We start from the raw sequence: 115,343 nt of genomic DNA on the forward strand, positions 1-115,343 counted from the left end.
GCCCGGGAGATTTTCCGCCATCCCGCCGGAGCCGCCCCTTCCCGGACAACCCCTCACCTACCCCTCGCGCCCCTTCCGCTCCTGGACACGTCGGCTATCGTGCAGGCGCAGAACGGCACGGATCGGGGGCAGACGAAGGGGACCGGCTTTGAACGCAGTCTGGGGACGCGCGCAGCAGCAGGACTTCCGCAGCCGCGTCCGCGGGTGCCTGCTCGGCGGAGCCGTCGGCGACGCCCTGGGCGCCGGCATCGAGTTCGAGTCCCTGGAGGCGATCCAGGCCGCGCACGGCCCGGACGGCGTCGTCGACTACGTGCCCGCCTACGGCCGGCGCGGCGCGGTCACCGACGACACCCAGATGACGCTCTTCACCGTCGAGGGCCTGATACGCGCGCAGGTGCGCCGCGACACCGGCGCCTGGCACCCGCCCACCGACATCCACCGCGCCTACCGGCGCTGGGCGGCCACGCAGAGCGAGTGGGGTCCCGACGAGCGCCGCAAGGACGCCGGGTGGCTGGCCCGCGAGGAGTGGCTCTACGCGCGCAGGGCGCCCGGCAACGCGTGCCTGAGCGGTCTGTCGGACGACGTGATGGGCAGCCTGGAGGCCCCCAAGAACCCCGGCTCCAAGGGCTGCGGCACGGTCATGCGCTCGGCGCCCTTCGGGCTGCTCGTCGGGTGGGAGCCGCAACTCGTCTTCCAGCTCGCGGTGGAGTGCGCCGCGCAGACCCACGGCCACCCCACCGGGCAGCTCGCGGCGGGCGCGTTCGCCGTCATCGTCCACGGCCTCGCGCGCGGCGAGGCGCTCGACGGCTCCGTCCAGCACGCCCTGGCGCTGCTCGGCGCCCGCCCCGGCCACCAGGAGACCACCGACGCCCTGCAGAGCGCGCTGGGCGCCGTACGGCAGGGCATGCCGTCCCCGCAGCGCGTCGAGGCGCTCGGCGAGGGGTGGACGGCCGAGGAGGCGCTCGCGATCGGCGTCTACTGCGCGCTGGTCGCCGAGGACGTGCGGCACGGGCTGCTGCTGGCCGTCAACCACTCCGGCGACAGCGACTCCACGGGCTCCGTCTGCGGCAACCTGCTCGGCGTCCAGCACGGCGAGACCGCGCTGCCGCCCGCGTGGGTCGCCGAGCTGGAGGGCCGCGCGACGATCCTCCAGCTCGCGGACGACTTCGCGATGGAGATGACCCAGGCCCCCGCCCTCCACGGCCCCTCCGGCGCCAGCCCCGCCTGGCTCGACCGCTACCCCGCCGCGTAAGCCCCTCGCGTCACCCCGGCGCCGGGGGCGGACCGGGGGCGCGCCCGGCCCCGCGCGCGCCGCGGGGGCCCGCCACCGGCGCGAGCGGCACCCGGGAGGCGCCCCGGCCGGCTACTCCGCGGCCGCCGGCCGCAACGGCCCCTCCTCCGGGCCGGTGCCGGCGCCCGAGGGCGCGCCCTCGCCGGTCCCTTCCCCCTCGGGGGAGTTGATCGCGGCGATCAGGGCGTTGCGCTCATCGGTCTCCTCGGGCCTGATCCACCCGACGGCCACGTACAGCACGAGCGAGACGGCCAGCGGCAGCGCGATCTGGTACTCCAGCTTGACGCCACCGGAGACCGCGTCGTTGACCGGGTAGTTGACGAGGTAGAAGGCGAGCAGCCCGAAGGCCCAGCTGCTGAGCGCGGCCGTGGGCCCGGACCTCCTGAAGCGCGGCAGCAGCCCCAGCATGAACGGGATCGCGATCGGCCCCATGAGCCCGGCGACCCACTTGATGACGACGGTGATGATGTCCTTGAACGTCGGCGAGTTGACCTGTGTGGCGACGGCCATGCTGAGCCCGAGGAAGGCCAGTGTGGTGACGCGTGCCGCGATGAGCCCGATCCGCGCGGTCCACGCGCGGGCCCGCCGCGAGAAGGCGGGCGCGATGTCCCGCGTGACGACGGCCGCGATGGCGTTCGCGTCGGAGGAGCACATGGCCATGGTGTGCGAGAAGAACCCGACGACGATGAGCCCGAGCAGCCCGTGCGGCAGCAGGTCCTGCGCGAGCAGGCCGTAGGAGTCCGAACCGTCCGGCTTCTTCGCGTGCACGAGCAGCGGCGAGATCCACATCGGGAAGAACAGCACGACCGGCCACACGAACCACAGCGCGGCCGAGAGCGCGGCGCCGCGCGTGGCTTCCCGGGGCGACGACGTGGCCATGTAGCGCTGCGCCTGGTTCCACATGCCGCCGTTGTACTCGAACGTCTTGATGAAGAGGTAGGAGATCAGGAAGACGGTGGTGTAGGGGCCCGCGGTGGGGTGGCCGTGGTGGCGCAGGGCCGGCTCGTCCCACACGTTCCAGACGCTGCTGATCCCGCCGAGTTCGTGCAGCGTGGCGACGAGCATCGCGAGCCCGGCGACGAGCTGGATGACGAACTGGCCCAGTTCGGTGAGCGCGTCCGCCCACAGGCCGCCGACCGTGCAGTAGACCGCGGTGATCGCCCCGGTGATGACGATGCCCTGGGTGATGGTCACGCCGGTGAAGACGGACAGCAGTGTCGCGATGGCGGCCCACTTGGCGCCCACGTCCACGACCTTGAGCAGCACTCCCGACCAGGCCAGGGCCTGCTGCGTCGTCAGGTTGTAGCGGTTCTTGAGGTATTCGAGCGGTGAGGCGACGTGCAGCCTCGCCCGCAGCCGGTTCAGCCGGGGGGCGAACGTCCTGGCGCCGATGGCGACGCCGATGGCGATGGGCAGCGCCCAGGTGACGTAGGAGGTGATGCCGTACCGGTAGGAGATGCCCGCGTACCCGGTGAACATCACGGCGCTGTAGCCCGACATGTGGTGCGAGATGCCGGACAGCCACCACGGCATCCTGCCGCCGGCCGTGAAGTAGTCGCCGACGTCTCCGACGCGCCGATGCGACCACACGCCGATCGCGACCATCACACCGAAGTAGGCGATGAGCACGGTCCAGTCGAGACTGTTCATAAGTCCCCTCCAGGGGGTCCGCCTTGTGAACGGTGGCGCACTTCGCTGCGACGCTCACCCGGGCGGTTCGCCCCCGTGCGGGAGTGGGGACTTCGGGATTGAACCCTTGGCGCGGAGGGGTGGTCAAGGGATCCGACGTTCATGAGTCTGAATCCAGGTCAGCAAGGCGAACGATTTTACGTCCTCTTTGCCTTCGAGGGCATTGTGATGCTCATGACCGCCAACCCACCATGAGCGGGCACTTCGCTGGACGCGGGCAGGACCGAACCGCCGTACGGGAGCGGGTCCCGTACGGCACGGGAAGGGGGCCGGGCGCGCCGTGCGCGAAGGTCAGCCGAAGGCGGGCGCCAGCCGCCGCAGCCCCTCGGCGATCTCCTCGGGCGTGTGCGTGGTGAACGACATCCGCAGGGCCGCCGGGTCGGGCGCCGCGGCGAAGAAGGGCGCGCCCGGCACATAGGCCACGTCGTACGTGATGGCCGTGCGCAGCCGCTCCGTCGCGTCGAAGCCCTCCGGCAGCCGCACCCACACGAACATGCCGCCCTCGGGGCGGTTCCACACGCTGCCCTCCGGCAGCGCCGCGGGGAGCCCGGCGAGCAGCGCGTCGCGCCGCTCGCGGTAGGCGCCGCGCACCCGGGCCAGATGCGTGTCCAGGTCGTTGTCGGCCAGGTAGCGGGCGGCGGCCGCCTGGTCGACGCCCGACGTGTGGAGGTCGGCCGCCTGCTTGGCGACGACGCAGGCGCGCCGCAGCGCCTCCGGGGCGCGCATCCAGCCCAGCCGCATACCGGGCGCCATGACCTTGGAGAAGCTGCCCAGCAGCACCGTGCGGTCCGCGGCGGCGTCGTGCGCGGCGATCCACCGCCCGCGCCGGCCCTCGTAGCGCAGCTCGCCGTACGGGTCGTCCTCGGCGATCCACAGCCCGTGCCGGCCGGCGACCTCCGCGACCGCGAGGCGGCGCCCGGCGGCCATGCTGCGGCCGGTGGGGTTCTGGAACTCCGGGATCAGGTAGAGGAGTTTCGGCCGCTCGCGCAGGACCAGCTCCTCCAGCGCGTCCGGCAGCACGCCGTCCTCGTCGGTCGGCACCGGCACGACGCGGGCGCCCGCGAAGCCGAAGCACTGCAGCGCCGCGAGATACGTCGGGTTCTCCACCAGGACGACGTCACCCGGCTCCAGCAGCGCCGTCGCCAGCAGCGTGAGCCCCTGCTGCGAGCCGGCGGTCACCAGCAGGTCGCCCGGCCCGGTCGGCAGCCCGCGCGCCGCCAGCCGCCCCGCCACGGCCGCCCGCAGGGCCGGGTCGCCCTCGGTCGTGGCGTACTGCAGGACCGTACGCGGCCGTTCGGCGAGCACCGCGTCGTAGGCGGCGCGCAGCCCCTCGGCGTCGAAGAGCTCGGGGGCGGGCAGTCCGCCGGCGAAGGAGACGACCTCGGGCCGCGAGGTGAGCGCGAGGATCTCGCGTACCGGCGAGGCGCCGACATCCCGTGCGCGCGCGGCGAAGGGGGGCAGGGGAGCGGCGGTTGTCGTCATGCGCCGCAGCCTACAAAGATTCCGTGTAATGTCCAGGCATTTTCCGGCCCCCGGAACGGCAGCGAGCCCCCTCGGCCAGGACGGCGGCCGGTCGAGAGGGCTCTGTCGGTGGTGCTGCGGATCAGTGCTGCCGTGGAGGGGTCAGCGCAGGTCGAAAGCGCCGTGGTCCACGTCGGTGACGAACTCGGACCACGCCTCGGGGGAGAAGGTGAGGACGGGGCCCTGCGGGTCCTTGGAGTCGCGGACCACGACGGCCGCGACCGCCGGGGACTTGACCTCCACGCAGGCACCGTTGCCGGTGGACCGCGAGGACTTCCGCCACTCGGGGGTGCTGCCCAGCTTGATTGCCATCTCTGCTCCGGTCTGTGCTGGTGACGGCGGCGGGGGTGTTCCGCTCCGCGGCGGGGGCCGAGGGGCGGAGGCGTACACCACCGCCTGACTGCGCCCGACGCTACCCGCCAACATCACCGGCCCCGAGGGTCCTTCACTCGACCAGGTGGTAAATGACCTACAACCCTTGCTAGTTGTACAACGTCATCGGTAAAGTGCGCGCCTTTACATTCCGGCCCGCTCTGTCGGCCCGCTCTGTCGGGCTGTTCTCCCGGGCGCGCCTCAGGCGTAGCGCTCCGCCGCGTCGCGGATGAACTGCCGGGTCGCCTCCGCGCTCAGCGCCTGGGCCCGCAGGTGCTCGTACATGACGCTGTAGGCCTGCACGTCGGTGTCCTTCTCCAGGTACAGGTCGCTGTTGACGCCCTCCAGGTACACCACGGTCGCGTCCGTCGCGTCGGTGAACTCCAGCACGGCGAACTGCCCGCTCAGCCCCGGGTGCGCGCCCACCTCGAACGGCAGCACCTGCACGGTCACGTGCGGCAGGTGGCTCAGCTCCACCAGGTGCTCCAGTTGCCGGCGCATGGTCTGCGCGTCGCCGACCTTGCGCCACAGCGCCGCCTCGTCCACCACCGCCCACATGCGCAGCGGCCCGTCCTCGTCGGTGATCCGGTCCTGCCGCCGCATCCGGACGCTGACCCGCTTCTCGACCTGCTCCGGGGTGGCCTCCGGCAGGTTGCCGGAGATGACCGCGGTCGCGTACTCCTTGGTCTGCAACAGCCCCGGCACCACCTGGGGTTCGAACACCCGCAGGCTCGCCGCCTCCGTCTCCAGGCCGATGTACACGCTGTAGGGGATGTCGCCGAAGGCGTGCCACCAGCCCTGCTGGCGCGACTCCTTGGCCATCTGCATGAGCGAGTCGACGATCCGCATGTCGTCCACGCCGTAGACCCCGCACAGATCCCGGACGTCGCGCTGGCTGATACTGCGGCGGCCGTTCTCCAGGCGGCTGATCTTGGACTGGGAGACCAGGAGGCGGGCCGCGACCTCCTCGGCCGTCATCCCCTTCTCCTCGCGGAGCTTGCGCAGCTCCGAACCCAACCGGCGGCGCCTGACGGTGGGGTTGACGTTGGCGACCACAGGAACTGCACCTCCACGCTGATCCGTACTGATGGTCAGCAGCCTGCCACTAGCGGTCATCACCGCGCTGGCGAATGGTCGTAACAAGCTTGCCCGGCCCTCGCGCCGGGGCGCGCGCATCGTCCGCGCGCAACCGGCAAAGGGCGTAAAACATGCCGCGCGGGGCGCCGGGACCGGACAACTGTCCGGTTCCCGACACCCCGCGCGGCCCTGCGGCTCCCGGTGGGGATCTCACCGCGGGCGGCTCCCGGCGCCACCACTGCCATCGGCCGTCCGGTGGCTGCCGGAAATCCGTGGAGCCCGGTCCCTTTCGCCGGGCACCACGGCCCGCCCTGCGTCGTTACGTGGTGCGGAGGCCCTTTGTGCGGTCCCGCCGCCTTGCCGGTGGTGCGGATCGTGCGCGTGCTGACGGAGTCCTGCTGCGTGGAACGGAGGTGCCCGGTGGACCCGGTGGAACGGACGTGCCCGGTCGGGCGGGGATGTCCGGCGGAGCGCGGTGCGTCCCGCCGTCCACGTGCCCGTACCTGCGGCACGGTCTGCGCGTCCTGCACGTACTGCGTGTCCTGCACGAATTGCGTGTCCTGCGCGTACTGCCGTGTGCCGGCCGTGCCCGGTGCCGCCGGACGCCGTACGTCAGCGGGCGCCGGCCCTGGCCATCGAGCCGTGCCCGACCGCGCGCCGGTCCTGTGCGACCGGCCGCTTGGGCTGCGCGGCCACACCGTTCTGCACGTCCATCACGGCGTGCGCGACGAGGCCGCCCATCGGGTCGTACCTGATCAGGTCCCGCAGGCGCGATCGCGACGACCGCCCCTCGTTGCCCGGATACAGGTGCTTGCCGAGCCCCACCGAGTGGGCGAGCGCGGCGAGCGCCGCGGTCCGCGGGTCCGGCGGTACGCCGGTGCGGATCGCACTGTCCAGCCGGGCTCTGATGTCCCGGCTGACGGCGCTGTCGGTCGCCTGGTAGCGAGTCGTCGGCAGCACCCCGCACATCTGACCCGGCACGGCGTGCACCATGCCGCACCGCTCCAGGTGCGCGAGATACGTCTGGCGCAGCCCCAGCCGGGGCCCGCCGATCCAGTGGACCGCCCGCACCGGGCTGCCGCGACGGCGCAGCAGTTCCAGCGCGGAGTCCAGAGTCGGATCTCCAGTCGGCCGTGGGTGCACCACGGCGATACGATCCCCGTCAGGGGCTATCCGTCCGGCCAGAGCCAGCTCGACGAGCTGTGCTCCGGCGAGGCCGAGGTCGAGTGATTGCGGCTGCGCCGTGGTCCCGGTCGTCGGGTCCAGGGCGAGCAGCAACAGCTCTTCCGGAATTGTTCTGCGGCTCTTGCCCATCCATGCCTCCCCGCGTGGATGAATGACAGGGTGACGCCTCTCACACCGGCCTGTCGAGAGCGCCTTTTCCATATCTGCGGGAACCGGCTGGTATGTCGTCCTCGTCTAGGGGGGCGGCGGTGGTGTCGCAGACGGGCCGGGGGCCGGTCGCGGGGACCATGGCATGAGTGGGTCGTGAAGGGCCGGGGCGCCGCCGGGCGCCCGGGACGATGTGTGGAGGAGGTCTGCGTGGCGGGCGAGTCCCCCGGCAGGGAGAAGCAGCACGAAATGTCGGGGGAGGCGGCCGCGTCGCAGGCCGCGGATCCGAGGCTGGCGGTGTTCGGGACGTCCGCAGGGGCGCGTGAGGCCGCCGAGGCGGGCGCCGCGCCCTCCCGGCCGGACGCCGCGTCCGCCGCGGGGGAGTCCGCGGGCCGCGGCGATTCGTCCCAACTGCCCGCCTCCGGTGACGGGTCGCGCCCGGCCGAGGCGTCCACCCCGGACTCCGGTCCGGATACGCCGGGTGAGGTAGCCGTTCTGGACACCGCTGACGCCGCCCTTATCCGGGAGGTCCCTTCCGTCCCTTCTGCGGGGGCCGGGGAGCCGTCGAATTCGGAACCAAATCGTGATCCTGCGCCTGGGGCTGATGGGGCGGAGGAGGCTGCTGATGCGGCTGAGGTGAGTGAACGTTCAACCCGGGAGGCGGAGCCCGCGGCTCCGCCGGCCGAGCCGGACACCCCGCACGACGCCGCCCCGGCCACCCCGCCGCGCACACCGGAGCGCACTCCGGTGGCGGAAGAGGGCGCCCGTCCGGCCGCCGCCCGAGCGGGTGAGCTCGGGGGCGAGGGCCCAAGTTCCGGCGGGGCCGGGAGTTCGGGCCGGGGTGCGGCCTCCGCGGAGGAGGACGCGGTTTCGGCGGAGGAGGACGCGGCTTCGGCCGGGGCAGGTGCCTCCGCCGGGGCTGAGGGCGGGGCTTCCGCCGGGGAGGCTTCCGCCGCGGCTGAGGGCGGGGCTTCTGCCGGGGAGGCTTCCGCCGGGGCTGAGGGCGGGGCTTCCGCCGGGGAGGCTTCCGCCGGGGAAGGCGACGGAGGGGCTGAGGCGACCGCCGGCGGCGCCACGCAGGGCGGTACGGATCCGCGCGCCGTCCGGGACCGGGCCGCGGCGGGAGACGCCGCGGAGGGCGCCGGGAGCCGGGCCGGAGCGGAGGCCCGGGACGAGACCGAGGCCGAGGGCAAGGACGAGACCGAGGGCGAGGCCGGAGAGCCGGCCGACGCGGTGGCCGGGCCCGAGGACGTACCGAGCGGCGCCGCGCCCGCAGAACCGTCCGAACCCGAGGACACCGGCGTGCACCGGGCACAGGTGCGCAGGTCGCTGCTCCGGCCCCTGGTCTCGGACATCCCGGCCGAGCGCCCCGCCGCGCCCGCGGCCGGCCGGACCGCCCCGGACCGTACGGGCACGCCCTCCGCGGCGGCCCCGGCGTCCGCACCGCAGCCGCCCGCCGCGGCACCGGACGGCCCGGCTGCCGCCGGCACCGGCGATCCGGACGCCGAGGAGGCCATGGGCCCCGACGGCACCCGCGTCATGCAGGCGCCCCAGGTGCTGCCGCCCGGCTCCGGCCACACCGGCTCCACGCCGCTGAAGCTGCTCGCCGCCCTGACCAACACCCCGCCGCCCAAGCCCACGCTGATGCGCAGCATCCTGCGCCGGTTCAAGATCTGGACCCCGGTCGTGGTGCTGCTCGCGGTGGTCTTCGTGATCGTCCAGGCGGTGCGTCCCCTGCCGACGCCCGGGCTGAGGACGACCACGGCCTCCTCGTACGCCTTCCCGGGCACCGCCCTGCCCACGACGATGCCGTGGCCCGCGGAGGGCCAGTCCGTCGCCGAGGTCGAGGGCGTCGGCTCGCTCGGCGTGCACGGCGCGCAGACTCCCGTCCCCATCGCCAGCCTCACCAAGGTGATGACCGCCTACGTCGTGCTGCGCGACCACCCGATCAACGGCGCCTCGCAGAACGGCCCCGTCATCACCGTCGACAAGCAGGCCGCCGACGAGTCCCGCTCCGCCGACGAGTCGACGGCGCACGTCACGGAGGGCCAGAAATTCACCGAGCGGCAGATGCTGCAGCTGCTGCTCGTGCCGTCCGGCAACAACATCGCCCGCCTGCTGGCCCGTTGGGACGCCGGCACGCAGGAGGCCTTCGTCGCGAAGATGACGGCCACGGCGAAGTCGCTCGGCATGGACCACACCACCTACACCGGTGCGAGCGGCTTCGAGGAGACCACCGTCAGCACCGCCGTCGACCAGCTCACGCTGGCGCGCGAGGTCATGAAGAACGACGCCTTCCGGTCGGTCGTCGCCCTCGCCAACGTCACCATCCCCGGCGTCGGCACGATCTACAACAACAACAACGACCTGGTGAAGCCGGGCGTCGTCGGCATCAAGACCGGTTCCAGCACTCCCGCGGGCGGCGCCCTCATGTGGGCCGCGCACAAGACCGTCGGCGGCAAGCAGCAGCTCATCCTGGGCGTCGTCCTCCAGCAGCACGGCGGCGTCACCGTCAACGACAGCCTCAACACGGCACTGGAGCGCAGCCAGAAGCTCATCGAGTCCGTGCAGGGCGGTCTGACGTCGGCGACGGTCGTGAAGAAGGGCGAGGTCGTGGGCAGCGTCGACGACGGCCTGGGCGGCTCCACGCCGGTCGTCGCCGCGGCCGACCTCACCGCGCCCGGCTGGCCGGGCCTGCGCACGACGGTGACCCTCACCCCGCTGCCCGGAGGCCTCCCGCACAGCGCGAAGGCCGGTACGACGGTGGGCACCCTCACGATCGGCTCCGGCCCCGACGCGACGAAGGTCCCGGCCGTCCTCCAGGCCGATCTGGCGTCCCCGTCCTTCACGTCGAAGCTCACGCACTTCTGACGCCGGGGTGCGGTGGCCCGCGGCCTTCCCCCCGGCGGGGGCCGGCCGCGGGCCTCCCCGCCGGGGGGTTCCCGCCGGGGTGCGACGTTCCGCCGCCGCGGGGCTTCCCGTTCCGCGGAGGCCGGCCGCGCGGTTCCCCGCGCCTCTGGGGGTGCGGCTTGGGGTGGGCAGTTTGCCGTTCCGCCCGGTGGGGGTTGGCCGCGCGGTTCCTCGCGCCCCTGAGGGGGTGCGGCTTGCGGTGGGCGGTCCGCTGTTCGCCCGGTGGGGGCTGGTCGCGCAGTTCCTCGCGCCCCTGGGGTCATCCGGCGGGGTATCGCGCACTTTGTGCGGGGGTGGGGTCGGGTGCCACTCCGGGGGTACCTCCTCGGAATGCGCGTCTGACCTCCCCCGTGTCCGGTGAGGGAGTGGGTGCGCATTCCTGCGGGGGCACCCCCGGATCGTCCCCCTCCCGGGCCGGCATGGCGGCTGCCTGCCGGTGGGGGTGAAGTCTCTGCAGGGACTGCGGTTCGCCCCCGACGGCGGCGCACCCCCACAAGAAGGCCGTCAGCCGACGTCATATCCCGCACGGGTGGTGGGGGTGGGAACACCCCGCGCCGCCAGGCGCGGGAAACCCCCGCGGCGGGACAGTCGCCCACGCACCCCGGGCGGGCACCGCCCTGAAGCGGCGCGCCGCCAGGCGCGGGAAACCCCCACGGTGGGAGAGCCGCCCACGCACCGGCAAGCGGGCACCGCCCGAAGCCCTCCGCGGCGGGGCAGCCGCCGGCCTCACTGCAAGCGGGTACCGCCCGAGGCGTGCTCCCGCGGCGGGGCAGCCGCCGGCCCCACTGCAATCGGGCACCGCCCGAACCGGCGCCGCCCGGAAGCGCGGCCCCGCGGCTTACGCGGAGAGCTCGCGTTCGAGCGGCGTGCGGAATCGCGGCGTCACCCGTACGGGACCCAGCGCGGAGGCGAGCCGGGCGGCGGCCCGTTCGACCTCTCCGGCCACCGCGGCGCCCCGGTCGCCCAGCAGGCGCCAGGCGATCTCGCCGTCAGCGCGCTGCGCCCATCCGCCGATGACCTCGCCGTCCCACCAGATCGTGGGGCCGATGTTCCCGGAGCGGTCGAAGAGCTGTTCGTGGCCCGTGGGCAGGAACCACCCCCGGTCGCGCCAGGCCATGGCGAGGGGGTCCAGCGCGGGCAGCAGGACGGCGCCGTCCGGGTCCGGGCCGGGGCCGGGGGTGTCGGGCAGGACGTACCCGGCGGCGCCGTCGTCGAGGACGACCGCCTCCGCCCCCGCGGCGGCGAGCGCCTTGCGGGTCTCTCCGAGGCCCCATCCGGTCCACCACTTGAGGTCGGCCTCGGTGCCCGGCCCGTAGGCGCTGAGCCAGGCGCGGGCGAGTGCGGCCCGCGCGGCCTCCTCGGGGACGTCGGGGAGCGGCTCGGCGTTGGCCCAGCGGAATTGTCCGCTGATCCATGTCCCCGCGGGCCGCTGCCGCTCGATACGCCCTTCGGCGGCCATCGTGCGGATGACGCGGCTGGCGATGTTCTGCGTGGCCTCGTAGGGCTTGCCGCGCGCGACGACGACCTGCTCGCGCAGTCGCGGTACGAGCCGGGAGAGTTCCGCCCCGCTGCTGCCGGGGTGCGCGGCGAGTGTGGCGACGACCTCGGCCTCCAGGTCGTCGAGCCAGGCGGCGTCCCATCCGCCGCCCTCGGCGAGGTGGGCGAGCAGGTCCTTGCGCAGCCGGGCGGCGACCCGCCGTCCGGCTGCGGCGTACACCTGCGGGGCGAAGTCGCGTGCGACGACGAACATGGTGCGCCGCATCGCGAGCATGCGGGTGAGGGCGGGCGTGTCGCCGTACAGCGCGGCGTCCAGCCCGGCCACCGCGGCGCCGGGGTCGGCCGTCCGCGCCATGACGCTCAGGTAGACGGTGGCCGGATCCGTCGCGTGCAGGGCGACGACCCCCCGCACCACGTCCATCACGTCATGAGTCCCGCCGCCCACCCGCGCCCGCCGCACATGTCCCATCCCGCCATCCTCCCCGAACGGGCCCGGTTCCGGGGGCGGGTGGCACAAGGGCCGCGCCCCCGGCGGGGTCAGCGCGGGGTGAAAGCCCGCAGCCGCAGGCTGTTCGCCACCACGAAGACCGAGGAGAAGGCCATGGCCGCGCCGGCGATCATCGGGTTGAGCAGGCCTGCCGCGGCCAGTGGCAGGGCGGCCACGTTGTAGGCGAAGGCCCAGAAGAGGTTCGAGCGGATCGTCCGCAGTGTCCGCCGGGCGAGGCGGATGGCGTCGGCGGCGACCCGCAGGTCGCCCCGGACGAGGGTGAGGTCGCCCGCCTCGATGGCCGCGTCCGTGCCCGTACCCATCGCGAGTCCGAGGTCGGCCTGTGCGAGCGCCGCCGCGTCGTTGACGCCGTCGCCGACCATGGCGACCGTGCGGCCCTCCGCCTGGAGGGCGCGGACGACGGCGACCTTGTCCTCGGGGAGCACCTCGGCGTGGACGTCCTCCGGCGCGATACCGACCCGCGCGGCGACGGCGGCCGCGACGGCGGCGTTGTCGCCCGTGAGCAGGACGGGCCGCAGCCCGAGGCCGCGCAGCCGCCGTACGGCCTCCGCGCTGCCTTCCTTGACGGCGTCCGCGACGACGAGGACCGCCCGCGCGCGGCCGTCCCACGCGACGGCGACGGCCGTGCCGCCGTCCGCCTCGGCCGCGGCCTTGGCGTGCACCAGCTCCTCCGGCAGCGGCATGCCGCGGTCGGCGAGCAGCCGTTCGCGGCCGGCGAGGACGGTGCGGCCGTCGACGGTGCCCTCCACGCCGAGGCCGGGCAGGTTGCGGAAGCCGCCGACCGCGGGCAGCTCGCCGGCCCGAGCCGCTGCGCCCTCGGCGATCGCCCGTGCCACGGGGTGCTCGGAGGCGTGCTCCAGCGCGCCGGCGAGGCGCAGCGCGTCCCGCTCGCCGACGCCGTCGGCCACCAGCACCGAGCGCAGCGTCATCGAACCCGTCGTGACCGTCCCGGTCTTGTCCAGCACCACCGTGTCCACGGCCCGCGTGGACTCCAGCACCTCGGGCCCCTTGATGAGGATGCCGAGCTGCGCGCCGCGCCCCGTGCCGACCAGCAGCGCGGTGGGCGTCGCAAGCCCGAGCGCGCAGGGGCACGCGATGATCAGCACCGCGACGGCCGCGGTGAAAGCCGCCTGCGGGCCCTCGCCGAGCGCGAGCCACACCCCGAGGGTGCCGAGCGCGAGCAGGATCACGGCGGGCACGAAGACCGCCGAGATGCGGTCGGCGAGGCGCTGCGCCGCGGCCTTGCCGTTCTGCGCGTCCTCGACCAGGCGGGCCATCCGGGCGAGCTGGGTGTCGGCGCCGATCCGGGTGGCCTCGACGACCAGCCGCCCGCCCGCGTTGACGGTCGCGCCCGCGACCCGGTCGCCGGGCCCGACCTCGACGGGTACGGACTCGCCCGTGAGCATCGACGCGTCCACCGCGGAGGTGCCGTCGTGCACCAGGCCGTCGGTGGCGATCTTCTCGCCGGGGCGTACGACGAAGCGGTCGCCGACGGCCAGTTCGCCGATCGGCACCCGCACCTCGCGGCCGTCGCGCAGCACCGCGACGTCCTTGGCGCCGAGTTCCAGCAGCGCGCGCAGCGCCGCCCCGGCGCGGCGTTTGGCGCGGGCCTCGAAGTAGCGGCCGGCGAGGATGAAGGCGGTGACGCCGGACGCCGCCTCCAGGTAGATCTGGCCGCCCCCGTCCTGCCGGGAGACGGTGAGGCGGAAGGTGTCGGTCATGCCGGCCGTCCCGGCGTCGCCGAGGAAGAGCGCCCACAGCGACCAGCCGAAGGCCGCGAGCGTGCCGAGAGACACCAGGGTGTCCATGGTCGCGGCGCCGTGCCGCAGGTTCGTCCAGGCGGCGCGGTGGAAGGGCCAGCCGGCGTAGACGACGACGGGCGCGGCGAGCGTGAGCGACAGCCACTGCCAGTTGTCGAACTGCGCCGCGGGCACCATCGCCATCACGACGACGGGGACCGCGAGCACGACGGCGGTGAGCAGGCGCCGGCGCAGCGCGGTCAGCTCGCCGCCTTCCGCCGGCTTCCCCCCGGTTCCCTCCCCGCTGTGCGGGTCGGCCGCCGGGGGAGCGGGGGGCGGGGGGAGCGCGGCGGTGTAGCCGGTGGCCTCGACGGTCGCGACCAGGTCCGCGACGGCCACGGGGCTCCGGAAGCCGACCTTCGCCTTCTCGGTCGCGTAGTTGACCGTCGCCGTCACCCCGTCCATCCGGTTGAGCTTCTTCTCGACCCTGGCGGCGCAGGACGCGCACGTCATGCCGCCGATCTCCAGCTCGACCCAGTCGCCGGCGCCGTCCCCGGCGCTGCCGTCCGCACCGGTCCCGTGCTGCCGCACGCCGCTGCCGTTCGTCGTCGTCACCGCTCCGCTCCCCTCGTCACTCCCCCCTGGTGGTGGTCAGGCCCGGCCGACCAGCTCGTAGCCCGCCTCGTCCACGGCGGCCCGCACGGCCGCGTCGTCGACCGGCTGGTCGGAGTCGATCGTCACCAGCCCGGTCGAGGCGACCGCCTTGACGGATGTGACGCCGGGGATCGCGGTGACCTCGCGGGTGACCGCGGATTCGCAGTGGCCGCAGGTCATGCCGGACACCGAGTAGACCGCCTGGCTCATGGTGTGCTCCTCGTCGCGTGCGTGGGGGACGGCCGTTCCGTTCCCGCTCCTCCGAGGATATACCCCCTAGGGGTATCTGTCGAACACCCCCCAGGGGTATTCGCTCCGCCAGCCTTCCGTCACCCTGCGCCTTCCCCGTCCGCCGCTCCGGGTGCGCCCGCGCCGGGGTCCGGGCCCGCGCCCGGGTTCGTGCCCGGGTCCGTGCTCGGGACTGCGTCCGCGCCGGTGCCCGGGTCCGTGGCCAGGCGGTCCAGGAGGGTGGCGGCGAGGCGCAGCACCTCCCGCTCGGTGGTGTTCAGCTCCGCGTCGATACGGGCGCGCAGCCACGTGTCCATGTGCCCGACGTCGCGGGCCATCGCCGCGAAACCGCGCTCGGTCAGCGCCACGACCTGGCTGCGCCCGTCGGCCGCCGCCCGGCTGCGGGTCACCATCCCGTCCCGGGCGAGCGCGGCGAGCGTGCGGGTGAGCGACTGCGGCTGCACGTGCAGCGCCGCGGCCACCGCGCCGGGGCTCGACGGCCCCGCGCGGTAGAGGTGTGCCAGCACGCCGAGCCGCCCGCTGGGCAGGGCGTCCGGCGGGCGCTCGGCGCGCATCCGGCGGCCGAGCCGGTTGACGGCTCGGCGCAGATTGGCGGCGGGATCGTCGGGTGGCGGAGGAAACATGGCTGCTTTCATAAGCTCGGCGTACTATCTGGTGAGGTGGTGGTCCGATGGTCGCCCGGCAATCGATAGCCGCCGGTCGAGAACAAAGAAGCTGCGCGTAACAATCGATGATCGACAAGGGGTAATCGGGTGCTGGACCGGCTGCGGCTGCTCGACCCCGGGCGGGTACGGCTGCGCGCCGCCGCGCGCACGATCCTCGCGGCACTCGCCGCACTCCTGGCGTCCGCGGCCGTGTGCGCGGCCATGGATCTGCCCGGCGCGCTCGTGGTGATCGCGACCGTCGTGGCCGTCCTGCTCTCCCGCTCCCTGCACGGGACCAGCCTCGCGCATCGCCTCACCGCCCTGGTGCACGTCCCCGTGGTCGGCCTGCTCGCGGCCGCCATCGGCCGCTTCATGCTGCACCACGCCTGGCCCGGCGCGGCGATGTACGTCGCGGCGGTCGCCGCGGCCCGCTACCTGATGCGCTTCGGCGGCACCGTACGCGCCCTCGGCCGGCTCGCCCTGGGGCCGTTCATCGCGATCCTGGTCGTCCCGATCCCGCCGAGCGCCGCCGAGGCGGCCGATCCCCGGTGGGCCGCGGCGGCCGGCGCGCTCTCGGTCGCCTGCGTGCTGCTCTCCCAGGCGGCCCTCCCCTCCCGCCCCGCCCGCGAGGCCGCGACGGCCGCCCTGGACGTCCTGCGCGCCGCCCGCCGCCTCCGCGCCCTCCCCCCGTCCGCCCCGGCGCGCGCCCGCGCCGCCCGTGCCCTCCACCGGGCGGCCCTGACGGCCGAGGACCGCCTCGCCGCCGCCACGCCCGCGTCCCCGTCCTTCGCCGCCCTGTCCGCCGCCGTCCTCCACGCCGAGGTCGCGGCCACCGCCCCCCTTCCCGCGGCGACGGCCCCGCCCGGCGGGCCGCACGGGCCCCACCCCCTCGCCCGCCTCCTGCCCGGCGGCCGCCGCATCGCACCGGCCCCCCTCCCGGAGCCGCAGGCCACCGCGGACGCGGCCACGGCCACCCGCTGTGAGGCGAGCGTCACCACCGCGGCGGCGGCAGTCCGCGCGATCCGGGCCCGAGAACGCCCCACGCCCCCGCACCCCCGCGGCGACCGCCCCCGGTCCGCCCGCAAGGGCCCGCAGCCCCAGACGCGGCTCACCGCCCAGCTCGCCGCCGCCATGGCCCTGGCCTTCGCCGCCGGGCACCTGGCCTTCCCGCACCGCTGGAGCTGGACGGTGATCACCGCCTTCGTCGTGTGCAGCGCGGCCCGCGCCCGCGGCGACGTGGTGCACCGCAGCGCGTTGCGGATCGCCGGCGCCGTCGCCGGGGCGGCGACCGGCACGCTCGCCGCCCACCTTGTGGCGGGCACCGCGCCCGTGGCGGTCGCGGTGATCTTCTGCTACCTCTTCGCCGGCGTGTGGCTGCGCGACGTGAACTACGCCGTCTGGGCGTTCTGCGTGACGAGCCTGCTCGCCGTCCTCTACTCGCTGAACGGCGAGAACGACACCGCCGCCCTGCTGCTCCAGCGTCCGGAGGGCATCCTCCTCGGCTCCGCCTGCGGCGTCCTCGCCGCGTACTTCGTGCTGCCGCTCCGCACGGAGACGGTGATGCGGGGCCGGGCGGCCCGCGCCCTCCGGGCCCTCCAGGAACTCCTCGCCGCCGCCCGGGAGCCCGATCCGCAGCCCGCCGCCCTGCGCTCGCTGGCCCGCACGGCCGACCGGGCGGCCCGTGATCTGGGCGACGCGGCGGCCTCCGCGCGGGCCCACCGCGCTCTCCTCGCCCGCGCGGCAGGACCCCGCAAGCCCGTCCGCCCGGCGCCGCACGCCGCGGACTGGGCGGACGCCCTGGCCCACTGCGTCCACGAGGCCCGCGCCCTCGCGGCCCTGCCCCCGGAAGCACTCGCCGCCGCCCGGCCCCACCTGGGCCTGACCGCCCGCAACCTGGCCCAGGTCCGCCGCCGCCTCGGCCACCGCCCCGAAGCCGAAGCGCCCCGGCCCGTCAGCGCCCCGCCCGTCCACCACCTGAACGCGGCCCTGGCCGACCTCTACACCCGGCTGCCCGCGCAGCGCCGGGGAGGCGAAGCGTCCGGCGCCCTCACCCCGTAGCCGCCCGCTCTGAGATCTTGCGCACTCCCGCCACCACCCCGACCGGATCCGGGACGGGGGCTCTACCCTGGTCGGGTCGGCGCGTACCCGCGGCAGGGACGCGACCTACTCACTCAGGAGGCGGCACCGTGCTGCGCACCATGTTCAAGTCCAAGATCCACCGCGCCACCGTGACCCAGGCGGACCTGCACTACGTCGGCTCCGTGACGGTCGACGCCGATCTGATGGACGCCGCGGACCTGCTGCCCGGCGAACTCGTGCACATCGTCGACATCACCAACGGCGCCCGCCTGGAGACGTACGTCATCGAGGGCGAACGCGGCTCCGGCGTCATCGGCATCAACGGCGCGGCCGCCCATCTCGTCCACCCCGGCGACCTGGTGATCCTCATCAGCTACGCCCAGGTCGACGACGCCGAGGCCCGCGCGCTGCGGCCCGCGGTCGTGCACGTCGACGCCGGCAACAGGATCGTCGCCCTCGGCACGGACACCGCGGAACCCGCCCCCGGAAGCGACTCCGTGCGCCCCCCGTACGCCGCCGTACCCGCGCCCGCGGTCGTCTGACGCCCCGCCAGGACCGGTGCCCCGGCCTGCCGGGGCACCCGCGCGACGGGCAGCCGCTCCCTACGCCGCGGTCATCACCGCGGCGCCCATGACCTGCCCGGACACCGTACGTATCTCGACCCGCGCGCCGCGCGCGGCAGCGGTCCAGCGGGCGCGCAGCCGCGCCAGCTCCGCGAGCTCTTCGGCCGTCCACGGCCGGTCGCCGTGCTCCTGGACATAGGCCCGGAGCGCTGCGTTCGCCTGATCGAGACTTCCCCCGTACATGCGATCCACACTAGACGGACCCTCTGACAATCCCGAACCGGATAAGCCGCCGCGCGTGGCGGCACCGGGCCGCCCGGACAGGGCCGTCCGCCCCTGTCCGCACCGTGCTGACCAGCGGCAAAAGCCCCTCGCCGGGCGTCGGATGACGGCATGTCAGCGCCCGCTGCGCTGTGGGGTGTGAGAGAGGACACAGCGTCCAAAACCGGCAGATCACCCGGCGCGGCGGCCCGGCCCGCAGCGGCCCCCGGGGCAGCACGCGACGAGGTGGGGCACCTCCCGCAGCGGCGTCGCGCGGCTGCACGCGGATGCACCTGGATCCGCTCCCGGAAGGCGAGGACCACCGGCGGCCGAAGGCGCCGGTGGACGCCGTGGCCGCGGCGCCGGACACGGAGGCCCGGCCCGTCGCCCTTCTCCGGGAGCCTGAAGGGATGTTCCCCGCCCGGATCCGGGGACCGGCGAGTCAGACCCCCGCGGCGGTCTCCGCACCCTCGTCGCCGTCCGGCCAGGCGCCGAGGCGCCGGGCGCTCTCGAAGCGCAGCTCCCGCCCGGTCAGCGGGTCGGTGAATTCCAGGGCGCGGGCCAGCAGCTGCAGCGGTCTCGACCAGTCGTCCGCGGCATCCTCCGGCAGGAGCCGCGGATAGACGGGGTCGCCCAGCAGCGGCAGCCCCAGGCCGCTCATGTGCAGCCGCAACTGATGGGTCCGGCCCGTCGCGGGCAGCAGCAGATAGCGCCCCAGGCCGCCGCGCCGGCCGAGGAGTTCGACGCGGGTCTCGGCGTTCAAAGGGCCGTCCGTGCGCTCCTCGGCGGCCATCCGCCCGCGCTCCTTGACGATCCGGCTGCGCACGGTGCGCGGCAGCCGCACCGCCGGATCGTAGGGGGCCACGGCCTCGTACTCCTTGCGCACCCTCCGGTCCCGGAAGAGCGTCTGGTACGCGCCGCGGTCCTCGGGCCGCACGACGAAGAGGACCAGGCCCGCCGTGAGCCGGTCGAGCCGGTGGGCGGGCGTGAGGCGGGGCAGGTCCAGCTCGTGCCGCAGCCGCGTCAGTGCGGTCTGCGTCACGTGCCGGCCGCGCGGCGTGGTGGCCAGGAAGTGCGGCTTGTCGGCCACCACGATGCGCTCGTCGCGGTGCACGACGCCCACCGCGTACGGCACCTCCGGCTCGGCCGGCCGCTCGCGGTGGAACCACACCCAGCCGCCCGGCACGTACGGGGTCGATGCCAGCACCGGTCCGTCGACCGTCACGAAGTCCCCGGCGGCGAGCATCTCCTCGACCCGTTCGGCGCCCAGCACCGGCCCGTACCGCCCGAGCAGGTGCTCCCGCACGGTCGCCCACCGGGCCCCACCCGCCCCGTCGCCCGGCAGCCGCAGCCGTACGGGGTCCACACCCGCCCGCTGCGGAAGCGGCGACGGCGGCGGCCTGCGCCCTGCCCTGCGCGCCACCACCCGCACCTCGCCCCGCTGCTCACCCGTACCGTCCGGCCGCCCCCAGGCTACGCCGCACCCGCCCCGGACCCCGCCCGTCGGCCCCGCCACCCGGCGCCGCCCACGAGTGACCCCAGCAACGCGCGCCCGGCCGGCCAGTCACCCAGGCCGCTCGCGGAGTTGAGGTGACCGTACGGGCCGCCCGACTCCCACCGCGCCCCCCACCTCCGCGCGAGGGAGGCCGAGACGTCCGGGGCGCAGTACGGGTCGTCCTCACCGGCCACCACCAGCGCCGGGCAGGGCAGCCGCCGTGCGGCCAGCGAGGCGAAGGAGGGCGCCTGCGCCCGCGGGAAGGCGGGCCCCCGCGGATCGGGCGGAGCGACGAGGAACGCCGCCGCGCCCTCCGGCCGCGCCCCCTCCAGCCAGCACGCCGCCGCCCAGCACCCCAGGCTGTGGGCCACCAGCACCACCGGTTCCCGTGCCCCGCCCACCGCCTCGTACGCGGTCTGGACGGCGCTCACCCAGTCCGCGAGTTCCGGCGCGGACCACGAGCGCGGCGCGATCCGCACGGCCGCCCCGCCCCAGGCCTGCTGCCACCGGCTCTGCCAGTGCTGCCCGTCGGAACCGTCGATTCCTGGGATGACCACATATGCGACCATCGCCTATCGCCCTCCCTCGTCCGCCCCGCCCTGCGCGGAGACCTCCGGATGCCGCCGATTGTCGATGGGCGATGCGGGCCCCGTGCGCGCTGCAAGCGATCGATAGGAAAGTGGACGTGACAACGAGGGAATCGCTCGACGACATCGATCGCGCGATCGTCGGCCTGCTCCAGGCCGACGGCAGGCTCACCGGAGCCGAGGTCGGCCGCCGCGTCGGCCTGTCCCAGCCCGCCGCCGCGGCCCGCATCCAGCGGCTGGAACGCAGTGGCGTCATCACCGGCTACCGCGCCGTCGTCGCCCCCGCCGCGCTGGGCCTGGCCATCCACGCGGTCGTGCGCCTGCGCACCACCCACGCCCGTCTCGCCCAGGCCCTCGCCCAGGCCGAGGCCATTCCCGAGGTCGTCTCCACCCTCCGCCTGACCGGCGAGGACTGTCTGCTGCTCGACGTCCACTGCACCCACGCCGAGCGCCTGGAGGAGATCGTCGACACCCTCGCCCGCCACGGCGCGGTCACGACCTCCCTCGTCCTGCGCAGCTACCCGCCCAAACCCCTCCCCGCGCAGCCGTAGGGCCTGTCGCGAGTCGTGACAAGGTGACGGGTAAGGGACTCAACCGGTGCCGCCCGACTTGAGCAGACGCCGGCGGGGCCGTCCTACGGTGATGCCGGGCGGTGACTTGTCGCCAGGGGGTGGCATGAACGGCGATTCCGCGAAGTCGGCACGTCAGAGCCGGGACTGGGCCACGCACGCCCTCCTGGCCCAACCCCCCGAGGCCACGCTCAGGGGACGGTTTCGGCCTGCTGCGCGCCGTCTGACTCCTCCGCCTGCCCTTGCCGCGTCAGCGCTCATTCTCCCGCTGCTGGAGCCGGGGAGCTCCCCGTCCGGCGGCCGCCGACAGCTTGCGCGCAGCACTGCTGATCTTCGCCGCGACTGCGCTGCTGTCCGACAGCACCGTGCGGAACCGGATCGCCGAGGGGTGAAAACGGCCATTCCCCTCGGCTCCGAGTGAGGCAACGACCTCGAAGACCCGCATCGTCCCGTCCGGCGATCCGGCCTGCGGCTCGTCAGCCACCGCATGCCCGGCGTCGCGAAGGCGGTCAGGACTGCGGGTCCACCGAGCGCAGCAGTTCGAGCAGTCCCTGCGCGGGCAGCAGCTGTTCGTCCGTGATGGGGTCGGGGCTGAAGTGCATGAGGCTGTTGCGGAACTTCCGGCACTCCTCCAGTGCCTCCAGGAAGCGCTGCTGGTCGATGCCCCACCCCAGCGCGGACCAGTTCTCGGCGGTCTTCAGCAGGTGCCCGTACGCCCCGAACGTCAGACCGGCGGCGGACTGCACCTTGCCGGCATGGCTCTTCGGGACGACGGCCCGGATGCGGTCGAGCGGCACGCACCGGTCCACCACGCGGCGCAGGCGCTGCTCGATCTCCTCCACGAGGACGAACGGCCGCACGCGAGTGCCGAACTGCGCTGTCAGGTCGGACGCGGTGATCAGACCGCAGACCTTGTGGTCGTGATCGCGCACGAGGACGTACCCGGACCGCTGGATGGCCTCGATCCAGTCGAGCAGGTCGTCGGAGCGGTCGGCCTCCTGGGCCCGTACGGTCGCGGCCTGGAGGTCTGCGCCGGCGTCTGCCATGCGGGCGCGCCCGATCGACTCCCAGCTGACGACACCGCGCAGCCGTCCGTCCGCGTCGAGGACGGGGAGCTGGCTGTAGCCGCGGTACACCATGACCGTCATGGCGGAGTCGAGGCTGTCGCCGACGCGCACGCATTCGGGCATGCGGTTCGCCGAGTCGAGGTTGCTCACGCGGTACGCGATGGTGCCTGCCTCGGCCTCCTCGCCCGGAAGGTGGCCCGCGGCATGCGCGGCGGCGTTGCGGACCGCGGCGGGCAGACCGGTGGAGTCGTGGAGCCTGCTCATCGCACTGCTACCCGACTCGTCGGGCTCGGCGCCTCCCGCCAGCACCGCGATCTGGCTGTCCAGCGTGCCCTCGGTGAAGGGCGGGACGGTGACCAGCCCCCAGTCGGCCAGGTCGCCGCCGATCTGCTCGGTCACCGCCGGGTATCGGCGCTGTGCGCCCCAGACGGCGAGGAAGTCCCGGATGGAGAGGGTGAGGGGCTCGTCGGCGTCGCGCAGGCGCACCTCTTCATAAAGCTTCGCCGGCTCGGTGAGGGTGGCTGCGAAATCGTCGGCGTCAGGGCGCCCGGGGTCCGGTTCGCCCTCAGCAAGGGCAGCCACACGTTCCGCTGCGCCGAACCGGCTGAGCTCGAAGACGGTGAGCAGGGAGCCCATGCTGTCGAGGAGGTCGGACTGCACCTGCTGGCGCTCGATGTCGGTGACGATCCAGTCCACCCGTCGCGAGTGGCGCGTCCCGAGGGCAACTCCCGCCCGGTACTCGTAGTCGCCCGTCACCCGGCCGACTGCCAAGCGGCCGGACCTCAGCGGAAGGACGACGAGGTCGCCGGGCAGGATCTGGTGGACGAAGCGGTGCAGTTGGCCGGTCCAGTTCCCGACCGTGTAGGAGCCTTCGTCGGGGTAGGCGGCGGCGACGAGAGCCTTGATGTCGTCACGGGTGGTGGTGTCCGCCAGCTCCCCCGCGAGCCGATCCCATCCGACGCCGAGGACACCGCTCGCCAGCGCGCCCTGTTCCCGTTCCCCGTGCTCTCCGGCACGCACCACCCAAGCCCGCATGACCGCTGATTCCCCGCCTTGACGCGTGATTGCCTGCGGCGGCGACCCTACAGCAGCGCCGATCCGCGTCCGCGGGGAGCGGCCGGCCCCCCGGTGGCTCTTCCTGAGCCGTCCGCCGAGACCTGGGCACAGGGCCTAAGCTGATCAGCGGCCGGGGTGTGGGTGAGGGCCGTGACGGGAACGTGGGAGGTGCGATAGCGCCGATGAAGCCGCTGAATATCGAGGACCCGCGCGTGATGGGGCCGTTCGAGCTGCTCGCCCGGATCGGAAAGGGGGGCATGGGCGTCGTCTTTCTGGCGCGCTGGATTCCCCTGGACAGTGTGTGGGACGAGCTGGCCGCAGCGTACAACGTGATCGAGCCCGAGGGCGCCGGTGTCGAGGAGCCCCGGCTTGTCGCGGTCAAGATGATCGCGCCCGACCTTCTGGACGGCGAGGGGACGGTCCGGCAGCGGTTCGGCCAGGAGATCGACGCCGTCCGGAGCGTCGTGAGCAACCGGGTGCCGGCGATGGTGGCGTTCGAGGCGGATCCGGCGGCCGCCCGGCCGTGGTTCGCCATGGATTACGTCGCGGGACCGTCGTTGGACACGATGGTCAAGAAGTCCGGCACGTTCGCGGTCGGCCCGTACGCCGCGCTGGGCCTGCACCTTGTCGAGGCCCTGCGGGCGATCCACGGTGCCGGACTGCTGCACCGCGACCTCAAGCCGCAGAACGTGGTGCTGGGACCGGACGGGCCCGTGGTGCTCGACTTCGGGCTCGCGGTGCTCGCCGAGCGGGCCTCCAGCCAGGCGCTCACGAAAACCGGACACGGCGTGGGCACCGCCAGGTACATGCCGTGGGAGCAGGTGAAGGACGCCAAGCACGTCGGCGAGCCCGCCGACGTGTACGCCCTCGGGGCCACGCTGTTCTTCGCGCTGACGGGCAGGTCGCCCTACCCCTACGGACCGATGCCGGTGGAGCCGGACTGGGAGGGGGTCGCGCCGGTTTTCCTCCCGCTGCTCGCCAAGACGCTGGTGGCCGCCCCGGGGCAGCGCCCGGATCTCGACGCGGTGGAACTGAGCCTGTGCGACCTGCTCGCCGGTGCCGACCTGACGCCCGAGCTGGCGGCGGAGCAGCTCCGCGCGCTCGTCGACTCCGCGGGTCTCGCCCCGAAGCTGCCGGCCGAAGCCCTCACCGGCCAGGTGGACCCGGCTGTCCGGGAGCTGGCGCTGAAAATGATCGACGCGAACTTGGCGGACGTCGATCCGGGCTTCTTCGGCATCGTGGACACCGAGGACGCCGAGTGGGCGGCCCAGACCGGCGCGGGACCCGCCGCCCAGGATCCGGCACACGCGGACGAGCCTCCGGCAGCGGCCCCGCAGCCGGAGCCGGTCCCCCTGACGAGCTACCGCATCCCGCCCCCGCGTCCGGCGGCGGGTCCCGCGGAGCACCCGGAGGGGACCCCGACCCTCCCCGCTTCCGTGCCTCCGCAGGTACCGCCCCGCGCCGCGCAGCAGGTCGCCACCGACCTGCGCGAGAAGTACGCACATCGACGGGACCTCTAGGCAGGCACGGTCCCCGACGGCGCTAATCTCGACAGCGTCCCGTACGTCCCGTACGCCCTGTAAACGCCGCACACGCCGTACACCCCGGAAGGATCCGCATGCCCGCACCTGACGGCCCCCCGCCCGCCGGCACCGTCATCGAGGTACGGGACGAGGAGTGGCTGGTCCGCAACAGCAAGCGGGTACGGCCTGGCGAGTACCTCATCGAAGCCGTAGGAGCTTCCGACCTCGTGCGCGGCCAGCGGGCCCGCTTCCTGGCACCCACGATGGAGGACTACCGCGTTCTGCGCCCCGAGGACACCGGCCTCGTCGCCGACAGTTCGCCGCACTTCCGCCGCAGCCGCCTCTTCCTGGAGGCGGTGCTGCGCAAGACGCCGCTGCCGCAGCGGGAGCGGCGCCTCGCGTTGACCGACGGCTTCCTCCTGGACCGCATGGACTACCAGTTGCGGCCCGCCGCGAAGGCGCTGGCGAACCCGCTGCGGCCGCGACTGCTGATCGGCGACGTTGTCGGCCTGGGCAAGACCCTGGAGATCGGCGTGCTGCTCGGCGAGCTGATCCGCCGCGGGCGCGGTGAGCGCATTCTGGTGGTCACACCCGCCCCCGTCCTGGAGCAGTTCCAGCACGAGATGTGGACGCGGTTCTCCCTGCCGCTGGTACGTCTGGACAGCTCGGGCATCGCCCGCATCGAGCGGAAGATCCCCGCGGGCCGCAACCCCTTCACGTACTACAAGCGCGTCATCATCTCGATGGACACCCTCAAGAACCGCAAGCGCTACGGCCCGTGGCTGGAGAACATCCGATGGGACGCAGTGGTGATCGACGAGTCCCACAACGTCATCAACCAGGGAAGCGACCGCCGGGAGCTCGCCGACCGGCTCGCCGAGCGCACGGACGCGCTGATTCTCGCGAGCGCGACACCGCACAACGGCAACATGAGCGCCTTCACCGGACTGATCCGCCTGCTCGACCCCATGGCGGTCAAGGATCCGGCCTGCCCGCGGAAGGAGGAGCTGGAGCACCTGATGCTGCGCCGGACCAAGGTCAGTGCCGAGGTGGCCGAGCAACTCAAGGACCACTGGGCTCCGCGCGGCGGCTCGTACCCCGTGCGCTGCCGGGCCGGGGACCTGGAGGAGGAAGTCTTCCAGGAGCTTGCCGGGCACTGGCTGAAACGGCACGCCCGACCCGCCGGCACCGACGACCGGCTGTTCCCGTACGTCCTGCTCAAGTCCTTCCTGTCGTCGCACCGCGCGCTGTTCGCCACGGCCCGGCAGCGGCTCGCCAGGACCGGGCACACCCTCCCCGCGCGGCACCGGATCACCGACGGCCCGCCCTCGGGCGTGGTGGTGGGCACGCCCGAGGGCGCGTCCCTGCTGCGTCTGATGGAGCTGGCCAGGGCCATCGAGCGGGCGGGCACGCGGGAAGGCGGGCTCGCCGCCACCTCCAAACTCGCCGGTCTGGTCGAGGAGCTGGGCCGAATCGGGGTGCGGGCGGGCAGTCCGACCCGGGCGGTCGTCTTCTCCGAACGCCGCGAGACGCTCGACTGGCTGGGCGAGGTGCTCCCGCCGCTGCTCGGCTGGACGGCGGAGGCCGACGCCAAGGCGGCCGTCAAGGTGATGTACAGCGGCGCAGGGATGTCCGACCGGTTGCAGATGGAGTACGTCGACGAGTTCGCGCGCGCCGGCGGCGACGTACGGCTGCTGCTCACCGGCGACGGCGCGTCCGAGGGCGTCAACCTGCACCGCCAGTGCCACCACCTGATCCACTGGGATCTGCCCTGGAGCCTGATCCGGGTCGAGCAGCGCAACGGCCGTATCGACCGCTACGGGCAGACGCGGCCGCCCGAGTTCCGCGCGATGATCCTCGAATCCGCGGTCGAGGGAGCACTCGACGACACGGACATCGCGGAGAAGGTCCTCTCCCGAGAGGAGCGGGTGCACGCGATCCTCGGCGCCGTGGAGGCGGCGACGAAGGAGAACGATGGCGAGCTGGAGGAGAAGCGCGTCATGGAGGCGCTGTTCAGGGGAGAGGCGCCGCAGCAGGCGGTGGACGATCTTCAGGCGGTGTCCGTGGACTCTCCGGACGGCGGCGCTGCCCCCGCGGACCTGCCGCTCGCCCAACAGCTGAACGCCGAGTTCGGCACGGGCGACGACCCTTACGACGACGCGGAATCCGACATCGGCTTCGACTTCGGCTTGGATCTGGACGAGGACGAGCCCGGCGGCGCGGCCCGCACGGACAGCCGGAACGTCGGGGTGCAGGCCGTCGACGGGGGCTCTGCCACACCCGCAGGCTCCGAGTCCCCGCCTGCCGGAGCCGACGGCCACCACGCCGCCCCCCTGCGCGTCGTGGAGGAGCTGCGCCTGTTCGAGGACCGCCGCGCCTACGTCCTCGCCGGACTGGAGGAACTCGCCGACCTGGAGGCGTTCCGCCTGGACACCACGGTGAGCGGCACCGACCTCAGCTTCGACACCCCGGACGACCTCGCCGACCGGCTCGCCGTCCTGCCCGCCGGCTATCTGCGCGACCACGGCATCACCCGCCGCATGAAACTCACCTTCAGCAGGCAGGACGCGGCCGACTCCCTGCGCCGGGCCCGTGAGGACGCCGACTCGCCGTCCCTGTGGCCGGACGCCCACTACGTCGGCGAACTGCATCCCGTCCTGGAGTGGATCACCGACAAGGTGCTGGTCCAGCTCGGCCGCCAGCAGGCGCCCGTCATCCAGGTGGACCGCGCCCGTGTACCGGAGCCCGTCTTCCTCACCCAGGGTGTGTGGTCCAATCAGGAGGGCCGTCCGACGGTGGTGGCCTGGCTGGCGGTCGACCGGCTGGGCCGGGCCGGCGAGGAGCCCCGGGTGCGGGAGCTCAGCCGTTCCCTCCTCGCCGAGCTCGGCCTCGGGCCCGCCATGCCGGACCACTTCCCGCCGGGCGACCCGGACGCGCTGCGGGTCCACGTCCCGGCGGCCGTGGCCGCCACCCGCGCCGAGCTGGACCACCGCCGGGCCGAGGCGGAGGAGCATATCGACCGTCCGCTGCGGGAGTACGAGAGGCGGGTCGGCCGCTGGCTGGAGCAGCCGCTCCCCGGCTTCAGCGGCGGCCGCGGCGCCCGCGAGCGAGCCGCGGAGAACCTGGAGAAGGCCGCGGCCAGGCTGCGAACCTCCGGCGACCCGCTGATCCGGGTCCTGGCCGCCCTGGAGCCGAGCTCATGACCGTGGGGACCGTCCCCGAACCGTGCCCGAAGGCGATCCGGCAGGAGCAGTACGCGTGACGTTCGACGCTCTGATCAACGAGGGCGAGTACTTCCCGTCCTTCTACCTGGACGAGATCCTGCCCAAGCAGCTCAGGACCGGCCGCCTGAAGGAGTGGGCGGCCCGGGAGCGCCAGGGCCTGCCCACCCCCCGCCAGGGGCTGCGGGACCTCACCGGCCCCTATCTGGACGTGCGGCTCACCGTGGGTGGCGAGGCCGGGACGTTCAACATCCGGACCGACGCGCAGGCCGTCGCGGCCCACGAGGCGGCGACCGAGGAGCTGAGGGAGCAAACCGGCGAGGACGAGCCGCCCGCCTTCCTGCCCCGGACCGGACCCCGCGTCTACGCCGACAGCCCCGAGGGCGAGTGGCGCGCGCGGCTGGACGCCTGGCACGAACGTGTCCTGCGCGCGCTGGGCTTCACCCCCTGCCCCGGCCACCTCACCGTGCAGGGCGCCGCCGGCCCCGTCGCGGTGCCCGTGGCCCACAGCGAGCCCGGGGTCGTGGTCCTGGCCGGTGGTTTCGCCGACGACGCCGCTTTCACCCGTGGCGACGGCACCGCCAACCGGCTGCCCGTGCCCGTCCGCGCTGCGTCGGGCAAGACGCTCACCACCGTCACCGACCTCGCCGCCTGGCTGCTCGCCTCCGACAACGCGCCCCGCTACGCGCTGCTGCTGTTCGGTGGCGTCATCGTCCTGGCCGACCGGGAGAACTACGCCCGGGGCCGCCACCTGGCGGTCAGCTTGGACATCGCGCTGCCCCGCAAGGGAGGCAAGGGCGCGACCGCGGGCGAACTGGAGGTGATCGCCGCCCTGTTCGGCGCGCCCTCGCTGCGTCCGGCCGAGGACGGCGGGGAGGACGACATCGCCCGCCTGGTGGCGGAGTCCCGCGACCACTCCGTGGGCGTGACAAGCGACCTGCGCGAGGGCCTGAAGAAGTCCGTCCAGCTGATCGCCAACGAGGTCCTGGAACTCGCCGGACGCCAGGGCGTCAGGCCCGCCGACCTCCCGGAGTGGCTTCCGAAGCCCCTCGCGCAGCCGAACGCGCTCCCGGACCTGCTCACCAAGGAATCCCTGCGCTACCTCTACCGCATCCTCTTCCTGCTGTACGCCGAGGCCCGCCCCGAGCTCGGCATCCTGCCGATGAAGAGCCCGGAGTACGTCGAGGGCTACAGCGTTGCCCGGCTGCGCGAACTGGTCGTCCAGGAGCGGCTGTCCAGCGCCTCGCGCGATCGCCACCACTTCCACGACTCGCTGGACCTGCTCTTCCGGAAGGTCTTCACCGGCCACCCGGTCGCCGACACGGTCACCTCCCGCGACCCCGTGCGAGGCGAGGCAGCCGGGGCGCCGCCCGTCCAGGCGCCCGAATGCGATCCGAAGTCCGGACTGCCCGAGGACGACGGCTACGAGGGCGTGCGCATCGAGGCCCTGAGGTCACGGCTCTTCGACCCGCACTCGATCCGGCTCGTCGACCAGGTGGTCACCCACCCGGACGACATCGCCCCGGGCGACACCACGTCCGAGGGGGTCCGCCGCCTGGACCTGCGCCTGCGCAACAAGGTCCTGCACCAGGTGCTGCGGAGCCTCACCCTCGTCGAGGGCCGGGGCCGCGGCGGCCGGGGCGGCTTCATCTCGTATGCGAACCTCAGCATCAACCACCTCGGCGCGGTGTACGAGGGCCTGATGTCCTACACCGGCTTCATCGCCGACGAGCCGCTGTACGAGGTCGCCAAGGGCGGCGACCCCAGCGGCGGTTCGTGGCTGATCAAGGCCGCGCAGGTCCGCTCCGGACGCTACCCGGACGGCCCGCGCGACAGCGTGTTCGTGGGCACGGAGGTCAACCCGGAGACGGGCCGGCCGGTGCCTGTCCCGCACAAGGTCGGCTCGTACGTCTACCGGCTGGCCGGCCGTGACCGCCAGACCAGCGCCTCCTACTACACGCCCGACTCCCTGACCCGGGCCACGGTCGAGCAGACCCTGCGCTTTCGCCTCGACGAGAACGGCGCCGTCGATCCCCGGCAGCCCGAGCGGGCCTGGGTCAACGCGGCGGACGTGCTGCGCTGGCGGGTGTGCGAACCGGCCCTCGGCTCCGGCGCTTTCCTCAACGAGGCCGTCAACCAGCTCGCCGAGCTCTACCTGCGTCTGGCCCAGCGCGAACGCGGCGTCGAGATCGACGCCGAGGACTACCAGCGCGAGCTCCAGAAGACGAAGGCGTACATCGCCCTGCACAACGCCTACGGCGTGGACCTGAACGAGACGGCGGTCGAGCTGGCCGAGATCTCGCTGTGGCTGAACACCATGTACCAGGGCATGAAGGCGCCCTGGTACGGCCTTCACCTCCACCGGGGCAACTCGCTGATCGGCGCCGCCCGCGCGGTGTACCCCGGGAACAGCCTCAGCAAGGGCGGCTGGCTGGTCGCGAAGGCCCCGCAGCGCCCCCGGCGCGTCCCACTGGGCGAGAAACTGAAGGCCCGGGAGGTGCACCAGTTCCTGCTGCCCGCGATGGGATGGGGGTCGATCGGCGAGAAGGTGTCCCTGCGCACCCTCGACAAGGGCAAGCCGGAGGAGACGGTCAAGGCCGTCGTCGACGGCGATGTCGTCGACTGGCTGGAGCCCGGACTCGTCGAGGCGATGCGCAAGTGGCGCTCGGCGATGCGGCGCAACCCCAAGGGAGACCCGAGGCAACGGACGCAGAAGCAGAAGGCGGCACCGACGCCGGAGGATCTGGCGGAGCGGGACGCGAGGCTGGGCCAGGGGGCGTTCGACCTCGGACTCGGAATCTGGGAGCAGGCGGCGCTGGGGGACGCGGACGACAGCGCCGCTCCCGCCTCGGCCACCGCTTCCTCCGCTCCCGCCGTTGCCGCCGCCAGTGTCACGGAGGACGACGACACCGCGCCCGGTGAGGCGACGCAGACCGGTCGGCTGATCAGACTCGCCCGCCGGGTCGAGTACCTGTGGGATCTGGTCGTGATGCGGCTGAGGCTGTCCGAGCAGGAGATCTCACGGCACGTCGACGTCTGGGGAGCCGCACCCCCGCGCGACGGCCAGGGGCCGGAGGCGGGCGGCGGCGTGCGGAACCGCCCGCCGATGGACCGGGACGCGGTCCTGGAGGCGCTGCACCGCAGGGGCACGCCGTACTGGCGCCTCAAGCAGCTCATGGACGCCTGGTGCGCGCTGTGGTTCTGGCCGCTGGAGGAGATCGGGCTGCTGGACGGCTCGGACGACTTCGCCTACCGTCCGAACGGCGAGGACCGCACGGCTCTGCAACACGGCCACCGCGATCGCGCGGTCCCGCTGAGGTCCCTCGCCGACTGGATCGAGTTCGCCGAGGCCGTCGTCGGTCGCATGGATGCCGAGACGGGGGAGGGCGAGCAGGCGACGTTCCTGTCCTTCGAGGGGGTCGCGAGCCTCGGCGAGCTGGACCTGAAGGAACACGAACTCGACGCGGTGATGACCGAGGCGCTGGCCTGGTCGCACCCCATCGACATCGGCAGCACCTTTCCCTGGTTCGAGACGGTGCAGCGGATCGCCGCCGAACGCGGCTTCCTCCACTGGGAGCTGGACTTCGCCCACGTCTTCGCCGAGGGCGGCTTCGACGTGATGGTGGGGAATCCCCCGTGGGTCAAGCAGGAGTGGAAGGAGAGCGGAGTCCTCGCCGAGTTCGAACCGTGGTTCGAACTGGCCGAGAAGCCGAGCAACGAGGCATGGGCCGAGCGCAAGGCCGACGTGATGGCGTGGAGGGGCGCCAAACCGGCGTTCATGGGCGAGCTGGCGGTCCACGCGGCGGCGTCCGCGTTCCTGGCGTCGGCGGACACGTATCCCGAGCTGCTCGGGACGCAGCCGGACCTGTACCGGGCCTTCATGCTGCTGGCGTGGCGGGCGGTGGGGGAGCGGGGGACAGCGGGGCTGATCCATCCGTCCACTCACCTGACCGGGACGAAGGAGGGGGCGCTGCGCGGAGCGGCATACCGGCACCTGCGGTTGCACGCGGACTTCACCAATGAGCTGCTCATCTTCGCCAACCCGGTGGGCAACAGCAGCCATTTCAGTGTCAACGTGTACGGCCGGGACAAGGACATCAACTTCCAGCACATGAGCTGGCTCCTGCATCCGAGTGTGTTGGTGGGATCCGTGCGCCACGACGGCAAAGGCCCCGTGCCGGGGGTCAAGGACGGAGGCAAGTGGGACTTGCGTCCGCACCGGAACCGGATCATCACGGTGGACCCTGAGCGCCTGGCCGAGTGGCGTGACTTGGCCGGTGAGTCGAATCCGCCGCCGATCAAGCAAGCCAAGCTCTTGTACCCGGTGACCCAGGCGGAGGAGTCGGCTATCAGGGCACTCGCGAGGTGGAAGCGTCGGGTCGCGGCGCTCGGCCCGCGCATCAGCCCCGGCTTCCATGAGAAGAACGACCGCACGGCGGGCTACTTCACCTGGACGCCTGGCCCGGTGGAGGGCTGGCGGGACGTCATTCTCCAGGGGCCGATGATCAGCGTTGCCACGCCTTACCACAAGCAGCCCCCCGCAGACGGCTCGAAGAGCATGCGCGACTACGAGCCGTGGGATCACCTGAACCTGGCCGAAGACGTCGTGCCGCGCACGAACTACCGGCCCTCCGTCAATCGCTCGGTGAGCGACTACTACACGGCCCTCGCTCGCCGCACATGGACCGACGAAGCATTGCTCGACGACCTGCGGGACGACGACCGAGTCTCCCATGCTCTCCAGGAACTGACGGCGGACGAGGGTCAGCAGCGGGCAGTGCTCAGAGACTGGGCGAGCCGCCCTTACTCGCGCTTCTACCGGCTGGCTTGGCGTCGGCAGATCGCGTTCAACACAGAGCGCAGCCTTTTTGCTGCGCTTCTGCCCCCGGGACCGGCACACGTGCACATGATCCACAGCGCCGCACTGGGCACCACACGGGCGACCGCGCTGATGGCAGGCTTCTGGGCCGCGCTGCCGCTTGACTACTTTCTGCGGGCGACGGGACGCTCAGACCTCCAGAAAGGCGAGGCGGAGGTCATGCCCGCCCCCACGCCGGGTCATCCCCTGGAAGGGGCGCTGCTCCTCCGGACCCTTCGCCTCAATTGCCAGACGGACGCCTACGTCCGGCTCTGGGAGGAGTTGTACGAGCCGTCCTGGCAGCGGGACACCTGGGCCGCCTCCACCGTGTGGCCCGAAGGCACGCCGCCGCTCAGTGTGGGCGTAGGGCCGGTGTGGAACCGCGACACGCCCCTCCGTACGGAGTTCTCCCGGCGCGCGGCGCTTGTAGAGATCGACGCCCTGGTGGCCGTGTGGCTCGGCATCAGCGCGGACGAGCTGGTGGCCATGTACGACGCCAGGTTCCCCGTACTCCAGCAGTACGAGGAGAGCATGTGGTTCGACGCGACCGGCCGCCGTATCGCCAAGGCACACCAGCAGTTCGGCTACGGCCAGCCCAAGGACGCCTGGAAGCAGTTGAGTTCTCCCGAGGGCTTCCCTGTCGAGTACAAGGTCCCGGACGGGTACGCCGATCCTCTCTACCGGGCGCACCGGAAGGACGAGATGAAGGCCGCCCACGCCGAGTTCACCCGGCGGCTGCGTGCGGCCGGTTGGGAGCCCGGCGACACGCGACCCCCGGGAGACGCCGAGCGCTGAACAGGCGCCCCCGTACGCGAGAGCCCCGCCGTCTGCCAGGACCGGCACGGCTCTTGCGGCGGAACGGGCGGGCTCAGACGGCCCGCTTCGCCGCCATGTGGACGAACTCCGCCCAGGCCGCACGCGACACCGTGAGCACGGGGCCGCCGACGTCCTTGGAGTCCCGGATGTACACAACGGCCGGAGCTGCCGCGACCTCCACGCACTGGCCGCCCTCGGTCCCGCTGTAGCTGCTCTTGAACCAGGCTAGGCCGGGTGCGGTGGTCGAGGACTCAGCGTTGTTCATAGCGATCCCAGCAACCCTTCGATGAACTTCGTTGACTCTCGCGGGCTGAGAGCCTGCGATCGGATGATCCCATAGTGTGCGGCGGCGAACGCCGTCTGCTCCGGGTCGGTTTCCAGAGCGCTGGTCGAATACGTCTCGGAGTACACGAACTTCTTGCCATCCCTGCGGGTGACGACCGTGAAGGGCCCGTTCACGCCCGCGTTGTCCTCGCAGTCCGTCGGCATGACCTGGATCTCGACGTTCCGCATCTGGCCGATCAGCAGAGCATGCTCCAACTGCCCCCGCATCACGGCCGCGCCGCCGTACCGGTGCCGCAACAGCGCCTCATCCATCACGAAACTCAGCAGCGGCGCTGGGCGCCGCTCGAAGATGGCTTGCCGGGCCAGCCTGGCGTCGACGCGCTGCTCGATCGTCTCCGGGTCCAGGGGAGGGCGCCGCATCGCGAGCAGCGCCCTCATGTACTCCTCGGTCTGGAGCAGGCCGTTGATCACGAGGGTGTCGTACACGAGAAGCTCAAGCGCCTCCTTCTCCAGTGCCGCCATCCCCTGGAAGAACGTCGGATACTGCGCCCTCTCCACCTGCTCCTTCCACAGGCGCAGCAACCCTTCCGCCCGCAGCGCGTCGTCCGCGCGGTCGATGGTCCGGGGGGAGGGAATCCTGCGGCCCTGCTCGAACGACGCGATCGTCGAAGCCGAGTAGCCGAGCCGTTTGCCGAACTCCTCCCGCTCCAGGTTCTCCCGTGCCTTGAGCGTCTTCATCGTCTGGTCGAACGCGGTGACCACGCCCCGCCCGGCGTCGTCATCCGGGCGGCGCCCGCCGCCCTCGTCGTTGCCCGAGCCGCCGCCGAAACTCACGACCGCCGTTTCCTCATCGCCCGAAGTTCCCTCGGCCCCCGTGCCCCCGTCTTCCACCGCCGACCACCTCCTCCCCTGTTCAACGCTCGTGTGCGCAAACCGTTACGCTGCGCTTCGCGTACGTGCAAGCGCGCCGCGCGTACAACCGCCGTACGTCATTGCGTTACCCCTGGTGACGGTCCGCGACCGGCGGGACCGTGATCCGTATGACGAACAAGCCCGCCGGGCCTTCCGACAGCAGCCGACCGCCCGCCCCCGACGCGCGGTTGCCCGCGCCTGCCCAGCCCACGGCGGCGCGCGGCTTCGAGACGTTCGAGATGCGCTTCACCACCACGCGCCGTGGAGCCCGCCTGGCCCGCCGCATGGCGGCCCTCCGCCTGGACGCGTGGGGCTTCCCGTACGGCACCGAGGCGCACGACGAGATCGTGCTGATCGTCGGCGAGCTGGCGGCCAACGCCGTGACCCACGGCCTTGTCGCCGGGCGGGACTTCCACCTCCGCCTGCAGGCGGCCCCGCGATCCGGGACGGCGCGCGTCGAGGTCACCGATGCCCGTGGCGAACGCGTCCCGGAGCGCCCCGCCTTCCCGGACGGCGTGGGCGACGAGGAGAGCGGGCGCGGCCTGCTCCTCGTCTCTCGGCTGGCCGTCCGCTGGGACTGGCACCCGCGCCCCAACGGGCCGGGCAAGACGGTCTGGGCGGAGTACGCGGGTGCGCCGGGATGCGGGCGGTGAGGCCCGTCCGGCCGGTCCGCCGCACGAGGGGCGGGCACGCGGCCGTACTCCCCTGACCGGACGGCCCGCACCCCGTGCGCGTACCGGTCCCGTGGCAGGAGGCACGGGCAGTGGGCAGCGCGCTGTCCGTGCGGCCTCGTAGAGTGGAACGCGATCGGACCTGATCACCGCGAGCGCGCGCTCGCCGGTGGTCCGGGCGTACGCCGGTCACGGGACACCGGGGAGACGGGGGCGCAGCGCGTCATGAGACCCACACTCGCCGCGCAGACACTGCGCGACACGACGGTCGAGTATCTGACGACGACCTTCGCGCTGGCCGAGCCCGACACGCAGGACGCCCTGGAGGACTTCCTCACCGACCCGGCGGACGGCCTCTTCCGCGGGCCGTACCTACGGATCAGGCGCCCCTTCCGGGCGGCGGCCGACGGCTGGCAGCGCCATGTCGACTGGTATCCGGCGGGGTTCCAGCCCTACGCCCACCAGGCGGACGCCTTCGCCCGGCTGACCAGCAAGGACGGGCACCGGCCCGAGCCCACACTGGTGGTCACCGGCACGGGGTCGGGCAAGACCGAAGCCTTCCTCTACCCGGTGATCGACCACTGCCGACGGGCCAGGGCGGCGGGTAAGCCCGGGATCAAGGCCATCCTGCTGTACCCGATGAACGCGCTGGCGGGCGACCAGGCGGACCGGCTGGGCGATCTGCTGGAGGACGACAGGCTGGGTGAGGTGACGGCGGGCCTCTTCATCGGCCAGGCGTCGTCCCGGGGGGCCGCCCCGTACAAGCGGGTGATGGTGGAGCGCGCCGAGATCCGCCGCAATCCGCCGGACATCCTGATCACCAACTACAAGATGCTCGACCTGCTGCTCCAGCGGCAGCAGGACGCCCCGCTGTGGCGGGACGCCGACCTGGCGTACATCGTGATCGACGAGTTCCACACGTACGACGGAGCGCAGGGCACTGACGTGGCGATGCTGCTCCGGCGGCTCGCGGCCGTTGTGGGGGCACCTGAGGACGGGCGGCCGCTGGGGGCGATCTGCCCGGTGGCGACCTCCGCGACCCTGGGATCGGGGGGCGCGGCGGCCGACCGGAGCGCCATGCTGAGGGTGGCCTCGCAGGTGTTCGGGACGCGGTTCCCGGACGAGGCGGTGGTCGGGGAGGACCGGCGGGAGGCGGCGGAGTTCCTGGCTGCCGTGGACGACACGCTGCCCCTGCCGACGCCCGGCGAGCTGGCGGACCTCCCCGACCCGGCGCGTACCCCGGGCGGCCTGGACGCCGTCGCCCGCATGACCGTCGGCTGCGACACGGGGGATCCGCGCGAGCTGGGGCGGCGGCTGCTGGCCCACCCCCTCACCCACGCGCTGCTCGCCTCGAAGGACGCCCCGCTCACGCCCCTGGAAGTCCTCCGCGGGTTCCCCGCCGGCTCGGCGTGGCGGGCCGCCGCCGTACAGCAGCCGGAGCAGGCCGCGATCGCCCTGGCGCGCTTCGTGGCGCTGATCTCGGCGGCCAGGGATCCGAAGGCGCCCGACGACAAGGAGCGGCCGCTTCTCTTGGTGGAGGCCCATCTGTGGCTGCGGGCGCTGTCGCGCGTGCTGCGGTTCGTCGCGCCGCAACCCGTCTTCTCCTGGTCGGATGCCGACCAGGCCGCTCTCACCGCGACCGGGCCCGGCCCCGGTGAGAGCCGTGCGGACATGGACCGCCGCGCCGTGGCTGTGGCCGCGCAGGCCGAGCGCCGTCTGCACGCCCAGCGTTCCGGCCGGCTGCCCGCCGCATACTGCCGGCACTGCGGACGCTCAGGCTGGGCGGCGATCTGCCCCGACCGCAACCCGCAGAACCTGGTCCACGCCCCGGACGAGATCTACCGGGCGAGCGTCGCCGGGGGGGCCGCCAAGGCCCGGGTACGGGCGTTGATCGCCGCCACCCCGGCAGAGGCGGCCGAGCAGGCCAGGGCGCTGCTCGCGCGCCGGGCCGCCCGGACCGCCCGCAGGGGCGCCGCGCACGACGCGACGCTGCTGGTCCTGGAGGACAACGGCAGGGCGCTGCGCCGGCTCGACCCGGATGAGGTCCTGCGCGGCGGCGACCGCACGGCCCCGGCGCCCGCCCCCGAGAACGGCGTGTACGTGTGGGCCTGGTTCGACAACCAGGAGCAGAGCGAATACGCCGGGCAGGACCGCTGCCCGGCATGCGGCCAGACGCAGGGCATCCGCTTCCTTGGCGCCGGCGTCGCACCGCTCGCCTCGGTCGTGGTCACTCAGCTGTTCACCGGAGGGGAGCTGCCGGCCAGGGACGAGCACGACCGCGACCGGCGCAAGACACTGATCTTCAACGACTCGGTGCAGGACGCCGCCTACCGCGCCGGTTTCGTGGCTAGCCGGTCCTGGAAGTTCTCCTTGCGCTCCCTCATCCACGAGCAGTTGGCCGACCGCGTCCGCGAGAGCGCAGAGTTCGCCGCCGACGGCGTCCCGCTCAACGAGCTGATCTCCTCGCTGATCAGCCGGGCCGCCGCCCCGGAGCAGCGCCTCCTCGCCTCCGTCGTACCACCCGACCTGCACGACGTGGGCCGGGTCAAGCGGCTGCTGGCGGGCAAGCAGCGCATCCCGAAGGCCACCTGGGAACTGGTCGGCGATCGCCTCGCCTTCAACACACTGTTGGAGTTCGGCCTTCACTCCCGCCTCGGGCGCACCCTGGAACTCACCCGTACGGTCGCCGCCGAGGTCCGCCTGCCCGACCCGGCCGCGGCGGCCGATGCGGCCGCGGCGCTGTACGACCTGCGGCGGGAGCAGCAGCTCCCGGAAGACCCGGGCGACGCCTCCGGCACGAACCGACCCGCGCCGGCCTCCGGCGCGAAGGCCGCCGTCCCGCCCCCGGGCGACCCGGAGCGCCCCCGGTTCTTCGAGGGCTACGTCCGCGGGCTGCTCGAACACATCCGCCGGATCGGCGGCATCCGCCATTCCTGGCTGGATCGGTTCATCGACGAGGAGGGCCGCAACACGTACCTCGTCCGTGGAGGCCGGCCTGCGGGGATGCCCGCGTTCGGCAGGGGCTCGGAGGCACCGGCCTTCGTCCTCGTCGGCGCCCGCGCCGGCGGCACCGCGTTCGAGCGGCTGGACACCCGGGACAGCTGGTACGTCGACTTCACCACCCGCTGCCTCGGCCTGGACCGCGAGGCCGCGGGCGCGTATCTCAGCGAGCTCTTCGAGCAGCTGGCCGGCGACGCAATCGGTGCGCTGGCCCGGCGGCGCACCGGCCCGACCGACCAACGGCAGGGGCAATGCGTGTACGGGCTCACTCCCGGGCACGTCCGGGTGCGCCCGCTGGACGACGACCAGACCGCGCTCGCTGTCCTGACCTGCCCCGAGTGCGGATGGACGCAGACCGTGCCGCCGGAGCGGGCGCCGGTGTGGCAGGGCACGCGCTGCCCGCTCAAGCGCTGCGAGGGCACCCTGACCCGCCCCTCGCGGGAGGTGGGCGGCCGGGCGGCGCGCGACCACCGCACCGACTACTACCGGCGCCTGTACCGGGAGGCCGAGCCGTACAGCGTGGTGGCGGCCGAACACACTGGCGTCCTGAGGCGCAAGGAACGCGAGGAGGTGGAGAAAGGTTTCCGGCGCGGCACGCGTTACACGGACCCGAACGTCCTGTCGTGCACACCCACGCTCGAACTCGGCATCGACATCGGCCAGCTGGAGGCCGTCGTACTGGCCTCGCTGCCGCCATCGACAGCCGGTTACGTCCAGCGAGTCGGCCGCGCGGGCCGCGCCACCGGCAACGCGTTCATGGTCACGCTGGCCGACACCAGCCCCCGCGCCCTGTACCACCTGGCCGAACCGCACAACCTCATCGCCGGCCCGATCCTGCCGCCCGGGTGCTTCCTGTCCGCGGGCGAGCTGCTGTGCCGGCAGTACACCGCGTATCTGATCGACCGCGCGGCCCGCGGCGCCCTGGAGGGCGTACCACCGCTGCCGGATCGGGTGACCCAGCTCGTCGGCCGCACCGGCTGGCTGACGGTCTTCCAGAACGCGGTGAAGGGGCGCGTCGACCTGGCGGACGGTTTCCTGGCGCTCTTCCCCGACATCGAGGGGGTCCCCGACTCGGGCGTGTCCCGGGACGCCCGCAAGACCCTGCGCCGCTACGCGCAGGCGGAGCTGGCCACGCGGCTGGAGCGGGCACGGCGGGCCTGGGACGACGAGCGTGCCGAACTCGTGTTGCGCCGCAAGCTGATCAGCGACGCCGCCGACTCCCTCCACGAGGCCGTGGAGGACGAGGCACGTGAGAAGCGCGGCCTGGTCCGTGAGGCGGCGGGCGTTTCAAGGCTCCTCCAGGAGATGGCGCAGGGCGATTCGCAGGGCTTCCTCGTCGAGCAGGGACTGCTGCCCAACTACAGCCTCGTAGAGGACGGCGTACGCCTGGAGGCCGTGCTCAGCTACAAGGAACCCCCGCGCAGGCTCCGCGCGGGAGAGGACGCCGGAGCCGACAGGTCCCGCTGGAACTACGACCCGCGCACCTACGACCGCCCCGCGGCTTCCGCGCTCACCGAACTCGCCCCGGGCAACGCCTACTACGCCCGCGGCTACCGGCACGTTGTCGACGGCTTCGAACTCGGCCCCGTCCGCAGGGACTCTCCCCACGCCCCGCCCGCGGGACTGCGGACCTGGCGGGTGTGCGACGACTGCGGCCATGTCCGCACCGGCGAAGCCGCGGAGCAGGACACCTCACCCTGCCCGCGCTGCGGCGGCGTCGGCATCGGCGGCCGCACCGCCCTGCACCAGGTGGTGGTACCGCGCAAGGTCACCGCCCACGACAAGCGGGACGACGCCCGGATCGTCGACGACCGCGAAAGCCGCAGCAGCACCCGCTACACGACCGTCACAGCCGTCGACATCGATCCGCAAGACATCAGGAGGACCTGGCGGCACCAAAAGGCCACCTTCGGCGTTGACCACGTCCGCAAGGCGGTCATCCGCCGCTTCAACCTTGGCAAAAGACGTAACGGCAGGCGCAACGACACCCTCTTCGCCGGCGCCGAGGTGGCGGTCACCGGATTCACCGTGTGCCCGCGTTGCGGCGGCGCCACCGACCGTGAGCCGGGCCGCGGCCCCGCCCGGGAGACGTCCAGCCCGTCCCTGCTCGGACGGGAGGAGCTGGCCCACCACCGCCCGTGGTGCCCCACCCGGCGCCGCGACAAGCAGGCGGCGCCGCGGGACGTGCGGGTCATCACCGCCACCGAGCACACCACGGAGGCCCTGCGCATCCTGCTGCCCGCCGCCACGCTGAACGTGCCCGAGCGGCTGGCCTCCTTCTCCGCCGCACTCCATCTGGGCCTCGCCCTCCGATACGGCGGCGACCCGGCACACATCCGCTCCACCGCCGCCACCGAACCTGACCGGGAGACCGGCCTCACCCGCAACCACCTCGTCCTGTACGACGCCCTGCCCGGCGGAACGGGCTATCTCCAGCGCCTCGTCGACCGCGACGGTGAGGAGTTCAGAACCGTCCTCGCCGCCGCGCAACTGGGACTGCGCGCGTGCCCCTGCAAGGACACCCCGCGCCGAGCCTGCCACCGTTGCCTGCTCGGCTACGCCCCGGAACGGGACTACAAGGACCTCGACCGGCGGGAAGCCCTCTGGATGTTGGACACCCTCCTGGGCGCCGACGGGCACAGCGGGTGGGACGTCCGCGAGGGCGACAGCGGCGCCGGACCACGCTTCGCCGACCAGGCGGAGAGCGACCTGGAGCGCAGGTTCATCGAATGCCTCGACCGCTGGCTCGCCGTGCCCGGCAACGCAGCCGCCACGGACGACGCGTCCACGCCCACCGGGCGGCAGGGCAAGCAGTTCACCCTCACCCGGCCGGACGGCTCCCCGGTCCGCTGGGAGGTCGTCGCCCAGAAGGATCTGCACGATTACCGCACTCGTCCTGACCTGCTGTTCCGTCCGGTCGCCGGGGACACGACGAGCGACGGGGCGCCGCCGCTGCCCATCGCCGTCTATCTGGACGGCTACCGCTGGCACGCCTCCTCCCGTACCAACCGCATCGCCGACGACGCGGCCAAGCGCGCCCGGCTGCGCGCCGGCGGGACACTCGTCTGGCAGATCACCTGGGACGACGTCGCGGCCTGGGACCGAAACCTGAAAGGCGGGCAGGTGTCCGGCCCGGATGGCCCGGCCGACCCGCTGGACGCCGTCATCGCGGGCCGCGACGCCGACGCGGCCTGGCCGCCGTACGGTGTCGCGTCCGCTGCTGATCCCGGTGGCCTGGTGCGCGAGCAGTGGCGAAAGGCCGGGCGGGATCCCTCGGAGGCGCACGCGCTGCTTTTCGACGGCGCGATCCCCTCACTCCTCGGCTTCCTGCGCGACCCGCGGCCCAACAAGTGGCAGCAGCTCGCGCAGCTCGCCGTCAGCGCTCCCGCCGCCCTGCGCAGATCGGCCCTGGTGGACGCGGATCCGGCCGCCGCTGTCGGATGGATCGAGGCCGCCCTCCGCGGGGACCCGACGCCGACCGTCGCGGGGAAGGGGCTCAAGCTGCTGTCCTTCCACGACGGCTCGGGGCTGCCGATGGTCCTAGTCGCGGCTCCCCGAGCCGACCGCAAGGGCCTGCGGTGGAGCGCGCTCGCCGTGCTCGACGACCGGCCGGAAGCCGTCGGTTCGGACAGCCCCGACCACCGCCGACGCTGGAAAGCGTGGCTGTGCTGGAGCAACATCATCCAGTTCCTCGATCCCACCGGCGCGGGCCGCGCGGACGGTCTCGCGCTCGCCCGCACCGCCCTGGACGCCTTCGACGCCTCGCTGCTCGCCGCCACGGCCGGCCCGGCCGGCGGGCTGCTGCCCGCGCTGCGCGAAGAGGCCGACGGCACGGGGCTGCTCCCGCGCGAGCCCGCACACGGCGCTGCGTCCATCTCCCCGGCGCCCGGTGAAGGGCCTGCCGAGACGGACCGCCCCGGCGCCTTCACGGCGGCAGGAGACCCCGGACCGTCCCACGACATGAACCACACCGAGCGCACCCTGTGGGCGATGCTCCTGGAGGACCTTGACAGGTGGGGCGACCCGCAGGTCGCGGCACTGGCGCAGCAACTCGCAGCCCGGGGCGACGTGCAGGCGGGCAGGGCGAACTGGGACATCGACGGCGTCCGGCGCACGATCGAACTCGCCTGGCCCAAGGCCAGGATCGGGGTCGTCCTGTCCGAAGACGCGCGGGACAGCACGCACATGGCGCAATGCGCCGCCGCGGGATGGCGGCTGCGGCCGCCCGGCGGCTGGGACGTGGAAGAACTCGCCCGACTGCTGCGCGAAGAGGGGATGGCGGAATGAGTCCCGCGGCGTGGGAACCGGCCCGGGCCAGAACACGGGTTCAGGTCGGACGGCAGGCGCACGGGGACCTGGAGCGCCTGGGCGGGGTGGTCGCGGACGCGGTGGGAGACTTCGTCCACCGGCTGCGCGCGGACCGCGCCAATCGCGCGCTGCGCCTGTCCTACCTGCGGGCTGCCGGTGACAACGGCGATCTGCATCTCGCCCACGCCGATGCCACGTGCATGCTGCTACTCCTCTCGACGGACGGCGGCGACGAGATCCGGGTCCTCGCCGTGCGGGACGGACCGCGGGCCCGCGGCGAACTCGCCCGCCTCACCGTGGAGATCAACCCCGTCTCGGGCGACGTCGAGGTCGTGGACCAGAGCGAGGTCAGCGCCAACGTCGTGGCCCTGGCCGACCGGAAGGAGAGTTCCGCGCCCGGGCCGCACGCGCCTGCCGCACCGGATCGGGTGACGCCCGGGACGCCGGGCCCGTCCACGGCGCCGGCCGCGGCTGAGCGGCCATCGCTCTTCGCCCGGTACGACGACAGGACACTCGTCGACCTCGGGGTGGTCCGTTCCCTGCTGCCCGCGCTGCGAAAGGTGACGACGGACGAGCAGTTCGACCGGCTTCTCGCGCACAACCTGCCGGAACTCACCCGGGACGTCCTCCTGCGCCTGCGCGACCACGCGGACCCGGCGGACGTACGCCGGCACATCACGGCCACCTGGCGCCCCGACGACGAGGTGGACACCCGCGACTGGGCGAGCGCGGCCAGGCGCCCCGTCTCCCGGGCGGAGACCGATGACGACGCCGTCCTCGGCGCGCTGGGCCGCACATTCGACGCCTGGCGGCTGTTCCTCCACCCGGAGCAGCGGCGCCTGGCCACCGGCGACCTCAAGGGATCGGCGAGGGTGACCGGCGGCCCGGGTACCGGCAAGACGGTCGTCGCCCTGCACCGCGTACGCCATCTCGTCGAGCATCTCCCGGCAGATGACTCGCGGCCGGTGCTGCTCACCACCTACAACACCAACCTCGCCCAGGACCTCAGGGAACGCCTCGGTCTGCTGATCGGCCACGAATCGCTGCGCCGGGTCCACGTCACCTCCGTGGACGCGCTCGCCCACAGCATCGTCGAGGAGGCGGGCACGGAAAAGGGCCGGCCGCTGGGCGATGGCGAGGCCCTGGAACTCTGGCACACCGTGTGCACCGAGGCCGGGCTGTTCGACCACGACCCTGATTTCCTGGACACCGAGTTCAGGCACGTGATCCTGGCGTACGGCTGCGACTCCTGGGACGCCTACCGCCGTATCGGCCGCACCGGCCGCCCGCGCATCAGCCCGCGGCAGCGCCATGAGGTGTGGCAGCTCGCGCAGGCGTTCACGGCGCACCTGGACGCGGCACCGCGGCGTACCACCTACGCGCTCATCGCCGACCGTGCCGCCGCTGTCGCACAGCGGGCAACGCCCCGCTACCGGCACATCGTGGTCGACGAGGCACAGGATCTGTCCGCCTCGCACTGGCGGATGCTACGCGCCCTGGTGCCGAGGGGTCCGAACGACATCTTCCTGGTCGGAGACGCCCATCAGCGCATCTACGGCGGCCGGGTCGTCCTCAGCCACCAGGGCATCGAGATCCATGGTCGCGCTTCCCGCCGTCTCACCCTCAACTACCGGACGACGCGCCAGATCCTGGTCAGCGCGAACCGCCTGATCAGTGGGTCCTCCTACGACGACCTCGACACCGGGACCGACACCCTCGACGGCTACCGGTCCGTGCTGACCGGCCCCGCTCCGCAGCTGTGGCGCGCCCCGGACCGCCTGACCGAGATGCGCGCCGTTGCCATGCTCATCACGGAGCGCCGTCACAGCCTCGGCACCCCGTACTCGGCGATGGCCGTCTCCGTCCCCGACAGCGGCTCAGGCAGGGCGTTCCTCGACGTTCTCACCAGGGAGTTCTCCCTGCCCGCCGTGGAACTCGGCAAGGACGGAGCGCGACCCGACCGGGACGCGGTACGCGTAGGCACGATGCACCGCTTCAAGGGGCTGGAATTCCAGCGCGTTTTCCTCACCTCCTTCGGCGAAGGCCACGTACCGCACCAGCGGATCGAGCAGTACCGGCTCACGAGCCCCGACCGCTACCGGCAGGAGGAGCAGCGAGCCCGTTCCCTGGCGTTCGTCGCCGCCACCCGCGCCCGGGACGAACTCGTCATCACCTGGAGTGGCAGGGCTAGCCGCTTCCTTCCACCCGACGCGGACGCCACCGCCTACCGCGCCACGGACCTGCTCCGGCACGAGCGACCACCGTCCACATGGCATCACACACCCCTGCCGGAGGGCAGTGCCGCCACTGGACCGTCCGGTGCGACGCTCGCGGGCTGACCCCGCGACGCCGCGCGGGCGGCCTCCGTGGCCGCCTCGGCGGCACGCGGACCGCCCGCGCGGACGCGGGACGTGGCCCAGGCAGGATTCGAACCTGCGACACCGGCTTTAGGAGAGCGACAAGGATCAGGGTGCGCGGTGCCCGACCGTGCCGGGTGGTGCTGGCCAGCACCACCCGGCAGGTCGCTCCATTCAGCGACGACCAGTGGATGCCAGGCCGTCCGCTCACGCATCGCTCACGCACGCTCGGGCAGCAGGCACCAGACCAGTCAACGTGGCAGGGCGCGGTGTGAGCCTAGAGGTGGCCCCTCCGGCGCTGACCACTCACGCTGCTTCGCGGCTGAGGTTGACCATTTCCCGGACTACGCCGCACCACACGACGATGCTGGATCGGTGGCAGACCGCCTTGGGTCACAGCAACTCAACCTCGAGCTCACCTGCGGCGTCTACGACGACCTGGATCACCTCGCGCAGGAATGCGGTGGCGTTTGCATTTGGGATCGCTCTTGGTACCGGTGCAGCTTGTCCGTAGACACTGTCGGCAATGATACGCGCACGCTCCGAGGTCGATCCACGACCACTCTTGGCGAAGGCCGCCTGCCAGTCTCCGAGACGTTCCACCGCGACGCGGCGACGACAAAGGTCCAACAGCCCACGGTTTAGGCGGTTGACAAAATCCTCCAAAACAGCCTGCTTCTCCTCTTCTGTCGGCTCTCCTTGCGACCACTTGAGTGGATTCTGAACGACCTTGACGAGTCCGCCTTGTAGCTCCGCCTGGAGATGTGCTACAGGGCGGAGGTTGAGGTACTCGTCGTCCATCTTGAAGGCGAACCGTCTACTGAGTGCCTTGATTCTTCCCCAGTGAGCCCTGCTGGCTTCAGATGAGGACGCCAGGCCTAGAATCGCATTCCAGTGTTTTGTGAAGTCTTCAACCGCGTCACGGACGGCTACTACGAGGTTCGCCTTATCGTAGACGGGTCTCGTGTCTGCCAGAATAGGGCGATTGCCGCTCGATTCAAGATCATGGAGCAGCTTGCGTAGCTGCTTGACCACCATAGACGTGTCGTCTTTGGTGTATCGTTTTTGCATGTCTGCGAGATAGTACGTTGCAGTCTTTACGCGGTGGCGCAGCGGACGCTCACCAAATGGGCCGAGGTCCTCACCGATTCGAGCAAGAACACCGGTACACGACTGCTGTACATGGCGGGCGCGATCTTTATCCGTCGGCAGATTATCTCCAGTTACGCCATCAAAGTGCGTAAAGCAGAGGTGCAGTTTGGTGGCGTGTCCTGAGCGAGCCAGAGCACGTAGTACGGCGGCAGATGCGGCCTGCATGGGTTGTTCTGCATTGTCCACAAGCAGCACGGCGTCTGTCTCATCGATGAGCCGAGAGAGGCGTGTTGGCATACTGGACGAGCTATCCGGAGTGTGGCCGAGGCCTTCCGTATCAAATAGGACGAGCCCAGGGTAATCTCCATCATGCCAAGTCGGAGAGAACGGCGCCCCGACCCGTACGCCACTCACCAAGGGGGTCAACAGCCGACCGAACCCCTGCTTCGAGTTGCTTGTGAAGCGTCGCAGTTGCCGAATGAAGACAGCGCGATCCTCGGTCTCGTAGGTCCAAGATTCGATCCAGCCCTGCCGATTTCTCTGGAGTTTACCCTCGGTTACCAATTCAAAACGCGCGGCCATCTGGTCCACGAGTTCGTCCACTAGCTCGTGGATGGCATCATCGTCTCGAAGTGCTTCATCGAGTCCTTGCTCGAGAAGTTCTTCAAGGACCTGAGGATCTTCAACCCCGTTCGGATCAAGGTCCTGCGTAAGGCGCTGGCCGTGCTGACTTGCAAGTTCGATGACTCGATCAACTGCGCGGGCGATGACGTGCGGCGCATCATCGACTGCCAACGTTCCCAGCTCAGACATGCCGAGTCGTGGTTCGGTCGTCTCTTCGAAAAGAGATTCATCGAAGAGATCATCCGCGTCGGCTTTAGGGGTCGTGGCCGTTTCGGGCGTGTCGCCATCGCCAAGCACGTAGTTGAAACGGAAACGCTGATCAGGGTGCTGAAGGACTGCGCGCTGCACGTCGACGCGCTTTTCGCCTCGATGTGCCGCCAGTACGGCGCGCAAGAGGCAATCCAAGGCGCATTCACGGACTTCGTCGAGCTGGAAGAAGGTGACTGCGGCCTCATAGGGGCCGTCGCCCAAAATGATCTCCGTGTCGGCGATCGTGGTGCGACCGGTCGCAGTTGTGGGGAAGCGTTCGTCTTCTGGGTCAGTTCCGATGAGCTGGCGAACTAGCGTGGTCTTACCCGCCCCAGTGGTCCCCAGCAAGAGGACGTGCTTCCATCCTTCCTCGCGCTCGGGAAGAGGCAGCAGCCGATCCCGGACTTCACGAGGATCGTACCTATCGGCTTGCAGTCCCGAGTAGAAAATCTCGAGTACGCGACCGTCGAATTGCCCTTCTGCTGCGGTGCGGGCCAACGCCGACCACCAACGCTCGTCGCCGAGCAACTGGTTGAGCTCCGCGACCATCGCCTCTGCCTGCGTCTCGTCCCGGGTGCCTAGCCCGAACCGAACTCGGCGGCCGGTCCGGCCCGTTCGAGGATCCACCAGAGAAGGGTGTCTGAACTGTACCGACCAGCCTGCTCGGCTTTGAGTCCGACTCAAAGCAGCACGGTAAGGGGCCACCCGCTACCTCCATGTTGTTGCAGCGTTGTGCCGACCGAGAATGACAGGAGGTCATGGTGCCTGTCAAAGAAACCGGTACAACGCAAGTACAACGCTCGTGGGGTGGGTGGAGGGCAGCGCCGATGGGTAGTCATACTGCTGACCGCCGGGTCTACTTCGAGCTACTGGCCACGTTCCAGCACTCGGGATCTGCATCTTCGCGTCGCAGATGCACGGGGAGACGCGGTTGTTGCGACGCCGAACCCCGGCGGTGGCGACGTTCGACGGCGCCAAGACGCACACCGATGGTTCACCGGGCCGATCGGTGGTCAAGACGGCCGGCTCCGGCTGCTTGGGCGTCCACAGCGGCTGCTACCTGCGAGGCTGCGGGTTCGGCGGAGTGCTCACGAGTATGCGCTGAACCGCTGAACCGCCCCCGCAGTCTTGGCGCGAGATACTGGGGACTGCGTCGGTCCGGCTCCTTCTCGGCAGTGATAAGGATATTCAGCCGCTTGGCATTAGTTTCCGCAGATATCCTTGGGGCGGGTGCCGGGGGTGTCGAGATGCCCACTGAACGGACGCCGTTCGCTGACCCAATAGGCGGGAACAGTTCCGCAGATATGATGGCTCCTGCCGGTCACTCAGGCGGGGCAGCATACTCGTTTCCGTTGCTATACTTCCAGATGCGCTTGGTCACTCCCAGGGGGCGCTGACGGGCATAGTCGATCAGACGAAGCGGTGGCATCCAGGAGTTTGCAAGCATTATGTTCAGATGGAGCGCGAATGGCAGCAGTACGTCCTCGCCGTGCCAGAGTTTCATCGCCAGCAACGGGCCTTGACCCCGAATCCTGGACACGGTTTATGCGGCTGTCGTCAGCGTAGTTGATGGTGTCCGGGACGCTGCCTCGTAGGCGGTCGGGCTGCGCTGTCCGAGGCGGGAGTGACGGCGGCGGGTGTTGTAGCGGTGCAGCCGTCCAAAGGCGTCGAGGCGGGCCTGGTGCCGGCTGGGCCAGCTTTTTCGGCCCTGGAGCGTCTCGCGTTTGAACGCCGCGTTGAAGGACTCGGCGAGCGCCTTGTCCGCCGAGCTGCCGACCGCGCTCATGGACTGCCGGACCCCGGCCCGACGGCAGGCATCGACGAACGCCCTGCTCGTGTATTGCGCCCCGTGGTCGGTGTGCATGATCGCCCCGGCGAGGCTGCCGCGGGTGTGTCGGCGGCGGCCAGGGCATCGGCGACCAGTTCAGTGCGCATATGGTCCGCGAGCGCCCAGCCAGCAAGGCGGCGCGAGGCGAGGTCGATCACGGTGGCCAGGTAGAGGAACTTCCCGCCCTCCAGCCGAAGATAAGTGATGTCACCGACGTACCTTCGGTTCGGCTCGCCGGCGGTGAAGTCCGGGCCGATCAGGTCCGGAGCCGCGGCCGCGTCCGGAACCGTGGTGCGGTGCCGGCGCCGCAGTCGCACGCCCTCCAGGCCGATGCTCCGCATCACGCGCGCGATCCGCTTGTGGTTGACGTGCTCGCCCACGTCGCGGAGCTCGGCGGTGATCCTCGGGACTCCGGCGCGGTGAGGCGTGCGGGCAGCTGTGGACCGACACCAAGCTGGCGGCGTCCCTCATCACGGTCGCCAAGCAACTCGTCGTCGACGGCTGGGAGGTCTATGAGGACGACCCGAAGACGGATGCCGGCGCCCGCACGATCGCCCCGACTCGGAGACCGTCGCGGTCCTGAAGCGTCACCGGGCACAGCAGGACAAGGACCGGGGGGAGTGGGGCGATGGCTGGGTGGAGACCGGCCGAGTCTTCACCGCTGAGAACGGCGCCTGGCTCCACTCGGCCAAGGTCACTGGGCGCTTCAACGAGCTGCGCGAGGAGATCGCCCTTCCGCCGATCCGGCTCCACGACCTGCGGTACGGCGCCGCGACCCTCGCCCATGCGGCGGGAGCGGACCTCAAGGACATCCAGGAGATGCTCGGGCACTCCTCGATCACCATCACGGCGGACACCTGTACCAGCTTGCTGCCGGAGACCGACATGGCCATCGCGGAGGCGGCGGCCCGCCTCGTAGCGCGAAACCGCGGTGTCGCGCAGGACGTCGAGTCGGTCGACGTAAGGACGGAGACCGGCGGCGAGGCCGAGACATCCGGCGGGAATTCCGTGCCGGACCGTGGTGATCGTTCCGGGGATATTTCGGGGACCGACAGCCCGTCCGCTCACGCAAACGGCCCCGGACGGTAAGTCCGAGGCCGCGCGTAACGAGCTGTCGATCTAGAGAAACCGCCGGTCAGAGCGGTTTCGAGTTGTGCCCCAGGCAGGATTCGAACCTGCGACACCGGCTTTAGGAGAGCCGTGCTCTATCCCCTGAGCTACTGGGGCGGGACGGAGCGGTACGGAGGCCGCCTGTGGCGGCCCAGGACAGATTAGCGGATGAGGCCGGAAGGGGTGGTCACCGGCCGGTGCGCTGTGCGGCGGGACACCCCCGCCCCGCCGCCCTACCGTGAAGGCGGGCGGGCGCGGCAGGGGCCGTTCCGGTGAGGATGAAGGGGGCAGCGTGGAAGCGGAGTTGGCGGGACTCGCGGCGTCGGGCGCGACGACGGTGGTGGGGCTGATGGCCTCGGACGCGTGGGTGCAGGTCAGGGCCCGGCTGGCGCGGTTCTTCGCGCGGGGCGGTACGGAGGGCGCGGAGGAGGCGGCCGGAGCCGATCTGGAGCGGTCCCGGGACGAGCTGGCCGAGGCGTCGCGGGCGCGGGACGCGGGTACGGAGGAGGACGTGCGGGCCGAGTGGCGGCTGCGGCTTCGGCGGATGCTCCAGGCGGACCCGGCCGCGGCGGACGAGCTGCGCCGGCTGCTGGCCGAGCTGGTGCCGGAGTCCCCTGCCGCAGGGGGCACCACGTACTACACGACGAACGCGACGCACGGCGGGGTCTACCACGAGGCCGTGATCCAGGCGGGCTCGATCCATTACCACGGTGTGCAGCCGCCCGGTCACGGCCCGCGTCCCGGCGGTACCGGGGGAGACGACCACTCGGGAAGCACCGGCGCGCGGCCGGGGGAATAGCCGCGGAAGGCAATCGGTTCCTGTGGTTGAAACATCAACCAATGGGACGGTGGACGAGATGCAGTTCGGGATCTTCACGGTCGGCGATGTCACCACGGACCCGACGAACGGGCGGACGCCGAGCGAGCACGAGCGGATCAAGGCGATGGTGGCCATCGCGCAGAAGGCCGAAGAGGTCGGGCTCGACGTGTTCGCGACCGGCGAGCACCACAACCCGCCGTTCGTGCCGTCGTCGCCGACCACCATGCTCGGCTACATCGCCGCGCGGACCGATCGCCTGATCCTCTCCACGTCGACGACACTCATCACCACGAACGACCCGGTCAAGATCGCTGAGGACTTCGCGATGCTGCAGCACCTCGCGGACGGCCGCGTCGACCTGATGCTGGGCCGCGGCAACACCGGCCCGGTCTACCCGTGGTTCGGCAAGGACATCCGCGAGGGCATACCGCTGGCCGTCGAGAACTACGCGCTGCTGCACAAGCTGTGGCGCGAGGACACCGTCGACTGGGCCGGCAGGTTCCGCACGCCGCTGCAGTCCTTCACCTCCACCCCGCGCCCGCTGGACGGCGTCCCGCCGTTCGTGTGGCACGGCTCCATCCGCAGCCCGGAGATCGCCGAGCAGGCCGCCTACTACGGCGACGGATTCTTCGCCAACAACATCTTCTGGCCCAAGGAGCACTTCAAGCGCCTCATCGGCCTGTACCGCGAGCGCTACGCCCACTACGGCCACGGGACGCCGGAGCAGGCGGTCGTCGGGCTGGGCGGCCAGGTGTTCATGCGCAAGAACTCGCAGGACGCGGTGCGTGAGTTCCGCCCGTACTTCGACAACGCCCCGGTGTACGGCCACGGACCGTCGCTGGAGGACTTCACCGACCAGACGCCGCTGACCGTCGGGTCGCCGCAGGAGGTCATCGACAAGACGCTCACGTTCCGCGAATCGTTCGGCGATTATCAGCGGCAGCTGTTCCTGATGGACCACGCGGGTCTCCCGCGGAAGACCGTGCTGGAGCAGCTCGACATCCTCGGCGAGGAGGTCGTGCCCGTGCTGCGCCGCGAGTTCGCCGCGGGACGCCCGGCCGAGGTGCCGGACGGGCCCACCCACGAGGCGCTCGTCGCCCGCAGCACCGACGACATCATCGACAGCGGCGACACCGCCGGCCGCCGCGGCAGCAAGGAGGTCAGCGCATGACCAGGCACCTTGTCGTGATCACCGCGGGCCTCGGCCGCCCGTCCTCCACCAGGCTGCTCGCCGACCGGCTGGCCGCCGCGACCCGGCAGCACGTCGCCGAGAACGCGGGCACCGGCCCGGGACCCGAGCTGGACGTCCAGGTCGTCGAGCTGCGCGACCTGGCGAACGAGATCGCCCAGAACATGGTCACCGGCTTCCCCGGTCCGCGGCTGCGCGCCGCCGTGGAGGCCGTCACGTCCGCGGACGGGCTGATCGCGGTCACGCCCGTCTTCACCGGCTCCTACAGCGGCCTGTTCAAGTCCTTCTTCGACGTCGTCGACAAGGACGCCCTGGCCGGGACCCCGGTGCTGATCGCGGCCACCGGCGGCACCCCACGCCACTCCCTGGTACTGGAGCACGCCATGCGGCCGCTGTTCTCCTACCTGCGTGCTGTCGTGATGCCCACGGCGGTGTACGCGGCCACGGAGGACTGGGGCACGGCGGGTGCGGCAGGCACCCCGGACGGCGACCCCCTCGCCCTCCGCGTCACCCGCGCGGCCGCCGAACTCGCCCGTCACCTGGCGGGCGCGCCGGCACCACGCCCTCCGTCCGCCGAGGAGACCTTCACGCCCTTCGCCCAGCAGCTCGCGGCGCTGGCCCCGGGCGAGTGACGCTCCCGCGCCACCCGCCCGGGTGGCGGCACGGGTCAGGTCACTCCTGCGAGTGACCTGACCCCGCCGTGTCACCCGCAGGGGTGAGCGCCGCGCACGCGGCTACGCCCGGCCCGCCTCCGCGGTGCCGCCGCCCCCTTCGTCGAGGAATTCGACCACCGCCAGGACGCCCACGGCGACCAGCGCGATCCAGAGGACGACCTGGCCCGTCGGATAGGACCACAGCAGCACCGCAAGCCCCGCGCCCACGACGACCGCCCACCGCAGCGCGTACCGGTGGCGGTGCACCCACGGACCCACCGGCCCCGTCGTCGACGGTCCCACCGCCTGCCGCACCCCGCCGATACCGGTCTCCCACGCCCTGCGCACCCGCGTCGCCCACCGCCCCGCCCCGCTCAGCCAGGCCCCCAGAGCGACGAGCACCCCCAGGACGATCACCACACGCACGGTCACTCGCAGGAAGCGGGTCAGCTGGTCGTACACCGCGCCGGCCGCCGCCTCGTTCGTTCCGGCGGGCAGATGATCCAGATAGACGATCCGGAAGACCGACAGTCCGATGCCCAGCACCGCGAGGCCCGCGGCCATCCCCAGCGCGGCGGCCACCAGGACGCGCCGCCGGTGCGCGGCGAGCAGCACGCCGGCGGCCGCCAGCACGACGGTGACGACCGGCAGCCAGTTCCCGGCGATCTGCAGCACCCGGAAGCCCGTCTGTGCCCGCTGCACATCCTTCGACCTGACCAGCGTGTATTCGGTCCGCACCTCCGGAATCACCGACGCGGCGGCCAGCCCGCGGCCGAGCAGCCGCTCCTTCACCTGCGCCACCACCGGTTCCAGGTCCAGCACCACGGCGTCCCCCCGCACCTGCACGGCCGTGTCGTCCTTCCCGGTCAGTGCCCCGGTGAAGGCCGTGTGGGCCTGCCGGTTCAGCTGCTCCCAGATACGGGCGAAGGCGTCGCTCGCCACGAAGTTCGCCACCGTCTGCCGGACGAAGTCGCGGATGCCGCTGGTGAGGGGCCCGCGCAGGCCGCCGAGCGCCTGCTCCAGCCGCGGGCGGTCACTCGGCGCCGTCTTCGCCAGCAGTGACTCGAGATCGATCTTCGCCATGGCGGCGTCCGTGACCCGGTCGGTCACCGCTGCCCGGACGTCCGGATGCCGGGCGAGCGGCGCAACCGTGGCCACGTAGCGGCCGGTGTCGCCCATCTCGTCGGCGACCCACACCGCCGCGGCGCTGAGCGGGGCGAGCACCGCGGCCAGCGTGACCAGCAGCGCGGACAGGGTGGTGCGCCACCACGGATGCCCGGACGCGCGCCGTCGGAACGCCGCCAGTTCGGCGCGCTCGTCCGCGCCGAGCGGCGCGTCACCCGGTCCGGGGACACCGCCGGGCCCGTCCGCGCTCGTCGCCATGTGCGCACTCCCTCGCCGGCCAGCCGGCGGTCCGCTGCTCCGGGCCCGTCGGATCCCCTCCCGCCAGCCAACGGCCCCGCGGTCCCGCCCGCCCGCGCAACTGCTGCGTACGGGTGCGGGGCGCTCGCGCGCACTCACTCGTAACGGTGACTGCCACGCGTACACGCCGCCGCCCGTGGACCGGTCGGGTCACGCCGAACGGGTGAGTGCGCGTTATCCGTCCCGGCCCGGCGGTTAGTCATCGTCGTGCAGCAGCCGCACCCCACTGGCGTGGCCGTCATCACCACCAGGGACGGTCGTCCGATGGCGGTCGCGGTGGATCCCCGGGCCCAACCGCCCGGGACCGCCGCCCACGCCCGCACGGGGTCCGTGTGCCCCGCATGGCGGGGGCGCCGAGCTGCGCCTAGCGTGGAAATCCGGGGAACGCGCGCTGGCGCAAAGGAGACCCACGCCATGGCACGAAGCTCCTCCGAGACGTCGTCGGCCAGGGGCCGGGCGAGCGCCCCGGGTTCACCGCCCGGGCGGGCCACCGCGGACGCACACTCCTCCCGCCGCTGGTGGGTGCTCGTCGTCATCGGCATCGCCCAGCTGATGGTCATCCTGGACGCCACCATCGTGACCATCGCGCTGCCGTCCGCGCAGAAGGACCTCGGCTTCAGCGACGGCGACCGCCAATGGGTCGTCACCGCCTACGCCCTCGCCTTCGGCTCCCTGCTGCTGTTCGGCGGCCGGCTGGCCGACCTCGTCGGACGCAAACGGATCTTCCTGATCGGCCTGGTCGGCTTCGCGGCCGCGTCGGCGATGGGCGGCGCGGCGCCGAGCTTCGAGATCCTCGTGGTCGCCCGCGCCCTCCAGGGCGCCTTCGCGGCCGTGCTCGCCCCCGCCGCACTGTCGTTGCTCACGACGACGTTCACCGACGCCAGGGAGCGTGCCAAGGCCTTCGGCATCTACGGCGCCATCGCGGGCGCGGGGGCCGCCGTCGGGCTGCTCCTCGGCGGCCTGCTCACCGAGTACCTGAACTGGCGCTGGTGCCTGTACGTCAACCTGATCTTCGCCGTCATCGCCTTCCTCGGCGGTGCGCGCCTGCTCACCCCCGGCACGCTGCCCGACCGCCCGTCCCTCGACATCCCCGGGACGCTCCTCGTCTCCAGCGGGCTGTTCTGCATCGTCTACGGCTTCTCCAACGCCGAACGGCACTCCTGGAGCGCCGGCAGCACCTGGGGATTCCTGCTGGCCGGTGCGGTCCTCCTGGCGGCCTTCGCAGGGTGGCAGCGGCGCGCGACGCACCCCCTGCTGCCGGTACGCGTCGTCGCCGACCGCGACCGCGCCGCGTCGTTCGTGGCGATGTTCCTGTCCGGCGCGGGAATGTTCGGCGTCTTCCTCTTCCTGACGTACTACATGCAGCGCACGCTGCTGTACTCGCCGGTGAAGACGGGCGTGGCCTTCCTGCCCATGGTCGCGGTGCTGGTGATCGCGTCGGTGACGACGACCAACGTGCTGGTCCCGAAACTGGGTGCCAAACCGATCGTGCCGACCGGCATGCTGCTGGCCGGCGGCGCCATGGCGTGGATGACGGCACTGGGCGGCAACAGCACCTATGCCGCGCACGTGATGCCGCCGCTGCTCCTCCTGGGCCTGGGACTGGGCCTGATCTTCGCCACCGCGATGAACCTCGCGACCGCCGGTGTCCAGGCGCACGACGCGGGTGTCGCCTCGGCCATGGTCAACACCAGCCAGCAGGTCGGAGGCTCGGTCGGCACCTCGCTGCTGAACACGCTCGCCACGAGCGCCGCCACCAGCTACCTCTCCGGCCGCCGTCCGAGCCCGGCCGCGATCGCCCAGGCGCAGCTGCACAGCTACACCGTCGCCTACTGGTGGTCCGCGGGCTTCTTCGCCTTCGGCTTCCTCGTCACCTTCCTGCTGTTCCGGCCGGGACCGCCGCGTATCGCCGAAGTGACCGCCGAGGAGAGCCCGTCCCCGGCTCCCGCCTGACCGGCGGCGGTGCACACCGGGCATCCACATCCCGGAAACCGGCCCCGCAAAGTTGGCGCATACAGCTACCGTTCCGTCATGACAGCCAACGTGACAGGCAACCCGGCAGGCCCCGCGCCGGACGAGGTCGCCGTACTCGACGCGGTCAGCGTGCGCCGCTTCACCACCGGGCAGGTCATCCTCGACGACATCACCTGGACCGTGCGCGCGGGCCAGCACTGGGCGCTGCTCGGCGCGAACGGCGCGGGCAAGACCACCGTCCTGCGGCTGATCGGGGCGCTGATGCACCCGACCACCGGCACGGTCGACGTTCTGGGCCACCGCCTGGGCCGCGTCGACATGCGCGAACTGCGTGCCCGTATCGGGCTGGTCTCCTCGGCGCAGAAGGTGCCGCTCGACCTCACCGCGCACGGCGTCGTACTCACCGGGCACACCGGCACTGTGCAGCCGCTGTGGCGGAAGTACGACGACGGGGTGCGCGAACGCGCCGCCGCGCTGCTGGCCGAGCTGGAGATCAAGGAGCTCTCGGACCGCCCCTACGGCGTCTGCTCGGGCGGTCAGCGCGCCCGCATCCTGGTGGCGCGGGCACTGATGGCCGATCCGTCTCTGCTGCTGCTCGACGAACCGTTCAACGCACTCGACCTGCCGTCCCGCGAGGACCTGATCGACGCCCTGCACCGACTCGCCGTCACCAGGCCGGCACTGACCACGATCACAGTCACCCATCACCTGGAAGAGCTGTCGCCGTCCATCGATTATGTTCTGCTGCTCAAGGAGGGCCGCGTGCTGACCTCGGGTCCCGCAGAGCAGGTGCTCACCGGCGAGCAGATGACGCGCTGCTTCGGACGTCCGATCGAGGTCAGCTGGCACGAGGGCCGCTGGCTCGCCCGCTCGGGCCGGGTCACGCCGAACGCCTGAGGCCGCCGCGCCGCGGTTGCGTCCGCGGCGCGGACAGCGCCGTCAGCGGAGCCAGGGCACGTCCGCGCCGTCGCTGCCGTGCAACCCCTCGGCGATGACCCGCGAGATCTCCCCGAGCTGCCGGCTCTGCTCGGGGGTGAGCCGGTCGAAGACGGCCCCGCGTACGGCGGCCACATGACCGGGCGCGATCCGCACCAGCTCCGCGTAACCGGCGTCCGTGAGCACGCACACCTGGCCCCGCCGGTCCGTGGGGCAGTCCTCGCGGCGCACCCAGCCGTGCCCCTCCAGCCGCGCCACGGCGTGGGAGAGCCGGGAACGGGTGATCTTGGCCCGCTCCGCCAGTTCGGTCATCCGCATCCTGCGGTCGGTGGTCTCCGACAGGGTGCTGAGCAGGGCGTAATACATGTGCGGGATGCTGGCGTCGCGCTGCAGCTGACGGTCGAGATGGTCGTCCAGCAGCGTCGTCGCCTGGAGGAAAGCCCGCCAGGTCGCCTGCTGTTCCTCTGTCAGCCATGTCATGGATCCATGGTAGTGGTTTTCTTGAAGGTTCAATGAATTGCGCTCCGGGTTACCTCCCGCCCTTCTTGCTCGTGCCTGCGGCGATCATCGATAGGCGCTGTGGTGCAGGTCACGCCCCACGTGCGAAATATCCGGGGACCGGATCCCCGTTTGACCTGCTGGCCGGAAACGGACCCGGCCTCTCCGCCGCCGGGGCGCCCCGGCGGTTCGTACGACCCGCGTCAGTCCCGCGAGACCGGAAGGAGCCCTCCGTGCCGACCGACATGGACGCCGCCACCCGGCCCCGCCCCGTGCGGCTGCGTGCGGATGCCACCCGCAACCGCGAACGCATCGTCACCGCGGCTCGAGAAGCGATAGTCGAGCTCGGCCCGGACGTCGCCCTCGACGAGATCGCACGCCGGGCGGGCGTGGGCAACGCCACGCTGTACCGGCACTTCACCGACCGCGCCGACCTGGTCCGTCAGGTCACGCTGTCAGTGGTGGCCCGTACAGTGAAACGCGCCGAGGACGCACTGGCCGAAGAGCCGGACGCGTTCGCTGCGCTGCGCCGTTTCGTCCTCGAAGCGGCGCAGGAGCGGATCGGCGCCCTGTGTCCACTGCTCACCGACGTCTTCGACCGCCAGGACCCCGCGGTCGTCGGTCAGGTCGAACGGATGGAGCGGTCGATCAGCGCCATCGTGGTGCGCGCCCAGCGCGCGGGCCAGCTGCGCACCGACATCGCGGTCGGTGACGTGATGGTTGCCGTGACGCAGCTCACCCGGCCGCTGCCGGGGGTCTGCTGCGCCGGCTTCGACCGCTTCGTCCACCGCCACCTGCAGCTGTTCCTCGACGGCCTGCGCGCCCCGGCGCACTCGGCTCTGGAGGGGAACGCCGCGACCCTGAAGGAATTGCAAGCCGGCATGTCGTAAATCATTCGCAACACCCACCAACCGGGCCGTAATGTGACCGGGTTCGCTGAGCCGCCCGCTCGCGCAGCCCGGGCCGTCCGCTCGCCCCCGTGCGCAACGCCGCCCCCGCACCCGCGGACCGGCGCGGATCCCTGACCCCGATCCTCCGCGCGGCCCCGCCCGGTGTCACGCCGACACACGTCCCCACGTTCTGTCACTCCGCACCACGTAATGAGACCAAGCCATGCCTGAAACACCCCAGCCGGATCCGAGGCGCTGGACAGCGCTCATATTCATCGCCATAGCCCAGCTGATGGTCGTACTGGACTCGACGGTCGTGAACATCGCGCTCCCGTCGGCCCAGCAGGACCTCGGCATCTCCGACGGCAACAAGCAGTGGGTCATCACCGCGTACACCCTGGCCTTCGGCGGCCTGCTGCTGTTCGGCGGCCGGGTGTCCGACCTGTGGGGACGCAAGAACACCTTCATCGTCGGCCTGCTCGGCTTCGCCGTCGCCTCCGCGATCGGCGGCGCAGCGGTCAACACGGCGATGCTGCTGGGCGCGCGCACCCTGCAGGGCGTCTTCGGCGCGTTGCTCGCGCCCGCCGCGCTCTCGCTGCTCGCGGTCACCTTCACCGACGCCAAGGAGCGCGCCAAGGCCTTCGGCATCTACGGCGCCATCGCGGGCGCCGGCGCCGCGGTCGGCCTGATCCTCGGCGGCGTCCTGACGCAGTTCCTCAACTGGCGCTGGGCGCTCTTCGTGAACATCCTCTTCGCCATCGCCGCCGTCATCGGCGCGGTCCTCGTCATCCGCGAGCCCGCGCAGGGCCGCAACCGCAACCGGGTGGACATCCCCGGCGTGATCCTCGCCAGCGCGGGCCTCGTGTCCCTCGTGTACGGCTTCAGCCGCGCCGAGAGCGACGGTTGGACGTCCGGGATGACCCTGGGCCTGTTCGCGGCCTCCGTGGTCCTCCTGGCGACCTTCGCGCTCGTCGAGAGCCGCGTCTCGGCGCCGCTGCTGCCGTTGCGCGTGGTGACCGAGCGCAACCGTGGCGGCGTGTACCTGTCGCTGGGCCTGGCCGTCATCGGCATGTTCGGCCTGTTCCTCTTCCTGACCTACTACCTCCAGCAGGTCATGGGCTACTCCGCCCTCAAGTCGGGCTTCGCGTTCCTGCCCATGGTCGGCGGCATGGTCGTCGGCTCCACGCAGATCGGCACGCGGCTCATGCTGCGGGTCCGCCCGCGGCTGCTGATGGCGCCCGGCTTCCTGGTCGCCGCCCTCGGCATGCTCGTCCTCGCGCAGATCAAGGTCGACTCCTCCTACGCGGCGGTGCTGCTGCCGGGCCTGGTGCTCATGGGCCTCGGTATGGGCACCGCGTTCATGCCCGCGATGAGCCTCGCCACGCACGGGGTGCGGCCGGAGGACGCCGGCGTGGCGTCCGCCATGGTCAACACCTCGCAGCAGGTCGGCGGCTCCATCGGCACCGCGCTGCTGAACACGTTGGCCACCAGCGCCACCGCGACCTGGGTGTCGTCGCACATCACGTCGAAGGCGGACCTGAAGAACCAGCTGTTCCTCAACCAGTCGGCGGTGCACGGCTACTCCGTCGCCATCTACTGGGCGACGGGCATCCTGGCCCTCTCCGCGCTGCTGGCCTTCGTGCTGATCGACGCCGGAGTGCAGGGCGGTCACCAGCAGGTCGACGGTGAGAAGTCCGCGGAGGACCTGGCCATCCCGGTCATCGCTCACTGACCCGCCTGCCCGGCGTTCTCACACATACGGCAGGCCCCCGTCCTTCCACTCACGTGGAAGGACGGGGGCCTGCCGTATGTCGTATCGGCAGTCGATGGTGGACGCGCGCCCATCGATTGCCGATACGTCGTGCGTGCCTCGCGGCAGCAGCCGGACGCCGTCCTACAAACCCTCCGGCCACGTGTACTGCGACGGCACCTGCACCTTCTCCGCGGGCGTGCCGTACACGACGGCGATCTCGTCGTGTGCCCCCAGCTTCAGCGAGGCCGGGTCGCCCGTCTGCTCGGTGCCGTTGACGTACACGTGCAGTTCCTTGCCGCCGCCGGCCTTGAACGTGCCGAGGGTGTCCTTGCCGAACGGTACGTTCCACTCGGTCATGAATTCACCGAGGGTGAAGTCCGCCTTCACCGGCGACTCGATGTGCACGACACCCGACGTGTCGTGTGTGTGCAGTGGGCTGATCTGCTGCTTGACGAGGTCGATACCGATGTCGGCCGGTACCGTGACCGCCTTGCCGTCGACGAACACGTCCAGATGGCTGTGGATGTGCAGCACCTGGCCCTCGGCCCCCAGCATCGGCAGACCTGCTGCCTTGACGCGGGCGGTGGCGTCGGCCGGCGCGGGCCAGTTCACCGGTGACGCGGGAGCCTTGCCGTCGGTGCCGGCCGGGCTGCTGGCGCCACCGGTGGCAGCCGCCGTCGTGCTGCTCGCGGCATCGGACGGTTCCTTGTCGTCGTCGGGGCCGCAGGCGGCCAGGGTGACGGCGGCGGCGAGAACGGCCACGCCGATCGCGATGCGTCGTGTCTGCATGGGGAGAGGTCCTTCTGGTCAGCCGAACTGGACGGAGCGTTTCGCCAGCCCCATCCAGAATCCGTCGATGATGCTGCGCTGGCTGCCGAGTTCGGACTCGGCGGCGCCGAGCGTAACGAACAGCGGCGCGAAGTGCTCGGTCCGCGGGTGCGCCAGGCGCCCGGCGGGCGCGGTGCGCTCGAAGTCCAGCAGTGCGTCTACGTCCTGGCCCTCCAGCGCGCGGTGGCCCCAGTCGTCGAACTCCGCCGACCACGAAGGCGGCTGCGGGCCCGCATGACGCAGCGCGGCGAGATTGTGGGTGAAGAAGCCGCTGCCGACGATGAGCACACCCTCGTCCCGGAGCGGCGCGAGGCGCCGGCCGATCTCCAGCAGGCCCACCGGGTCCAGCGTGGGCATGGACACCTGCAGGACGGGCACGTCCGCGTCCGGGAACATCTCCACCAACGGCACGTAGGCGCCGTGGTCCAGGCCGCGGTCCGGCACGTCCTGCACAGGGCTGCCCGCCCGGCGCAGCAGCTTGCGTACGTCCTCAGCAAGCTCCGGGGCACCGGGCGCGGGGTACCTGACCTGGTAGTAGTGCTCCGGGAAGCCCCAGAAGTCGTAGACGAGCGGCACGGTCGTCGTCGCGCCGATCGCCAGCGGGGCGTCCTCCCAGTGTGCGGAGACGACGAGAACCGCCTTGGGCCGCGGCAGGCCGGACGCCCAGGCGGCGAGTTGGCCCGGCCAGAGAGCGTCGTCCGCGAGTGGCGGCGCGCCGTGCGAAAGGTAGAGCGCGGGCATGCGTTCGGGAGCAGCTGCGGTCATGGCCCACCCTCCTTGAAAGTTCAAGCGTATGGGTACGACGATAATCCTGTCTGCTTGAAACTTCAAATATCGCATTGCGCTGCCGCACCACTCCTGGTGCCATCCGGTGCGAGCGGGTCTGCCGGAGGTGGCCGCGCCCGCCGTCAGTGCAGCCGCTTCTCCAGCCACACCACGTCGTGGTACGTGCCGAACTTCCGCCCGACCTCCCGGAAGACTCCGACCTCGCGGAAACCGAAGCGTTCGTGGATACGTATCGACGCCTCGTTCGGCAACGTCACGCCCGCGTAGGCACGGTGCACGTCCTCGTCGGCGAGTGCGTCGAACAGTGCTGCGTAGAGCAGTGAACCGACCCCGCGCCCGCCGGCCCCGGGTGCGAGATAGATGCTCGTCTCCACCGACGTCACATAGGCCGCCTTGGGGCGGTAGGGGCTGCTCGTCGCGTAACCGATGACCTGTCCGCCATTCGCGGGCTGGGCAACCAAGAGGCGGTGGGGGCCGTCTTCCGGATGGGAGAGCAGCCACGGACGGCGTTCGTCGGGGGTGATGGGGGCGATGTCGAAAGTGACCGGCGTCTCGCGGACGTAGTGGTTGTAGATGTCCGTGAGCGCTGCGAGGTCGCCCTCCGTACCCGCTCTGACCTGGACATCCGTACGTTCCGACATGCTGCGACCTCTCGGTGTGGCGGGACAGGGTACTGCATGATCATAAAAAACAGGTGACGACATGGGAATTGTGTCCGGATTCCAGTCGTTATCCCAGTCGGATGGGGCAAGCGAACAGCAAGGCCGAAGAACCGCGGCAGCCGCACACCGGGCTCGACCTGCGGTTCACGGCGGCGGCTGCAACCGCCCGCCCGGTCCGACCGAGACCGACCGCACCTTCGTAAGGGGAGCACGCATGGCAACCCGTGCCGTCGCCCGTCGTCACGCAGGCGGGACCAGCAGCGTTCGCGCCGCAGGCGGGGAAGTGGCCGACCGCGACCTCGTCGGCATGTACCTGGACGAGATCGCGCGCACGCCGCTGCTCGACGCCGCCCGCGAGGTCGAGCTGTCCCGGGACATCGAAGCAGGAGTTTACGCCGAACGTATTCTCGCCTCCGACCCGGATCTACCGGCAGGCGCCGGCGGCGAGGTCACCCGCGAGGAACTGGAGGCCCTGGTGGCCGCAGGGGAGCGGGCCAAGGACATCTTCATCCGCTCGAACCTCCGGCTCGTCGTCGCGGTGGCCCGGCGCTACCCGCGAAGCGGCCTGCCCTTGCTCGACCTGATCCAGGAGGGCAACGCCGGCCTCGTACGCGCCGTCGAGAAGTTCGACTACGCCAAGGGGTTCAAGTTCTCCACCTATGCGACCTGGTGGATCCGGCAGGCCATCACCCGGTCGATCGCCGACCAGTCGCGCACCATCCGGCTGCCCGTCCACCTCGTGGAGGAGCTGGGACGGATCCGTCGCGTCCAGCGCGAGTTCAACCGCGAGCACGGCCGTGACGCCGAGCCCGCCGAGATCGCCGCAGAGCTGTCCTCCACCCCGGAGCGCGTGGCCGACGTCCTGGACTGGGCGCGCGACCCGGTGTCGCTGAACATGTCGGTCGACGCCGAGGGCGAGACAGAGTTCGGCGACCTCGTCGAGGACGGCGCCGCGCCCTCCCCCGAGGACTCCGTCCTGGTCATGCTGCGCCGCGAGGAACTCGACAGCCTGATCGACCGCCTCGACGACCGCACCGCATCGATCATCCGCGCCCGCTACGGCATCGTGGACGGCCGTGAGCGCACCCTCACCGAGGTAGGCAAGGAACACGGCCTCACCCGCGAGCGCATCCGCCAGATCGAGAAGCACGCCCTGGCCGACCTCAAGCGCATGGCCCGCGCGACCGGCCTGGACTACGAAGCGGCCTGACGATCCCGCCGGTCCGCCCTTGGCAGACCGGCCCACAGACCCGGACCCCGGTGCCACCCCCCCCCCGCGCCGGGGTTCGGCCCTGCCGTCGTGCAGCAGAGGCTGAATGCACGACGGCCCGTCACGGGTGACCAAGACCCGTTGGGCGAGGAGGAGTGAGAACCTTCTTGGCATGAGCGATCACAGCGGTGACAGCCCACAGCCGGACCACCCGGGGCCGCACCCCGGCGAGCCCCATCACGAGGGCCTGGGCACCCGGCTGAACTGGCTGCGAGCCGCCGTCCTCGGCGCGAACGACGGCATCGTCTCCACCGCGGGCTTGGTCGTCGGCGTCGCCGGCGCCACAGGTTCCCGGTCGGCGCTCCTGACCGCGGGCCTCGCCGGCCTCATGGCGGGCTCGCTGTCCATGGCGGCCGGTGAGTACGTGTCCGTGAGCACCCAGCGAGACTCCGAACAGGCGGCGCTCGCCCTCGAGCGCGAAGAACTCGCCGCCACCCCGCAAGCCGAACTGGAAGAGCTCACGGGCCTGCTCGAGGACCGCGGCATCTCGCGCGACCTCGCCCGGGAAGTCGCCGAACAGCTCACCGCCCGTGACGCCCTGGGCGCCCACGCCCGCGTCGAACTCGGCATCGATCCTGACGAACTCGCCAACCCCTGGCACGCAGCGTGGGCGAGTTTCGTCTCCTTCACCGTCGGCTCGCTGCTGCCCCTCCTGGCCATCGTCCTGCCGCCGCACGACTGGCGGCTGGCGGTCACGGTGGTATCGGTGGTCGCCGCCCTTGTCTGCTGCGGCTGGATCAGTGCGTGGCTGGGCAACGCCCCGGCGCGTCCGGCCGTGGTGCGCAACGCGGCCGGCGGCGCCATCGCCATGGCGGTGACCTATGCGGTGGGCGCGCTGCTCGGCGCGGCGGGAGTGTGACCGCACAGGCGGGCCCGCACGCCGGGATCCGTTCGTCCGGGATCTGCGCAGTGCTCAGATGTCGCCGGGCGGACGTACCGGCTCCAGCGACCCGCTTGTCAGAAAGTGCTCGATGCGTGCCACGTACGGGGCGATGTCGATTCCCTGGGAGGCGAGCCAGGTGTCCGCGTAGTACTTCTCGAGATAGCGCTCGCCCGGGTCGCAGAGCAGCCCGACCACGCTGCCGTGCTCGCCTCGCGCCCGCATCTCGGCAATGATGCGGAAGGCGGCCCACAGCCCCGTTCCTGTGGACGCGCCCGCCCTGCGGCCGAGCAGCCGCTCAAGGACGCGTACGCTCGCGATCGACGCGGCGTCCGGGACGCGCATCATCCTGTCGATGGCCCCGGGGACGAAGCTGGGCTCCACCCGCTGCCGCCCGATCCCCTCGATACGCGAACCCGTGCCGGTGGTCGCCGCGGGGTTGTGGTCGCGCCACCCGGGGAAGAACGCCGAATTCTCCGGATCCGCCACGCAGATGCCGGTGGTCGCCTGGGCATAGCGGACATAGCGAGCGAGTGTGGCGGACGTCCCGCCCGTTCCCGCCGTGGCCACGATCCACGTCGGCACCGGATGACGCTCTGCCGACAGCTGGCGGAAGATCGACTCGGCGATGTTGTTGTTGCCCCGCCAGTCCGTCGCCCGCTCCGCGTAGGTGAACTGATCCATGTAGTGGCCGCCGGTCTCCCGGGCCAGCCGGGTCGCTGCCCCGTACACCTCGCCCGGGTCGTCCACCAGGTGGCACCGGCCTCCGTGGAACTCGATCAGGTCGATCTTCGCCCGCACCGTCCCGCGAGCCATCACGGCCACAAAGGGGACACCGATCAATCGGGCGAAGTAGGCCTCGGAGACCGCCGTCGAACCGCTGGACGCCTCGATCACCGGTCGCTCCGGGCGGATCCAGCCGTTGCACAGCGCGTACAGGAACAGCGATCGGGCCAGCCGGTGCTTCAGTGAGCCGGTCGGATGGGTCGACTCGTCCTTCAGATAGAGATCGATCCCCCAGTCCGCCGGCAGCGGCACTGACAGCAAATGGGTATCGGCGGACCGGTTGGCGTCGGCCTGGACCTTCCCCACCGCCTCGCTCAACCAGCGGCGGTACGCGAGGTCGCTTCGGTCGACATCCGCCTCCTGCGCCGGAGCGGCGGCGCGATCTTCCTGCGTTCTCGGTTCTGGTGCGTGCATGGGCCCAGGTATATCCGTCCGACGGCATCAAACCGACACTTGGGGTATCTCCCCCCGTCTGTTTGGGCGGCGGTACCGGCTGCCTGCTGTCGCCGCCGCCGTACTCTGGAGGCATGAGCACAGCGGCAGACCCCGAGCGCACCCCCGTGTCCGACGGAGCAGGCGTCCCCGCCGCCGAGACGGAGGCGGCCGGAGCCGACAGTGCTTCCCCACGTCCGACGGCTGCGCCTTCGGGACTGGTCTTCGACGACCCCTTCGACCGGCCCTCCGCCGACGACACGGACCGGGGCTGGGGGGAGCTGCCGACGGGTTCGGCGGACGACGACTTCGCCCGCTTCCTCAGCCAGAAGCCCCCGCACCACCTCTGAAGCAGCCCGGCTCCGGACGTCAGCTGGCGCTGCCGGAACGGGGCCCCACCAGCGCGTCGCGGATGTCCCGCAGGAGCGTGATCTCGTCCGCCTCCGCGTTCGCCTCGGTCTTCGGCGCCGCCGGCTCGACCGCCCGCGGCGGCTCCTGCCTCGCGACCCGTCGCGCCAGGTACCGGGCCATGGGAAGGACCATCAGGAAGTACACGACCGCCGCGGTGATCAGGAACGTGAGCGTCGCGCTCAGCACCGAGCCCCACAGGATGCGGATCCCGCCGACCGTCTCGCCCCTGCTGTCCACCACGCACGGGCCTTTGAGACACGACGAGTACCCAGCGAGGTCCTTCGTACCGAAGGCACCGACGAGCGGGTTGATGATCCCGTTGACGACGGAGTTCACGATGCTGCTGAACGCCGCCCCCACGACGACCGCGACCGCGAGATCGATCACGTTCCCCCGCGTGATGAACTCCTTGAAGCCTGCCAACAGGCTCGGCTGCTCCGTCTGGCTCACCGATGTGCCCCTTCCCTGACGCCGATCTGACGGAATGATAGATTCCGCCATGGAAGGCAATCCGGGAGTGCTCTGTCCAATCGCGCTTCACGAAAGGGTGATTCAGCACAGTGTCACCGCCAGTGGGTTCGACGCGGCTGCCCCTGACAGGGCGGCGGCGACGCCGCGCGACACGGACAGCACGACGAGCGCACCACCTGTTCCGGCTCCCTCCGCGGGCGGCGCCTCGCCCTCCGCGGTGTCCAGGGGCGCCTCCACGGGCGTCCCGCCCGCCTCCTCCGGGATCGCGACGACACTGACGCCCGAAGCCACCACCCGCCCCGCTGCCAGCACGTCGACCAGGTCGCCCGGGCGCAGCAGGCGTACCGCCCCGGCGTCCGCGATCCGCACCGGGGCCCGCACCGGCCGATCCGCTGTGGCCTGAGTGGAGGCGCCGACGGCCGGCGCCGGGGACGGACGCCGTGCGACCGCCGGCCGTTCCGGGGGTGGTGGCGGATCGTAGGCGGCCGACACCGCGAGAACGGCTGCTGCCACCACGATTCCGGCGGCGAGTGGTCGGCGCCTGAACCGCGGCAGCCGGGGGAGCAGGCACCGTACTCCGCCGCGTCCTGCGCGGATCGGAGGGAAGTCCGGCACGGTGCGCCCCGGGGGGGTGTACGGAGCGGGGACGCGCGAGGCCCCGGCCCCGGCGGCCTCGGACGTGACGCAGGCGGCCCTGGGTGGCGGGAGCGGAACGGGAAGGACGGAAGAGGCTGACGAGGACGTACGCACGGGGGATCACCGCCGGATGTGAAGGGGACCGAGGACCGGACTGCCGGTCGACGTCCCCACGATTGCGTACGCGGACCTCTCCGCGATCGGGCCCTGTGGACAACCTGGTTCCCCTGTGGAAAACCCCGGGCTCGCGGGAGAACGGCTCACTCCCCCGTACGGGGAGCCCGGTGGCCTGCCTACGGCAGCGGGATCCCAGGGGCCTGACCACCGAGCGCGTCGATGCACAGGCACGTCCGTTCGGAGTTCGCGGGCAGTGCCGCGACCACGTCGAAAAGAACGTCCCGCATCCGCCCGACGTTCGCTGCGAAGACCTCAAGGACTTCCTCGTGCGAGACGCCCTCGCCGGTGTCGGCGCCCGCGTCCAGGTCGGTCACGAGGTTCAGGGACGTGTAGCACAGACCGAGCTCCCGGGCGAGCACTGCCTCCGGGTGCCCGGTCATGCCGACGACCGACCAGCCCTGGGCGGCGTGCCAGAGGGACTCCGCACGGGTGGAGAAGCGTGGCCCTTCCACCACCACGAGCGTTCCGCCGTCCACCGCTTCCCAGCCGCTCGACCGCGCCGTGGCGACTGCGACCTTCCGTCCGACCGGGCAGTACGGGTCGGCGAAGGTCACGTGGACGACGTTCGGCACCAGGCCGTCCGCCCGCGCCTCCCCGTCGAAGTACGACTGCGCTCGCGATTTCGTACGGTCGACGAGCTGGTCGGGTACGAGAAGGGTGCCCGGGCCGTACTCGGCGCGCAGCCCGCCCACCGCGCAGGGGCCGAGTACCTGGCGCACGCCTGCCGCGCGCAGGGCCCAGAGATTGGCCCGATAATTGATCTTGTGCGGCGGAAGGTGGTGCGATCGGCCGTGCCGCGGCAGGAATGCCACGCGCCGCCCCGCCACATCACCGATGAACAGCGAGTCGCTGGCCGCACCGTAAGGGGTGTCGACGGTGACTTCGGTCACATCGTCGAGGAAGGAATAGAAGCCGGATCCGCCGATCACGCCGATCTCGGCCTGTACGTGTGTCGTACCGCCGTTCTGCACCATGGACGCCACCCTAAGCGGGGCGCAGACGTGCGACGAACCCCCGCTGTGTCGACGGCGGGGGTCCGAACGGAAAGCTGCTTCCGCAGAGTGCGCTCAGGCCGCCGAGGAGCTGCTCGACGAGGTGGAGGACCCGGAGGACGCCGTGGACGACGACGAGCCGGAGGACGAGCTGTCGCTCGCCTTGCTGTCCGAGCTGCTGCTCTTGGTGGCAGGGGTGCTGCTGGACGAAGAGCCGCGGCTGTCGGTCCGGTAGAAACCGGAACCCTTGAAGACCACGCCCACCGCGGAGAACACCTTGCGCAGCCGTCCGCCGCACTTGGGGCACTCGGTCAGCGCGTCGTCGCTGAACTTCTGCACCGCCTCGAGACCCTCGCCGCACTCGGTGCACTGGTACTGATACGTCGGCACTAGCTCCTCCTGGCACTCTCACTTGTTGAGTGCTAACGACGCTCAATAGTGCAGCATTTCTGTTGCTCAGTCCACCATGACCGCCTGACGGTGACCGATCACACCCACGCCCGGTACCGGCGAAGACTGCGGGAGGAGGTGCTCGCGGAGCATGGCGATCATTGCAAAAGCGGCCGCGGTGCCGGTCAGCGGCACGAAGAAGGCCGCATGCGCCCCCACACCGTCCGCGAGCAGCCCTGCCGCGGTGACGGCCGCTGCTTGTCCGAGCGCCACCCCTCCCGTCAACCAGGTGAACGCCTCGGTCCGCGCGGACGCGGGCACCAGCGCCTCGACCAGCGTATAGCCCGTGATGAGGGCAGGTGCGATGCACAGCCCCACCACCAGAACGAGTCCGCCCACCAGAGGCAGGGCGTCTGCGGCCCACAGCGGGACGCACGCGAGGGTGAGCGCGCCGTAGGCCGTCAGCAGTCGTCGGCGCGGACTGTGACGCCAGGGCAGAGCGCCGTAGGCCACACCGGCGAGCATGTTGCCTGCGGCGAAAGTGCCGTACACCAGACCGCTGAGTCCGGGATGCCCCGCCTCCTGTGTGACGGCGGTGACTGACACCTGCATGCCGCCGAAAACCGCTCCGATGCCCACGAACGCCGCTACGAGAGCCCGTAGGCCCGGCGCCGACAGCGCCGAGGCGCGGTGACGGCCGCCCCCCTCATCCGTGCCGTGAGGGGGCGGAAGCGTCCCGTGCTGTGCCGCGAACAGCCACCCACCTGCAAGGGTGAGCGCCGCCTCGGCGATGAGTCCCGCGGCAGGGTGGAGTCCCGTGCACAGGGCAGTGGCCAGAATCGGGCCGACGACGAAGGTGAACTCGTCGGTCACCGATTCGAACGCGGCCGCTGTCTGCATGAGCGGGGTGCCGCCGCCCGCCGGGTCACTGAGCGCCACCGCCCACCGGGAGCGGACCATGGGCCCTATCTGCGGCACTGTCGCGCCCGCCGGCACCGCCGTCGCCAGCAGCGCCCACGCCGGCGCGTGCGCCAGGGCCAGGACGACCAGCGCACACACCGATAGCGCGTGCAGCGCCACGCCGGGTACGAGAACGGCCCGCTGGCCGTGCCGATCGGCGAGCCGGCCGGCACGTGGCGCGCAGAGCGCCATGGCGACCCCCGTCACTGCAGCGGCGGCACCGGCCTGCGCGTAGGAGCCGGTCGTGTGCTCCACGAGCAGTACCAGGCTGATGGTGAGCATCGCGAAAGGCTGCCGTGCCGCGAACCCGGGCAGCACGAAGGCACTGGCCCCTGGAGTGCTGAGGAGCTGCCGGTATCCCGGCTTGCGGGGGATCGCCTGCGCCGGCGACGGGGAGGTGGGCACCGTGGATGCCACTGGCTGGTCTTTCTGCTGCCTGGTAGCGCGCGTGCGGTTCGTACCGTGGCGCACCGAGGGCCGTCCGCTCAGCGCGGTTCGCCGCGCCGGCCCTGCATCAGACAGATGTCGTACTGGACAAATACCGCACCATCTTACGTAATCATCCGGCGACCGGTGGCAGCCCGGGCCTCAGCTCTGAGGGGTTCTGCCGCGTTCCTCCAGCCAGCCGGCGAGCTTGCCGTTGCGCCCCACGGCCCGCAGGCGTTCCTCCGCCGCGTCCCGTACCGGGTCGGTGGCGACGACGAGCAGTTCGTCGCCGCGCCGCAGACTGGTCGAGGGCAAGGGCACGAAACTGGCTCCGTCACGTACAACGAGCGTCACGGCGGCGCCGGTCGGCAGACGAAGTTCGTTGACCTCGACTCCGTGCATCCGCGAACCCTCGGGAATCGCCAGCGAGAGCAGATGCCCACGCAGCCGCTCCAACGGCGCCGACTCGATCCCCAGGTCCGCCGCATCGCTGCTCTCGCCGAGGTGCAGACGTCGGGCCAGCCAGGGAAGCGTCGGTCCCTGGACGAGTGTGTAGAAGAGCACCAGTACGAAGACGATGTTGAAGATCTTCCGGCTTTCGGACACTCCGGCAACCATGGGAATCGTGGCCAGGACGATCGGTACGGCGCCGCGCAGCCCCGCCCACGACATCAGCGCCTGCTCACGCCAGGGCACCCGGAAAGGCAGCAGGCTGATCATGACCTCGGCGGGGCGTGCGAGCACGGTCAGGAACAAGCCGATGATCAGTGCGGGGACGATGTCGTCGCCCAGTTCGTGCGGGGTCACCAGCAGCCCGAGGAGCACGAACAGGCCGATCTGCGCGATCCAGCCGAGCCCCTCGGCGAAGCCGCGGGTAGCGGGGCGGTGCGGAAGCTTCGAGTTGCCCAGGATGAGCGAGGCGGTGTAAACGGCGAGGAAGCCCGAGCCGTGCGCCATGGCGCCGGCGGCGTAGGCGGCGACCGCGATGGCCATGACGGCGATCGGGTAGAGGCCCGAGGCCGGCAGCGCCACGCGCTTGAGTCCGTAGGCGCCGATCCAGCCCACCGCGATCCCGATCGCGCCGCCGATGCCCAGCTCGAGAAGGGTCTCGCCGAGCAGGTGGTACCAGGAATCTATGTGCCCGTTCGCGGAGAAGGCGATCACCATGATCACCACCGGGGCGTCGTTGAACCCCGACTCGGCTTCGAGTACGCCGGTTATGCGTTTGGGCAGCGGGACATTGCGCAGGACGGAGAAGACCGCCGCGGCGTCCGTGGACGACACCACGGCGCCGATGATCAGCGACTGGCGCCACTCGAGCCCTACCGCGTAATGCGCCGCCGCTGCCGTGATGATCACACTGATGACGACACCGATAGTCGACAGAACGGCTGCGATCGGCATGACCGGTTTGATCTCGTGCCACTTCGTGCCGAGACCGCCTTCGGCGAGAATCACCACAAGCGCCGCATATCCGAGCACCTGGGTCAGCTCGACGTTGTCGAAGGTGAAGCCGAAAGGACCGTCCTGTCCTATGGCGACGCCGATGCCGAGGTAGATGAGGAGGGTGGGAAGTCCGCTGCGGGACGCCAGGCGAACGGCTACGACGGCGACGAGCAGCACGGCTGCACCGACCAGCAGGATCTCGTTGAGGTGGTGGACAGTCAGGGCGCCGGTCCTTTCAACTTTGTTGCCTAGGCTAATATTTTACCCTCTCTTGACGTTGTACGGTCCACGTCACGGAGGCTCCGACTCCGCGTCCCTGCCGCGCAGGGCATGCGCCTATGGTTGCCCTTGCACAAGGAGCACCTTGATCATCTGATCCGCACTGCCCTCGAAGGACAGCGATGCCCGCACGGAAGAAGTCCCGCCGCGTACGCTTCATCGTGATCGCGCTCGTGTTGCTGCTGGTGGCGGGGGTCGGCTTCGCGTCGTACTGGAGCGTGACCACGGTGCGGGCCTCGTTCCCGCAGACCACCGGCTCGCTCAAGCTCGCGGGCCTGTCCGCGCCGGTCGACGTCAGACGTGATGCGTACGGCGTTCCGCAGATCTACGCCGACACCCCTGAAGACCTCTTCCGGGCGCAGGGGTACGTACAGGCGCAGGACCGCTTCTACGAGATGGACGTGCGCCGCCACCTCACGTCCGGACGACTGTCGGAGATGTTCGGCAAGGGGCAGGTCGAGACGGACGCGTTTCTTCGCACGCTCAACTGGCACGGCGTGGCACAGAAGGAATACGACACCCAGCTCGACGCCGCCACCAAGGCGTACCTGCGTGCTTACAGCGACGGTGTCAACGCCTATCTGAAGGACCACAGCGGTGCGACGCTGTCGGTGGAATACGCGGCCCTGAAGTTCAGCAACGGCTACAGGCCGCAGCGGTGGACGCCTGTCGACTCGGTTGCCTGGCTCAAGGCGATGGCGTGGGATCTTCGCGGCAACATGCAGGACGAGATCGACCGTGCCCTCATGACGAGCAGGCTCAGTCAGGCGCAGATCAAGCAGCTCTACCCCGCGTACCCGTACGACATCAACCAGCCGATCGTCGACGCCGGATCGGTCGATTCCGCGACGAAGGTGTACACCCCGGCCGTGACGTCCTCCGGTCCGCAGTCGCTCAACAACACCGTGGACGGACAGCTCGCCGGTATCTCGCAGGTAATCGATCAGATGCCGGCGCTGCTCGGGCCGAACGGCAGCGGTATCGGCTCCAACTCGTGGGTCGTGTCCGGAGCCTTCACGACGACGGGCAAGCCGATACTGGCGAACGATCCGCACCTCGCGCCGCAGTTGCCGTCGCTGTGGTACCAGATGGGCCTTCACTGCCGCAGCGTGAGCAGCGCCTGCCCGTACGACGTGGCCGGTTACACGTTCTCGGGCATGCCTGGTGTGATAATCGGCCATAATCGGGACATTGCATGGGGAATGACCAACCTGGGTGCCGATGTCACCGACCTCTACCTCGAGAAGGTGACGGCGACCACTTACCTGCGGGACGGCAAGCAGGTGCCGTTCACCATGCGCCACGAGGAGATCAAGGTCGCCGGCGGCAAGAGCCGGGAGATCACGGTGCGGGAGACGACGAACGGGCCGCTGATCTCCGACCGCAGTGACGAGATCCGTGAGGTCGGGCAGACCGCGCCCGTCGACAACCCGCCGGGTGGGGTCAACGCCGGATATGCCGTCGCCCTCAAGTGGACGGCGCTCGAGCCCTCGAAGACGATGGAGGCGGTCTTCGAGCTCGACCGGGCGACCGACTTCGACAAATTCCGCGACGCGGCCAAGGACTTCGCCGTGCCCTCGCAGAACCTGATCTACGCCGACAGCAAGGGGACGTACGGCCACATCGGCTACCAGGCGCCAGGCCAGGTGCCGATCCGCGCCGACGGCGACGACGGCACGTATCCGGTGCCCGGCTGGGACTCGCACTACGACTGGAAGGGAACCATCCCCTTCCGGGCCATGCCGTACGAGTACGACCCCAAGCGCGGCTACATCGTCACGGCGAACCAGGCGGTTATCGATCAGAGCAAGTACCCGTACATGCTCACCCAGGACTGGGGATACGGTACGCGTAGCCAGCGCATCAACGATCTCATCGCCTCCAAGGTCAAGGAGGGCGGCAAGATCTCGATGGACGACGTGCAGGCCATGCAGGGTGACAACAGCAGCGAGATCGCGAAGCAGCTGGTGCCGTACCTCCTCAAGATCGACATAACGGGTGACAAGAACAGTTATGTGCGCAACGCGCAGAAGCTGCTCGAAGGCTGGGACTACAACCAGGATTCCGACTCCGCGGCGGCGGCCTACTTCAACGCGGTGTGGCGCAACGTGCTCAAGCTCGCCTTCGGCAACAAGCTGCCGAAGGAGCTGCGCCCCGAAGGGCAGTGCCTGAGGGTTCCCCCCGTCGGTGAGACCGGGCCGGTCGACAACCTCGACGGCAAGGGCATTCCCACGGTGCAGGAATGCGGTGAACGGGACCCCTCCGAGGCGCAGCCGGACGGCGGTGACCGCTGGTTCGAAGTGGTCCGCGGCATACTTCCCGACGCGACGAATCCCTGGTGGACGATGTCCACCACCGCCTTCTACGGCATCGACACCGACAAGGCGCACCACAGCACCCGCGACCAGCTCCTCGCGCAGGCGATGAAGGACGCCCGCTACGAACTCACCGCCAAGCTGGGCAAGGACATAGACACCTGGAGCTGGGGCCGGCTGCACAAGCTGGAGCTGAAGAACCAGACCCTCGGCACCGACGGTCCCGGCGTCGTCAAGTGGCTGCTCAATCGTGGCCCCTGGCAGCTCAGCGGTGGCGAGGCGGCGGTCGACGCGACGGGATGGAACGCAGCCGGCGGCTACGACGTCGTCTGGGTGCCGTCGATGCGGATGATCGTCAATCTCCAGGACCTCGACAAGTCCCGGTGGATCAACCTCACCGGTGCCTCGGGCCACGCCTACAACCCCCATTACACCGACCAGACCGGCAAGTGGGCGGCCAACGAACTCCTGTCGTGGCACTTCTCCGACGGATCGGTACGCAAGGCGACCAAGGCGACGTTGGTGCTCACGCCGTGATCCGCCGCAATATGTCACGCCGGTGATGCAGCCGGGCCTGTAGGGCGTCCCCGCCCCGCCGGGGGCGTCACGCACGGAAGCGGTGGACGCCTGCCGGAGTGAGCGCGGCGTCCACCATCCCGTCGTGTGCCTCGGCCGGTACCGCGTCGATGATCTCGTGCGGGTAGAGCACCACCATCAGCGCGGGCCGGTTGTCCACCTGGCGGATGCGGCTCAGCACGCGGTCGTACGAGCCGCCGCCGCGACCGAGGCGGACTCCGCGGCTGTCCACGGCGAGTCCCGGCAGCAGGAGCGTCTGAGCGGCGGTGACGGCCTGCGGGCCGAGTCGGGGGCCGGTCGGCTCGAACAGGCCCCGCGGGGAGCGTTCAAGGGCCTCCTGGCCGCCGTACTCGGCCCAGTCCAGATCGTTGTCCGGCAGCAGGACGGGCAGCAGCACGCGTACCGCGGCCGACCGGAGATTGTCGAGGAGGGGGCCCGTTCCGGGTTCGGAGCCCATGGAGACGTATGCGGCCACCGTTGTGCTGTCCCTGCACCCGGGCAGCTCGCGCACCACCGATGCGAGGGCCCGGGCGGCGGCGTCCCGCTCCTGAGCCGGCATTGCGCGCCGTGCGCGCAGGAGCCGTGCCCGAAGCTGCGCCTTGTCCGCCCTCACCGCATCCGTGTTCTCCACAACCGCTGTATATCAGCAGCTTTGAACCGTTTCTTCATCTTCTCCACATTCGCGAACGCTATGGTGCACGGCATGACTTACTCACGCGCCCGGATCGGCAAAGCCGTCATCCCCGCGGCGGGCCTCGGTACGCGCTTCCTTCCGGCGACCAAGGCGACGCCCAAGGAGATGCTCCCCGTGGTGGACAAACCGGCCATCCAATACGTGGTGGAAGAGGCTGTCGCAGCGGGCCTGCACGATGTACTGATGATCACAGGTCGCAACAAGCGCCCTCTCGAGGACCACTTCGACCGGAATTATGAGCTGGAAGAGGTGCTCGTCCGCAAGGGTGATGACGGGCGGCTCGCCCGGGTGCGGGAATCCAGCGACCTGGCCACCATGCACTACGTGCGGCAGGGCGACCCCAGGGGCCTCGGGCACGCCGTGCTGTGCGCGGAACCGCACGTGGGCGACCAGCCGTTCGCCGTCCTCCTCGGTGACGACCTGATCGATCCGCGTGACCCGCTGCTCCCCCGCATGATCGACGTGCAGGGGCGGTTCGGGGGAAGCGTGATCGCGCTGATGGAGGTGGCGCCCGAGCAGATCCACCTCTACGGTGCCGCGGCCATAAAGCCCACCGACGAGGACGACGTCGTGCGTGTCACCGATCTCGTGGAGAAGCCCGATGCCGGCCAGGCGCCGTCGAACTTCGCGATCATCGGCCGATACGTCCTGGACGCCGCGGTCTTCGACGCCGTCAGGAAGACCGAGCCCGGCCGCAACGGCGAGATCCAGCTGACCGACGCGCTGCGCGAACTCTCCCACCGGGACGCCGACGGGGGCCCCGTGCACGGCGTCGTGTTCACCGGCCGTCGCTACGACACCGGCGACCGCGGCGATTATCTGCGGGCGATTGTCCGACTGGCATGCGAACGTGAAGACCTGGGCCCCGAGTTCCGCAACTGGTTGCGTACGTATGTCACCGAGGAGATGCAAGAGTGAGTCACGGCGCCGAGCGCGTATGGTCCGTCACCGAGCACCTGGACAGCATCCTGGGGCAACTGGCCCCGTTGGAGGCAATCGAGCTGCAACTGCTCGACGCGCAGGGGTGCGTCCTGGTCGAGGACGTCACCGTGCCCGTGGCGCTGCCGCCCTTCGACAACAGCTCCATGGACGGCTACGCGGTGCGCGTCGCCGACACGCGAGCCGCGTCGCCCGACCACCCCGCCGTCCTCGAGGTCGTCGGTGACATCGCCGCCGGCAGCGGTGAGCTGCCGGCCGTCGGGCCGGGGCAGGCAGCCCGCATCATGACCGGGGCCCCACTCCCGCCCGGCGCCGAGGCGGTCGTCCCGGTCGAATGGACCGACGGCGGTACCGGCGGTGGACCGGCCACCACCATGACCGCGCACAGTCTCGATCCGGCAGGTGCGGGCGGTGAGGTCCGGGTACACCGGGGACCTTCCCCCGGGCAGTACATCCGCAGCCGCGGCAGCGACGTCACCGCGGGAGAGCTGGCGCTCGCGGCGGGCACCGTCCTCGGCCCCCCGCAGATCGCCCTGCTGGCCGCTGTCGGACGTGCCAGCGTCACCGTCCGGCCGCGTCCGCGTGTCGTCGTGGTGTCCACCGGCAGCGAACTGGCGCAGCCAGGAGACAGCCTGCGCCCCGGCGGCATCTACGACTCCAACAGCTTCGCGCTCACTGCGGCTGCCCGGGCGGCCGGAGCCATCGCCTATCGAGTGGGGGCGGTCGTCGACGAGGTCGAGACGCTCCGGGCCACCATCGAGGACCAGCTGGTCCGCGCCGACATCATCGTCACCACGGGCGGAGTCAGCGTCGGCGCGTACGACGTCGTGAAGGAGGCGTTGTCCTCGCTCGGCGGCGCAATGTACGGCGCCGAGGACCAGAACGGCGGGGACAACGGCTACGTCGAGTTCCGCAAGCTCGCCATGCAGCCCGGCAAGCCGCAGGGCTTCGGCCGGATCGGCCCTTCGCGCACTCCGCTGCTGGCTCTCCCCGGCAACCCCGTCAGCGCCTACGTGTCCTTCGAGCTGTTTGTCCGCCCCGCCATCCGCACCCTGATGGGCGTCGGACCGGTGCACCGCGAGGTCGTGCGGGCGGCGTGCGTGACGGCTGTCGACAGTTCGCCGGAGGGACGACGGCAGTTCCTGAGAGGCCGTTACGACCGCACCTCGCGCAGCGTGACCCCGGTCGGGGGCGCCGGTTCCCATCTGGTCGCCGCGCTCGCGAACGCCGACGCGCTGATCGTCGTCCCCGAGGAGGTCACGTCGCTGGAGGCCGGCGCCGAGGTCGACGTCATCGTGCTGGACTAGCCACCCGGGCGGCGCGGCCAGGGCCCCCGGGCGTCGGAGGACGGCTGCCGGTACGGTGTCTGCCCTAGAGACCGCATCGGGAGAACGATGAGCAGCGCTCGGCACCATCTCACCCACCTCGACGAGGCAGGCTCGGCCCGCATGGTCGACGTCTCCGCCAAGGATGTGACGTCCCGCACCGCCCGCGCCACCGGTCGCGTCCTGGTCGCCCCCGAGGTCGTACGGCTGCTGCGCGGCGCCGGGATGCCCAAGGGCGACGCCATTGCCACGGCGCGCATCGCGGGCATCATGGGCGCCAAGAAAACCCCCGAGCTGATCCCGCTGTGCCACCCACTGGCGGTGTCGGGCGTCACCGTGGACCTGGTGATCGCCGACGACGCGGTGGAGATCACCGCGACCGTCAGGACCACCGACCGGACAGGCGTGGAGATGGAAGCACTGACCGCCGTCAGCGTTGCGGCACTCACCGTCGTCGACATGGTGAAGGCCGTGGACAAGTCCGCGGTCATCACCGATGTGCGGGTCGAGGAGAAGACCGGCGGCAAGTCCGGCGACTGGCGCCGGTCATGAGCGGCGCGGCGGGCCCCTTGCGCGCACTCACCGTCACTGCGTCCAACCGGGCGGCTTCCGGCGTGTACGAGGACCGCAGCGGGCCGCTGATCGCCGCCGCCCTGCGGGACGCCGGGTTTGCCGTCGACGGGCCGCAGGTCGTCCCGGACGGCGATCCCGTCGAGCATGCGCTGCGGGCGGCCGTCGACGCCGGATACGACGTGGTGGTCACCACCGGCGGCACGGGTGTCTCGCCCTCGGACCGTACGCCGGAAGCGACACGGCAGGTGCTCGACTACGAGATCCCCGGTATCGCCGAGGCGATTCGCGCCGCGGGCCGCCAGAAGGTGGCCACCGCGGCGCTCTCGCGAGGCGTTGCCGGTGTCGCGGGGCGCACACTGGTGGTGAACCTCCCTGGCTCGGCCGGCGGCGTCAAGGACGGCCTCGCCGTGCTCACCCCGCTCCTGGGGCACGCAGTCGATCAGATCCGGGGCGGCGATCACCCGACTTCCGCACCATCGCACACCTCAGCCCCTGGGAGACCGAGCTGAACGGGGTCTGGCCGACGGAACTTGCGGACGGTGACGTCACCCTCCGCCCGATCAGAATGCGCGACCAGCGCGCATGGCGTGAGGTCAACCGGCGCAACCGCGAGTGGCTGCGGCCGTGGGAGGCCACGGTGCCGCCCGCGCCGCCCGGTCATGTCGCGCAACGGCCCACCTATCGACAGATGGTGCGCCATCTGCGCAGTGAGGCGAGCGCCGGTCGGATGCTGCCGTACGTCATCGATTATCGAGGGCGCCTCGCCGGGCAACTCACGGTCGCCGGGATCACCTGGGGCTCCATGTGCTCGGCGCACATCGGCTACTGGGTGGACGAGGCAGTCGCCGGCCGCGGTGTGATGCCGACGTCCGTGGCCCTTGCGGTCGACCACTGCTTCCGGCGAGTCGGACTGCACCGCGTGGAGGTCTGCATTCGCCCCGAGAACGGGCCCAGCCGCCGGGTCGCGGAAAAGCTCGGCTTTCGCGAGGAGGGGCTGCGGCCGCGCTATCTCCACATCGACGGCGGCTGGCGCGACCACCTGGTCTACGCGCTGACCGTGGAGGAGGTACCCGAGGGGCTGCTCAACCGCTGGCACCGGGCCAGGCCGGGGGCATCCCAAAAATAGGACAACCGTTCGAATATGAGCCCCGGCGCCAAAAATTCTCGGCTTATCAGCCAGATCGTGCGACACACCGGGCCAAATTCCGTATGGCGTGTCTCGATTCCCCCTACCGTGTAATGCGTGAGCAGTAGCGGCCTCATCTACGCAGTCATCGTCGGGGCCTGGGCTGCCTACCTGGTGCCGATGTGGCTCCGCAGGCAGGACGAGCTCAACGAAGCGCGCCCGACGGAACGCTTCAGCACCGCCATCCGGCTGCTGTCCGGGCGGGCGGCGATGGAGCGGCGCGTCGCCAAGGCGCGAGGCGAGAGTGTCGAGCCCGGTTCCGACGACGTCGAGGACGACCTCGACCCCGCGGACGTCGTCGACGTCCGCAGCCTCGCTGTGCCCGCGACCGAGGTGCGTCCCGCCGTCGGGGTGGCCCGTGCCGCCGGGACCACCGCCGCACGGCCCGACCCCCGGGCCAAGGTCCTGGCCCGCCGCCGCCGGACCATCACGCTGCTCTTCCTGGCCTTCACCGCGGGAGCCGTCGCCGCCGCTGTGGGGGGGATCGCGCTGCTGTGGGCACCGGCCGTCCCGGCGGCCCTGCTCACGGTGTACATCGGCCAGATGCGCCGCCAGGAACGCCGCCGCTACGAGGTGCGGCTCGATCAGCGACAGGCAGCCGAGGCCGCGCGCAGACTGCGCGCCCGGCCGGACCGCGCCCGCCCGGAGCGGCCTCGTGCGGACGTGCCGCCCGTCCCCGTCAAGGAGGCCGCGTCGCCCGCGGCGACCCCGGCCCCCGCGCCCTCGCCGCGTACCGCCGACCGCCGTGCCCTCGTCGAGCAGACCGATCACGCCGAGTGGGTCGATCAGCAGCGTGCCCAGCAGACCGCTGACGACGGCTGGGAGCCGGTCCCCGTGCCGCTGCCGACCTACGTCACCGCACCCGTCGCCCCGCGCACCACCGGCGGCGTCGACCTGGGGGCGCCCGACACCTGGAGCTCCGCCCGCTCCGGTACGACACCGCCGCCTTCCGCCGAGCCCTCCGCCCCCCCGGCCGCCGCTCCCGGCCGCCCGCGCCCGCGTACCGCCCGCACGCCGCTCTTCGACCAGTACGCCGACCCCGACCGCCCGCGCGCGGCCAACGAGTAGCCCTTCCCGCCAGCGCGTATTGCGTTCACGAGCACCCTCGTGGAGATGCTAGAGTTTTCCTCGTTGCAAGGGCCTGTGGCGCAGTCCGGTAGCGCACCTCGTTCGCATCGAGGGGGTCAGGGGTTCGAATCCCCTCAGGTCCACAACACAACAGCTCGCGATTCTGATCGTGAGTGGTTGACGAGGTCCCGTTGATCATGTGATCAACGGGACTGTTGTCGTTTCCGGGCCTGGGCGACCGGCCGGGCGCCTGCGGCTGCGACGACCGGGCAGTTGTGAGCGGCGGCCGCCGGTGTGCGTGCCGACCGCAGGAGGAGGCCCGTTGTCAGGGGCGGCTGCCATGCTGCGCGCCATGGACACCGACCGTTTCTGGCAGCTCATCGAACTGGCTCACCGTCAGGCCGATCCCGCTGACCCCGAGGTGACGGCTGCGGAGGCCACTGCGCTGCTCGCGGCTCTGGGCCCGGAGGAGATCGTCCGGGCCCAGCAGATCCTGTGGGATCAGATGGCCGGCTCCTACCGGGCGCCGCTGTGGGCCGCCGCCTACATGATCAACGGCGGCTGCTCGGACGACGGGTTCGACTACTTCCGCGGCTGGCTCATAGCCCAGGGTCGGGCGGTCTTCGAGCAGGCGGTCGCCGATCCGGACGCGCTGGCCGACCACCCCGCTGTCCGTAACGCAGCCGAGGGCGGCGACGAGTTGGAGGCCGAGGACGTCCTCGCCGTCCCGTGGAACGCCTACCGGCAGGCAACCGGTCGCGAATTGCCCCAGGACTCGTTCACCATCACCTACCCGGCGCTCGACCCTGCCTGGAACTTCAGCTTCGACGACCGCGCGAAGGTCGCCCAGCGGCTGCCCCGTCTGGACGCGATCTTCGCAGCCTGACGGCACACATGGGGCCGGCCGCACCTGCCCTCGCGCTCGGCAGGTCTGCTAACTCTGGCAGGTGACGTCCTCTCGCGTGCTTCCCACCCTCGTCGTCGTCAGCGGCCCGCCCGGGGCCGGCAAGACCACACTCGCCCACGAACTCGCACGGGCCGTCGGGTGCCCGGCGATCTGCCGGGACGAGATCAAGGAGGGCATGGCGCACACGGCGCCGGCCCTTGAGCCGGGTCCGCGGGACGAGCTGGCCACCCGTACGCTGCCCGCCTTCTTCGGTGTCCTGGAACTGCTGCTGAGGGCGGGCGTGACGACCGTCGCGGAGGCGGCGTTCCAGGACCGGCTGTGGCGGCCCGGCCTCGAGCCGCTGCGGGCACTGGCCGGTATCCGCGTCGTGCACTGCGTGGTGGACGCCCGGATCGCACTGGAGCGGAGGCGGCGGCGCCTGGCCGAGAACCCGCTGCGCCGGGTGCACGAGAAGGCCGGGCCCCAGGACGCCGCCGCGCATGTGCGGCGCCACGAGGACTTCCGGCGGCTGTCGTTGGACACCCCCTGGATGGAGGTGGACACCACCCGGGGATACGACCCCGGCCTTGCGGAGATCGCGGCGTTTGCGGGCGGGCGCCACTGACGCGCGGTCAACCGGTCGGCTGTGAGAGGCACTGCGCGCTGACCCGGACGTGTGATGTGCGTTACGCGTCAGTGCGGAAATTTTTCGGCGACCGTAAGAGCTTGAGGATTCAAGATCTTACGAGGGGGTCGACATGTCGGCAGACGCACAGCCGGTGGCTGCGGCGGTGTCCGCGCCGCTGCCGCGCGCGGTGGTCCGTACGAAGGTGCGCGTTCCGTTGCGGTTCCCCGACGGGTGGGAGGCGGCGGCGGACGTCTTCACCTTCACCGGTCTGGCGGACGGCAAGGAGCACCTGGCGCTGGGGATCGGCGACTACGAGCACGCGCCCGTGCCGCTGGTGCGTCCGCACTCGGAGTGCCTCACCGGTGACGTCTTCGGCTCACGGCGCTGCGACTGCGGTCCGCAGCTCCGCGAGGCGGTGGAGCGGATCGGCGAGCACGGCGGATATCTGCTCTACCTGAGGCAGGAGGGCCGCGGCATTGGGCTGTACGCGAAGCTCGACGCCTATGCCCTGCAGGACGGCGGGCTCGACACGTACGAGGCGAACCTCGCGCTCGGGCGGGGCGAGGATGAGCGGGACTACACGGCGGCGGCGCAGATCCTGGCCGCGCTCGGCGTGGACCGCGTCCGGTTGCTGAGCAACAACCCCGACAAGGCGCGGCAGCTGGCGGCGCTCGGTACGCAGGTGGTCGAGCAGGTGCCGACCGGCGTGCACGTGTCCGACGCCAACGTCCGGTACCTGCGCGCCAAGGCCGAGCACACGGGCCACACGCTGGCGCTGCCGGCCTGATCGGTTCCGGGTGGCGCTCGGGAGCCGTCCCGTGCGGCTGCACCGTAGGCGCGTCCGGCCTCCTGTGACTGCGCAATACGCGCAGGGGAAGGGTGGTGGTGCGGTTGCGGTCCGGTTCCCGTGCGGTGCGTGATGCGACCCACGATCGAAACGGTGGCGTTTCGATCGTGGGTCGTCTACGCTCTAGGTGTACGACACCGTTTCGATCAGGAGTGGCCGATGGCGTCCACGACATCCGGGACGAGGCCGTACGCTATGGCCGCCCAACCACTGCATTCGGAGGAGAGGACATGCCGGCTGAGGCCTCTGCCGGGCGTCGTACGCGTCTGACCCCCGAACGCGAGCGGGAGCTGTTCGAGGCGGTCGTCGAGCTGTTGCGCGAGGTCGGGTACGAGGCGCTCACGATGGACGCCGTCGCTGCCCGCACGCGGTCGAGCAAGGCCACCCTCTACCGCCAGTGGAAGGGCAAGCCGCAACTGGTCGCCACCGCGCTGAGGATCATCAAGCCGGTGTCGCCCGCAGACGTCGACACCGGATCGATGGCCGGTGACCTGCACGAGTTCGTGCGATGTCATGACGTCGACGACTCCAAGCGCGACCAGGAACTCATGCGCGGCCTGGCGCACGCGGCGTTCCGCAACGAGGACCTCTTCACGGCCCTGCGCGAGCAGCTCATCGAGCCGGAGCTGGACAGCTTCCGTGCTCTGGTCCAGCGCGCCGTCGACCGCGGCGAGCTGTCGGCCGACAACCCGGCACGCCACTTCATCCCGCACATGCTGTTCGGCAGTGCGCTGGCGCGTCCCATTCTCGAGGGAATCGACGCCGATCCCGAATACAGCCACCGATACATCGACGCCGTGGTGATCCCCGCCCTCGGACTGTCGCAGAACTCCTGATCCATCGTCGTACCGAGACAATCGATCATCGTCCGAGCAGGTCGCCGCATCGGTGACGCATGCCCCGGCGGCGTTCACCCGCCCGGGCCACCCGCTCGCCCGTCCGGTCTTCCGTACACCTGACACGCCGCTCTCGTCGTCGGGCCGGTTCCGCACGCCCATATCCGCCTCTCCTGACGGGAGCCCTCCTTCTCCATGGCCACCTACCTGTACAAGCTCGGCCGGTTCGCCTTCCGGCGACGGCGTTACGTCGTGCTCGTCTGGGTCGCGCTGCTGGCGCTCGCCGGGGTCGGGGCCGCCACGGCGCCGTCTGCGCCGTCCGACAACTTCACCGTGCCGGGCACGGAGGCGCAGAAGGCCTTCGACCTGCTGCACGAGCGTTTCCCCGGCACCAACGCCGACGGCGCGAGCGCCCGCATGGTGTTCAAGGCGCCGAGCGGGCAGAAGGTCACCGCGGGACCGGCCGAACAGGCTGTGAAGAAGGCGGTCACCGAACTTCGCCACATGCCGCAGAAGGCCACGGTCGGCGACCCGTACGCCGCCGGCGCCGTGAGCAAGGACGGCACGACGGCCTATGCGACCGTCACCTTCCAGGCCAAGTCGATGGAGGTCACCGACGCGACGCACACCGCGATCGACACCGTCGCGGAGCACGGCCGAGCCGCCGGGCTGACGGTGGAGACCGGCGGCACCGCGGTGCAGGCGTCGCCGTCGACCGGGAACAGCGAGGCGATAGGCATCGGCATAGCCGCGGTCGTCCTCCTGCTCACCTTCGGGTCGCTGGTGGCGGCAGGGCTGCCGCTGCTGACCGCGATCATGGGAGTCGGCGTCGGTATCGCATCGATTACCGCTCTCGCCAGCACGCTCGGGCTGTCGAGCACGTCGTCGACACTGGCATCGATGATCGGTCTGGCCGTCGGTATCGATTACGCACTGTTCATCGTCTCGCGGCACCGCCACGAACTGATGGAGGGCCGTGACGGTGAGGAGGCCGCCGGGCGGGCGGTCGGCACGGCGGGATCCGCGGTCGTCTTCGCCGGCCTCACGGTGCTCATCGCGCTGGCGGGCCTGTCGGTCGTCAACATCCCGATGCTCACCAAGATGGGCCTGGCAGCGGCGGCCACGGTCGCGCTGGCCGTGCTGATCGCGCTCACACTGATCCCCGCCCTGCTGGGGTTCGCCGGGCCCAAGGTGCTCACCCGCAGGGTGCGCAAGGGACGGGCGGTCGCGTCCGGCAAGCCGAACATGGGCACTCGGTGGGCACGGCTCGTGGTGCGGCGGCGTGTGCCCTTCCTGGTCGCCGGGGTGGTCGCGCTCGGGCTGGCGGCCGTGCCGATGACCGGCATGCAGCTGGGCCTGCCGGACGACGGTTCGCAGCCGGTGAGCACCACCCAGCGGCGGGCGTACGACATGCTTTCCGACGGCTTCGGTCCGGGCTTCAACGGTCCCCTGACGGTTGTCGTGGACGGCGCGCACAGCCACGACGCCAGGGCGGCGGCGGAGGACGTCAAACGGACCGTCACGGGCTTCGCCGACGTCAGGAGGGTGACCGAGCCGTCGTTCAACCCCGAGGGTGACGCGGCGACGCTGACCGTGGTGCCCGCCTCCAAGCCGAGCAGTGCCCGGACCGAGGACCTGGTGCACGTCATCCGCGGCCATGCGGGTGAGTTCGAGAGGACCACCGGCGCCGAGGTCCTGGTGACCGGCACCACCGCCATGAACATCGACGTCTCGCAGCGGCTGAACGACGCGCTGCTGCCGTACCTGGCTCTGGTGGTGGGACTCGCCTTCCTGCTGCTGATGGTCGTCTTCCGGTCCGTGCTCGTGCCGCTGAAGGCCGCGCTGGGCTTCCTGCTGTCGGTGCTCGCGGCGCTCGGCGCCGTGGTGGCGGTCTTCCAGTGGGGCTGGCTGGCCGGTCTCCTGGGGGTGGAGCAGACCGGTCCGATCATGAGCATGATGCCGATCTTCATGGTCGGCGTGGTGTTCGGACTCGCCATGGACTACGAGGTCTTCCTGGTCACCCGGATGCGCGAGGCCTACGTGCACGGTGAGACACCGGGCCAGGCGGTCGTCACCGGATTCACCCATGGCGCGCGGGTGGTGTCCGCCGCCGCGGTCATCATGATCAGCGTCTTCGCCGGATTCATCGGGTCGTCCGAATCGATGATCAAGATGATGGGCTTCGGGCTGGCGATCGCCGTGGCATTCGACGCGTTCGTCGTTCGTATGACCATTGTGCCCGCCGTGCTCGCCCTGCTCGGGCGCGCTGCGTGGTGGCTGCCGCGCAGGCTCGACCGTGTGCTGCCGAACGTCGACGTGGAGGGTGAGCAGCTGCGCAAGGTGCTCGTGGGGCGGCCGCAGGCCGCCGACGAGGAGGAGCGGGAGCCCGCCGTGCTCTGAACGGCTCCCCGCCCCCTCGTGCGGGTGAGGGCCCGGGTCGGCCGGTTGCCGTGTCGAGCGTCGGCCTGCCGACCCGGCCGCACCATGTGCGGGGGTGATGCGCGCGGCGCAGCATCGACGTCTGCGCGCGTGCGCCTGTGATGGGCGGGCTTCAGCCCAGGACGGGCTGCTGCATGCCGTTCTCGAAGCTCAGCAGCCAGCGCTTGCGTTCGATGCCGCCGCCGTAGCCGGTCATGCTGCCGTTCGCGCCGACCACGCGGTGGCAGGGCACGATGATGCTCACGGGATTGCGCCCGTTGGCCAGGCCGACGGCACGGGAGGCGGTGGGCTGCCCCAGGACGGCGGCGAGCTCGCCGTAGGAGACGGTCTCGCCGTACGGGATGTCGCGCAGTGCCGCCCAGACACGCTGCTGGAACGGGGTGCCCGATGTCGACAGGTCGATGTCGAAGTCGCGGACGTCGCCCGCGAAGTAGCCCGCAAGCTGCTCGGCCGTGCGGGCCAGCACCGGCCGGTCGGTGACGGCCACCCGCGGGCCGAACGTCTCCTGGGACGGGAGGTGCCGCTGGTCGGTCATGTAGACGCCCGCGAGGCCACCCCCGCGGGTGACGAGGGTCAGCGGACCGACGGGGCTGTCGATGATCGTATGGACAGAGGTGTCGGTGGCCGTCGTGGCAGGGAGGGTGGTCATCGTGCGGGGCCTTCCGGGTGAGGGTGGTCGGTGGGCAGGACGTTGATCGGATGATCGCCCGTCGCCCACAGGTATTGCGTCGCGTAGGCCCGCCACGGCTGCCAGGCGGCGGCGTGGCGGATCAGGGCCGCGGGGGTGGCCGGCAGGCCGAGGTCGCGGGCTGCGTGGCGAATGCCGAGGTCGGTCGGCAGGAAGGCGTCGGGGTCGCCGAGCGCCCGCATGGCGATCGTCTCGACGGTCCAGGGCCCGAAGCCCGGCAGGGCCGCCAGCTGCGCGCGTGCGCGCTGCCAGTCGCTCCCGACGTCCAGGTCCAGCCCGCCGCCCTCCAGCGCCCCCAGCAGTGCCGCCAGGGTGTCCCTGCGGCTCTGCGGCATCGCCAGCTGTGCGGGGTCGTGGCCGGCGAGGGCGGCGGGGGAGGGGAAGAGGTGGGTGAGGCCGCCCGCGGGATCGTCCACCGCGTCCCCGTGGGCCGCGACCAGCCGTCCGGCGTGGGTCCGCGCCGCCGCGGTGGAGATCTGCTGCCCGAGCACCGCGCGGACGGCGAACTCGGGCCCGTCCGCGACCCGCGGCACCCGCCGTCCGGGTGCCTTGGCGACGAGCGGCGCGAGGACGGGGTCGGCCGAGAGGAGCGCGTCGACCGCTTGCGGATCGGCGTCCAGGTCGAGCAGCCGCCGGCAGCGGCTGATGGCCTGCGCGAGGTCGCGCCAGTCGGTGAGCCACAGCCGGCAGGCGATGTGGTCGGGCTGCGGCCGCAGTTCGGCGATGCCGGCGCCGTGCGGCAGCCGCAGGGTGCGACGGAAGGCGCCGGCCCGCCACTCCTCGACGCCGGGTACCGCGGTCGCCGCCAGGTGCCCGAAGAGGTTGTCAGGGGTGAGGGGGTGGCGGAAGGGCAGCCGCAGCGAGAGGGAGCCGGCGCCTGCGGCAGGGCGTCCCCTGGCGACGCGGGCGCGCAGTTCACCCGGCGCAAGGGCGAAGACCTCGCGAATGGTGTCGTTGAAGGTGCGGATGCTGGCGAAGCCGGCGGCGAAGGCGACCTCGCCCATCGGCATGGTCGTGGTCTCGATGAGCAGCCGTGCGGTCTGCGCGCGCTGTGCGCGTGCCAGGGCGAGCGGGCCCGCGCCCAGCTCGGCGAGCAGCTGGCGCTCCACCTGGCGGGCGCTGTAACCGAGCCGTGCGGCCAGCCCGGGCACGCCCTCGCGGTCCACCACGCCGTCGGCGATCAGCCGCATGGCGCGCGCCACCAGGTCGGCGCGCTCGTTCCACTGCGGCGATCCCGGGCTGGCGTCGGGCCGGCACCTCTTGCAGGCCCTGAAGCCGGCCTGCTGCGCCGCCGCCGCGCTCGGGTAGAAGGTCATGTTCTCGGCCTTCGGGGGCGTGACGGGGCAGCTCGGCCGGCAGTAGATGCGGGTGGTCAGCACCGCGGTGAAGAACCACCCGTCGAAGCGGGCGTCCTTCGACCGGACGGCGCGGACACAGGTGTCGAAGTCCGTATGCACCTCTTCAGCATCGCTCCTCGTCAGGGCGTCGGTCTGGCGGGAAAACGACATCGAGGTGGTGACTAGCGACGCACCGTTGCGCCGGGCTGCGCCGAGGGGCCCGGCGCGGTCAGTCCGAGACGCTGCTCTCCGGTGCGTACCGCAGGTCGGCGTATTCCGGGTGCCGGTCGAGCCACCCGGCGATGAACGGGCAGATGGCCAGGACGCGCAGCCCCTGCGCGCGGGCGTCGTCCATCGCCGTGCGGGCGAGCGCGGAGCCGACACCGCGGCCCTCGTACGCGTCGCCGACCTCGGTGTGGATGAAGGCGATGACCTCGGGCGTGCGCATGTACGCGGCCGTGCCGGCCAGGTCGTCGCCGATCCTTGCCTCGTAGCGGCCGGCCTGCGGGGAGTCGGTGACCGTGACGGGCGCTGCGCCGCCGGTCGCTGCGGAGTCCGTCACGACCGGTAGCCCTCCACGGTCGAGGAGGGGCGGACCCGCGCGCCGCCCGGGTCCTCGCCGGCCTCGGACAGTGCGCGGCGCTGGCGCAGCAGGTCCCAGCACTGGTCGAGTTCGTGTTCCAGCGCGGTGAGGCGGGCACGCTCGTCCGTGCCGTCGGAGTCGGATCCGGCGAGCAGTTCGCGCAGGGCCTTCTCGTCGGCCACCATCCTGCTGATGCGATCGAGAATCGCCTGTTCCGCGCCGGCGTCGTGGGGCTGTTGCACGGGTGACACCTCCCAAACGGGTCGCTCCCCTCCACTGTTGCAGGTCGCCGCTCCCGGCGCGCGCGGCGGGGGCGGCCGCGGCGCTACGCGGGCGGCCCGGGCGGTGCCGGGCGTTCCCGGGTCTCCGAGTGCGCAGGGCCGCCCCCGGGGCGCGTGGCGGACTGCTGGCGGAGCAGCCACGCCTCGATCTCGGCGCGCACCCGCCGCTCCATGGCCAGCGACATCTCGGCGTCGACGATGTCCTTGGCGAGCGGGCGCAGTCGCTGCATCGTGTCGGAGACGCGCTGGACGTGCTCGGGCGGCAGGTCGTCCAGCGGGCCCAGTACATGGGTCTTGACGACCTGGGTGAAGAGCTCGGCGACGGCGTCGACGTGGCAGCGCACCTCGCGGCCCGCGGCGAGCACCGCCGCCAGGGGCACGCCCTCGCGCACGAGCGCCGCCGACACGTCGAGGAGGCGGCGGCTGGTGTGCAGGGCGTTCTCGCCGTCGACGGAGATGTAGCCGATCTCCAGAGCCGCCGTCAGGTTCTCCGGGCTGATGTCGTCGCCGAAGTATTCCGCGAGCTCCTGCGGGGTCAGGACGACCGGGGTCTCGTCCGACCAGGGCGCGGCGAGCGTGTCGCCGACGCCGAGGAGTTCGGCGACGCCGCCCAGGGTGCGGCCCTTCTCCCACGCGGCGATCAGCTCGGCGATGCCGCCGAGGGTGTGGCCCCGTTCGAGCAGCGCGGCAATGGTGCGCAGACGGGCCAGGTGGCTCTCCGAGTACCACGCGATACGGCCGTCGCGGCGCGGCGGCGGCAGCAGCCGCCGTTCCCGGTAGAAGCGCAGCGTCCGCACCGGTATGCCGGCTGCTTCCGCCAGCTCCTCCACGCGGTATTCGCGTGCGCCGGTGTGCCCGGCGGCGGCCCGTGCGCCGTCAGGGCCGGGATCCGCCGTGCCTGTCTGGTCCACGCGGTCGTTCACCCGGCCAGCCTATGCGCTGGGGTAAGGGGCTTCATCCCTGATGCGGCGCTCCTTACGCCGCGTCGGCGGAAGAGTTTTCCGTCCGCCCCCTACCGGAGGTAACCCCGGTGTTCTACAGTCCTGACGATGCCAGTGATTGATGGCATGGTGTGCCGCGGCTGCAGGGACCGGTCGTCGGTCCCGGGCGCGGACGAGCGGCCGGTAGGAAGGGGCGGTGCCATGGACGACGACAACCCCGAGCACGTGCGGGTGGCGGTGATCGGATCCGGGTTCGGCGGGCTGGGAGCCGCCGTACGGCTGCGGCGTGAGGGGATCACCGATTTCGTGATCCTGGAGCGCGCCGACGCGGTCGGCGGCACATGGCGGGACAACAGCTACCCGGGCTGCGCGTGCGACGTGCCCTCGCACCTGTACTCGTTCTCCTTCGCGCCCAACCCCGACTGGCCGCGCGCCTTCTCCGGCCAGCAGCACATCAGGGACTACCTCGAGCGCGTCACCGACACCTTCGGGCTGCGGCCGCACCTGAGGTTCGGCGCGGAGGTGCAGCGGGCGCGCTGGGACGGCGCGCGGCGCCGGTGGGAGCTGACCACCGCGGCCGGGGAGCTGACGGCGGACGTCGTGGTCTCGGCGACCGGCCCGCTGTCCGATCCGAAGATCCCCGACATCCCCGGCATCGAGGCGTTCCCCGGGAAGGTCTTCCACTCGGCCCGCTGGGACCACGGCTGCGACCTCAAAGGCAAGCGCGTCGCCATGGTCGGCACGGGTGCGTCGGCGATCCAGATCGTTCCGTCCATCCAGCCGGAGGTCGGCAGGCTCACCGTCATCCAGCGCACTCCGCCGTGGGTGCTGCCACGGGTCGACCGGCCCGTCAGCGCGGCCGAGCGGTGGATGCACGGCAAGGTGCCGAGCACGGCGAGGGCGCGGCGCGGCCTGCTGTGGCTGATCAGGGAATTCCAGGTGGGTGCGTTCGTCAGGCACCCGCGGCTGATGAAGGCGGCGGAGCGGATCGCGCGCGCCCATCTGCGCCGCTCCGTCAAGGACCCGGCGCTGCGGGCGCGCCTCACCCCCGACTACACGATCGGCTGCAAGCGGATCCTGCTGTCGAACAGCTACTACCCGGCCCTCGCCCAGCCGAACACCGAGGTGGTGACCGCGGCCCTGACCGAGGTGCGCGGTTCGTCCGTGGTGACCGCGGACGGCACCGAGCGCGAGGTCGACGCGATCGTCTTCGGCACCGGCTTCCACGTCACCGACATGCCCATCGGCGACCGTGTCGTCGGCGCTGACGGGCGCACCCTCAGCGAGCACTGGAAGGGCGGCATGGCGGCGCTGCGCGGCTGCACCGTCGACGGCTTCCCCAACCTGCTGTTCATCATCGGCCCCAACACCGGCCTGGGGAACAGCTCGATGATCCTGATGATCGAGTCATCGCTCAACTACGTCATCGATTATCTGCGCACACTCTCGCGTACCGGCGCCGCGGCCCTGGACGCCCGACCCGCCGCCGTGGCCGCGTGGAACGCCGAGGTGCAGCGCAGGGCCGAGCGCACGGTCTGGAACACCGGCGGCTGCAAGAGCTGGTACCTGGACGCCAACGGCCGCAACACGACGGCCTGGCCGGGGACCACCGCGGAGTTCCGGCGGGCGACGCGGGAACTCGTCCTGTCGGAGTACGACCTGATCCCGCTGGCCCCAGGCGACCGTTCACCGGCGGGCGACGCCCGTACGGTCGGGGCGGAGGCCGCGTCATGACACTCCCCTACGAGGCTGTGGAGCCGCGGCGGACGCTCGAGGTGCAGTCCGCGGACGGCACCCGTATCCATGTCGAGGAATTCGGCCGCGCCGACGGCACGACCGTGGTCCTCTCGCACGGTTGGACCTGCTCGATCCTCTTCTGGGCCCCGGTCGTACGGCTGCTGTCGCCTGACTTCCGGGTCGTCGCCTACGACCAGCGCGGACACGGCCGCAGCGCGGCGCCGGCAGGCCGAAGAGGCTACGGCACCGGTGTGCTGGCCGACGACCTGCAGGCCGTACTGGAGGCCGTCGTCCCCGCCGGCGGACGGGCCGTGCTCGCCGGCCACTCCATGGGGGGTATGACGATCATGGCGGCTTCCGGACGCGAGCAGGTCGCCCGGCGCACCGCGGCGGTGCTGCTGGCCAACACCGGCAGCGCGCGGCTGCTCGGCTCGACCGAGGTGCTGCCCAAGCGGCTGTCGGTGCGGTGGCTGCGCCGGGCCCTGCACCGCCAGCTGCTGGTCTCGCCGCTGCCGCTGGGCCCCGTCACCCCGCTGACCCGCGCCGCCTTCGCCTATGGTGTCCTGGGGGCCTCGCCGACCCGCGAGCAGGCGGCTTTCACCGCGCGGATCGTGCACGCCTGCAGGGCGCGCAGGCGTGCCGCGTGGGGCAGGGTGCTCGCCGTCCTCGACCTGGACGCCGAACTCGCGGCACTGACCGCGCCCACGGCCGTCCTCGCGGGCACGCACGACAAGCTCACCCCGCCGGTGCACGCACGCGGGATCGCGCGGGCGCTGCCGCACTGCGTGGGACTGACCGAACTGCCCGGGGCCGGGCACATGACCCCCATCGAGGACCCGGAAGCCGTCGCGGCGGCCATACGGTCGCTGGCCGCCGACCATGCGGGGCCGGCGGCCGGCGGGGCGGAATCCGGGAAGAGCGACGCCGTCGCGGAGGAGAAGAGCGCATGAGCCGATCAGGGGTGCAGGGCAAGGTCGTCGTGGTGACCGGTGCCGCCCGCGGGGTGGGCGAGCTGCTGGCCCGCCGACTCTCGGCGCGCGGCGCGCGGCTGGCGCTCGTCGGTCTGGAACCCGACGAACTCCGGCGTGTGGCCGACTCGCTGGACGGCGACGCCGCCCACTGGACGGCGGACGTCACCGATCGGGAGACGATGGCACACGTCGCCGGCGAGGTGCTCGCGCGCTTCGGTCGTATCGACATCGTCGTGGCCAACGCCGGGGTGGCGACCGGGGGGCCGTTCCTCGACGCCGACCCGGACGCGTTCGACCGCGTCATCCACGTCAACCTTCTGGGGAGCGTCGCCACCGCCCGCGCCTTCCTGCCGGCGCTCGTCAACTCCCGCGGCTACCTGCTGCAGATCGCGTCGCTCGCCGCCATGACGCCGGCGCCCATGATGGCGGCGTACTGTGCGAGCAAGTCGGGGGTGGAGGCTTTCGCGCACAGTCTGCGCGCCGAAGTCGGCCACCAGGGCGTGGGGGTGGGCGTCGGATACCTCTCCTGGACCGACACCGACATGGTGCGCGGAGCCGACGAGGACGACGTGCTGCGGGAATTGCGGGCCCGGCTGCCGTGGCCGACCAACCGCACCTACCCGCTGGAGCCGGCCGTGGAACGTCTCGTCGCAGGCATCGAGCGGCGTTCTCCCCACGTCTACGCGCAGTGGTGGCTGCGCGGCATGCAGTCGGTGCGCGGGTACCTGCCGGCGTTCATCGGCGGGGCGCTCGGGCGGCGGGAGATGAGGCGCGCCGCCCCCGCACTGGCCCGCGGCACCGCGGGCAGGCGCGGCCTGGTCGGGAGGGGAGGGGCCGCGGACGAGTCGGCGCGCGCCGCCGGACATCACGTTCCGTGACGGCAAAGCCCCGTTGACCTGGGGCGACCGGCAGACGACTGCCCCAGGATGCGTGGCCTGCCGGCCCGTGTCAGTCTGATCGAGGCCGCTTCCCCACACACTCCAGGAGGAGTACATCATGGGCGGTACGGACGAGATCAGGAACAAGGCGGGCGACTACGCGGACAAGGCCAAGGGGGCCCGGCGCCAGGGTTCCGAGAAGGCCCAGGAGGGCGTGGACCGCGCCGGCCAGGAGGCCTCGGAGCGCACCGGCGGCCGCTTCGACGAGCAGGTCCAGCGGGGCCAGGACCAGGCCCGCCGGCGCATGGGCGAGGACGCGAACGACGAGGCCCAGGACGACTGGAGCTGACGTCGCGCGTGACGCGCTCGCGCTGACACGGCGATCCGGGAAAGGGGTGCCCCGCGGGGCACCCCTTTTTCCTTGCCCCTCCGGCCGTTGCTCCCGCACCGTGCCGTTTCCGACGCCGCGGCGGCACGCGGATCCTGCGGGAGACGGTCAGGCGGTGGACGGCGCGGCGGTGCGCAGGCGTTCGCGGCTGACGTGGTCGGCCCGGCGCGTCGTCTCCGGGAGGCGGAACCGCGGTGTCAGCCGCAGCGTGTGGGCGCAGGCGTTGTCCAGCGAGATGCCGTGGCCGACGGAGACGAACACCGGCTTGACGCCCCGCCGGGTGCGCAGCGCGCGGCCGACCACCTCGCCCTCCTCCGTCGTCAGCGGCGCCCCCGCGCCGCGCTCCTGGCCGACCTCGCCGTGGCCGAAGACGAACGGCGTCTTGGCCACGCCGAAGCACGGCAGTCCCGTCAGGACGCCCAGATGCACCGCGAGTCCCGCGCGCCGCGGATGCGCGATGCCGTAGCCGTCACACACCAGCAGCTGCGGCGTACGCGTCAGTTTCTCCAACGCCGCCAGAACCGAGGGCAGTTCGCGGAAGGCCAGCAGTCCCGGGACGTACGGGAAGGTGACGCTGCCCTCCACCACGGCCGTCTCGACCGGCTCAAGGCTCGCCGCGTCCAGCACCACGGCCGCCGCCACCAGGGCGTCGCTGCCGGTGGCGTAGGACACGTCCACGCCCGCGACCAGGCGTATGTCCTCGGGCGCCGGACCGGCGGAGGACAGATCGGCCAGGGCCCGCAGGCGCTCCTGCTCGGCGAGGGCCTCCGCCTCCGTCCGCGGCCAGGTGGCGGGTCGTGCGGTGCTGTGGGTGTCCATGACGCCAGGCTGCCACGACCGCCCTGCGCGGTGCTCGCGCCGGATGGGCTCGTGCGCGTTCCGGTGCCGTGGCCGTCCCCGGGGCGGCAGTGCCGGTCAGCTGCGCGGGGGCAGTGGGGGACGGGAGCGGTCGGGTCGGTCGGAGAGGTCCGGCGGGCTGGCGGCGGGGTGCTGGGAGAGCAGCGTCAGCGCGGTGCGGACGGCGACGTCGAGCTGGCCGTGCCGCCCCTCGGCCCAGTCCAGCGGGGTCCGCAGACTCTCGATGTCCGGGGCCACCCCCTGGTTCTCGATCGACCAGCCGTACGCGTCGAACCACGCGGCGTTCATCGGCACGGTGATGACGGTGCCGTCGCCGAGCCGGTGGCGGCCTGTCATGCCGACCACGCCGCCCCAGGTGCGCAGGCCCACCACCGGGCCCAGACCGAGCAGTTTGAACGCCGCGGTGATCATGTCGCCGTCGGAGGACGTCGCCTCGTCGGCGACGGCGACGATCGGGCCGCGGGGGGCGTTGCCGGTGTAGGAGACGGGCTGGGCGTCGCGGGTGATGTCCCAGCCGAGGACGGTGCGGGTGAGCTTCTCGATGACCAGCTCGCTGATGTTGCCGCCGGCGTTGCCGCGGACGTCGACGATGAGCGCGTCGTAGGCGACCTCCTTGCGCAGGTCGCGGTTGAACTGTGCCCACCCGGAGCCGCCCAGGTCGGGGATGTGCAGGTAGCCGCACCGGCCGCCGCTGAGGTGGCGTACGACCTTGCGGCGCCGGGCGACCCAGTGCTGGTAGCGCAACGGTCGATCATCGATGAGAGGAACGATGGCGACGCGGCGCGGCGGGCCGCCGCCGGGCGAGCGGAAGGTCAGCTCCACGGTGGTGCCGCCCGCGCCCGCCAGCAGCGGGAAGGGACCCGACTGCGGGTCCACCGGGCGCCCGTCGACGTGGGTGAGGACGGCCCCCTCGCGGATCCCGGTGCCCGCGAGGGGGGAGCGCGCCTTGGAGTCCGACGACTCGCCCGGCAGGATACGGACGACCGTCCACGTGCCGTCCTTGTTGTGCTGGAAGTCGGCGCCGAGCAGGCCGATGGGGCGCTGGTAGTGCGGCGGGCCCTCGTTGCGGCGGGCGGCCGCGACGTACGCGTGGGAGGTGCCCAGCTCGCCCAGGACCTCGCGCAGCAGGTCGGCGAACTCGTCCGGCGTGGCGACACGGTCCACCAGCGGGCGGTACTGGTCGAGCACGGCGGGCCAGTCGACGCCGCACATGTCCGGAGCCCAGAAGTAGTCGCGGATCAGGCGGCCCGCCTCGGCGTAGGACTGCCGCCATTCCGCTCCCGGTTCCACCTCGTGCAGGATGCGGCGCATGTCGACGTAGACGGTCGTGTCGTCGTCACCGCGTTCGTTGGCGGGCAGGACGGCCAGCTCGCCCTCGTCGTAGACGGCCAGCCGGCGGCCGTCGCCGCTGACGGCGTACCAGTCCATGTGCCGGACCAGTTCGGTCTTCCTGGACTTGCCGAGGCTGTAGAACTCCAGGGTGGGGCGTGCCGACGGGTCGGTGGGGTTGACGAAGGTCTCGCCGAGGGCGCCGGAGATCGGCCAGCGCAGCCACACCAGGCCGCCCTGCACCGGTTCGAGCGACGAGTACTTGGACGCCGGTACGGGGAAAGGCGTCACCCTGTCCGGCAGGCCCTCGGCCTCGACGACGACGGGGCCGTCGCTGTCGCCGCCGCTCTCGCCCGGGTCGAGGCCGCTGCCGACCGGGCCGCCGTCGATGGGCAGGGCGAAGGGCGACGGCGTGGCCGAGTTCAGCGGGACGAGGTAGGGGCGGCAGCCGAGCGGGAAGGACAGGTCGCCGGTGTGGACGTCGTACACCGGGTCGAAGCCGCGCCAGGAGAGGAACGCGAGGTAGCGGCCGTCGCGGGTGAAGACCGGCTGCTCGTCCTCGAAACGGCCGTTGGTGACGTCGATGATCGTGCTGTCGGACAGCCGGGCGATCTTGACGGAGCGCAGCGAGCGGCCGACTCCGGGGTGCGACCAGGTCAGCCACGCCGAGTCGGGGGAGAAGGCGAGGTCGCGGACCGGGCCGTTGGTGGAGCGGATGAGTTCGGTCACCGTTCCGGCGGGCTGCGGGGGCTCGTCGTCGTCGACGTCGTCGTAGCCGGACGGGGGCTCGCCCGCGCCGGTGGCCACCAGGAGCAGGCGGCCGTCGTGCGAGGCGACGGCGAGCGTGCCGCCGTCCGGCGCCGCCACCAGCTCCAGGACGCGGCCGAGGCGGCCCACGGCCAGTCGGGTGACGGTTCCTGGGCCGGCCGGGGGCGGCAGGGTGCCGCCCTCGCCCCCGCCGCTGCCGGGGGCGGGCGCGAGGACACCGTCGACGTAGGCGACACGCGTGGAGCCGGTTCTGACCGTGCGGCTATCGATTGGCGATGTGTGGTCATCGCCTTTGTTCGTACGATCGTCGCCGGCCGCTTCCCGTGAGGGCGCGCTGCCGACCGGGGCGGTGTCCGGCGCCGTGCCGACGGGCTCGGGCGCGCTGAGCGCGGCGGCCACGTCGGCTGCCGACTCGGGGCCGCGGCTGAGGGCCCGGGAGGCGCGGCCGGGGAGCGGGGCCAGCTCGATGCCGTCCTCTCCCTCGGCGTCGGTGACGTAGCCGACCAGGCCGGTGTCGCCCAGCATCTCCGGCAGCCGGACGCGCGCGCCCGCGGTGTCGGCGACCGTGCGGGCCGGGCCGTCGCGGTGGGTGAGCCAGTACAGGCTGCCGCGGACGCACACGGCGCTGGCGCGGCCCGGACCGTCGACGGCCAGACCGTTGATGTGGGAGGCCGCGGGCACCTGGTAGGGGCGGCGGCCACTGCGGGCACCGCCGAGGCGGATGTCCAGGCGCCGCGGTTCCGCGCCGTCACCGAGGTCGTCCACCAGCCACAGGGAACCGGCGCACTGGTAGACGACGCGGTCGCCGTCGGTGGCGGCGTTGCGGGCGTAGAAGTCGGCGTGGTCGGTGTGGCGGCGCAGGCCGGTGCCGTCGGGCAGACAGGAGTACAGGTTGCCGATGCCCTCGTGGTCCGAGAGGAAGGCGATGCGGCCGCCGACGAACATCGGCGAGGCGAGGTGGCCACCGATGTCCGGGACAAGTCGCTCACCGTGCAGCCACAGGCGGCCCGTGGCACCGCCGCGGTAGCGCTTCCAGGCGTGCGGCTCGTGCGGCGGGGTGCCGGTGAGCAGCAGGGTGCGGCGTTCCGTGCCGCCGCCTTCCGCGGCGGGCTCGTCGTGGACAGCGATGTCCGAGACCGGTCCCCAGGGCAGCGGACCGCCCGGTCCGCCCTCCACGGGCACGCTGTGCGCCCAGGTGAAGTAGGAGAACGCCTGGCCGTGCGAGGAGACCGCGAGGACGTGGCCGTCCGGGGTCCATGAGCAGACGCGCGTGTCGGTGCTGCCCCAGTAGGTGAGCCGGCGCGAGGTGCCGCCGTCGGACGGCACCAGATGCACCTCGGGGTCGAGGCTGCGCCAGGTGGTGAAGGCGATCGCCGATCCGTCGGGCGACAGGCGGGGCGGGCCGACGCGGATGCGGTCGGCGGTCACCCGCCAGGCGCGGCCGGGCGAGCTGCCCGGCGGGCCGAGCGGGGCGACCCAGATGTCGTCCTCCGCGACGAAGCAGAGCATGTCGCGGTGGAGATGCGGAAACCGTAGGTACGCGCCGTCGCTCACCTCATCTATGGTTCGGGGCGGCTCCGCGGGCAGCAACTTTTCACCCCGGTGCGCCCCCGGAGTGCGTCGTCGCGCCGGGCGACCGCCGGGGTACCGTCCGATGGACGCCGACCGGACGACCCGACGATCCGGTGGTCGGATGATCGCTCCCGTTCGGGCGGGGGCGGGGAGATCTGGGGGACGGGTGTGGAGGCGGAGACCATTGCCACGCCGCGGCTGACGCTGCTGCCGCTGGCGCCGCATCATGCGGAGGAGATGGCGGAGGTACTGGCGGATCCGCGGCTGCACGAGTTCATCGGGGGAGAACCGCTTGACGCTGATCGATTGCGGGCGCGGTACGAGCGGCTGGCGGCGGGCTCGGGTGACGCGGGCGTCGTCTGGTGCAACTGGGTGGTGCGGCTGGATTCGGCGGACCGTCTGACCGGGACCGTGCAGGCGACGGTCGCCGGGGCGCGCGCCGAGGTGGCGTGGGTGGTGGGTACGGCCTGGCAGGGGCGCGGCATCGCGAAGGAGGCGGCGCGCGCTCTGGTGGGGTGGCTGCGCGGGCAGGGGGTGACGACGGTGGTCGCGCATGTCCGTCCGGAGCACGCGGCGTCCGCGGCGGTGGCGGCGGCGATCGGGCTCGTGGCCACCGGGGAGTGGCAGGACGGTGAGGTCAGATGGCGGTCGGACATCCGATGAGCGGACCGGATGCCGTCGCCAATCGATGATGTCGGCGCGGTCGGCGCGGCCGTCTGGAGGGCCGGCACGCCCGAGCGGGACGGCGGGGCAGCGGCGCGGCGCCCGGTATGCCGGTGCGCAGGCGGGAATCGACAGTCGACGGCCGACGATCGCCCGTCGAGAGCAGGATCTGCGGGACATCGGATGAACCGTACGGTGCGCAGAGGTGCTGACCCGGTGGGGGCGCCTCGCGTAACGTGCATTACCGCCGAGTAGGTCGGTGGCAGTGGTCGGGTGGAGCAGGAGGCGGGCGGATGGCGCTGGACGCGGACGTCGTCGTGGTGGGCGCGGGTCTGGCGGGGCTGGTGGCCACCGCCGAGCTCGCGGACGCGGGCCGGAAGGTGGTCCTGGTCGACCAGGAGCCGGAGGCGTCGCTCGGTGGGCAGGCGTTCTGGTCGTTCGGCGGGCTGTTCTTCGTGGACTCGCCCGAGCAGCGCCGTATGCGCATCCGCGACAGCAGGGACCTGGCGCTCCAGGACTGGCTCGGCACGGCCGGCTTCGACCGCCCCGAGGACCACTGGCCGCGGCGGTGGGCCGAGGCGTACGTCGACTTCGCGGCCGGCGAGAAGCGGGCGTGGCTGCACGGGCAGGGGCTGCGCATCTTCCCCGTCGTCGGGTGGGCCGAGCGCGGCGGTTTCCTGGCCACCGGGCCGGGGAATTCGGTGCCGCGTTTCCACATCACGTGGGGTACGGGCCCGGGCGTCGTGGAGCCGTTCGAGCGGCGGGTCCGCGCGGCCGTGGCACGCGGCCTGGTGGAGCTGCGCTTCCGGCACCGGGTGACCGGCCTGACGACCACCGGCGGCGCCGTCGACGGGGTGACCGGCGAGGTGCTGGTGGCGAGCGACGCGGCGCGCGGTACGGCGAGTTCGCGCGAGGTGGCGGGTGACTTCGCGCTCCGGGCGCAGGCGGTGGTCGTCACCAGCGGCGGTATCGGAGGCAACCACGACCTGGTGCGGGCGGCGTGGCCGGAGCGGCTCGGCACCCCGCCGAAGAAGCTGCTGTCGGGCGTGCCGGCGCACGTGGACGGCCTGATGCTGGGCATCGCGGGCGCCGCGGGCGGCTCGCTCGTCAACGGCGACCGCATGTGGCACTACACCGAGGGCATCGAGAACTGGAACCCGATCTGGGACCGGCACGGCATCCGCATCCTGCCCGGCCCGTCGTCGCTGTGGCTGGACGCGACGGGGAAGCGGCTTCCCGTGCCGTACTTCCCCGGCTTCGACACGCTCGGGACGCTTGAGCACATCATGGGGACGGGACACGAATACACCTGGTTCGTGCTCACACAGAAGATCATCGAGAAGGAGTTCGCGCTGTCGGGCTCCGAGCAGAACCCGGATCTCACCGGGCGCAGTGTGCGCCAGGTGCTGAAGCGGGCGCTGCCGGGTGCGCCCGGGCCGGTGGAGGCGTTCAAGCGCAATGGCGCGGATTTCGTGGTCGAGCGCGAACTCGGCGCCCTGGTGCGGGGGATGAACGCGCTCACGGGCGAGGACCTGGTGCAGGAGGACGCGCTGCGCCGGGAGATCGAGGCCCGGGACCGGGAGATCGCCAACGCCTACACCAAGGACCTGCAGGTCACCGCGATTCGCGGGGCGCGCAACTACATCGGCGACAAGCTGGTCCGCACCGCCTCCCCGCACCGGCTGCTGGACCCGAAGGCGGGGCCGCTGATCGCGGTGCGGCTGAACATCCTGACCAGGAAGTCGCTCGGCGGGCTGGAGACGGACCTCTACGGGCGCGTCCTTGCGCCGCCGCCCGCCGACGGGCCGGGGAGCGGGGAAGGAGGGCGCGGCGAGCCGCTGGGCGGGCTGTACGCGGCCGGCGAGGCGGCGGGATTCGGCGGCGGCGGGGTGCACGGCTACCGCTCGCTGGAAGGGACGTTCCTGGGCGGGTGCATCTTCTCCGGGCGCGCGGCGGGCAGGGCGGCGGCCGCGGCCACGGCGTAGGGGCGGCGCCCCGGCACGCCGCTCCGCACGGGACCGTCCGGACGCCGTGCGCGCTCCGTCCGGACCCGGCGCGTACTCCCACGTCTGCGGACCGCGTTCGGGGCGTACCCGTTCCCGTACCCCCCGCCGGGGCGTCCGACACCCGGTGTCCGGCGCGGCGGGGCGCCGCGCCGGCGGGCGGTCCGCCGTACCGCCGCACCCTTCGTGTCATCTGACGGTCCTTCGGGCCGCGAACGCGGCGGGCCGTTCGGCGCGCGGGGGGACGCGTACGGCGTCGCGTACGGCGTGGCGCTGACCCGCGTGACCTGCGTGGACAGGGGGCCGGGTGGGCAACTGTGCCCGATGGTGCGCGCCTTGTCGTGCTTCAAGCATTGACAGGAGCAGGACGGCTCCGCACTATGGGAGCGCTCCCACGTTAAGAGCGTGTAACCGAAACAAGAATCACTGCACCACCTCCCATGGCCTTTCGAAGTCCCTTCCAAAGGCCCATCCCCCCTATGGAGGTTGTTCGCACATGGCAGGCCCGATTGTCCGACGCAGAACCGCGGCCCTCGCCGCGGGGCTGATGCTCGTAGCCTCCGGCGGCATCGCCGTCGCCCTGAACTCCCCGTCCGCCGCTGCGGCCACGGCCGGCTGCTCGGTCGACTACGCCCTCAACGACTGGGGCAGCGGGTTCACGGCGCAGGTGACCGTCACCAACACCGGCCCCGCGGTGACCAGCTGGAACGTCGGCTGGACCTTCGCCGGCAACCAGAAGGTCACCCAGGGCTGGAACGCCAACTTCACCCAGTCCGGTGCGACCGTCAGCGCGGCGAGCCTGTCGTACAACGGGTCGATCGCGACCGGCGGGACGACGAGCTTCGGCTTCAACGGCACGTACACCGGCTCCAACGCCAAGCCGACGTCGTTCACGCTGAACGGCGTGACCTGCGGTGGCGCCGGCACCACGGCCGGTGGCACGTCGACCGGCACCTCGACCGGCACGTCCACGGGTACGTCCACGGGTACGTCGACCGGCACCTCGACCGGTACGTCCACCGGTACGTCCACGGGTACGTCGACCGGCACCTCGACCGGTACGTCCACGGGCACGTCCACCGGCACCACCACCGGCTCGACGGGTGGCACCACGCCGCCTCCCGGCCAGAAGGTGGACAACCCGTACGCCGGTGCCAAGGGCTACGTCAACTCCGAGTGGTCCGCCGAGGCCGCCGCGGACGGTGGCCAGGCCATCGCCAACCAGTCGACCGCCGTGTGGCTCGACCGGATCGCCGCGATCAACGGCGTGAACGGCGGCATGGGCCTCAAGGCGCACCTGGACGCGGCCGTCAAGCAGGCGGCCGGCCAGCCGCTGACGATCGAGTTCGTGATCTACGACCTCCCGGGCCGTGACTGCTCCGCGCTCGCCTCCAACGGTGAGCTCGGCCCGACGGACATCGGCAGGTACGAGACCGAGTACATCGACCCGATCACCGCGCTCGAGGGCAACTCCGCCTACTCGAACCTGCGCATCGTCAACATCATCGAGCCCGACTCGCTGCCGAACCTCGTCACCAACGCGGGCGGCACCGCCGGTTCGACGGACGCCTGCGCGACCATGAAGGCGAACGGCAACTACGAGAAGGGCGTCAGCTACGCCCTCTCCAAGCTGGGTGCCCTCGGCAACACCTACAACTACATCGACGCCGGCCACCACGCCTGGCTGGGCTGGGACACCAACCTGGCCCCGTCCGCCCAGGAGTTCTACAAGGTCGCGACGACCAACGGCGCCAGCCTGGCGGACGTCCAGGGCTTCATCACCAACACGGCGAACTACAGCGCCACCGTTGAGCCCTACGTCAAGATCACGGACAACGTCAACGGCACCACCGTGCGGCAGTCGAAGTGGATCGACTGGAACCAGTACGTGGACGAGCAGTCGTACGCCCTCGGCCTGCGCAACCAGCTGATCTCCGACGGCTTCCCGTCCACGATCGGCATGCTGATCGACACCGGCCGCAACGGCTGGGGCGGCTCGAGCCGTCCCACCGGCCCGGGCGCGACGACCAGCGTGGACACCTACGTCAACGGTGGCCGCATCGACCGCCGCATCCACGCCGGCAACTGGTGCAACCAGACCGGTGCGGGCATCGGAGCGCGGCCGACGGCCGCTCCCGCGACCAACATCGACGCCTACGTGTGGATCAAGCCGCCGGGTGAGTCCGACGGTGCGAGCCAGGCCGTCAGCAACGACGAGGGCAAGGGCTTCGACCAGATGTGCGACCCCACCTACGGTGGCAACGCACGTAACGGCAACAACCCGACGGGTGCCCTGCCCAACGCTCCTCTGGCAGGCCACTGGTTCTCGGCCGAGTTCCACCAGCTGATCGCCAACGCATACCCGCCGCTCTCGTAAGCGACAGCAGCCGACAGCGGATCCCCCCACCGGGCCCGTAACGGGGCCGCCTCCGGGTCACCAGACCCGGATCGCGGTCCCGGAACGGGCCCGCCGCCGTTCCCCCGCCGGGCCCGCGCACGCCTGTCCGTCCCCCCTCGCCCGGCTGTCGTACCCCTCGTGCACCATGGAGTGACCGGCAGCAGCGAGCACCACCGCCCCGCCGGGCGGCGGCGGCCCGGCGGAGAGGAGGCGGCGATGGACGGCATCGAGGTGCACGGGGTGGTGGAGCCCGGGTACGAACCGGTGCGCGCCGCCTTCGCGGGGAATTTCGCCCGCCGCGGCGACCGCGGGGCGGCGGTCGCCGTCTACCGGCACGGGCGCCGCGTCGTCGACCTGTGGGGCGGTACGGCGGCCCCTGACGGCGGCGGGCCGTGGCGCGAGGAGACGGCGCAGACGGTGCGGTCGGCGACCAAGGGCGTGGCCGCGGCCTGCCTGCTGCTGCTCCATCAGCGCGGCCAGCTCGACCTGGACGCGCCCGTGGGGGCGTACTGGCCGGAGTTCAAGGCCCGCGGCAAGGAGCGGGTGACGGTACGGGACGTGCTGGCGCACCGGGCGGGAGTGCCCGCCCTGGACGAGCCGCTGACGCCGGAGCAGGCGCTCGACGGGGTGTCGGGGCCGCGCGCGGTCGCCGCCCAGCAGCCGCTCTTCACCCCGGGCCGGGAGCACGGCTACCACGCGCAGACCTTCAGCTGGCTCACCGGAGAGCTGGTGCTGCGGGCGTCGGGACGGACGATCGGGCGCTTCACGGCCGAGGAGATAACCCGGCCGCTGGGCCTGGACCTGTGGATAGGCCTGCCGGACGACCGCGCGGGGCAGGTCGGCGCCATCGCCGACGTCGCGCCGCCCGAACCGGCCGTGTCCGGGGTCCTGCGCAGCCGCCCCAAGCGCTCCGTGCACGACGCGTACGCCGACCCGGGCTCGCTCACCCGGCGTGCCTTCGCCGCGATCACGCCGCTGCCCGACGAGAACGACCCGGCCTACCGCGCCGGCGAACTCGCGGCGTCCGGCGGCATCGCGACCGCCCGCTCGCTCGCGCGCTTCTACGCGGCGCTGGTCGGCGAGGTGGACGGCGGCCCCCGGCTGTTCGCGCCCGCGACGGTGACGGCGGCCAGGACGCCGGAATCGGACGGTCCCGACCGGGTGCTGGTCGTCAGCACCCTCTTCGGCCTCGGCTACATGCTGCACGGACCGGCCGCCCCCATGCTCGGCCCCGGCTCCTTCGGCCACCCGGGCCGCGGCGGCACCCTGGCCTTCGCCGACCCGTCCAGCGGCACCGGATTCGGCTACGTCACCAACGGCATGCAGCGCAACGTCACCGCCGACCTCCGTGCGCAGGCTCTGGTCAGGGCGCTCAGGGAGTGCATACGCTGACCGCATGGGCGGACGCTTCGGGTCGTACGGTGTGATCGTCACGGGCGGCGCGCGCGGGATCGGGGAGGCGACCGCGCGGCGGTTCGCCGCCGAGGGTGCTGGGGTGCTGATCGCCGACATCGACGCGGACGCCGCCGAGGCGACCGCGGCCGCCATCCGCGCGGCGGGCGGCAGGGCCGAGGGGTGCGGCTGCGACGTGGCCGACCGCACGGCCGTGGACGCGGCGGTGACCCGCGCGGTGGACGCCTTCGGAACGCTGGACGTACTCGTCAACAACGCCTACCGGTGCGCCGAGGGCACCAGCGCCTTCGAGGACGAGGACGACGAGGAGTGGCGGCTCGACCTCGATGTCACGCTGGTCGGCGCGATGCGCTGCACCCGCGCCGCGCTGCCGTACCTCGCCGCCGCGCCCGGCCGGCGCGGGGCGGTCGTCAACATCGGCTCGGTCAACGGCCTCGCCTCCTTCGGCAACCATTCCTACAGTGCGGCCAAGGCCGGGCTGATGTCGCTGACCCGTACCCTCGCGGTGCAGTCCGCGCCGCGCGGGGTCCGCGTCAACCTCGTCGCGCCCGGCACGATCCGCACTCCCGCGTGGGCCGGCCGCGAGGCGGCGCTGGACGCGGCGGCGGCGCTCTACCCGCTGGGCAGGATCGGCGAACCCGCGGACATCGCGGGCGCGGTCACCTTCCTCGCGTCGTCCGACGCGGCCTGGATCACCGGGGTGACGCTGCCGGTGGACGGCGGCATCCTGATCAGCAACCCCGGCTTCACCGCGGCCGTCGGGGCCGCAGAGACGGCCCGCACGCCCTCCTGACCGCGGGGGCGTGCCGCTCCCGGGTGCGGCAGGGCGCCTTCCGGGTGCTCACCAGGCCCTCGGCCGGGCCCCACGGGCCCTCGGCGCAGAGCCCTCGGCTCCGCGGGCGCCCGCCGCCGTCGTCACCGCCTGCCTCTGACCACCGCCTCTGACCACCGCCTCTGACCACCGCCTCTGACCCGGGCCTGCGCGCTGTCCGGCCACTCACCGCCCGGACCGGCGGGCGGACGGGGACACCCATGGGTTTGTCATTCGTAATACGAACTACTATGGTTCGTATTGCGAATGAAGGTGACCTATCGATGACGGGGGTATGGATCATGAACAGCACCGTGGTGGTCGTCGGCGGCGGGTACGGCGGATCCAGCGTCGCCAAGGCGCTGGACGCGGAGGACGGGGTGGACGTCGTCCTCGTGGAGCCGAGGGACGCTTTCGTGCACGCGGCCGGCTCGCTGCGCGCACTGGTGAAGCCGGAATGGGCAGGGAACATCTTCTTCCCGTACGACGGCCTGATGGCCCGCGGACGCGTGGTGCGCGACCGGGTGGCGGCCGTCGACGCCGACGGGCGCGGGGTCACGCTCGCCGGCGGCGGGCGGATCGCGGCGGATTACGTCGTGCTGGCCAGCGGGTCGGACTACCCGTTCCCGGCCAAGACCGACAGCGACGCCACGGCGGAGGCGCTCGACCGGCTGCGGGCGGCGCACAAGGAGCTGTCGGCGGCCGACCGGGTGCTGATCGCCGGTGCGGGACCGGTCGGGCTGGAACTGGCGGGGGAGATCGCGGCCGTGTGGCCCGGCAAGCGCATCACCCTGCTCGACCCGGCGGATGAGGTCATGCCGTCGTTCACGCCCGAGCTGCGGGCCGAGCTGCGCCGCCAGCTCGCCGGCCTGGGCGTGGAGCTGCGGCTCGGCGCCGCGCTCGCCGGCGAGCCGGAGACGCCCGCCGGGCGGGCCGGGGCGTTCGCCGTGGCCACCACCGCGGGGGACGTGATCGAGGCCGACATCTGGTTCCGCTGCCACGGGGTGCGGGTGAACGGCGGCTACCTCGCCGGCAGCCTGGACGCCGGTGCGCTGACCGAGCGCGGGCAGGTGCGGGTGACGGGTACCCTCCAGGTCCGCGGCCACGAGCGGCTGTACGCGCTCGGCGACCTCACCGACCTCGCCGAGGCCAAGATGGCGGCCTACGCGATGCAGCACGCCGCCGTCGTGGCCGCCAACATCGCCGCCCAGGTGCGCGGCGAGCAGCCCGCCGCGACGTACGCGCCCTCGCCCGTGCCCTCGGTGCTGCTGCCGCTCGGGCCGGAGGGGGGAGTCGGCCAGGTGCCCGCCGAGGAGCCCGACAGCCCGCCCACGCTGCTGCCCGCCTCCGCCGTGGCCGCGTACAAGGGCGCGGATCTCTTCACCGGGCGCTTCGCCGAGCTCTTCGGCACCGCCTGAGCCGCTCGGCCGGAGCCCGCTCCGTGTCCCGCCCCGTGTCCCCGCTGCGGCCGATGTCAGCCGCGCGGGGTGCGGGGCGGCGCCTCGTCGTGGTCCAGGAAGACCACCGGCACCTGGTTGTCCGTCACGACACGGCCCAGCAGCCCGGCCATCACCTCGCGGTCGGCGGGCGGCAGTCCCTGGGGCAGCAGCTCGACGCGCCGGCACGTCTCGGCGTAGAAGGCGTCGACCAGGGTCGCCCCCTCACCGGTGAGCGCGACGCGTACCGCGCGGCCGTCCTCCGGGTCGGGCTCGCGCCGCACCAGGCCGCGCTGGGCGGTGCGGTCGACCAGCCCGGTCAGGCTGGACTTGGCCAGGCCCAGCGTCTCCCCGAGGTCGGCCATCCCGCGCGGCCGCGGCATCAGCACGCACAGCAACTGGCCCTGCTGACTGGTGATGCCGTACTCCCGGGCCGTCTCGGCATAGACGGCGTTGACGAGGAAGGCGACGCGCACCAGCGCGGTCGCGATGCTCATACTGCCGCTCTCGTCCCTGCCCATGGCCCTCAGGGTACTGGGGCCGGGGTCCCGGCGCCGGGGCGTTGTCAGACCCTCCGCCTACTGTTGCCGCAGACGACGGGGGGTCGTGGCGGGCGGCGTACGTACCTGTGCGCGGCCCGTCCGCCGCCGCGGCCGGCGGGCCCTGCCCCAGGAGGGGGGTGGCGGGTCCCGCCGGACGCGGGCGGTCCGGCGGGACGGGTGCGGACGGTGTCCGCGAGCCGTCAGGAGGCGGCCTTGAGCACGCTCGCGACGATCGGGCCGGCCGAGGCGTTGCCGTGGCCGCCGCCCACGACCACGCCGGCGGCGGCGACATGGCCGGCGAAGGCGGTGAACCAGCCGTCCGCCTGCCCCTCGTTCTCCTCCGCCGAGCCGGTCTTGGCGCCGTACGGGTGGGCGACACCGTTCAGCAGGCCGGAGGCGGTGCCGTGGTCGGCGGTCTGCTTCATCATCTGCTTCAGCCCCTGCTGCACGTAGCCGGGCAGCGAGGTGGTGTGGATGGCGGTGCGCTTGTCGATCAGGTCCTTGTCCTCAAGGATCGACGGCTGAACGAACCGCCCGTTGACCACCGTGGCGGAGACGGACGCCATCTCCAGGGTGTTCATCAGCACCTGGCCCTGGCCGATCATCTCCGAGGTGAACTCGTCGCCCGTCCCGCCCGGGATGCTGCCGTCCTCGGTGCCGGTGCCGACGTACCACGGCTGGGAGTCGCCGGCGAGGCCGAAGTACTTCCTGCCGACATCGCTCAGGCCGTTCGGCTGGTCGAGGTTCGGGGAGAGCCGGATGAAACCGGTGTTGCAGGACTGGGCGAAGTCCCAGGCCAGGTCGGCGTTCACGTTGTCCCGGGTGACGTTGTGGTACTGCTTGCCGCCCACCACGTTGTAACCGTCGACGCACCGGGCGGGCGAGCTCGGCCCGATGCCGTGCGGGTAGGCCTTGGAGTGCGGGGCCAGCATCAGCGCCGTGGCCGTGACGATCTTGAAGGTGGAGCCGGGGGCCTTGAGTGCCAGCGCGTAGTTCTCACCACCGGGCGGGTTGCTGGCCATCGCCAGGATCGCGCCGGTCCTGGTGTCCAGGGCGGTGACACCGGCCTGTGTCGCGGAGGCGACCGCCTTCTCCGCGGCCTTCTGGAGGCCGGCGTCCAGCGTGGTCTGCAGCCGGGCGTTCTTGCCGGGCTTGACCGTCAGCAGCGTCTTGACGGTGTTCTGCTGGGCGTCGGCGATGTACGTCTCGATGCCCGGCGTGCCGCCGGAGCCGTCGTAGCGCTTGCGCAGGTCGTCGAAGACGTCGGTCAGGCCCGGGTACGCGGCGGCCGTCATGACGTCGCCGTGGCGGTCCAGCAGGTCCAGTTGCGGCGACGACGCCTGGCGGGTGACGACCGATTGGTTCGCCTGGACGCCGGGCACCAGCACGTCGGGCGTCCACTTCACGACCGGCTCGCCGCTCAGGTTGCGGTCGACCGTCAGCCGCGAGCTGTAGTCCCACTCCTTCGGCGGCAGGTTCGCGTACGAGACCGTCGCCTTCACCGTGAAGGGCACGGTGGTGCCGTTCAGCGGCTGCGGGGTCGCCGTGACCTTGCTGACCTTGGCGTCCTGCGCCAGCGACGTCATCGCCGCCGTGGCCGTCTGCATCGAGTCGGTGAGGACCGCGGCCTTCTTCACGTCCCCCGCCGACCAGGCGGCGAGGAACGCCGCGGCCGTCCTGGTGATGTCCTCCGGCGCGACCGGCGCTGCGGTGTCCGCGACCGTGCGGTCGGAGTCCCCGCCGCTGCCGCCGCCGCCGTCCAGGCCGCTGTAGATGTTGTACGCGCCGTATCCGGCGACACTCAGCATGACGACCAGGACCGTTCCGACGATCCCCGCCTTCGCTCCCGGTGCCAGTGGCATCCCGAGTCCCCTCCCCGCCCCTGAACGCGTTCAAATGATCGCGTTCTCAGCGCACTTTACGGGACGGGTGTGACAGGACAGGTCTCGAATGCGACACGGCTTCGTCCCCGAACGGTCCCCTCCGCCTGTCACACCCAGGAGTCGAACCACATCCGGGCCTGCCAGCCGGTGTAGGGGATCGTCATACCTGTGTAGATCGGGAAGAAGTAGATGAAGTTCCAGACGATGAGCAGCACCAGGGTGCCCGCTCCGACCGCGCCCCACATGCGGCGGCTCTCGGTGGAGCCGGGCGGGCCGAGGAAGGCGCCCACCATCATCGCCACCGCCAGGCACAGGTACGGCACGAAGGACACCGCGTAGAAGTAGAAGATCGTGCGGTCCTGGTAGTGCAGCCACGGCAGCAGGCCCGCGCCCGCCGCGCACAGGATCGCGCCCGCCCGCCAGTCACGGCGCATCACCCAGCGGTAGAGCAGGTAGAGCAGCGCGAAGCACGCCGACCACCACAGCAGGGGGGTGCCCAGCGCCAGGATCTCCTTCGAGCAGCCGCCCGTCGCGTGGCAGCCCTGCTCGCCGTACTTCGGCGACTCGAAGTAGTACGACACCGGCCGCCCCAGCACCAGCCAGCTCCACGGGTTGGACTGGTAGGGGTGCGGCGTGTGCAGCGTGACGTTGAACTGGTAGACCTCGTACTCGTAGTGCCACAGGCTGCGCAGAGGCGCCGGGATCCACGACCACGTGCCGCCGCGGTGATCGGCCCAGTGCCGGTTGTAGGCGTTGTCCGACACGAACCAGCCGGTCCACGTCGCCAGGTACGTCAGCACCGCGACCGGGAACATCGTCAGCACCGACCAGCCGAAGTCCTTGCGCAGCACCGCCAGCCACGGGTTGCGCGCGCCCGCCAGGCGGCGCGAGCCGACGTCCCAGGCGAGGGTGAGCAGCGCGAAGAAGGCCAGGAAGTACAGGCCGTTCCACTTGCTCGCCGCGGCCAGGCCCAGGCACACCGCCGCGGCGATCCGCCACGGCCGCCAGCCCATGCCCCTGCGGCCGCCGACCTGGCGGTCCGGGCCGGCCCAGCCCTCCTCGCCGACCGGCAGCGCGCGCGCCAGCCGGGCCCGCGACCAGTCGCGGTCGACGAGCAGGCAGCCGAAGGCCGCGAGCGCGAAGAACATGATCACCAGGTCGAGCAGCGCGATCCGGCTCATGACGAAGTGCAGGCCGTCCACCGCCATCAGCAGCCCGGCCAGGCAGCCCAGCGCGGTGGAGCGGAAGAGGCGGCGGCCGATCCGGCACAGCATCAGCACCGACAGGGTGCCGAGCAGCGCCATCATGAAGCGCCAGCCGAAGGGGTTCATGCCGAACATCCACTCGCCGAGCGCGATCACCCACTTGCCGGCCGGCGGGTGGACGACGTAGCCGGGGGAGTCGGACAGCGGGATCGTCTGCGGGTGCGCCAGGATGTCGGTGTTGGCGATCTTGGCGTCCGGCCAGGTGCCCTCGTAGCCGAGCTTGAGCAGCGACCAGGAGTCCTTGGCGTAGTACGTCTCGTCGAAGACGACCTCGCGCGGGGTCCCCAGGTGCCAGAAGCGCAGGCCGCCCGCGAGCACCGCCACCAGGACCGGCCCGAGCCAGCCGTTGGCCCTGGCCACCAGCCGCGCCCGCGCCGGGCCCAGGCCCAGCGTCTGCCAGAACCGGGTCCCCGGTTCCGGGAACGGCGGCACCAGGCGCTCCCTGGTGTCCGTACGCGGCCGCTCCGCATACCCGAACCTGCGCAGCCGCTGGGCCCAGGGGCTCGGCTGCGCATCGGCCGGGGCGTCCTCGGTGGCCCGGTCCTGCGTCGCGGTCTCACTCATCACCGGCCCATCGTAGGGAACGCCTCTGAAAATGTGATGAGGGTCGGCGCCCGGCGCCCCTGTTTGTCCGCAAACCCCGGTGCCGCGGGCACGCCGCGGCCGTGCCGTACGGACGCGGTCCGCGCCGGGGGCCGCGCCGGGCGGTGCGAGACTGGGACGGTGACCACGCAAGCCGCAGGCGTCCTCGTACTGGCCGGAACCCCCATCGGCGACCCCGCCGACGCGCCGCCCCGGCTCGGCACGGAACTCGCCGGGGCCGACGTCGTCGCCGCCGAGGACACCCGGCGGCTGCGCCGGCTCACGGCCGCGCTCGGCGTCGAGCCCGCCGGGCGGGTCGTCTCCTACTTCGAGGGCAACGAGGCGGGGCGCACCCCCGAGCTGGTCGAGGCGCTGGCCGGCGGGGCGCGGGTGGTGCTCGTCACGGACGCCGGGATGCCGTCCGTCTCCGACCCCGGCTACCGGCTCGTCGCCGCGTGCGTCGAGCGCGGCATCACCGTCACCGCCGTGCCCGGGCCGTCCGCCGTCCTCACCGCGCTCGCCGTCTCCGGCCTGCCCGTCGACCGCTTCTGCTTCGAGGGCTTCCTGCCCCGCAAGGCCGGCGAGCGCCTCGCCCGGCTGCGCGAGGTCGCCGCGGACCGCCGCACGCTGGTCTACTTCGAGGCGACGCACCGCATCGACGACACGCTCGCCGCGATGGCCGAGGTGTTCGGTCCCGAGCGGCGCGCCGCGGTGTGCCGCGAGCTGACCAAGACCTACGAGGAGGTACGGCGCGGGCCGCTCGCCGAGCTCGCCCGCCGGGCCGCGGAGGAGGGAGTGCGCGGGGAGATCACGGTCGTGGTCGAGGGCGCGCCGCCCGCGGCGCCCGCGGACCTCGGGCCGGAGGAGCTGGCACGGCTCGTCGCCGCGCGGGAGGCCGCGGGGGAGGCCCGCAAGGCGGCGATCGCGGCGGTGGCCGCGCAGACGGGGGTGCCGAAGCGGGACGTCTTCGACGCGGTGGTGGCCGCGAAGCACGCCGCTTCCTGAGCCCGCGCCCCCCGGACCCGCCCCCGCCACCCCGGACCCGCCCCCGCCGCCCCGGACCCGCCCCGCGCCCGGGCGGTTGCCGGCGCGCTGCGCGTCGCGCCCGGCGCGCGCTCCCGCGGCATGCGGTTGCCCTCCGGACGGGGGAGAGGTTCGCTGGAGTGGAGGGTTCCGGTCCGGGCGTGCCCGGAGGGCGGAGGAGCGGGTGATGAGCGGCACAGTGGGGAGCGGCGCGGAGCCGCGGGCGCGGGAGGCGTACGCCTTCGCGTGCCTGAACTGCGGCTACGGCTGGGAGCAGGCGTACGAGATCGAGCACCACGTGGACGCCTTCGGCCGCCGCGGCGTGACGTACCTCGCGGACGGCGTGGCGGTGCCCTCGCCGCTCACCCGGCCGGTGTGCGGGAACTGCGGGGGGCACAACGTGCGGATCATGCGCTCCGGCCGGGTCGCCGGCGTGGAGGCCGTCGAGCCGTGGCACCTGTCCCGCGAGCACCGTCCGCACCACCGGCACCACCTGGCGCTGCACGTCCCGCACCGCCACCGCGGGACGGCCTGACGGGACGGCCCGGCTGTCGGCGGCGGTCCCTAGGATCGTCGGTATGGCAGACAGGAGCAGCAGGGCCGGCAAGGACCGGGACACCACACCCCCGCCGGCGCCGGAGCCGCTGAGGGTGGCGGTGGCCGATTCGCACACGCACCTCGACATGCAGTCCGGCACGGTCGCCGAGGCGCTCGCGCAGGCCGCGGCGGTGGGCGTGGACACGCTCGTCCAGGTGGGCTGCGACCTGCCGGGATCGCGCTGGGCGGCGGAGACGGCGGCGGCGTGGGAGCGCATCTGGGCGTCGGTGGCGCTGCACCCGAACGAGGCGCCGCGGGTCGTGGCGCGGCCGGAGGGCGGCGGGCGGGCCGGGCTGGACGCGGAGATCGACGCGATCGACGCGCTGGCGGCGCTGCCGCAGGTCCTGGGCGTGGGTGAGACGGGCCTCGACTACTTCCGCACCGGTCCCGAGGGTGTCGCCGACCAGCAGCACTCCTTCCGCCGGCACATCGAGATCGCCAAGCGCCGCGGCAAGGCGCTCGTCATCCACGACCGGGACGCGCACGCGGACGTGCTGCGCATCCTGGCGGAGGAGGGCGCGCCCGAGCGGGTGGTCTTCCACTGCTACTCCGGTGACGCGGAGATGGCGAAGGTGTGCGCCGAGCACGGCTACTACATGTCCTTCGCCGGGACGGTCAGCTACAAGTCCGCGCAGAACCTGCGGGACGCGGTGGCGGTCGCGCCGCGCGAGCTGCTGCTGGTCGAGACCGACGCGCCCTTCCTGCCGCCGGTGCCGCACCGCGGGCGGCCCAACGCCCCGTACCTGATCCCCCTGACGCTGCGCGCGATGGCCGCGGCCCGCGGCGACGACGAGGACGTGCTCGCGGCGGCCGTCGCCGCCAACACCGCACGGGCGTTCGGGTACGCAGGCTGACCTCGGGAGCCGTCCGCGGACACGCGGCCCGCCCGGTATACGGGTGAATGCCGCATCTTTCTGCTTTTATGTTTTAAGGTCCGGCCTCGTGAGCATTCACCTTGCCGGAAACGCGCGCAGGCTCGTCCCGCAGGCACTCGTCGTGGCGATGCTCGCCGGCGGTACGGGAACCGGCGTGGCCGGTGCCGCGACCGTCCGGCTGAGCGTCGACGGCGCGGCGCGGACGGTGCGGACGTCCGCCTCCGACGTCGCCGGGGTGCTGCGCGAGCAGGGCATCGCCGTCGGCGCGCACGACCTGGTCGCGCCCGCCCCCGGCCACCCGCTGCGCGACGGCGACGCCGTGGCCGTGCGGTACGGGCGCCCGCTGACCCTCACGCTCGACGGCCGGCGGCGCCGGGTGTGGACCACGGCCACGACCGTCTCGGCCGCCCTGCGGCAGCTGGGCGTGCGGGCCGACGGCGCGCTGCTCGACGCCTCGCGCGGCGCGGCGATCGGGCGGCGCGGGCTCGCGCTGGACGTGCGGACGCTGCGCCGGGTGACCGTCGTGGCCGACGGGCGGGCGCACCTGGTGCGCACGCACGCCGTGACCGCGCTCGGCGCCGTCGCCGACGCCGGGGTGCTGCTGGCCGCCGGGGACGCGCTGGCGCCCGCGCCGGACACCTTCCCCGGCGACGGCCGCACCCTCACCGTGCACCGTGTCCGCGACACGGGCACGGTCCGCCGCGAGGCGGTGCCCTACCGCACGGTGCGCCGCGCGGACGCGAAGCTGCCGCGCGGGACGCGCGTGGTGGCCGTCCACGGGCGCGCCGGGGTGCGGGAGCTGTCGTACGCCGTGCGCACCGTCGACGGCGTGCCGGGGACGCCGCGGCTGCTGGGCAGCAGGGTCGTCCGGCAGCCGGTCACCGAGGTGGTGCGCGTCGGCACCGGGCCCGTACCCGCCGCCCCCGCCCCCGCCTCCGCGCCCGTGCCCGTGCGGCCCCCGGCGGGGTCCCTGCCGGGCGGCGGGCTGGACTGGGCCGCACTCGCCGCGTGCGAGTCCGGCGGGCGGCCGCACGCCGTGGACCCCTCCGGGCGCTACGGCGGCCTCTACCAGTTCGACGTGCGCACCTGGCGCAGCGTCGGCGGCCGGGGCCGCCCGCAGGACGCCTCCGCGGCCGAGCAGACGCTGCGCGCCCGGCGGCTGTACGCCGAGCGCGGCACGGCGCCCTGGCCCGTCTGCGGACGGCGGCTGCGCCGCTGAGCCCGCGCC

At 72.1% G+C, this 115,343-nt stretch carries 88 protein-coding genes, 2 tRNA genes and 1 pseudogene; 49 read left to right on the plus strand and 42 right to left on the minus strand.

All coding sequences use genetic code 11. The features are described from left to right. Positions 1 to 148: 148 nt before the first annotated feature. Complete coding sequence (locus ACH4SE_RS05385) at positions 149 to 1,252, plus strand: ADP-ribosylglycohydrolase family protein (RefSeq protein ID WP_398541954.1); 1,104 nt, start codon at positions 149 to 151, stop codon at positions 1,250 to 1,252. A 111-nt stretch (positions 1,253 to 1,363) separates the two neighbouring features. Here the strand turns inward: ACH4SE_RS05385 and ACH4SE_RS05390 are convergent, their stop codons facing one another. From ACH4SE_RS05390 to ACH4SE_RS05410, 5 genes are all read right to left on the minus strand, one after another. After that, entirely contained in the window at positions 1,364 to 2,941 is a 1,578-nt protein-coding gene (locus ACH4SE_RS05390) for a sodium:solute symporter family protein (RefSeq protein WP_398541955.1), read from the minus strand. Positions 2,942 to 3,271: 330 nt separating this feature from the next. After that, positions 3,272 to 4,462 (minus strand): PLP-dependent aminotransferase family protein, encoded by a 1,191-nt coding sequence (locus tag ACH4SE_RS05395; RefSeq protein WP_398541956.1) that lies wholly within the window; start codon positions 4,460 to 4,462, stop codon positions 3,272 to 3,274. A 141-nt stretch (positions 4,463 to 4,603) separates the two neighbouring features. Continuing rightward, on the minus strand, positions 4,604 to 4,813 hold the full coding sequence (locus ACH4SE_RS05400) for a DUF397 domain-containing protein (RefSeq protein WP_031514202.1): 210 nt from the start codon (positions 4,811 to 4,813) through the stop codon (positions 4,604 to 4,606). 261 nt (positions 4,814 to 5,074) lie between these two features. Continuing rightward, positions 5,075 to 5,929: a helix-turn-helix domain-containing protein gene (locus ACH4SE_RS05405; RefSeq protein WP_398541957.1), complete on the minus strand. Its 855-nt coding sequence runs from the start codon at positions 5,927 to 5,929 to the stop codon at positions 5,075 to 5,077. Between the two features lie 633 nt (positions 5,930 to 6,562). Continuing rightward, positions 6,563 to 7,264, minus strand: a complete 702-nt coding sequence (locus ACH4SE_RS05410; protein ID WP_398541958.1) for a GPP34 family phosphoprotein — start codon at positions 7,262 to 7,264, stop codon at positions 6,563 to 6,565. Positions 7,265 to 8,584: 1,320 nt separating this feature from the next. On the opposite strand from ACH4SE_RS05410, the gene ACH4SE_RS05415 reads away from it, so the two are divergent. After that, complete coding sequence (locus tag ACH4SE_RS05415) at positions 8,585 to 10,153, plus strand: D-alanyl-D-alanine carboxypeptidase (protein WP_398541959.1); 1,569 nt, start codon at positions 8,585 to 8,587, stop codon at positions 10,151 to 10,153. Positions 10,154 to 11,030: 877 nt separating this feature from the next. Here ACH4SE_RS05415 and ACH4SE_RS05420 read toward each other — a convergent pair. From ACH4SE_RS05420 to ACH4SE_RS05435, 4 genes are all read right to left on the minus strand, one after another. Then, positions 11,031 to 12,158 carry a DNA glycosylase AlkZ-like family protein gene (locus tag ACH4SE_RS05420; protein WP_398541960.1) on the minus strand — a complete coding sequence of 376 codons (1,128 nt, stop codon included), beginning with the start codon at positions 12,156 to 12,158 and terminating at the stop codon, positions 11,031 to 11,033. A gap of 68 nt (positions 12,159 to 12,226) precedes the next feature. Next, positions 12,227 to 14,527, minus strand: coding sequence for a heavy metal translocating P-type ATPase (locus ACH4SE_RS05425; protein WP_398542143.1), 2,301 nt, complete (start codon positions 14,525 to 14,527; stop codon positions 12,227 to 12,229). A gap of 60 nt (positions 14,528 to 14,587) precedes the next feature. Further along, on the minus strand, positions 14,588 to 14,800 hold the full coding sequence (locus ACH4SE_RS05430; RefSeq protein ID WP_398541961.1) for a heavy-metal-associated domain-containing protein: 213 nt from the start codon (positions 14,798 to 14,800) through the stop codon (positions 14,588 to 14,590). 119 nt (positions 14,801 to 14,919) lie between these two features. Next, complete coding sequence (locus ACH4SE_RS05435; RefSeq protein WP_398541962.1) at positions 14,920 to 15,462, minus strand: MarR family winged helix-turn-helix transcriptional regulator; 543 nt, start codon at positions 15,460 to 15,462, stop codon at positions 14,920 to 14,922. A 129-nt stretch (positions 15,463 to 15,591) separates the two neighbouring features. Between ACH4SE_RS05435 and ACH4SE_RS05440 the strand changes: the two genes are divergently transcribed. Beyond that, entirely contained in the window at positions 15,592 to 17,541 is a 1,950-nt protein-coding gene (locus tag ACH4SE_RS05440; protein WP_398541963.1) for an FUSC family protein, read from the plus strand. A 128-nt stretch (positions 17,542 to 17,669) separates the two neighbouring features. Further along, entirely contained in the window at positions 17,670 to 18,104 is a 435-nt protein-coding gene (gene panD, locus ACH4SE_RS05445; protein ID WP_398541964.1) for an aspartate 1-decarboxylase, read from the plus strand. A gap of 60 nt (positions 18,105 to 18,164) precedes the next feature. On the opposite strand, the gene ACH4SE_RS05450 is transcribed toward panD, so the two are convergent. The 3 genes from ACH4SE_RS05450 to ACH4SE_RS05460 form a co-directional block, all read right to left on the minus strand. Then, a complete protein-coding gene (locus ACH4SE_RS05450; protein ID WP_031514222.1) occupies positions 18,165 to 18,368 on the minus strand; it encodes a hypothetical protein in 204 nt (67 codons plus the stop codon). A 460-nt stretch (positions 18,369 to 18,828) separates the two neighbouring features. Beyond that, positions 18,829 to 19,812, minus strand: coding sequence for a pseudouridine synthase (locus ACH4SE_RS05455; RefSeq protein ID WP_398541965.1), 984 nt, complete (start codon positions 19,810 to 19,812; stop codon positions 18,829 to 18,831). A gap of 47 nt (positions 19,813 to 19,859) precedes the next feature. Continuing rightward, on the minus strand, positions 19,860 to 20,450 hold the full coding sequence (locus ACH4SE_RS05460; RefSeq protein WP_398541966.1) for an RBBP9/YdeN family alpha/beta hydrolase: 591 nt from the start codon (positions 20,448 to 20,450) through the stop codon (positions 19,860 to 19,862). Between the two features lie 116 nt (positions 20,451 to 20,566). On the opposite strand from ACH4SE_RS05460, the gene ACH4SE_RS05465 reads away from it, so the two are divergent. Further along, positions 20,567 to 21,019, plus strand: coding sequence for an Lrp/AsnC family transcriptional regulator (locus ACH4SE_RS05465; protein WP_398541967.1), 453 nt, complete (start codon positions 20,567 to 20,569; stop codon positions 21,017 to 21,019). Positions 21,020 to 21,287: 268 nt separating this feature from the next. Here the strand turns inward: ACH4SE_RS05465 and ACH4SE_RS05470 are convergent, their stop codons facing one another. Both ACH4SE_RS05470 and ACH4SE_RS05475 read right to left on the minus strand, forming a co-directional pair. After that, on the minus strand, positions 21,288 to 21,521 hold the full coding sequence (locus tag ACH4SE_RS05470) for a hypothetical protein (RefSeq protein ID WP_398541968.1): 234 nt from the start codon (positions 21,519 to 21,521) through the stop codon (positions 21,288 to 21,290). A 25-nt stretch (positions 21,522 to 21,546) separates the two neighbouring features. Then, complete coding sequence (locus ACH4SE_RS05475) at positions 21,547 to 23,139, minus strand: CBS domain-containing protein (RefSeq protein WP_398541969.1); 1,593 nt, start codon at positions 23,137 to 23,139, stop codon at positions 21,547 to 21,549. A 203-nt stretch (positions 23,140 to 23,342) separates the two neighbouring features. Here ACH4SE_RS05475 and ACH4SE_RS05480 point away from each other — a divergent pair, with 203 nt between their 5' ends. The 3 genes from ACH4SE_RS05480 to ACH4SE_RS05490 all read left to right on the plus strand — a co-directional run bounded on the left by ACH4SE_RS05480 (position 23,343) and on the right by ACH4SE_RS05490 (position 33,557). Then, on the plus strand, positions 23,343 to 24,680 hold the full coding sequence (locus ACH4SE_RS05480; protein WP_398541970.1) for a serine/threonine-protein kinase: 1,338 nt from the start codon (positions 23,343 to 23,345) through the stop codon (positions 24,678 to 24,680). A 98-nt stretch (positions 24,681 to 24,778) separates the two neighbouring features. Next, positions 24,779 to 27,886, plus strand: a complete 3,108-nt coding sequence (locus ACH4SE_RS05485) for an SNF2-related protein (RefSeq protein ID WP_398541971.1) — start codon at positions 24,779 to 24,781, stop codon at positions 27,884 to 27,886. 55 nt (positions 27,887 to 27,941) lie between these two features. Then, positions 27,942 to 33,557 carry an Eco57I restriction-modification methylase domain-containing protein gene (locus ACH4SE_RS05490; RefSeq protein WP_398541972.1) on the plus strand — a complete coding sequence of 1,872 codons (5,616 nt, stop codon included), beginning with the start codon at positions 27,942 to 27,944 and terminating at the stop codon, positions 33,555 to 33,557. A 73-nt stretch (positions 33,558 to 33,630) separates the two neighbouring features. On the opposite strand, the gene ACH4SE_RS05495 is transcribed toward ACH4SE_RS05490, so the two are convergent. Continuing rightward, positions 33,631 to 33,843 carry a DUF397 domain-containing protein gene (locus ACH4SE_RS05495; RefSeq protein ID WP_398541973.1) on the minus strand — a complete coding sequence of 71 codons (213 nt, stop codon included), beginning with the start codon at positions 33,841 to 33,843 and terminating at the stop codon, positions 33,631 to 33,633. After that, positions 33,840 to 34,601, minus strand: coding sequence for a helix-turn-helix domain-containing protein (locus ACH4SE_RS05500; protein WP_398542144.1), 762 nt, complete (start codon positions 34,599 to 34,601; stop codon positions 33,840 to 33,842). Before ACH4SE_RS05500 ends, ACH4SE_RS05495 begins: the two co-directional genes overlap by 4 nt. A 302-nt stretch (positions 34,602 to 34,903) precedes the next feature. Between ACH4SE_RS05500 and ACH4SE_RS05505 the strand changes: the two genes are divergently transcribed. The 3 genes from ACH4SE_RS05505 (at position 34,904) to ACH4SE_RS05515 (ending at position 45,093) form a co-directional block, all read left to right on the plus strand. Beyond that, positions 34,904 to 35,428: an ATP-binding protein gene (locus ACH4SE_RS05505; protein ID WP_398541974.1), complete on the plus strand. Its 525-nt coding sequence runs from the start codon at positions 34,904 to 34,906 to the stop codon at positions 35,426 to 35,428. Positions 35,429 to 35,671: 243 nt separating this feature from the next. Continuing rightward, the gene (locus ACH4SE_RS05510; protein ID WP_398541975.1) at positions 35,672 to 42,733 is read left to right on the plus strand and encodes a DEAD/DEAH box helicase; all 7,062 of its coding nucleotides are present in this window, start codon (positions 35,672 to 35,674) and stop codon (positions 42,731 to 42,733) included. After that, entirely contained in the window at positions 42,730 to 45,093 is a 2,364-nt protein-coding gene (locus ACH4SE_RS05515) for a UvrD-helicase domain-containing protein (protein ID WP_398541976.1), read from the plus strand. Before ACH4SE_RS05510 ends, ACH4SE_RS05515 begins: the two co-directional genes overlap by 4 nt. A gap of 411 nt (positions 45,094 to 45,504) precedes the next feature. Here the strand turns inward: ACH4SE_RS05515 and ACH4SE_RS05520 are convergent, their stop codons facing one another. Together ACH4SE_RS05520 and ACH4SE_RS05525 are read right to left on the minus strand one after the other, a co-directional pair. Beyond that, the gene (locus ACH4SE_RS05520; RefSeq protein ID WP_398541977.1) at positions 45,505 to 47,625 is read right to left on the minus strand and encodes a hypothetical protein; all 2,121 of its coding nucleotides are present in this window, start codon (positions 47,623 to 47,625) and stop codon (positions 45,505 to 45,507) included. 994 nt (positions 47,626 to 48,619) lie between these two features. Next, positions 48,620 to 49,317 (minus strand): annotated as a pseudogene (locus tag ACH4SE_RS05525) (IS3 family transposase); the annotation flags it as partial. A gap of 223 nt (positions 49,318 to 49,540) precedes the next feature. Between ACH4SE_RS05525 and ACH4SE_RS05530 the strand changes: the two are divergent. Beyond that, entirely contained in the window at positions 49,541 to 49,993 is a 453-nt protein-coding gene (locus ACH4SE_RS05530) for a tyrosine-type recombinase/integrase (protein WP_398541978.1), read from the plus strand. A gap of 65 nt (positions 49,994 to 50,058) precedes the next feature. Here the strand turns inward: ACH4SE_RS05530 and ACH4SE_RS05535 are convergent. Further along, positions 50,059 to 50,131, minus strand: a tRNA-Arg gene (locus tag ACH4SE_RS05535). Positions 50,132 to 50,306: 175 nt separating this feature from the next. On the opposite strand from ACH4SE_RS05535, the gene ACH4SE_RS05540 reads away from it, so the two are divergent. The 3 genes from ACH4SE_RS05540 to ACH4SE_RS05550 are packed head-to-tail and all read left to right on the plus strand — an operon-like array spanning position 50,307 to position 52,655. Beyond that, positions 50,307 to 50,813, plus strand: a complete 507-nt coding sequence (locus ACH4SE_RS05540) for a hypothetical protein (protein ID WP_398541979.1) — start codon at positions 50,307 to 50,309, stop codon at positions 50,811 to 50,813. Between the two features lie 58 nt (positions 50,814 to 50,871). Continuing rightward, positions 50,872 to 52,005, plus strand: coding sequence for an LLM class flavin-dependent oxidoreductase (locus tag ACH4SE_RS05545; protein WP_398542145.1), 1,134 nt, complete (start codon positions 50,872 to 50,874; stop codon positions 52,003 to 52,005). After that, complete coding sequence (locus tag ACH4SE_RS05550; protein ID WP_398541980.1) at positions 52,002 to 52,655, plus strand: FMN reductase; 654 nt, start codon at positions 52,002 to 52,004, stop codon at positions 52,653 to 52,655. Before ACH4SE_RS05545 ends, ACH4SE_RS05550 begins: the two co-directional genes overlap by 4 nt. 102 nt (positions 52,656 to 52,757) lie before the next feature. On the opposite strand, the gene ACH4SE_RS05555 is transcribed toward ACH4SE_RS05550, so the two are convergent. Next, the gene (locus ACH4SE_RS05555; protein WP_398541981.1) at positions 52,758 to 54,059 is read right to left on the minus strand and encodes a hypothetical protein; all 1,302 of its coding nucleotides are present in this window, start codon (positions 54,057 to 54,059) and stop codon (positions 52,758 to 52,760) included. Positions 54,060 to 54,512: 453 nt separating this feature from the next. Here ACH4SE_RS05555 and ACH4SE_RS05560 point away from each other — a divergent pair, with 453 nt between their 5' ends. Together ACH4SE_RS05560 and ACH4SE_RS05565 are read left to right on the plus strand one after the other, a co-directional pair. After that, positions 54,513 to 56,051 (plus strand): MFS transporter, encoded by a 1,539-nt coding sequence (locus ACH4SE_RS05560; protein ID WP_398541982.1) that lies wholly within the window; start codon positions 54,513 to 54,515, stop codon positions 56,049 to 56,051. Positions 56,052 to 56,129: 78 nt separating this feature from the next. Further along, entirely contained in the window at positions 56,130 to 56,969 is an 840-nt protein-coding gene (locus ACH4SE_RS05565) for an ABC transporter ATP-binding protein (protein ID WP_398541983.1), read from the plus strand. Between the two features lie 42 nt (positions 56,970 to 57,011). Here the strand turns inward: ACH4SE_RS05565 and ACH4SE_RS05570 are convergent, their stop codons facing one another. Beyond that, the gene (locus ACH4SE_RS05570; RefSeq protein WP_398541984.1) at positions 57,012 to 57,488 is read right to left on the minus strand and encodes a MarR family winged helix-turn-helix transcriptional regulator; all 477 of its coding nucleotides are present in this window, start codon (positions 57,486 to 57,488) and stop codon (positions 57,012 to 57,014) included. A 263-nt stretch (positions 57,489 to 57,751) separates the two neighbouring features. Here ACH4SE_RS05570 and ACH4SE_RS05575 point away from each other — a divergent pair, with 263 nt between their 5' ends. Then, positions 57,752 to 58,396: a TetR/AcrR family transcriptional regulator gene (locus ACH4SE_RS05575; RefSeq protein ID WP_398542146.1), complete on the plus strand. Its 645-nt coding sequence runs from the start codon at positions 57,752 to 57,754 to the stop codon at positions 58,394 to 58,396. A gap of 223 nt (positions 58,397 to 58,619) precedes the next feature. Beyond that, positions 58,620 to 60,128 carry an MFS transporter gene (locus ACH4SE_RS05580; RefSeq protein WP_398541985.1) on the plus strand — a complete coding sequence of 503 codons (1,509 nt, stop codon included), beginning with the start codon at positions 58,620 to 58,622 and terminating at the stop codon, positions 60,126 to 60,128. 162 nt (positions 60,129 to 60,290) lie between these two features. Here the strand turns inward: ACH4SE_RS05580 and ACH4SE_RS05585 are convergent, their stop codons facing one another. From ACH4SE_RS05585 to ACH4SE_RS05595, 3 genes are all read right to left on the minus strand, one after another. After that, positions 60,291 to 60,938 carry a hypothetical protein gene (locus tag ACH4SE_RS05585; RefSeq protein ID WP_398541986.1) on the minus strand — a complete coding sequence of 216 codons (648 nt, stop codon included), beginning with the start codon at positions 60,936 to 60,938 and terminating at the stop codon, positions 60,291 to 60,293. An 18-nt stretch (positions 60,939 to 60,956) separates the two neighbouring features. Further along, positions 60,957 to 61,742, minus strand: a complete 786-nt coding sequence (locus ACH4SE_RS05590) for a dioxygenase (RefSeq protein ID WP_398541987.1) — start codon at positions 61,740 to 61,742, stop codon at positions 60,957 to 60,959. Between the two features lie 143 nt (positions 61,743 to 61,885). Beyond that, positions 61,886 to 62,404 (minus strand): GNAT family N-acetyltransferase, encoded by a 519-nt coding sequence (locus ACH4SE_RS05595; RefSeq protein ID WP_398541988.1) that lies wholly within the window; start codon positions 62,402 to 62,404, stop codon positions 61,886 to 61,888. A 235-nt stretch (positions 62,405 to 62,639) separates the two neighbouring features. Between ACH4SE_RS05595 and ACH4SE_RS05600 the strand changes: the two genes are divergently transcribed. Both ACH4SE_RS05600 and ACH4SE_RS05605 read left to right on the plus strand, forming a co-directional pair. Next, positions 62,640 to 63,635: an RNA polymerase sigma factor RpoD/SigA gene (locus tag ACH4SE_RS05600; protein WP_398541989.1), complete on the plus strand. Its 996-nt coding sequence runs from the start codon at positions 62,640 to 62,642 to the stop codon at positions 63,633 to 63,635. Positions 63,636 to 63,807: 172 nt separating this feature from the next. Beyond that, positions 63,808 to 64,554: a VIT family protein gene (locus tag ACH4SE_RS05605; RefSeq protein WP_398541990.1), complete on the plus strand. Its 747-nt coding sequence runs from the start codon at positions 63,808 to 63,810 to the stop codon at positions 64,552 to 64,554. A gap of 54 nt (positions 64,555 to 64,608) precedes the next feature. On the opposite strand, the gene ACH4SE_RS05610 is transcribed toward ACH4SE_RS05605, so the two are convergent. Continuing rightward, entirely contained in the window at positions 64,609 to 65,775 is a 1,167-nt protein-coding gene (locus ACH4SE_RS05610) for a PLP-dependent cysteine synthase family protein (RefSeq protein WP_398541991.1), read from the minus strand. 113 nt (positions 65,776 to 65,888) lie between these two features. On the opposite strand from ACH4SE_RS05610, the gene ACH4SE_RS05615 reads away from it, so the two are divergent. After that, a complete protein-coding gene (locus tag ACH4SE_RS05615; protein WP_398541992.1) occupies positions 65,889 to 66,143 on the plus strand; it encodes a hypothetical protein in 255 nt (84 codons plus the stop codon). 19 nt (positions 66,144 to 66,162) lie between these two features. Here the strand turns inward: ACH4SE_RS05615 and ACH4SE_RS05620 are convergent, their stop codons facing one another. The 6 genes from ACH4SE_RS05620 to ACH4SE_RS05645 form a co-directional block, all read right to left on the minus strand. Continuing rightward, on the minus strand, positions 66,163 to 66,705 hold the full coding sequence (locus ACH4SE_RS05620) for an MscL family protein (protein WP_398541993.1): 543 nt from the start codon (positions 66,703 to 66,705) through the stop codon (positions 66,163 to 66,165). Between the two features lie 51 nt (positions 66,706 to 66,756). Then, positions 66,757 to 67,056 (minus strand): hypothetical protein, encoded by a 300-nt coding sequence (locus ACH4SE_RS05625; protein ID WP_398541994.1) that lies wholly within the window; start codon positions 67,054 to 67,056, stop codon positions 66,757 to 66,759. Positions 67,057 to 67,604: 548 nt separating this feature from the next. Then, positions 67,605 to 68,462 carry an S-methyl-5'-thioadenosine phosphorylase gene (locus ACH4SE_RS05630; RefSeq protein ID WP_398541995.1) on the minus strand — a complete coding sequence of 286 codons (858 nt, stop codon included), beginning with the start codon at positions 68,460 to 68,462 and terminating at the stop codon, positions 67,605 to 67,607. 93 nt (positions 68,463 to 68,555) lie between these two features. After that, complete coding sequence (locus ACH4SE_RS05635) at positions 68,556 to 68,870, minus strand: FmdB family zinc ribbon protein (protein WP_398541996.1); 315 nt, start codon at positions 68,868 to 68,870, stop codon at positions 68,556 to 68,558. 66 nt (positions 68,871 to 68,936) lie between these two features. After that, positions 68,937 to 70,112 (minus strand): MFS transporter, encoded by a 1,176-nt coding sequence (locus tag ACH4SE_RS05640; protein ID WP_398541997.1) that lies wholly within the window; start codon positions 70,110 to 70,112, stop codon positions 68,937 to 68,939. Positions 70,113 to 70,418: 306 nt separating this feature from the next. Continuing rightward, positions 70,419 to 71,960 (minus strand): potassium/proton antiporter, encoded by a 1,542-nt coding sequence (locus tag ACH4SE_RS05645; protein ID WP_398542147.1) that lies wholly within the window; start codon positions 71,958 to 71,960, stop codon positions 70,419 to 70,421. A gap of 143 nt (positions 71,961 to 72,103) precedes the next feature. On the opposite strand from ACH4SE_RS05645, the gene ACH4SE_RS05650 reads away from it, so the two are divergent. Continuing rightward, positions 72,104 to 74,833 (plus strand): penicillin acylase family protein, encoded by a 2,730-nt coding sequence (locus ACH4SE_RS05650; RefSeq protein WP_398541998.1) that lies wholly within the window; start codon positions 72,104 to 72,106, stop codon positions 74,831 to 74,833. A gap of 67 nt (positions 74,834 to 74,900) precedes the next feature. On the opposite strand, the gene ACH4SE_RS05655 is transcribed toward ACH4SE_RS05650, so the two are convergent. Then, positions 74,901 to 75,503 (minus strand): 5-formyltetrahydrofolate cyclo-ligase, encoded by a 603-nt coding sequence (locus tag ACH4SE_RS05655; RefSeq protein ID WP_398541999.1) that lies wholly within the window; start codon positions 75,501 to 75,503, stop codon positions 74,901 to 74,903. 72 nt (positions 75,504 to 75,575) lie between these two features. Between ACH4SE_RS05655 and galU the strand changes: the two genes are divergently transcribed. The 12 genes from galU to ACH4SE_RS05715 all read left to right on the plus strand — a co-directional run bounded on the left by galU (position 75,576) and on the right by ACH4SE_RS05715 (position 86,254). After that, on the plus strand, positions 75,576 to 76,484 hold the full coding sequence (gene galU, locus ACH4SE_RS05660; protein WP_398542148.1) for a UTP--glucose-1-phosphate uridylyltransferase GalU: 909 nt from the start codon (positions 75,576 to 75,578) through the stop codon (positions 76,482 to 76,484). Next, on the plus strand, positions 76,481 to 77,812 hold the full coding sequence (gene glp / locus ACH4SE_RS05665; protein WP_398542000.1) for a gephyrin-like molybdotransferase Glp: 1,332 nt from the start codon (positions 76,481 to 76,483) through the stop codon (positions 77,810 to 77,812). The genes galU and glp overlap by 4 nt, the downstream gene beginning before the upstream one ends. Before the next feature lie 87 nt (positions 77,813 to 77,899). Beyond that, positions 77,900 to 78,382 carry a cyclic pyranopterin monophosphate synthase MoaC gene (gene moaC, locus ACH4SE_RS05670; protein ID WP_398542001.1) on the plus strand — a complete coding sequence of 161 codons (483 nt, stop codon included), beginning with the start codon at positions 77,900 to 77,902 and terminating at the stop codon, positions 78,380 to 78,382. Beyond that, positions 78,379 to 78,912 (plus strand): molybdenum cofactor biosynthesis protein B, encoded by a 534-nt coding sequence (locus ACH4SE_RS05675; protein ID WP_398542002.1) that lies wholly within the window; start codon positions 78,379 to 78,381, stop codon positions 78,910 to 78,912. The genes moaC and ACH4SE_RS05675 overlap by 4 nt, the downstream gene beginning before the upstream one ends. After that, on the plus strand, positions 78,909 to 79,529 hold the full coding sequence (locus tag ACH4SE_RS05680; RefSeq protein WP_398542149.1) for a GNAT family N-acetyltransferase: 621 nt from the start codon (positions 78,909 to 78,911) through the stop codon (positions 79,527 to 79,529). The genes ACH4SE_RS05675 and ACH4SE_RS05680 overlap by 4 nt, the downstream gene beginning before the upstream one ends. A gap of 117 nt (positions 79,530 to 79,646) precedes the next feature. Further along, on the plus strand, positions 79,647 to 80,657 hold the full coding sequence (locus ACH4SE_RS05685; protein ID WP_398542003.1) for a hypothetical protein: 1,011 nt from the start codon (positions 79,647 to 79,649) through the stop codon (positions 80,655 to 80,657). A 69-nt stretch (positions 80,658 to 80,726) separates the two neighbouring features. Then, a tRNA-Ala gene (locus ACH4SE_RS05690) sits at positions 80,727 to 80,800 on the plus strand. A 209-nt stretch (positions 80,801 to 81,009) separates the two neighbouring features. Further along, positions 81,010 to 81,543 carry a DUF4240 domain-containing protein gene (locus tag ACH4SE_RS05695; protein ID WP_398542004.1) on the plus strand — a complete coding sequence of 178 codons (534 nt, stop codon included), beginning with the start codon at positions 81,010 to 81,012 and terminating at the stop codon, positions 81,541 to 81,543. A gap of 61 nt (positions 81,544 to 81,604) precedes the next feature. Then, positions 81,605 to 82,168, plus strand: coding sequence for an AAA family ATPase (locus tag ACH4SE_RS05700; RefSeq protein ID WP_398542005.1), 564 nt, complete (start codon positions 81,605 to 81,607; stop codon positions 82,166 to 82,168). A gap of 133 nt (positions 82,169 to 82,301) precedes the next feature. Then, positions 82,302 to 82,958 (plus strand): GTP cyclohydrolase II, encoded by a 657-nt coding sequence (gene ribA, locus ACH4SE_RS05705; protein WP_398542006.1) that lies wholly within the window; start codon positions 82,302 to 82,304, stop codon positions 82,956 to 82,958. 290 nt (positions 82,959 to 83,248) lie between these two features. Continuing rightward, on the plus strand, positions 83,249 to 83,854 hold the full coding sequence (locus tag ACH4SE_RS05710; protein ID WP_398542007.1) for a TetR/AcrR family transcriptional regulator: 606 nt from the start codon (positions 83,249 to 83,251) through the stop codon (positions 83,852 to 83,854). Positions 83,855 to 84,049: 195 nt separating this feature from the next. Beyond that, positions 84,050 to 86,254 carry an MMPL family transporter gene (locus tag ACH4SE_RS05715; RefSeq protein ID WP_398542008.1) on the plus strand — a complete coding sequence of 735 codons (2,205 nt, stop codon included), beginning with the start codon at positions 84,050 to 84,052 and terminating at the stop codon, positions 86,252 to 86,254. Between the two features lie 151 nt (positions 86,255 to 86,405). Here the strand turns inward: ACH4SE_RS05715 and ACH4SE_RS05720 are convergent, their stop codons facing one another. From ACH4SE_RS05720 to ACH4SE_RS05740, 5 genes are all read right to left on the minus strand, one after another. Further along, positions 86,406 to 86,942 carry a methylated-DNA--[protein]-cysteine S-methyltransferase gene (locus tag ACH4SE_RS05720; protein ID WP_398542009.1) on the minus strand — a complete coding sequence of 179 codons (537 nt, stop codon included), beginning with the start codon at positions 86,940 to 86,942 and terminating at the stop codon, positions 86,406 to 86,408. Beyond that, positions 86,939 to 88,438: an AlkA N-terminal domain-containing protein gene (locus ACH4SE_RS05725; protein WP_398542010.1), complete on the minus strand. Its 1,500-nt coding sequence runs from the start codon at positions 88,436 to 88,438 to the stop codon at positions 86,939 to 86,941. The genes ACH4SE_RS05720 and ACH4SE_RS05725 overlap by 4 nt, the downstream gene beginning before the upstream one ends. Before the next feature lie 109 nt (positions 88,439 to 88,547). Further along, the gene (locus tag ACH4SE_RS05730) at positions 88,548 to 88,880 is read right to left on the minus strand and encodes a GNAT family N-acetyltransferase (protein WP_398542011.1); all 333 of its coding nucleotides are present in this window, start codon (positions 88,878 to 88,880) and stop codon (positions 88,548 to 88,550) included. Then, the gene (locus ACH4SE_RS05735) at positions 88,877 to 89,143 is read right to left on the minus strand and encodes a DUF2630 family protein (protein ID WP_398542012.1); all 267 of its coding nucleotides are present in this window, start codon (positions 89,141 to 89,143) and stop codon (positions 88,877 to 88,879) included. Before ACH4SE_RS05735 ends, ACH4SE_RS05730 begins: the two co-directional genes overlap by 4 nt. An 83-nt stretch (positions 89,144 to 89,226) precedes the next feature. Further along, entirely contained in the window at positions 89,227 to 90,012 is a 786-nt protein-coding gene (locus tag ACH4SE_RS05740; RefSeq protein WP_398542150.1) for a MerR family transcriptional regulator, read from the minus strand. A 312-nt stretch (positions 90,013 to 90,324) separates the two neighbouring features. Between ACH4SE_RS05740 and ACH4SE_RS05745 the strand changes: the two genes are divergently transcribed. From ACH4SE_RS05745 to ACH4SE_RS05760, 4 genes are all read left to right on the plus strand, one after another. Then, entirely contained in the window at positions 90,325 to 91,857 is a 1,533-nt protein-coding gene (locus tag ACH4SE_RS05745; RefSeq protein ID WP_398542013.1) for a flavin-containing monooxygenase, read from the plus strand. Further along, positions 91,854 to 92,810, plus strand: a complete 957-nt coding sequence (locus tag ACH4SE_RS05750) for an alpha/beta fold hydrolase (RefSeq protein WP_398542014.1) — start codon at positions 91,854 to 91,856, stop codon at positions 92,808 to 92,810. The genes ACH4SE_RS05745 and ACH4SE_RS05750 overlap by 4 nt, the downstream gene beginning before the upstream one ends. Then, positions 92,807 to 93,709, plus strand: coding sequence for an SDR family oxidoreductase (locus ACH4SE_RS05755; protein WP_398542015.1), 903 nt, complete (start codon positions 92,807 to 92,809; stop codon positions 93,707 to 93,709). The genes ACH4SE_RS05750 and ACH4SE_RS05755 overlap by 4 nt, the downstream gene beginning before the upstream one ends. Positions 93,710 to 93,827: 118 nt before the next feature. After that, positions 93,828 to 94,058, plus strand: coding sequence for an antitoxin (locus ACH4SE_RS05760; protein ID WP_398542016.1), 231 nt, complete (start codon positions 93,828 to 93,830; stop codon positions 94,056 to 94,058). A gap of 147 nt (positions 94,059 to 94,205) precedes the next feature. Here ACH4SE_RS05760 and ACH4SE_RS05765 read toward each other — a convergent pair whose 3' ends face one another. Both ACH4SE_RS05765 and ACH4SE_RS05770 read right to left on the minus strand, forming a co-directional pair. After that, positions 94,206 to 94,916, minus strand: coding sequence for an endonuclease V (locus ACH4SE_RS05765; RefSeq protein ID WP_398542017.1), 711 nt, complete (start codon positions 94,914 to 94,916; stop codon positions 94,206 to 94,208). Positions 94,917 to 95,012: 96 nt separating this feature from the next. Next, positions 95,013 to 98,561, minus strand: coding sequence for a S41 family peptidase (locus tag ACH4SE_RS05770; protein ID WP_398542151.1), 3,549 nt, complete (start codon positions 98,559 to 98,561; stop codon positions 95,013 to 95,015). Positions 98,562 to 98,792: 231 nt separating this feature from the next. Here ACH4SE_RS05770 and ACH4SE_RS05775 point away from each other — a divergent pair, with 231 nt between their 5' ends. From ACH4SE_RS05775 to ACH4SE_RS05800, 6 genes are all read left to right on the plus strand, one after another. Next, positions 98,793 to 99,287, plus strand: coding sequence for a GNAT family N-acetyltransferase (locus ACH4SE_RS05775; protein ID WP_398542018.1), 495 nt, complete (start codon positions 98,793 to 98,795; stop codon positions 99,285 to 99,287). Between the two features lie 293 nt (positions 99,288 to 99,580). Continuing rightward, a complete protein-coding gene (locus ACH4SE_RS05780) occupies positions 99,581 to 101,272 on the plus strand; it encodes an FAD-binding dehydrogenase (protein WP_398542019.1) in 1,692 nt (563 codons plus the stop codon). 514 nt (positions 101,273 to 101,786) lie between these two features. Next, the gene (locus tag ACH4SE_RS05785; protein WP_398542020.1) at positions 101,787 to 103,667 is read left to right on the plus strand and encodes a glycoside hydrolase family 6 protein; all 1,881 of its coding nucleotides are present in this window, start codon (positions 101,787 to 101,789) and stop codon (positions 103,665 to 103,667) included. 237 nt (positions 103,668 to 103,904) lie between these two features. Continuing rightward, on the plus strand, positions 103,905 to 105,080 hold the full coding sequence (locus tag ACH4SE_RS05790; RefSeq protein WP_398542152.1) for a serine hydrolase domain-containing protein: 1,176 nt from the start codon (positions 103,905 to 103,907) through the stop codon (positions 105,078 to 105,080). A 4-nt stretch (positions 105,081 to 105,084) separates the two neighbouring features. Continuing rightward, the gene (locus tag ACH4SE_RS05795) at positions 105,085 to 105,894 is read left to right on the plus strand and encodes an SDR family NAD(P)-dependent oxidoreductase (protein WP_398542021.1); all 810 of its coding nucleotides are present in this window, start codon (positions 105,085 to 105,087) and stop codon (positions 105,892 to 105,894) included. Between the two features lie 302 nt (positions 105,895 to 106,196). Further along, positions 106,197 to 107,330 (plus strand): NAD(P)/FAD-dependent oxidoreductase, encoded by a 1,134-nt coding sequence (locus ACH4SE_RS05800; RefSeq protein ID WP_398542022.1) that lies wholly within the window; start codon positions 106,197 to 106,199, stop codon positions 107,328 to 107,330. A gap of 56 nt (positions 107,331 to 107,386) precedes the next feature. Here ACH4SE_RS05800 and ACH4SE_RS05805 read toward each other — a convergent pair whose 3' ends face one another. The 3 genes from ACH4SE_RS05805 to ACH4SE_RS05815 all read right to left on the minus strand — a co-directional run bounded on the left by ACH4SE_RS05805 (position 107,387) and on the right by ACH4SE_RS05815 (position 111,602). Beyond that, positions 107,387 to 107,845, minus strand: a complete 459-nt coding sequence (locus ACH4SE_RS05805; protein WP_398542153.1) for a MarR family winged helix-turn-helix transcriptional regulator — start codon at positions 107,843 to 107,845, stop codon at positions 107,387 to 107,389. A 245-nt stretch (positions 107,846 to 108,090) separates the two neighbouring features. Further along, positions 108,091 to 109,752 (minus strand): penicillin-binding transpeptidase domain-containing protein, encoded by a 1,662-nt coding sequence (locus ACH4SE_RS05810; protein ID WP_398542023.1) that lies wholly within the window; start codon positions 109,750 to 109,752, stop codon positions 108,091 to 108,093. Positions 109,753 to 109,880: 128 nt separating this feature from the next. After that, positions 109,881 to 111,602, minus strand: a complete 1,722-nt coding sequence (locus ACH4SE_RS05815; RefSeq protein WP_398542154.1) for a dolichyl-phosphate-mannose--protein mannosyltransferase — start codon at positions 111,600 to 111,602, stop codon at positions 109,881 to 109,883. Positions 111,603 to 111,761: 159 nt separating this feature from the next. Between ACH4SE_RS05815 and rsmI the strand changes: the two genes are divergently transcribed. The 4 genes from rsmI to ACH4SE_RS05835 all read left to right on the plus strand — a co-directional run bounded on the left by rsmI (position 111,762) and on the right by ACH4SE_RS05835 (position 115,334). Further along, positions 111,762 to 112,625, plus strand: coding sequence for a 16S rRNA (cytidine(1402)-2'-O)-methyltransferase (rsmI, locus tag ACH4SE_RS05820; protein WP_398542024.1), 864 nt, complete (start codon positions 111,762 to 111,764; stop codon positions 112,623 to 112,625). 205 nt (positions 112,626 to 112,830) lie between these two features. Then, a complete protein-coding gene (locus ACH4SE_RS05825) occupies positions 112,831 to 113,178 on the plus strand; it encodes a hypothetical protein (protein WP_398542025.1) in 348 nt (115 codons plus the stop codon). Positions 113,179 to 113,221: 43 nt separating this feature from the next. Then, positions 113,222 to 114,094 (plus strand): TatD family hydrolase, encoded by an 873-nt coding sequence (locus ACH4SE_RS05830; RefSeq protein WP_398542026.1) that lies wholly within the window; start codon positions 113,222 to 113,224, stop codon positions 114,092 to 114,094. Positions 114,095 to 114,182: 88 nt separating this feature from the next. Then, positions 114,183 to 115,334 carry a ubiquitin-like domain-containing protein gene (locus ACH4SE_RS05835; protein WP_398542027.1) on the plus strand — a complete coding sequence of 384 codons (1,152 nt, stop codon included), beginning with the start codon at positions 114,183 to 114,185 and terminating at the stop codon, positions 115,332 to 115,334. Positions 115,335 to 115,343: the final 9 nt, after the last annotated feature.

The organism is Streptomyces sp. NPDC020983 (assembly GCF_044333485.1).
Lineage (GTDB): Bacteria > Actinomycetota > Actinomycetes > Streptomycetales > Streptomycetaceae > Actinacidiphila.

Coding starts and splice junctions, on each gene's coding strand:
- ACH4SE_RS05390 (WP_398541955.1), bottom strand. CDS start 2,941: ATGAACAGTCTCGACTGGACCGTGCTCATCGCCTACTTCGGTGTGATG.
- ACH4SE_RS05395 (WP_398541956.1), bottom strand. CDS start 4,462: ATGACGACAACCGCCGCTCCCCTGCCCCCCTTCGCCGCGCGCGCACGG.
- ACH4SE_RS05400 (WP_031514202.1), bottom strand. CDS start 4,813: ATGGCAATCAAGCTGGGCAGCACCCCCGAGTGGCGGAAGTCCTCGCGG.
- ACH4SE_RS05410 (WP_398541958.1), bottom strand. CDS start 7,264: ATGGGCAAGAGCCGCAGAACAATTCCGGAAGAGCTGTTGCTGCTCGCC.
- ACH4SE_RS05420 (WP_398541960.1), bottom strand. CDS start 12,158: ATGGGACATGTGCGGCGGGCGCGGGTGGGCGGCGGGACTCATGACGTG.
- ACH4SE_RS05430 (WP_398541961.1), bottom strand. CDS start 14,800: ATGAGCCAGGCGGTCTACTCGGTGTCCGGCATGACCTGCGGCCACTGC.
- ACH4SE_RS05435 (WP_398541962.1), bottom strand. CDS start 15,462: ATGTTTCCTCCGCCACCCGACGATCCCGCCGCCAATCTGCGCCGAGCC.
- ACH4SE_RS05450 (WP_031514222.1), bottom strand. CDS start 18,368: ATGTACGGGGGAAGTCTCGATCAGGCGAACGCAGCGCTCCGGGCCTAT.
- ACH4SE_RS05460 (WP_398541966.1), bottom strand. CDS start 20,450: ATGGTCGCATATGTGGTCATCCCAGGAATCGACGGTTCCGACGGGCAG.
- ACH4SE_RS05475 (WP_398541969.1), bottom strand. CDS start 23,139: ATGCGGGCTTGGGTGGTGCGTGCCGGAGAGCACGGGGAACGGGAACAG.
- ACH4SE_RS05480 (WP_398541970.1), top strand. CDS start 23,343: ATGAAGCCGCTGAATATCGAGGACCCGCGCGTGATGGGGCCGTTCGAG.
- ACH4SE_RS05485 (WP_398541971.1), top strand. CDS start 24,779: ATGCCCGCACCTGACGGCCCCCCGCCCGCCGGCACCGTCATCGAGGTA.
- ACH4SE_RS05495 (WP_398541973.1), bottom strand. CDS start 33,843: ATGAACAACGCTGAGTCCTCGACCACCGCACCCGGCCTAGCCTGGTTC.
- ACH4SE_RS05500 (WP_398542144.1), bottom strand. CDS start 34,601: ATGAAGACGCTCAAGGCACGGGAGAACCTGGAGCGGGAGGAGTTCGGC.
- ACH4SE_RS05505 (WP_398541974.1), top strand. CDS start 34,904: ATGACGAACAAGCCCGCCGGGCCTTCCGACAGCAGCCGACCGCCCGCC.
- ACH4SE_RS05510 (WP_398541975.1), top strand. CDS start 35,672: ATGAGACCCACACTCGCCGCGCAGACACTGCGCGACACGACGGTCGAG.
- ACH4SE_RS05515 (WP_398541976.1), top strand. CDS start 42,730: ATGAGTCCCGCGGCGTGGGAACCGGCCCGGGCCAGAACACGGGTTCAG.
- ACH4SE_RS05520 (WP_398541977.1), bottom strand. CDS start 47,625: ATGGTCGCGGAGCTCAACCAGTTGCTCGGCGACGAGCGTTGGTGGTCG.
- ACH4SE_RS05545 (WP_398542145.1), top strand. CDS start 50,872: ATGCAGTTCGGGATCTTCACGGTCGGCGATGTCACCACGGACCCGACG.
- ACH4SE_RS05550 (WP_398541980.1), top strand. CDS start 52,002: ATGACCAGGCACCTTGTCGTGATCACCGCGGGCCTCGGCCGCCCGTCC.
- ACH4SE_RS05555 (WP_398541981.1), bottom strand. CDS start 54,059: ATGGCGACGAGCGCGGACGGGCCCGGCGGTGTCCCCGGACCGGGTGAC.
- ACH4SE_RS05560 (WP_398541982.1), top strand. CDS start 54,513: ATGGCACGAAGCTCCTCCGAGACGTCGTCGGCCAGGGGCCGGGCGAGC.
- ACH4SE_RS05565 (WP_398541983.1), top strand. CDS start 56,130: ATGACAGCCAACGTGACAGGCAACCCGGCAGGCCCCGCGCCGGACGAG.
- ACH4SE_RS05570 (WP_398541984.1), bottom strand. CDS start 57,488: ATGACATGGCTGACAGAGGAACAGCAGGCGACCTGGCGGGCTTTCCTC.
- ACH4SE_RS05575 (WP_398542146.1), top strand. CDS start 57,752: ATGGACGCCGCCACCCGGCCCCGCCCCGTGCGGCTGCGTGCGGATGCC.
- ACH4SE_RS05580 (WP_398541985.1), top strand. CDS start 58,620: ATGCCTGAAACACCCCAGCCGGATCCGAGGCGCTGGACAGCGCTCATA.
- ACH4SE_RS05585 (WP_398541986.1), bottom strand. CDS start 60,938: ATGCAGACACGACGCATCGCGATCGGCGTGGCCGTTCTCGCCGCCGCC.
- ACH4SE_RS05590 (WP_398541987.1), bottom strand. CDS start 61,742: ATGACCGCAGCTGCTCCCGAACGCATGCCCGCGCTCTACCTTTCGCAC.
- ACH4SE_RS05595 (WP_398541988.1), bottom strand. CDS start 62,404: ATGTCGGAACGTACGGATGTCCAGGTCAGAGCGGGTACGGAGGGCGAC.
- ACH4SE_RS05600 (WP_398541989.1), top strand. CDS start 62,640: ATGGCAACCCGTGCCGTCGCCCGTCGTCACGCAGGCGGGACCAGCAGC.
- ACH4SE_RS05605 (WP_398541990.1), top strand. CDS start 63,808: ATGAGCGATCACAGCGGTGACAGCCCACAGCCGGACCACCCGGGGCCG.
- ACH4SE_RS05610 (WP_398541991.1), bottom strand. CDS start 65,775: ATGCACGCACCAGAACCGAGAACGCAGGAAGATCGCGCCGCCGCTCCG.
- ACH4SE_RS05615 (WP_398541992.1), top strand. CDS start 65,889: ATGAGCACAGCGGCAGACCCCGAGCGCACCCCCGTGTCCGACGGAGCA.
- ACH4SE_RS05620 (WP_398541993.1), bottom strand. CDS start 66,705: ATGGCGGAATCTATCATTCCGTCAGATCGGCGTCAGGGAAGGGGCACA.
- ACH4SE_RS05630 (WP_398541995.1), bottom strand. CDS start 68,462: ATGGTGCAGAACGGCGGTACGACACACGTACAGGCCGAGATCGGCGTG.
- ACH4SE_RS05640 (WP_398541997.1), bottom strand. CDS start 70,112: ATGCTCACCATCAGCCTGGTACTGCTCGTGGAGCACACGACCGGCTCC.
- ACH4SE_RS05650 (WP_398541998.1), top strand. CDS start 72,104: ATGCCCGCACGGAAGAAGTCCCGCCGCGTACGCTTCATCGTGATCGCG.
- galU (WP_398542148.1), top strand. CDS start 75,576: ATGACTTACTCACGCGCCCGGATCGGCAAAGCCGTCATCCCCGCGGCG.
- moaC (WP_398542001.1), top strand. CDS start 77,900: ATGAGCAGCGCTCGGCACCATCTCACCCACCTCGACGAGGCAGGCTCG.
- ACH4SE_RS05675 (WP_398542002.1), top strand. CDS start 78,379: ATGAGCGGCGCGGCGGGCCCCTTGCGCGCACTCACCGTCACTGCGTCC.
- ACH4SE_RS05695 (WP_398542004.1), top strand. CDS start 81,010: ATGGACACCGACCGTTTCTGGCAGCTCATCGAACTGGCTCACCGTCAG.
- ribA (WP_398542006.1), top strand. CDS start 82,302: ATGTCGGCAGACGCACAGCCGGTGGCTGCGGCGGTGTCCGCGCCGCTG.
- ACH4SE_RS05710 (WP_398542007.1), top strand. CDS start 83,249: ATGCCGGCTGAGGCCTCTGCCGGGCGTCGTACGCGTCTGACCCCCGAA.
- ACH4SE_RS05715 (WP_398542008.1), top strand. CDS start 84,050: ATGGCCACCTACCTGTACAAGCTCGGCCGGTTCGCCTTCCGGCGACGG.
- ACH4SE_RS05720 (WP_398542009.1), bottom strand. CDS start 86,942: ATGACCACCCTCCCTGCCACGACGGCCACCGACACCTCTGTCCATACG.
- ACH4SE_RS05745 (WP_398542013.1), top strand. CDS start 90,325: ATGGACGACGACAACCCCGAGCACGTGCGGGTGGCGGTGATCGGATCC.
- ACH4SE_RS05750 (WP_398542014.1), top strand. CDS start 91,854: ATGACACTCCCCTACGAGGCTGTGGAGCCGCGGCGGACGCTCGAGGTG.
- ACH4SE_RS05755 (WP_398542015.1), top strand. CDS start 92,807: ATGAGCCGATCAGGGGTGCAGGGCAAGGTCGTCGTGGTGACCGGTGCC.
- ACH4SE_RS05760 (WP_398542016.1), top strand. CDS start 93,828: ATGGGCGGTACGGACGAGATCAGGAACAAGGCGGGCGACTACGCGGAC.
- ACH4SE_RS05765 (WP_398542017.1), bottom strand. CDS start 94,916: ATGGACACCCACAGCACCGCACGACCCGCCACCTGGCCGCGGACGGAG.
- ACH4SE_RS05770 (WP_398542151.1), bottom strand. CDS start 98,561: ATGCTCTGCTTCGTCGCGGAGGACGACATCTGGGTCGCCCCGCTCGGC.
- ACH4SE_RS05780 (WP_398542019.1), top strand. CDS start 99,581: ATGGCGCTGGACGCGGACGTCGTCGTGGTGGGCGCGGGTCTGGCGGGG.
- ACH4SE_RS05785 (WP_398542020.1), top strand. CDS start 101,787: ATGGCAGGCCCGATTGTCCGACGCAGAACCGCGGCCCTCGCCGCGGGG.
- ACH4SE_RS05790 (WP_398542152.1), top strand. CDS start 103,905: ATGGACGGCATCGAGGTGCACGGGGTGGTGGAGCCCGGGTACGAACCG.
- ACH4SE_RS05795 (WP_398542021.1), top strand. CDS start 105,085: ATGGGCGGACGCTTCGGGTCGTACGGTGTGATCGTCACGGGCGGCGCG.
- ACH4SE_RS05800 (WP_398542022.1), top strand. CDS start 106,197: ATGACGGGGGTATGGATCATGAACAGCACCGTGGTGGTCGTCGGCGGC.
- ACH4SE_RS05805 (WP_398542153.1), bottom strand. CDS start 107,845: ATGAGCATCGCGACCGCGCTGGTGCGCGTCGCCTTCCTCGTCAACGCC.
- ACH4SE_RS05810 (WP_398542023.1), bottom strand. CDS start 109,752: ATGCCACTGGCACCGGGAGCGAAGGCGGGGATCGTCGGAACGGTCCTG.
- ACH4SE_RS05815 (WP_398542154.1), bottom strand. CDS start 111,602: ATGAGTGAGACCGCGACGCAGGACCGGGCCACCGAGGACGCCCCGGCC.
- ACH4SE_RS05825 (WP_398542025.1), top strand. CDS start 112,831: ATGAGCGGCACAGTGGGGAGCGGCGCGGAGCCGCGGGCGCGGGAGGCG.
- ACH4SE_RS05830 (WP_398542026.1), top strand. CDS start 113,222: ATGGCAGACAGGAGCAGCAGGGCCGGCAAGGACCGGGACACCACACCC.